General features: G+C 57.0%; 103 protein-coding genes and 3 tRNA genes (1 of these 106 running past the window's edge). 56 read left to right on the forward strand and 50 right to left on the reverse strand.

The genetic code is table 11. The annotated features are described in order from the left end of the window. A partial coding sequence (locus tag K5845_RS03735) for a GTP-binding protein (protein ID WP_287958706.1) occupies nt 1-122 on the reverse strand: 122 nt, incomplete at its 3' end. Nucleotides 123-388: 266 nt separating this feature from the next. Here K5845_RS03735 and K5845_RS03740 point away from each other — a divergent pair. Continuing rightward, a complete protein-coding gene (locus K5845_RS03740; protein WP_139165295.1) occupies nt 389-574 on the forward strand; it encodes a hypothetical protein in 186 nt (61 codons plus the stop codon). 275 nt (nt 575-849) lie between these two features. Then, nucleotides 850-1,218 (forward strand): response regulator, encoded by a 369-nt coding sequence (locus K5845_RS03745; protein ID WP_052743618.1) that lies wholly within the window; start codon nt 850-852, stop codon nt 1,216-1,218. A gap of 71 nt (nt 1,219-1,289) precedes the next feature. On the opposite strand, the gene K5845_RS03750 is transcribed toward K5845_RS03745, so the two are convergent. Beyond that, nucleotides 1,290-1,363, reverse strand: a tRNA-Gly gene (locus K5845_RS03750). A gap of 404 nt (nt 1,364-1,767) precedes the next feature. Between K5845_RS03750 and K5845_RS03755 the strand changes: the two genes are divergently transcribed. Continuing rightward, nucleotides 1,768-2,889 (forward strand): baeRF11 domain-containing protein, encoded by a 1,122-nt coding sequence (locus K5845_RS03755; RefSeq protein WP_046476122.1) that lies wholly within the window; start codon nt 1,768-1,770, stop codon nt 2,887-2,889. A 158-nt stretch (nt 2,890-3,047) separates the two neighbouring features. Here K5845_RS03755 and K5845_RS03760 read toward each other — a convergent pair. Further along, nucleotides 3,048-3,132: transfer RNA gene (locus tag K5845_RS03760), tRNA-Tyr, on the reverse strand. A 286-nt stretch (nt 3,133-3,418) separates the two neighbouring features. Here K5845_RS03760 and rlmB point away from each other — a divergent pair. After that, nucleotides 3,419-4,213, forward strand: coding sequence for a 23S rRNA (guanosine(2251)-2'-O)-methyltransferase RlmB (gene rlmB / locus K5845_RS03765; RefSeq protein WP_076605269.1), 795 nt, complete (start codon nt 3,419-3,421; stop codon nt 4,211-4,213). Between the two features lie 146 nt (nt 4,214-4,359). On the opposite strand, the gene K5845_RS03770 is transcribed toward rlmB, so the two are convergent. Continuing rightward, nucleotides 4,360-4,725, reverse strand: coding sequence for a hypothetical protein (locus K5845_RS03770; protein WP_052743617.1), 366 nt, complete (start codon nt 4,723-4,725; stop codon nt 4,360-4,362). A 390-nt stretch (nt 4,726-5,115) separates the two neighbouring features. On the opposite strand from K5845_RS03770, the gene K5845_RS03775 reads away from it, so the two are divergent. From K5845_RS03775 to K5845_RS03785, 3 genes are all read left to right on the forward strand, one after another. After that, nucleotides 5,116-5,191: transfer RNA gene (locus tag K5845_RS03775), tRNA-Thr, on the forward strand. 130 nt (nt 5,192-5,321) lie between these two features. Beyond that, entirely contained in the window at nt 5,322-5,894 is a 573-nt protein-coding gene (locus K5845_RS03780; RefSeq protein ID WP_046476118.1) for a cysteine hydrolase family protein, read from the forward strand. Between the two features lie 102 nt (nt 5,895-5,996). Further along, complete coding sequence (locus K5845_RS03785) at nt 5,997-6,242, forward strand: hypothetical protein (protein WP_090227479.1); 246 nt, start codon at nt 5,997-5,999, stop codon at nt 6,240-6,242. A 375-nt stretch (nt 6,243-6,617) separates the two neighbouring features. On the opposite strand, the gene K5845_RS03790 is transcribed toward K5845_RS03785, so the two are convergent. The 3 genes from K5845_RS03790 to K5845_RS03800 all read right to left on the reverse strand — a co-directional run bounded on the left by K5845_RS03790 (nt 6,618) and on the right by K5845_RS03800 (nt 9,337). Further along, on the reverse strand, nt 6,618-7,244 hold the full coding sequence (locus tag K5845_RS03790; RefSeq protein WP_052743616.1) for a response regulator: 627 nt from the start codon (nt 7,242-7,244) through the stop codon (nt 6,618-6,620). Beyond that, nucleotides 7,241-8,611, reverse strand: coding sequence for an ATP-binding protein (locus K5845_RS03795; RefSeq protein ID WP_287958426.1), 1,371 nt, complete (start codon nt 8,609-8,611; stop codon nt 7,241-7,243). Before K5845_RS03795 ends, K5845_RS03790 begins: the two co-directional genes overlap by 4 nt. A gap of 111 nt (nt 8,612-8,722) precedes the next feature. Next, a complete protein-coding gene (locus K5845_RS03800) occupies nt 8,723-9,337 on the reverse strand; it encodes a response regulator transcription factor (RefSeq protein WP_046479819.1) in 615 nt (204 codons plus the stop codon). A 209-nt stretch (nt 9,338-9,546) separates the two neighbouring features. Between K5845_RS03800 and K5845_RS03805 the strand changes: the two genes are divergently transcribed. From K5845_RS03805 to K5845_RS03825, 5 genes are all read left to right on the forward strand, one after another. Next, complete coding sequence (locus K5845_RS03805; protein WP_287958427.1) at nt 9,547-10,917, forward strand: histidine kinase; 1,371 nt, start codon at nt 9,547-9,549, stop codon at nt 10,915-10,917. A gap of 293 nt (nt 10,918-11,210) precedes the next feature. Continuing rightward, nucleotides 11,211-13,640, forward strand: a complete 2,430-nt coding sequence (locus tag K5845_RS03810; RefSeq protein ID WP_287958428.1) for a TonB-dependent receptor family protein — start codon at nt 11,211-11,213, stop codon at nt 13,638-13,640. A gap of 235 nt (nt 13,641-13,875) precedes the next feature. Further along, a complete protein-coding gene (locus tag K5845_RS03815; protein WP_046476101.1) occupies nt 13,876-14,085 on the forward strand; it encodes a hypothetical protein in 210 nt (69 codons plus the stop codon). Between the two features lie 211 nt (nt 14,086-14,296). Next, nucleotides 14,297-14,815, forward strand: a complete 519-nt coding sequence (locus K5845_RS03820) for a tetratricopeptide repeat protein (RefSeq protein ID WP_052743614.1) — start codon at nt 14,297-14,299, stop codon at nt 14,813-14,815. 201 nt (nt 14,816-15,016) lie between these two features. Beyond that, nucleotides 15,017-16,282 (forward strand): Glu/Leu/Phe/Val family dehydrogenase, encoded by a 1,266-nt coding sequence (locus K5845_RS03825; RefSeq protein ID WP_046476096.1) that lies wholly within the window; start codon nt 15,017-15,019, stop codon nt 16,280-16,282. A 49-nt stretch (nt 16,283-16,331) separates the two neighbouring features. On the opposite strand, the gene K5845_RS03830 is transcribed toward K5845_RS03825, so the two are convergent. Next, nucleotides 16,332-16,901, reverse strand: coding sequence for an NADPH-dependent FMN reductase (locus K5845_RS03830; RefSeq protein ID WP_287958429.1), 570 nt, complete (start codon nt 16,899-16,901; stop codon nt 16,332-16,334). 116 nt (nt 16,902-17,017) lie between these two features. Further along, entirely contained in the window at nt 17,018-18,313 is a 1,296-nt protein-coding gene (locus K5845_RS03835) for a hemolysin family protein (protein ID WP_287958430.1), read from the reverse strand. 239 nt (nt 18,314-18,552) lie between these two features. On the opposite strand from K5845_RS03835, the gene K5845_RS03840 reads away from it, so the two are divergent. The 7 genes from K5845_RS03840 to K5845_RS03870 all read left to right on the forward strand — a co-directional run bounded on the left by K5845_RS03840 (nt 18,553) and on the right by K5845_RS03870 (nt 26,829). Beyond that, on the forward strand, nt 18,553-18,900 hold the full coding sequence (locus tag K5845_RS03840; protein ID WP_046476084.1) for an ArsR/SmtB family transcription factor: 348 nt from the start codon (nt 18,553-18,555) through the stop codon (nt 18,898-18,900). A 59-nt stretch (nt 18,901-18,959) separates the two neighbouring features. After that, nucleotides 18,960-19,490: an SRPBCC family protein gene (locus K5845_RS03845; protein WP_287958431.1), complete on the forward strand. Its 531-nt coding sequence runs from the start codon at nt 18,960-18,962 to the stop codon at nt 19,488-19,490. A gap of 16 nt (nt 19,491-19,506) precedes the next feature. Further along, complete coding sequence (locus K5845_RS03850; RefSeq protein ID WP_046476077.1) at nt 19,507-19,830, forward strand: MmcQ/YjbR family DNA-binding protein; 324 nt, start codon at nt 19,507-19,509, stop codon at nt 19,828-19,830. A gap of 246 nt (nt 19,831-20,076) precedes the next feature. Further along, complete coding sequence (locus tag K5845_RS03855; RefSeq protein WP_287958432.1) at nt 20,077-22,389, forward strand: ABC transporter substrate-binding protein; 2,313 nt, start codon at nt 20,077-20,079, stop codon at nt 22,387-22,389. A gap of 236 nt (nt 22,390-22,625) precedes the next feature. Further along, nucleotides 22,626-24,098: a methyl-accepting chemotaxis protein gene (locus K5845_RS03860; protein ID WP_046476069.1), complete on the forward strand. Its 1,473-nt coding sequence runs from the start codon at nt 22,626-22,628 to the stop codon at nt 24,096-24,098. Between the two features lie 374 nt (nt 24,099-24,472). Next, entirely contained in the window at nt 24,473-26,332 is a 1,860-nt protein-coding gene (gene nhaA / locus K5845_RS03865) for a Na+/H+ antiporter NhaA (RefSeq protein ID WP_287958433.1), read from the forward strand. After that, nucleotides 26,329-26,829 (forward strand): GNAT family N-acetyltransferase, encoded by a 501-nt coding sequence (locus K5845_RS03870; protein ID WP_287958434.1) that lies wholly within the window; start codon nt 26,329-26,331, stop codon nt 26,827-26,829. Before nhaA ends, K5845_RS03870 begins: the two co-directional genes overlap by 4 nt. Before the next feature lie 28 nt (nt 26,830-26,857). Here the strand turns inward: K5845_RS03870 and K5845_RS03875 are convergent, their stop codons facing one another. From K5845_RS03875 to K5845_RS03885, 3 genes are read right to left on the reverse strand one after another with little or no spacing between them, the layout of a single operon-like run. Continuing rightward, the gene (locus K5845_RS03875) at nt 26,858-27,613 is read right to left on the reverse strand and encodes a class I SAM-dependent methyltransferase (protein ID WP_287958435.1); all 756 of its coding nucleotides are present in this window, start codon (nt 27,611-27,613) and stop codon (nt 26,858-26,860) included. Between the two features lie 53 nt (nt 27,614-27,666). Further along, entirely contained in the window at nt 27,667-30,738 is a 3,072-nt protein-coding gene (locus K5845_RS03880; protein ID WP_287958436.1) for an efflux RND transporter permease subunit, read from the reverse strand. Next, on the reverse strand, nt 30,738-31,895 hold the full coding sequence (locus tag K5845_RS03885; protein WP_052743611.1) for an efflux RND transporter periplasmic adaptor subunit: 1,158 nt from the start codon (nt 31,893-31,895) through the stop codon (nt 30,738-30,740). Before K5845_RS03885 ends, K5845_RS03880 begins: the two co-directional genes overlap by 1 nt. A 364-nt stretch (nt 31,896-32,259) precedes the next feature. On the opposite strand from K5845_RS03885, the gene K5845_RS03890 reads away from it, so the two are divergent. After that, nucleotides 32,260-32,577, forward strand: a complete 318-nt coding sequence (locus K5845_RS03890) for a hypothetical protein (protein WP_052743610.1) — start codon at nt 32,260-32,262, stop codon at nt 32,575-32,577. Nucleotides 32,578-32,635: 58 nt separating this feature from the next. Here K5845_RS03890 and K5845_RS03895 read toward each other — a convergent pair whose 3' ends face one another. Next, nucleotides 32,636-33,685 carry a methyltransferase domain-containing protein gene (locus tag K5845_RS03895; RefSeq protein ID WP_046476056.1) on the reverse strand — a complete coding sequence of 350 codons (1,050 nt, stop codon included), beginning with the start codon at nt 33,683-33,685 and terminating at the stop codon, nt 32,636-32,638. A gap of 380 nt (nt 33,686-34,065) precedes the next feature. Between K5845_RS03895 and K5845_RS03900 the strand changes: the two genes are divergently transcribed. Then, nucleotides 34,066-34,650, forward strand: a complete 585-nt coding sequence (locus K5845_RS03900; protein WP_160298674.1) for an HdeD family acid-resistance protein — start codon at nt 34,066-34,068, stop codon at nt 34,648-34,650. Nucleotides 34,651-34,767: 117 nt separating this feature from the next. Then, the gene (locus K5845_RS03905; RefSeq protein ID WP_287958437.1) at nt 34,768-35,286 is read left to right on the forward strand and encodes a superoxide dismutase family protein; all 519 of its coding nucleotides are present in this window, start codon (nt 34,768-34,770) and stop codon (nt 35,284-35,286) included. 22 nt (nt 35,287-35,308) lie between these two features. Here the strand turns inward: K5845_RS03905 and K5845_RS03910 are convergent, their stop codons facing one another. Together K5845_RS03910 and K5845_RS03915 are read right to left on the reverse strand one after the other, a co-directional pair. Beyond that, nucleotides 35,309-35,800, reverse strand: a complete 492-nt coding sequence (locus K5845_RS03910; RefSeq protein WP_046476046.1) for a dihydrofolate reductase family protein — start codon at nt 35,798-35,800, stop codon at nt 35,309-35,311. Between the two features lie 51 nt (nt 35,801-35,851). Continuing rightward, nucleotides 35,852-37,105, reverse strand: a complete 1,254-nt coding sequence (locus K5845_RS03915) for a cyclopropane fatty acid synthase (protein ID WP_046476041.1) — start codon at nt 37,103-37,105, stop codon at nt 35,852-35,854. Between the two features lie 481 nt (nt 37,106-37,586). On the opposite strand from K5845_RS03915, the gene K5845_RS21265 reads away from it, so the two are divergent. Further along, nucleotides 37,587-37,820 carry a metallothionein gene (locus K5845_RS21265; RefSeq protein ID WP_076605268.1) on the forward strand — a complete coding sequence of 78 codons (234 nt, stop codon included), beginning with the start codon at nt 37,587-37,589 and terminating at the stop codon, nt 37,818-37,820. Between the two features lie 938 nt (nt 37,821-38,758). Beyond that, nucleotides 38,759-40,162: an alpha,alpha-trehalose-phosphate synthase (UDP-forming) gene (locus K5845_RS03920; protein ID WP_090227506.1), complete on the forward strand. Its 1,404-nt coding sequence runs from the start codon at nt 38,759-38,761 to the stop codon at nt 40,160-40,162. 8 nt (nt 40,163-40,170) lie between these two features. Here K5845_RS03920 and K5845_RS03925 read toward each other — a convergent pair whose 3' ends face one another. The 3 genes from K5845_RS03925 to otsB form a co-directional block, all read right to left on the reverse strand. Beyond that, nucleotides 40,171-41,106: a glucokinase gene (locus K5845_RS03925; RefSeq protein WP_090227509.1), complete on the reverse strand. Its 936-nt coding sequence runs from the start codon at nt 41,104-41,106 to the stop codon at nt 40,171-40,173. 86 nt (nt 41,107-41,192) lie between these two features. Then, nucleotides 41,193-42,977, reverse strand: coding sequence for a glycoside hydrolase family 15 protein (locus tag K5845_RS03930; RefSeq protein ID WP_090227512.1), 1,785 nt, complete (start codon nt 42,975-42,977; stop codon nt 41,193-41,195). After that, complete coding sequence (gene otsB / locus K5845_RS03935) at nt 42,974-43,723, reverse strand: trehalose-phosphatase (RefSeq protein ID WP_287958438.1); 750 nt, start codon at nt 43,721-43,723, stop codon at nt 42,974-42,976. The genes K5845_RS03930 and otsB overlap by 4 nt, the downstream gene beginning before the upstream one ends. A gap of 2 nt (nt 43,724-43,725) precedes the next feature. Here otsB and K5845_RS03940 point away from each other — a divergent pair, with 2 nt between their 5' ends. Both K5845_RS03940 and K5845_RS03945 read left to right on the forward strand, forming a co-directional pair. Beyond that, a complete protein-coding gene (locus K5845_RS03940; RefSeq protein WP_280140618.1) occupies nt 43,726-43,857 on the forward strand; it encodes a hypothetical protein in 132 nt (43 codons plus the stop codon). Nucleotides 43,858-44,386: 529 nt separating this feature from the next. Continuing rightward, nucleotides 44,387-44,929, forward strand: coding sequence for a hydrolase (locus tag K5845_RS03945; protein ID WP_046476017.1), 543 nt, complete (start codon nt 44,387-44,389; stop codon nt 44,927-44,929). A gap of 43 nt (nt 44,930-44,972) precedes the next feature. On the opposite strand, the gene K5845_RS03950 is transcribed toward K5845_RS03945, so the two are convergent. From K5845_RS03950 to K5845_RS03970, 5 genes are all read right to left on the reverse strand, one after another. Then, nucleotides 44,973-45,197, reverse strand: a complete 225-nt coding sequence (locus K5845_RS03950) for a hypothetical protein (RefSeq protein WP_046476012.1) — start codon at nt 45,195-45,197, stop codon at nt 44,973-44,975. 583 nt (nt 45,198-45,780) lie between these two features. After that, entirely contained in the window at nt 45,781-46,704 is a 924-nt protein-coding gene (locus K5845_RS03955; protein ID WP_082100962.1) for a metal ABC transporter permease, read from the reverse strand. Continuing rightward, nucleotides 46,701-47,561 (reverse strand): metal ABC transporter permease, encoded by an 861-nt coding sequence (locus K5845_RS03960; protein ID WP_046476003.1) that lies wholly within the window; start codon nt 47,559-47,561, stop codon nt 46,701-46,703. The genes K5845_RS03955 and K5845_RS03960 overlap by 4 nt, the downstream gene beginning before the upstream one ends. After that, complete coding sequence (locus tag K5845_RS03965; RefSeq protein ID WP_046476000.1) at nt 47,558-48,496, reverse strand: manganese/iron ABC transporter ATP-binding protein; 939 nt, start codon at nt 48,494-48,496, stop codon at nt 47,558-47,560. The genes K5845_RS03960 and K5845_RS03965 overlap by 4 nt, the downstream gene beginning before the upstream one ends. Beyond that, entirely contained in the window at nt 48,496-49,386 is an 891-nt protein-coding gene (locus K5845_RS03970; protein WP_502814121.1) for a metal ABC transporter substrate-binding protein, read from the reverse strand. The genes K5845_RS03965 and K5845_RS03970 overlap by 1 nt, the downstream gene beginning before the upstream one ends. Nucleotides 49,387-49,555: 169 nt before the next feature. Between K5845_RS03970 and mntR the strand changes: the two genes are divergently transcribed. The 3 genes from mntR to K5845_RS03985 all read left to right on the forward strand — a co-directional run bounded on the left by mntR (nt 49,556) and on the right by K5845_RS03985 (nt 51,688). Next, a complete protein-coding gene (gene mntR / locus K5845_RS03975; RefSeq protein ID WP_287958439.1) occupies nt 49,556-49,990 on the forward strand; it encodes a manganese-binding transcriptional regulator MntR in 435 nt (144 codons plus the stop codon). Between the two features lie 161 nt (nt 49,991-50,151). Further along, nucleotides 50,152-51,336 (forward strand): BaiN/RdsA family NAD(P)/FAD-dependent oxidoreductase, encoded by a 1,185-nt coding sequence (locus tag K5845_RS03980; protein WP_287958440.1) that lies wholly within the window; start codon nt 50,152-50,154, stop codon nt 51,334-51,336. A 151-nt stretch (nt 51,337-51,487) separates the two neighbouring features. Next, nucleotides 51,488-51,688 (forward strand): hypothetical protein, encoded by a 201-nt coding sequence (locus K5845_RS03985; RefSeq protein ID WP_046475980.1) that lies wholly within the window; start codon nt 51,488-51,490, stop codon nt 51,686-51,688. A gap of 354 nt (nt 51,689-52,042) precedes the next feature. Here the strand turns inward: K5845_RS03985 and K5845_RS03990 are convergent, their stop codons facing one another. Then, nucleotides 52,043-52,738, reverse strand: a complete 696-nt coding sequence (locus tag K5845_RS03990; protein WP_287958441.1) for a hypothetical protein — start codon at nt 52,736-52,738, stop codon at nt 52,043-52,045. Nucleotides 52,739-53,470: 732 nt separating this feature from the next. On the opposite strand from K5845_RS03990, the gene K5845_RS03995 reads away from it, so the two are divergent. Next, the gene (locus tag K5845_RS03995; RefSeq protein WP_287958442.1) at nt 53,471-54,820 is read left to right on the forward strand and encodes a metal-dependent hydrolase family protein; all 1,350 of its coding nucleotides are present in this window, start codon (nt 53,471-53,473) and stop codon (nt 54,818-54,820) included. 29 nt (nt 54,821-54,849) lie between these two features. Here the strand turns inward: K5845_RS03995 and K5845_RS04000 are convergent, their stop codons facing one another. Further along, nucleotides 54,850-55,719, reverse strand: a complete 870-nt coding sequence (locus tag K5845_RS04000; RefSeq protein WP_502814122.1) for a DMT family transporter — start codon at nt 55,717-55,719, stop codon at nt 54,850-54,852. 158 nt (nt 55,720-55,877) lie between these two features. Here K5845_RS04000 and K5845_RS04005 point away from each other — a divergent pair, with 158 nt between their 5' ends. Both K5845_RS04005 and K5845_RS04010 read left to right on the forward strand, forming a co-directional pair. Further along, a complete protein-coding gene (locus K5845_RS04005; RefSeq protein ID WP_287958709.1) occupies nt 55,878-57,233 on the forward strand; it encodes an aminotransferase-like domain-containing protein in 1,356 nt (451 codons plus the stop codon). Between the two features lie 665 nt (nt 57,234-57,898). Beyond that, on the forward strand, nt 57,899-58,603 hold the full coding sequence (locus K5845_RS04010) for a cobaltochelatase CobT-related protein (protein WP_287958443.1): 705 nt from the start codon (nt 57,899-57,901) through the stop codon (nt 58,601-58,603). Here K5845_RS04010 and K5845_RS04015 read toward each other — a convergent pair. From K5845_RS04015 to K5845_RS04060, 10 genes are all read right to left on the reverse strand, one after another. Next, nucleotides 58,600-59,274 carry a DUF938 domain-containing protein gene (locus K5845_RS04015; RefSeq protein WP_287958444.1) on the reverse strand — a complete coding sequence of 225 codons (675 nt, stop codon included), beginning with the start codon at nt 59,272-59,274 and terminating at the stop codon, nt 58,600-58,602. The genes K5845_RS04010 and K5845_RS04015 overlap by 4 nt on opposite strands. 161 nt (nt 59,275-59,435) lie before the next feature. Further along, nucleotides 59,436-60,083, reverse strand: a complete 648-nt coding sequence (locus K5845_RS04020) for a bactofilin family protein (protein WP_052743607.1) — start codon at nt 60,081-60,083, stop codon at nt 59,436-59,438. Between the two features lie 174 nt (nt 60,084-60,257). After that, nucleotides 60,258-62,486, reverse strand: coding sequence for a L,D-transpeptidase scaffold domain-containing protein (locus K5845_RS04025; RefSeq protein ID WP_287958445.1), 2,229 nt, complete (start codon nt 62,484-62,486; stop codon nt 60,258-60,260). Between the two features lie 522 nt (nt 62,487-63,008). Further along, on the reverse strand, nt 63,009-64,508 hold the full coding sequence (gatB, locus tag K5845_RS04030) for an Asp-tRNA(Asn)/Glu-tRNA(Gln) amidotransferase subunit GatB (protein WP_287958446.1): 1,500 nt from the start codon (nt 64,506-64,508) through the stop codon (nt 63,009-63,011). A gap of 83 nt (nt 64,509-64,591) precedes the next feature. Beyond that, nucleotides 64,592-64,897 carry a hypothetical protein gene (locus K5845_RS04035; protein WP_046475958.1) on the reverse strand — a complete coding sequence of 102 codons (306 nt, stop codon included), beginning with the start codon at nt 64,895-64,897 and terminating at the stop codon, nt 64,592-64,594. Nucleotides 64,898-64,901: 4 nt separating this feature from the next. Further along, nucleotides 64,902-65,231 (reverse strand): chorismate mutase, encoded by a 330-nt coding sequence (locus K5845_RS04040; protein WP_046475955.1) that lies wholly within the window; start codon nt 65,229-65,231, stop codon nt 64,902-64,904. Nucleotides 65,232-65,278: 47 nt separating this feature from the next. After that, the gene (gene gatA / locus K5845_RS04045) at nt 65,279-66,760 is read right to left on the reverse strand and encodes an Asp-tRNA(Asn)/Glu-tRNA(Gln) amidotransferase subunit GatA (RefSeq protein WP_046479805.1); all 1,482 of its coding nucleotides are present in this window, start codon (nt 66,758-66,760) and stop codon (nt 65,279-65,281) included. A 123-nt stretch (nt 66,761-66,883) separates the two neighbouring features. After that, nucleotides 66,884-67,171 carry an Asp-tRNA(Asn)/Glu-tRNA(Gln) amidotransferase subunit GatC gene (gene gatC / locus K5845_RS04050; protein ID WP_287958710.1) on the reverse strand — a complete coding sequence of 96 codons (288 nt, stop codon included), beginning with the start codon at nt 67,169-67,171 and terminating at the stop codon, nt 66,884-66,886. Between the two features lie 127 nt (nt 67,172-67,298). Continuing rightward, nucleotides 67,299-69,596, reverse strand: a complete 2,298-nt coding sequence (locus K5845_RS04055; RefSeq protein ID WP_287958447.1) for a spermidine synthase — start codon at nt 69,594-69,596, stop codon at nt 67,299-67,301. A gap of 82 nt (nt 69,597-69,678) precedes the next feature. Further along, nucleotides 69,679-70,380, reverse strand: a complete 702-nt coding sequence (locus tag K5845_RS04060; RefSeq protein WP_046475944.1) for a metal-dependent hydrolase — start codon at nt 70,378-70,380, stop codon at nt 69,679-69,681. A 157-nt stretch (nt 70,381-70,537) separates the two neighbouring features. Between K5845_RS04060 and ruvX the strand changes: the two genes are divergently transcribed. From ruvX to K5845_RS04075, 3 genes are all read left to right on the forward strand, one after another. Next, the gene (gene ruvX, locus K5845_RS04065) at nt 70,538-71,023 is read left to right on the forward strand and encodes a Holliday junction resolvase RuvX (protein ID WP_287958448.1); all 486 of its coding nucleotides are present in this window, start codon (nt 70,538-70,540) and stop codon (nt 71,021-71,023) included. 195 nt (nt 71,024-71,218) lie between these two features. Beyond that, nucleotides 71,219-72,427 carry a PcfJ domain-containing protein gene (locus K5845_RS04070; protein ID WP_046475940.1) on the forward strand — a complete coding sequence of 403 codons (1,209 nt, stop codon included), beginning with the start codon at nt 71,219-71,221 and terminating at the stop codon, nt 72,425-72,427. Between the two features lie 248 nt (nt 72,428-72,675). Further along, nucleotides 72,676-73,143 carry a MarR family winged helix-turn-helix transcriptional regulator gene (locus K5845_RS04075; protein ID WP_046475935.1) on the forward strand — a complete coding sequence of 156 codons (468 nt, stop codon included), beginning with the start codon at nt 72,676-72,678 and terminating at the stop codon, nt 73,141-73,143. A 65-nt stretch (nt 73,144-73,208) separates the two neighbouring features. On the opposite strand, the gene K5845_RS04080 is transcribed toward K5845_RS04075, so the two are convergent. Then, nucleotides 73,209-74,867, reverse strand: coding sequence for an acyl-CoA dehydrogenase family protein (locus tag K5845_RS04080; RefSeq protein ID WP_287958449.1), 1,659 nt, complete (start codon nt 74,865-74,867; stop codon nt 73,209-73,211). Between the two features lie 161 nt (nt 74,868-75,028). On the opposite strand from K5845_RS04080, the gene K5845_RS04085 reads away from it, so the two are divergent. From K5845_RS04085 to rpmG, 9 genes are all read left to right on the forward strand, one after another. After that, nucleotides 75,029-75,985, forward strand: coding sequence for an aspartate carbamoyltransferase catalytic subunit (locus tag K5845_RS04085; RefSeq protein ID WP_046475926.1), 957 nt, complete (start codon nt 75,029-75,031; stop codon nt 75,983-75,985). A gap of 41 nt (nt 75,986-76,026) precedes the next feature. After that, the gene (locus K5845_RS04090) at nt 76,027-77,349 is read left to right on the forward strand and encodes a dihydroorotase (protein WP_046479803.1); all 1,323 of its coding nucleotides are present in this window, start codon (nt 76,027-76,029) and stop codon (nt 77,347-77,349) included. Between the two features lie 71 nt (nt 77,350-77,420). Continuing rightward, on the forward strand, nt 77,421-78,053 hold the full coding sequence (plsY, locus tag K5845_RS04095; RefSeq protein WP_046475923.1) for a glycerol-3-phosphate 1-O-acyltransferase PlsY: 633 nt from the start codon (nt 77,421-77,423) through the stop codon (nt 78,051-78,053). Beyond that, a complete protein-coding gene (gene dprA / locus K5845_RS04100; RefSeq protein WP_197540872.1) occupies nt 78,031-79,215 on the forward strand; it encodes a DNA-processing protein DprA in 1,185 nt (394 codons plus the stop codon). The genes plsY and dprA overlap by 23 nt, the downstream gene beginning before the upstream one ends. 557 nt (nt 79,216-79,772) lie before the next feature. Then, entirely contained in the window at nt 79,773-82,544 is a 2,772-nt protein-coding gene (topA, locus tag K5845_RS04105) for a type I DNA topoisomerase (RefSeq protein WP_287958450.1), read from the forward strand. Nucleotides 82,545-82,561: 17 nt separating this feature from the next. Beyond that, the gene (gene rnr, locus K5845_RS04110) at nt 82,562-84,883 is read left to right on the forward strand and encodes a ribonuclease R (protein ID WP_287958451.1); all 2,322 of its coding nucleotides are present in this window, start codon (nt 82,562-82,564) and stop codon (nt 84,881-84,883) included. A 132-nt stretch (nt 84,884-85,015) separates the two neighbouring features. Further along, nucleotides 85,016-85,474 carry a DUF983 domain-containing protein gene (locus K5845_RS04115; protein ID WP_046475917.1) on the forward strand — a complete coding sequence of 153 codons (459 nt, stop codon included), beginning with the start codon at nt 85,016-85,018 and terminating at the stop codon, nt 85,472-85,474. Between the two features lie 131 nt (nt 85,475-85,605). Then, nucleotides 85,606-86,346 carry an NUDIX hydrolase gene (locus K5845_RS04120; RefSeq protein WP_287958452.1) on the forward strand — a complete coding sequence of 247 codons (741 nt, stop codon included), beginning with the start codon at nt 85,606-85,608 and terminating at the stop codon, nt 86,344-86,346. A gap of 135 nt (nt 86,347-86,481) precedes the next feature. Continuing rightward, nucleotides 86,482-86,649: a 50S ribosomal protein L33 gene (gene rpmG, locus K5845_RS04125; RefSeq protein WP_046475911.1), complete on the forward strand. Its 168-nt coding sequence runs from the start codon at nt 86,482-86,484 to the stop codon at nt 86,647-86,649. A gap of 742 nt (nt 86,650-87,391) precedes the next feature. Here the strand turns inward: rpmG and K5845_RS04130 are convergent. After that, nucleotides 87,392-88,762, reverse strand: a complete 1,371-nt coding sequence (locus tag K5845_RS04130; RefSeq protein ID WP_046475907.1) for a PleD family two-component system response regulator — start codon at nt 88,760-88,762, stop codon at nt 87,392-87,394. A gap of 41 nt (nt 88,763-88,803) precedes the next feature. Continuing rightward, on the reverse strand, nt 88,804-89,175 hold the full coding sequence (locus K5845_RS04135; RefSeq protein WP_046479800.1) for a response regulator: 372 nt from the start codon (nt 89,173-89,175) through the stop codon (nt 88,804-88,806). Nucleotides 89,176-89,378: 203 nt separating this feature from the next. On the opposite strand from K5845_RS04135, the gene K5845_RS04140 reads away from it, so the two are divergent. Further along, nucleotides 89,379-89,660 (forward strand): DUF3572 domain-containing protein, encoded by a 282-nt coding sequence (locus K5845_RS04140; protein WP_046475903.1) that lies wholly within the window; start codon nt 89,379-89,381, stop codon nt 89,658-89,660. Nucleotides 89,661-89,673: 13 nt separating this feature from the next. Next, on the forward strand, nt 89,674-90,624 hold the full coding sequence (locus K5845_RS04145) for an ROK family protein (RefSeq protein ID WP_287958453.1): 951 nt from the start codon (nt 89,674-89,676) through the stop codon (nt 90,622-90,624). Nucleotides 90,625-90,626: 2 nt separating this feature from the next. Here K5845_RS04145 and K5845_RS04150 read toward each other — a convergent pair whose 3' ends face one another. Continuing rightward, nucleotides 90,627-91,499, reverse strand: coding sequence for a cell envelope integrity EipB family protein (locus K5845_RS04150; protein ID WP_052743603.1), 873 nt, complete (start codon nt 91,497-91,499; stop codon nt 90,627-90,629). Nucleotides 91,500-91,696: 197 nt separating this feature from the next. On the opposite strand from K5845_RS04150, the gene K5845_RS04155 reads away from it, so the two are divergent. After that, complete coding sequence (locus K5845_RS04155; RefSeq protein WP_287958454.1) at nt 91,697-92,164, forward strand: RidA family protein; 468 nt, start codon at nt 91,697-91,699, stop codon at nt 92,162-92,164. A 55-nt stretch (nt 92,165-92,219) separates the two neighbouring features. Next, entirely contained in the window at nt 92,220-92,990 is a 771-nt protein-coding gene (locus K5845_RS04160) for a glycerophosphodiester phosphodiesterase family protein (RefSeq protein ID WP_046475895.1), read from the forward strand. Here the strand turns inward: K5845_RS04160 and K5845_RS04165 are convergent. Next, complete coding sequence (locus K5845_RS04165; protein WP_046475892.1) at nt 92,987-94,003, reverse strand: hypothetical protein; 1,017 nt, start codon at nt 94,001-94,003, stop codon at nt 92,987-92,989. The two genes, K5845_RS04160 and K5845_RS04165, sit on opposite strands and share 4 nt — an antisense overlap. Before the next feature lie 209 nt (nt 94,004-94,212). Here K5845_RS04165 and K5845_RS04170 point away from each other — a divergent pair, with 209 nt between their 5' ends. Genes K5845_RS04170 through K5845_RS04180 form a run of 3 tightly spaced genes read left to right on the forward strand, consistent with a single transcriptional unit; the run spans nt 94,213 to nt 96,589 of the window. Beyond that, on the forward strand, nt 94,213-95,400 hold the full coding sequence (locus tag K5845_RS04170; RefSeq protein ID WP_046479797.1) for a GNAT family N-acetyltransferase: 1,188 nt from the start codon (nt 94,213-94,215) through the stop codon (nt 95,398-95,400). 52 nt (nt 95,401-95,452) lie between these two features. Continuing rightward, the gene (locus tag K5845_RS04175; RefSeq protein ID WP_046475889.1) at nt 95,453-95,887 is read left to right on the forward strand and encodes an HIT family protein; all 435 of its coding nucleotides are present in this window, start codon (nt 95,453-95,455) and stop codon (nt 95,885-95,887) included. 60 nt (nt 95,888-95,947) lie between these two features. After that, entirely contained in the window at nt 95,948-96,589 is a 642-nt protein-coding gene (locus tag K5845_RS04180) for an NAD(P)-dependent oxidoreductase (RefSeq protein ID WP_046475884.1), read from the forward strand. Here K5845_RS04180 and K5845_RS04185 read toward each other — a convergent pair. The 6 genes from K5845_RS04185 to K5845_RS04210 form a co-directional block, all read right to left on the reverse strand. Continuing rightward, nucleotides 96,579-96,923 (reverse strand): AzlD domain-containing protein, encoded by a 345-nt coding sequence (locus K5845_RS04185; RefSeq protein WP_046475880.1) that lies wholly within the window; start codon nt 96,921-96,923, stop codon nt 96,579-96,581. The two genes, K5845_RS04180 and K5845_RS04185, sit on opposite strands and share 11 nt — an antisense overlap. After that, nucleotides 96,920-97,654: an AzlC family ABC transporter permease gene (locus K5845_RS04190; RefSeq protein WP_090227578.1), complete on the reverse strand. Its 735-nt coding sequence runs from the start codon at nt 97,652-97,654 to the stop codon at nt 96,920-96,922. The genes K5845_RS04185 and K5845_RS04190 overlap by 4 nt, the downstream gene beginning before the upstream one ends. Nucleotides 97,655-97,657: 3 nt before the next feature. Next, on the reverse strand, nt 97,658-98,665 hold the full coding sequence (locus tag K5845_RS04195) for a hypothetical protein (RefSeq protein ID WP_046475868.1): 1,008 nt from the start codon (nt 98,663-98,665) through the stop codon (nt 97,658-97,660). Nucleotides 98,666-98,854: 189 nt separating this feature from the next. Further along, nucleotides 98,855-101,326 carry an ATP-dependent Clp protease ATP-binding subunit ClpA gene (clpA, locus tag K5845_RS04200; RefSeq protein ID WP_046475863.1) on the reverse strand — a complete coding sequence of 824 codons (2,472 nt, stop codon included), beginning with the start codon at nt 101,324-101,326 and terminating at the stop codon, nt 98,855-98,857. Between the two features lie 6 nt (nt 101,327-101,332). Beyond that, the gene (gene clpS, locus K5845_RS04205; RefSeq protein WP_046479796.1) at nt 101,333-101,677 is read right to left on the reverse strand and encodes an ATP-dependent Clp protease adapter ClpS; all 345 of its coding nucleotides are present in this window, start codon (nt 101,675-101,677) and stop codon (nt 101,333-101,335) included. A gap of 292 nt (nt 101,678-101,969) precedes the next feature. Then, the gene (locus tag K5845_RS04210) at nt 101,970-102,311 is read right to left on the reverse strand and encodes a phasin family protein (protein ID WP_046475857.1); all 342 of its coding nucleotides are present in this window, start codon (nt 102,309-102,311) and stop codon (nt 101,970-101,972) included. Between the two features lie 368 nt (nt 102,312-102,679). Between K5845_RS04210 and K5845_RS04215 the strand changes: the two genes are divergently transcribed. Beyond that, the gene (locus K5845_RS04215) at nt 102,680-104,149 is read left to right on the forward strand and encodes a serine hydrolase (RefSeq protein WP_287958455.1); all 1,470 of its coding nucleotides are present in this window, start codon (nt 102,680-102,682) and stop codon (nt 104,147-104,149) included. Nucleotides 104,150-104,176: 27 nt separating this feature from the next. Here the strand turns inward: K5845_RS04215 and K5845_RS04220 are convergent, their stop codons facing one another. The 3 genes from K5845_RS04220 to putA form a co-directional block, all read right to left on the reverse strand. After that, the gene (locus tag K5845_RS04220) at nt 104,177-104,869 is read right to left on the reverse strand and encodes a DnaJ domain-containing protein (RefSeq protein WP_046475852.1); all 693 of its coding nucleotides are present in this window, start codon (nt 104,867-104,869) and stop codon (nt 104,177-104,179) included. A gap of 129 nt (nt 104,870-104,998) precedes the next feature. Further along, complete coding sequence (locus tag K5845_RS04225) at nt 104,999-105,790, reverse strand: hypothetical protein (RefSeq protein WP_046475847.1); 792 nt, start codon at nt 105,788-105,790, stop codon at nt 104,999-105,001. Nucleotides 105,791-105,893: 103 nt separating this feature from the next. Then, nucleotides 105,894-109,097: a bifunctional proline dehydrogenase/L-glutamate gamma-semialdehyde dehydrogenase PutA gene (gene putA / locus K5845_RS04230; protein WP_287958456.1), complete on the reverse strand. Its 3,204-nt coding sequence runs from the start codon at nt 109,095-109,097 to the stop codon at nt 105,894-105,896. 122 nt (nt 109,098-109,219) lie between these two features. Between putA and panC the strand changes: the two genes are divergently transcribed. Both panC and parE read left to right on the forward strand, forming a co-directional pair. Beyond that, nucleotides 109,220-110,239 carry a pantoate--beta-alanine ligase gene (panC, locus tag K5845_RS04235; RefSeq protein ID WP_342027533.1) on the forward strand — a complete coding sequence of 340 codons (1,020 nt, stop codon included), beginning with the start codon at nt 109,220-109,222 and terminating at the stop codon, nt 110,237-110,239. 207 nt (nt 110,240-110,446) lie between these two features. Further along, nucleotides 110,447-112,465, forward strand: a complete 2,019-nt coding sequence (gene parE / locus K5845_RS04240) for a DNA topoisomerase IV subunit B (RefSeq protein ID WP_046475844.1) — start codon at nt 110,447-110,449, stop codon at nt 112,463-112,465. A 36-nt stretch (nt 112,466-112,501) separates the two neighbouring features. On the opposite strand, the gene K5845_RS04245 is transcribed toward parE, so the two are convergent. Continuing rightward, on the reverse strand, nt 112,502-114,292 hold the full coding sequence (locus tag K5845_RS04245; RefSeq protein WP_287958457.1) for a patatin-like phospholipase family protein: 1,791 nt from the start codon (nt 114,290-114,292) through the stop codon (nt 112,502-112,504). Nucleotides 114,293-114,518: 226 nt separating this feature from the next. On the opposite strand from K5845_RS04245, the gene K5845_RS04250 reads away from it, so the two are divergent. Both K5845_RS04250 and K5845_RS04255 read left to right on the forward strand, forming a co-directional pair. Beyond that, entirely contained in the window at nt 114,519-115,106 is a 588-nt protein-coding gene (locus K5845_RS04250; RefSeq protein ID WP_287958458.1) for a VCBS domain-containing protein, read from the forward strand. A gap of 144 nt (nt 115,107-115,250) precedes the next feature. After that, a protein-coding gene (locus tag K5845_RS04255) for a hypothetical protein (protein ID WP_046475837.1) crosses the window boundary here: on the forward strand, nt 115,251-115,343 show its start. 195 nt of this gene lie beyond the right edge of the window; the window shows 93 of its 288 coding nt (coding positions 1-93); its start codon is at nt 115,251-115,253; its stop codon lies beyond the right edge, outside the window.

A 115,343-nucleotide genomic window follows, 5' to 3' on the forward strand; every position in this document is an offset into this window, starting at 1 on the left:
CCACCCGTCTCAGCCAATACCTTCGTGATCGCTGCCGTCAGAGACGTCTTTCCGTGGTCAACGTGACCGATCGTGCCGATGTTTACGTGCGGCTTCGTCCGCTCGAATTTCGCCTTGGCCATTGCTCGTCCTTGACAGTGTTTGACACCTTCTGGGTCACCGGGCCGCAAAGCCGCGTATCGGCACCCATACGCCTGAGCCCGATCCTCTAAGGGCTTGAGCCTTATTGTTCAAGGCCCAATCTTTGATCTGTGCCCCTGTTCGTCGAACATATTGGCCAACTTTCGCTGATGCGCTTCATCGCGACATTCCCGCCCCGTGCGGAACAGATCCCCCGTAGATGCGTTTGAATCACATTCCTTGAGCCAAAAAGCGAGAGGAGGATGAAATGTCACCTGAAATCAAAAATACCCACTTCCCTCGAGAAAATCGCAACAGCGTGCTCGACAGACCAGAAAATATCCAGGGAATTCCTGGGTCCCAGCATCCCCATCTTCCCGAGCAGGCGGAACATTGCCTGAGCGTCCTTCAGGGGCCGCAATGCATCCAAGGTGAAAAGCACGGTAAAAAGTAAAAAGGCTTTGACCTATGCAAGGGACCTCGACAGACAAACGCACATCCCAATCACCTGACGGGCCCAAAACCTATTCCGCCGAAAAGGCTCGTCAGGGCACTATTATTTTGCGCCATCGCTGGAGCCGATGGCTCTTCATTCTGGGGTTGGTCGCAGCCGTAGTTCTAGCGTTTTTCACAATTCCGCAAATGCCCTCCTGAATTTATCAGTGAAGAGATTGCTTTGCGCCATTCCGGCACCGCCATCTACGCGACCCCTCTCGAGAGTTTCGACCTATGAGCCGCTCCAACCTCGAAGGCTACTCAATCTTACTGGTGGAAGACGAGCCATTGATCGCGATGGATATTGCTGATGAGCTCGAAGGGCACGGCGCACGGGTTCACAACGTCCCCAGCGTTGACGAAGCTCTCACAATCCTGGCTTCCGCCGCTGTGTCCGCCGCCGTACTCGACTACCGCTTGGCCGATGGCACCGCCGATGAACTCTGCCAGCGACTTACCGATATGGGCATCCCGTTTGTCATATACAGTGGCTACACGGAGGTCGAAGGCGTTTGCGGCAAATGGGGTGTCATCCGCAAGCCTGCCGCTCCAAACGCGCTTGTCGGGATGGTCATCGCGCGCCTACAGATCTCGTCCAAGTAATAGAAATGGCCGGAGTATCGGCGATCCGCTCCGTCTCCGTTAAATGCAATACCGAATGTGTCAGATGAAATTGGAGCGGGTGAGGGGAATCGAACCCCCGTATTCAGCTTGGAAGGCTGCTGCTCTACCATTGAGCTACACCCGCACCCATGGCATCCGGGCTTTTTACCGATTTTTGACGGCAACGCAAACGGACATTTGCGGAACAGGCTAATCCGCCGCGCACAACCCGCAGCATCAGCTAGACTACAGAAGCGCTCGTAAAATGAACCGATAAAAACCCGCATTTTAGTTCAGGTAGCCCCTACCGTGCAGGACCGCACCGAAGCAACACACTGATAAGCTCCAACTAGAGATTTTTAACCAACCAAGTAGGAGGGACCGCGCGAACCTACAAGCAGCGCGCACAGTGTATCGCTTGACAGCAGCGCGAGGAACCCAAGCTGTCCGAGCAGATTACAGACGCATGTTACCGAGCAAAGCCACCAATCGGGGGCCTGCAATCCAATTTTAATTGCCCCGTTCATGGCATAACAGGAGCCATTATCGATGCTTTACGTAGATATCCCGACGCTCCCGGAACTCAAGGCGCTAATTTCCACCCGTGCGGATACGTGCGTCTCTATCTACGTATCCACCACACCACACACGCAGCAGGTTTCAGCCAGCCGGATAGCCTATGGCAATCTGGTCAAGACTGCGATGGAGCAGCTGGAAAGCATAGGATTTGATAAGCATCGCCGCCGCCGTCTCGAAGCGGAGCTTGCAGCGTTAACAGATGATGACGATTTTTGGAAACTGCAGGCCCATAGCTTAGCCGTCCTTGCCACCCCCGACAGCATCCGCACATTTAGATTGGCCACGGCGGTAACAGATACGACCCAAGTCGCAGATCGCTTCTATCTGAAGCCTCTCCTTCGAGCCATCGCCTTCCCTCAAACGGCATTCATTTTAACTTTGTCGGAAAATGCAGTCCGCTTGATCGAGATATTTGCGGACTTACCGCCATCCCCGGTACGCGTCCCCGAGCTGCCCAAAAGTGCCGCCGATGCAGTGGGGCGCGCATCCATAAATAACCTTACGCAGAACACACGCATAGCCAACGCCGAAGGTCAAACCGTGTTGCTCCGACAATACGCGCGGAAAGTAGACGCTGCACTTCGTGGCGTTCTGGCGGGACGAGATACCCCCCTGATCCTTGCATCCACAGATCCGCTGGCCCCGATTTTCCGAAATCTGAACAGCTACCCGGCTCTATTGAGCGAGGGCATATCGGAAAGTCCAGACCGCCTCTCTGAAGCTGAACTCGCGAGCGCGGCACGCCCGATACTTGACCGTTACTACAAGGCGCAGATTGACGAAGCGCGCACATTGTTTGAGGCCCGCTCCAACGACCGCCGCGCAACGACCAACATTGGCGAGGTGGCACGCGCAGCCACCAACGGCGCGGTTGAATTTTTGATGGTGGATATCGATCACGTCGAGCCGGGAACAGTCAACGACACCGATGGCGCCGTGACATTCGCCACCAGCCCCGACGCCGCCAACTACGATATCGCGGACGAGATCGCCGGCAGAGCAATAATGACAGGCGCCCGGTTTCTCGGGGTCCGTCAGACAGACATTCCCGGCAACGCTCAGGTGGCTGCGATTCTGCGATATCCCATTTGAACAAGAACGAGGCCCTGCCAACCGCAAAGCGTTCGCGGCAATCCGAGAGTCTGATTTGATAGAGGTAAGGTTTGGCCTATGAGGGTTAAGCCATGCCACGGCCCGAAAGCGAGGCGGTCCGGCGTTAGCACACCGCCAAAAGGTGCGTGAGCCTGAAATGGTGGAGGGGGTTGGATTCGAACCAACGTAGGCGTAGCCAACGGATTTACAGTCCGTCCCCTTTAGCCACTCGGGCACCCCTCCACATCTCGCAACCTGACTCGGTCCTTTCGAACCGGTCAATGTTCATTTGACGCCACTTATATCATTGAGCCGAAGGCAAAAATCAACATCAGCCTGTCAAATGAAATCGCCCCGCGGATGGCCAGCGGGGCAACCCCTCGTTTATGCGAAAATGAACTCCGCATGTCAATTCCCAAATGCCTGCGGCGCAATGAGCGCCCCGCATCAACGCGGGTGCGGCCCGCCTCCGGCCATGGTATCTGCGTAGCTCCCGAACCGTCTCTCTAACCTCGGCTCCCTGATCATCGTGACAAAATTTCCAAAACCCAACTCCAAGCGTCGCCCCGGCGCGCGCCCAGCGCACGCGCCGAAGGTCACACCAGACGACGTCACGCTGTTTGGCATCCATGCTGTTGAGGCCGCCCTTGCGAACCCGCAACGCCAGCTCATCAAACTGCTGGCGACAGAGAATGCAGCCCACCGTTTGGCAACGAGTATCCAGCCCCGCGGGATCACGCCTGAAATCGTGACGCCCCGCCGTCTCGATCAGCTTCTCGGTGCCGATACGGTCCATCAGGGCATAGCCCTCACGACCGACTATCTGCCAGAGCCCGTGCTCGAAACGCTTTTAGAGAACGCCGCTGACGGACAACCCCTTATCATTCTTGATCAGGTCACCGACCCGCACAACGTCGGCGCGATCCTTCGCTCAGCCGCAGTATTTGGCTGCGCGGGGCTCATCATGACACGCCGCCACAGCCCACCGCTCAATGGCACGCTGGCGAAATCTGCCTCCGGCGCTTTGGAGCTGGTGCCTGTGCACCTGACACAAAATCTTGCACGCTTGCTAACCCAGCTGAAAGAAAACGGGATAACGGTCATCGGCCTCGATGGCGCAGCGCAAGAGGTGCTGGACGACGCAAGCCTTTCTGGCCCCCTTGCGATAATCCTCGGCGCAGAGGGCAAAGGGCTGCGCGCGTTAACGGCGGAAACCTGCGATCACCTTTATCGCATCGAGGCACCCGGAGCTCTGGCAAGCCTCAACGTTTCTAATGCCGCGGCTGTGGCCCTGCATTTGGTTGCCATGCGCCGACGCGGCTAAACAAAAGCACATTTCCCCAAACAGAAAAGGCGTCCGGACCCAAAACCCGAACGCCTCATTTTGATAGATCGCTTTCCGCACGGCGGCTCATATCGGAAGCCTTACGGTGCCGATATACCCTGGAAGCTACGCAGCGCGTTTTAAGCTCACCTCCAGCGGCGACGATCCCAGCCCCAACCGCGGTCACGGCGGTATGCGCGGCGATAATCGCGCGGATAACCCCACGAGCTATAATAGGGCGGAACCCGATACCAACGGCGGCGCTCGCGCATTTCATACGCTGGACGCCAATAACCAGCGTCGTAGTAGGGATAGTAGTTACGGGGGCGATAATAGTAGGAATAGGGGTCTACATAGATCCGATCCCTACGGTAACGCGGGCGCTCAAACCGGTCATCAACGATCGGCCGCTCATAACCGCCACGCCACTCGCCGCCAGCACTGGCCGGCGTGATATGACCCGCTGCCGCAAAGAGCGCAGCCAAGGCCAATGCAAAAACTCCGATACGCATCGTCTTACTCCAGGGTACGGACAATTTCTTCTAGCTCAGCAGGCAACATGACGCAAAACAGTAAAGTTACATCTAAGCAAAACGAGTTTATACGATTTAATCGCGCCACACTTGGTTTGCCGATCCCAAGTCGAGACCAGAGTTAACTCGTTAGTTCTTCGTCCGAATGGCACATGAGCCCTGGATAACCTCTCTGATCTCCGGCCACGCAGAGTTGCAGAGGCAGCAATCCCGCAGCCGGCGCAACAAATCGGCGCAAAACCTCCACATATTTAAAGCTGTACTTTGAAAATAGACCTCTGGTCCTGCCTCGCGCGAAGCGCTATAAGTCGCCGCGACATGACATGCCGCGCCGGCGACCTGATGTGCTATCGGGCCCAGCGGCAATCAGCCGGCTTAGCTCAGTTGGTAGAGCACCTGATTTGTAATCAGGGGGTCGGGGGTTCAAGTCCCTCAGCCGGCACCAGCAAGACCGCTAGGGTGTGACGGCGGGCTCAAATGCCGCCACGGAGCCTCACTAGGTCCCCTCCACCAACATTAGCCATCGCCGCTTAGTGCAACGAAACGTCAGCAAACTGCAGTAAGGAACACCGAAGATGGGAAAGCGCGCACTGGTCGTTGTCGATATTCAAAACGACTACTTCCCGAATGGTAAGTGGCCGCTCGTCGGGATCGAAGGCGCAGCCGACAACGCAGCCCGCGTCATCGAAGCAACACGCCGAACTGGAGATTTGCTCGTTCATATCCGCCACGAGTTCCCCATCCCCAATGCCCCCTTCTTCGAGGCAGGCTCGGAAGGTGCGCAAATTCACCCGAAGGCGCAGAACCAGGCCGGTGAGCCTCTGGTTCTCAAAAACAACGTCAACGCATTCCGGGAAACCGAACTCAAGGACCTCCTGGACCGCAACGGAATTGAGGACGTCCTCATCGTCGGCAATATGAGCCACATGTGCGTGGACGCCGCGACACGGGCAGCTTCGGACTTTGGCTACAACGTCACCGTGATCCACGACGCATGCGCAAGCCGTGACCTGGAATTCAACGGTGTTCAGGTTCCCGCGGCACAGGCTCACGCAGCCTTCATGGCCGCCCTCGCTTTCGCCTACGCCAAGGTGATATCGACCGAAGAATATCTCAACGCCGTCGCCAACGAGGCCCCCGCAGCTTAAGCTTCAATAGAAAGCTCAGGGCAATCGGTATCGAAGCGCATCTTCTAGGTGTTGGCTTCGATACCGCATCCTTTTGGCAGGATATAAAGCAAGAGCTGATCCGTGCCTCGAATACCTGCCACCAACAAACAGGCGCACCGCCTGGCTTTACCCGTCGGCGCTCTGATATCGTTTCTGGTCGTTATTTTCCTGATACGCGCCGCATACCAATATTTTGCGGAAGCTCCCACAGCGCATGGGCTCACCGATGCCGCCTATGTCGCTCTCCTGCGTCTCGGCTTCGTGGCCGCCGCAATCCTTTGCTATCCGCTCTTGCTCAGACTCCGCACCGCTCTCGGCAAACGCTGAAACGTGCCTCGCTACCGATGCGCGCGACGACGATGAACGAACATTGAGAGAAAACCGAAAACGAGGCGCACGCTGTTGAAGCGTGGAGACGCGCCTCGCCCCCTCGGCATCGAGGAAAACCTAAGCCGCACCCGCGGCGCAAATTCAAAAATTGGTACGTACTGAACGCACACATCCCCCGACTCGCGACACGAGGAAGCAGATCACGAGCCGGGGACGAACGCCTTGCGTGGCCCGACAAGTATCCTGAACACGAAACGGTTTTTCTATGGGAAGATCTCCCGAAAGCATCGGGCGTTTACTCCCAAACTTCCCGATGCTCCGGTGAAAAATGGATATACGCGCGGAAGAGCTGCCCGTTCGCGGACACCAAACCTACTTGCTCAAAAATTCAATCGACGTGCGAATGAGATCGGCTGTGCGCTCCAAGCCAAGCTTGCTCTTCATCATGCTGCACGAGTTGGCGATCGTCTTGTAGGAAACACCCAGCGCCTCCGCGATCTCCGTCATACTCTTGCCTTCACCTAGCAGACGCAGGATCTCAACTTCCCGGGTCGTGAGCTGCTGGAGAGGGTCATCGCCGGAGTACTGAGCAATGGCCAACTGCGACGCCAGCTCTCGCTCGATATAATGGCCGCCTTCCGAGACCTTCTTGATCGCCGCTAGCAATTCATCAGCTGCAGCGCTCTTACTAACATAGCCTTTCGCGCCAAGTCGTAGAGCGCGCGCTGCATAAATCGGCTCCGCATGCATACTGAAAACGATCACCCGAGCCTTAGGGTCTCTCAGGAGTAGTCTGCGAAGCAGCTCAAGTCCGCCAATGCCCTTCATATTGAGATCGAGCAAGATAAGATCCGGTGGGTCCTTTCCCACGAGCGCCAGGGCCTCAGCGCCAGAACTCGCCTCGGTCAAAATAGCTTCGCGCGCACCTGAAATCAGTCGGCGAACACCTTCCCGCACGACAATATGGTCATCAACGAGTAGGACCTTTAAGGGCTTCATGATGCGCTGCTCTCCAGGGCTTCGGGCGATAGCGACATTGCGCTCGTCTCATCCTCAATCGGGAACCAGGCCGACACGATGACGCCCGAACCATCTGTCCGATTACTGACTTCTAGCTTGCCGTTGTGATGCGAGACCCGCTCCTTCATACCCAGGATTCCAAACCCATTTGATCCTGTCGAGTAATCTGGCAATCCACGGCCATCATCGGACACCAGGACGCGTACACCATCCCCCTCGTCCACGACGCTGATTTCCACGCGGCTCGGCTTTCCGTGACGGATCGCATTACTCAAAGACTCCTGCACGACCCGGTATATTGTCCCATCGAGTTGCTCGCCGAAACTCGTATCCTCGATTTCAAGCTCAAGAACGATATCGGGGTGACGCCCGCGCCAGAAGTTGAGCAAGTGATCCAAGGCATGCGCCAACCCCAGATCCAATAGAAAAGCTGGTCTCAAGCGCGCAAGCATACTCTTCACATGCCCCTGCATATGGCCAACCGCCTCGCGCATACTTTGAACGCGCACGGGAATATCCTCATAACGCTGCTCATCGAGAAGAGTACCGATGGATGCTGCATCCACATCAACCGCGAATAGGAACGGTCCTATCTCGTCGTGCAGATCTCTCGCAACATCCGCGCGTTCTTCCTCCTGCACGCTCAAGAGCTGATCCTGTAGCCGGCGATTGACCGCTTCAGCCTCTGACAGTCGTTCGACCATCTGATTGAAGCCGCGGTAAACCTGCACGAATTCAACGGGCCCCCGCTCGTCCAATCGTTCAACCTTGGACTGGCTCCCAATGCGCTTAAGTGCGTCGGCCATTCGGCCCAACGGCCGCAACGCTCGCCCTACGATGAGTGAAATAAGAGTGACGATGCTCCCACATAAGACAAAAATGATCCAAAGCGTGTTGGCGGTATCTTCCCAAACTTCACCGACTTCGTTGCGCGGATCCGTTTCCAGAACCAACGTCCCATGACCGTCGAATGCCGACGGCAAACTCACAGTCACCGCCCGTGGTTTTCCAGCCAGCAAATTAAAAAACCATTCCGGAGGCGGATCATCTGAAACCGCCACCTCAGAGGCCATGAGCAGCTTACCCAGACTGTCCCACACGCTGGCCCGAACGTGACGATCGCCATCGAAATCCGCAACAAGCAACGCGAGCCGTCTTTGCGGATTAGTGATTTCCTCGACATCGTCGACAGCGTTTGTGGCAATCCGCGCGCCGACTGCCAGAGCCGCACGCGTCTCCGTTTCGATCTTATCGACAGCATGCAGATAGAGCATGACACTGGCGAGCAGGAAGGTCACGACGACCGCAAGCGCAATCGAAATAATAAGTTCCAGTTTCAGCGACATACGGCCATACTCCTACTCACGGAGTCACGTTCCGTTGGGGCTTAAGAGCAGCGCAACTGAAATCCCCAGCCAACGTTGACGTCACCTAGGCAAACGATCCGCAGTGAGTGATCAAATGATCTTCTGCTCGACGGCGATGCGCACAAGCTCCATCGACGTCCGCGCATTGAGCTTTTCGCGTAAAGCCGCGCAATCGTTCGTAACGGTTTTATAGGAGACCGCCGTCGCCTCTGCGATCTCAGACATGCTGCGACCCTTGGCCAGCAATCGCAACACATCCAGCTCGCGTTCCGATATATCCAGCATTTCCCCTTTGCCCACACTAACCAGAGCCAACTTCTGGGCAACATCATCGGGCAGCCAAATCTCACCGCGCACAATGGTCCGGATAGCCTTCGCCATCAGTGAGGGGTCGTCGTTCTTACTAAAGAAGCCCTTGGCGCCCATCTCAACAGCTTTAGCCGCCAGGATGGGCGCATCACTCATGGTGAAGATAAGGATTTTGGCCGAGGCATCCATTTCCTTGATCTGGCGGGAGACGTCGAATCCAGATCGATCCGGCAAATTGATATCGATAACGACACAATCCGGATTCTCGCGAGAGAACACGGCAAGACCGTCCGCGCCACTCCGGGCATCGACGATCTCGATATCTCCCTCAACCGACAACGAAGCCCTGAAGCCCGCGATGACGATCGGGTGATCTTCAATAATAAGAACCTTCACGGTATTTGCACCTCGATGAAAACAACCCAGCATGCAGAGCGGGCGAAAGGCATGATACCCGTACACGGCTTCCATCGTGTCCAGTGCTTTTGCCCCGAATGCTGTCAGTTCAATTCCTTGGTGCCACGCAAATGCCCTCCTAACGTCAACTCGGCAAGCCGCGCAAGTGCTTTCTCACCAACCCATTAACGATCACGAGACCATAGACGATGTCGATCCAGATCCGCCTGAACGCTGTCATCGCGGCCCTCCTGATCTTCTGCCTCGCGGGATTGGTTGTCACCAAACTGATCCAGGCGCGCCCCCGAATTCTCACTGAAACCACGAACATGCTGTCCTTCACCAAGGACTATATCGAGACCGCCCGCACCGGCATTCTGGCATCGCCCGACCCCAGCACACGCATGCGCGAACTTGCCACCCGGTTAGAGGACGCACGCCACATCGAAGTGGCGCTTCTCCCGCCAGGAGAAGCAACAATAAACGTACCCCAGACACCGCAACCTACGACACTGCAATGGCTGGAAAGCCTGACCATCGGCGACGTCGATCCTCAAATGATCGCGATCCCATTTAAACGTGGGATGGAAGATTTTGGCAGCATCGCAATTGCCACCAGCCCATTTAACAAACTGCGCGAACTCAGCGTGGCAATCGAGGACATTATCGTAACCGGCCTGCTGCTGGCTCTCGCAGCTTTTGGCCTGACCAGTTGGGTGATCTGGCGGGCGCTCCGTCCCGTTCACGAACTGTGCGACGCTATCGCCTTGATGGAGGCCGGCCACTATGACATTGACCTAACCGTCTCTGGGACCCCGGAAATCACCGCCATATCGCGCAGTGTCGAGAGCTTGGCTTCCGCCCTCCGGAAGGCGCAACGCGAAAACGCAAACCTCTCCATAAGACTAATCCAGTTGCAGGATGACGAACGGCGCGCGATTGCACGCGAATTACACGATGAACTCGGCCCCCATCTCTACGCAGCGCGCGTGCGCGGTACGGCGATGAAATCCGAACTGGCCAAAGCAGAACCCGACATATCGTCCACCGCACAGATGGCCGAAAAATTATTGGAAGAAATAAATACGCTCCAGCTTGTAAATCGCCGCGTGTTGCATCAACTAGCCCCGGCTGCACTACGCGAACTCGGCTTGACTGAAGCCCTCCAGGATTTGGCTGACCGCTGGCGCGAAGAACACTCCACAATCAATCTTACGCTATCTGTCGGATTGCCTACCGATATCTCGCTCGACGAAACGACGGAGCTGACCATCTACCGCATCGTGCAAGAGTGTCTGACAAATGCCTATCGTCATGCGCATGCTAGCAATATCGCCGTGGAAATCATGACAGAACCGTTTGGAAACAACGGACCTGCTCAATTGAAATCGGAAAAGGTAATCCGTGCCACGGTTATCGACGATGGCAAAGGCATGAGCAACGAAATCGATTTCGGCTACGGGCTTCGAGGAATGCAAGAACGGATCACCGCATTGGGCGGGAAAATTATAATTGGAAAATCCTCCATCGGGGGCACTGAACTTTTAGCGATTCTTCCGCTCCCGAATTCCCTGGGATAAACAGGCAATACGCATCAGCTTACAAAGCTAATCCGCGTCAGATTCTCCCAAAAAACGTGTTACCACTGCTGTGTTGCAAATGAAGCACAGCTTAAATCGCCCGTCACTCGGGCGTTTGGGAACTTTTGCCAACACGCGTTGCAATCGTTGGAATTTAACTCCCCCGCATAATCGGCTCCGACTGATCACTGTTTGGCACCGTCAATTGCCTGACGCGCCTGGAAACGCCGCCGAAGCAGCGCGAGACAATCGCCCAGGTGATGCGAAAGCAAATAAGCTTTTGGGGGAGGAGTATGAAGAATAGTAATGTTGGGATAATCGGACTTTCATTGGTCCTGATGTCCACTCCGGCGCTCGCACAACAAGGCGAACCGGCCGCCGGAGCACCGACGGCGGCCGATATTCCGCCAGTAGATGTTATTCAGGTCCAGCCGAAAGCTGCACCCAAAGCGCAACCGAAGGCCGCCGCGAAAAAGCAGGCGCCGCAACAAACCGTTTCACCCGAACCTGTTCCGTATCAGCCCGAAGTTGTCGATGCTCCTGTTGGTCACATTGATCCTGCAACGGGACGCCAGATCAGCAACGCGCCAACTTTAAACCCGATTGATCCGGCCTCAGGCATCTTGCCCGCTGATTTGCTTGACTACATTGGCGCCGCCAGCCGTGTGACGTCTGCTCAAATCGACGAACAGCGTCCGAAGGACAATCACGAAATTCTGGCGCGGGTACCCGGCGTCATGGTCGTGAACGATGATGGCATGTCACGGCATTCCAATATTGGTGTACGCGGCTCTCCGGTACGCCGCTCTCGTAAAGTTCTTATCCTTGAAGACGGGCAGTCGATCAATTTCAGCTCGTACCTCGATCCCTCAACCCACTACACACCCCCAACAGACCGCGTCGAAGCCGTTGAGGTCGTACGCGGGTACAATATTCCGTTCGCGCCTTTAACGAACCACGGCATTATCAACTTCCAGAACCTCAGCCCGTTCGGCCCAGAAGAGACTGTTATATCGGCGTCGATCGGTACCACGGATGGCGTGAAACGGGATTGGAACAACACGCGGCACGTCCACACACGTCAACATGCCGGGAATGTCGGCGCAGTCTTTTCGTATTCCGGCTCTGAAGCCGGCGGCGCTTGGGACAACGAAGTCCTCCGCTACAACGACTTTTACGGCGCCCTCGGTTGGAAAGGTATCAACCAGGATCTCACAGTTTCAGGCGTCTATTTCCGCCAGCGCGATAACTACGACGAAGACAATTTCGAAGGCGACGACAGCCTGGGCATCTCGGCCGAACAACAGTTCTTCAATAACGGCCGCTGGAAATCAGGAAATCCGCTGATCGCGGATGGTCTGACCGACTTGAACACCTACAATGCCGACTATTTCCGCCTGCAAGTCGCACACAATTGGTACGTCGACTCCAACACCACCGTGTCGACGCGCATCTACGGCAGCGACCACGAGCGGAACCGCTTTTCAGTGCGCGACCCTGCACCAAACTTCCACATGCGCGGTCGCAACCGAAAGTACACGATCTACGGTGCCGACAGCCGCGTGGAATTCGCCAACCTGCCGCTATTTGGCGACCGGACGCAAGATGTCCAAGCCGGTATCAGCTACGAACATCATTCCTTCCGGAACTGCACAAGCTTCGGAAAGCTCAATGAAGTTTTGGACAGCGGAAACACCGGCAATTGTTTTGCCGAAGACGGTGTGAATGGCTACGTCGATGACGGCGCCCTGGAGAAATTTGAGACAGGTGCCTTCACTGCATTCCTCCAGTCATCAATGCACTTGACCAAGACGTTCTCCGTCACGCCCGGCGTCCGCTTTGTATCTTATGACGTCAAGCGGAACGGTGTTTACGCCGGCCCTAATCCTATCCATGTAGGAGATGTGCCTTATCCAGCGGACACGGAAGCCGGTGAACTCGTCGGCAAAGAAGAATCATCCTTCAATCACGTTCTACCCGGCGTCGCTCTGTCGTGGCGCGGCATTTACAATACCAACGTCTACGGCAGCTACCATCGCGGCTTCACGCCTTCCGTAGCACGCGGTGAATTTTTCCCGCTGCCGGAAGAAGTCGGCGACAACTTCCAGGTTGGCGTTCGCACAACAGCGTTCAAAGGGCTTACGCTGGATCTCGCCTACTTCTTCAGCCGCATTGACGATTACCAGATCAAAGAGGCCTTCACGGCACCATCTGGCGCCAACATCTTCGGCACAGTCGACCAAGCTGAAATCAACGGCTTCGAGATCTACTCACGACTCGATAGCCAGCCATATATTGGTGGACGTTTGAACTTCTTTGGCGAGGCCACATACACCTTCGCCGACTCGGTCATCACTGAGAGCAACGTCCCCGCCGAAGTCGGCAAATACCTGCCGGAAGTCCCACGTCACTTTGCAAATCTCACACTCGGTGTGGAGCAACGCGGCCTTTGGGACGCCAGCGTATCGTGGACGTATCGGGGTGACTTCTACACCGACACAATCAACACCCCCTACGGTGGTGACGATGAAGGTGGACAGGGTCTTGTCCCCGACGTTTGGCTGCTCTCGGCACGTGCGAACTACACTGTGCCCGGTACGAACACGACGCTTTTCGTCTCCGGACAGAATCTGACGAACGAGTTCTACATCGCCGACAGAGCAGATGGCATGAAACCCGGCATAGGCCGAACCCTGTGGGCTGGCTTTAAGCAGAAGTTCTGATTGAGTAACGTCTTCAGCACGTAGATCAATCTGGGCCGCCTCTCCCCGTCTCGGAGGCGGCCCTTTTTATTGCCCGCTAGAACCTTTGCGAAAGCGAGCCTTCACCATGCTGAGCAAGACAGTTACGTTGTCCGTACAGGAGCGCCACAAGACACAATTTTCTCGCTATAATGACTAAGCAAGCACAAGTTTGCGCAAAGCCTTTACGTGCCTCGCTCAGCTCAAGAGAAATCGAATGCTCAATTGGCTAATTCGTATCGTGATGGGGATTTCCGGAGTCATTGCCGGCTGGTTCGTCGCACAGGATTCAGCCAACTTTGGCGTCGTTCAGATGGCGATATCGCTACTGCTTGTCATCGGCTGTGTCCTGCTCGCCGTCTTCTGGCCGAATATCATCGCCGTATTCAAGAGCAGCACCGAACCCGATGACTCGCCCAATCGCTGACGGCAAAATAATGCATGCTCAGCATTGCAGCATATGAAGCTTTGCACGATCTTTCGCGACCGCCCCCTTGCAGCGCCGCAATAAGCCCCCTCATATTAAGAAATGTAAGCCGACCGGGCAGCAGCTTGCTCTGGCGCAAAGTTTGCTTGATCAGTTGCTATACTGAAGGCTTGCGGCGAACGCGCTTCGCGCACAACTCACGAGGTCGAGCATGGCCATTGCCGCAATACTCGCCACGATCCTCACCGCCGCTTTGACAGCGTTTAATGCCGCTGCCGCCGACCCGCTCGCCGAGTGTAATGATAGTCCGAACCCCGCAACGCAGATCCGCGGCTGCACGCAATACATAAACGAAGGCAAACCCGACAAACACAATCTCTCGATCGCTTACGTCAATCGGGCCATTGCTTACAGCATGCTAGGCAAGAATGGCGAGGCGCTGAAAGACTTTTCGTCTGCCATCGAGGTCGATCCAAACAATCCACTTGCCTACTACAACCGTGGCAACCTTTACCTCGATACAGGACATCATGATCTCGCGATTAACGACTTCACATGCGCTCTGGCAATTGATCCCATGTTCTCCCTCGCATATTACAATCGAGGTTTAGCGTACGAGCGCCTGCAAAAGCTGCATGAAGCCAAGGCGGATTTCGCGCAGGTGCTCGCTCTGGATCCCTCACACGCCGATGCCAAGGAGCACCTTGATAGGCTTCGCCTAATAAACTAGTGGTCTTCTCGGATAAGCACGAACATTTCCGCCGAGAATCAAAGCTTAGACGAGCGTGATCTCGGCTGGCGATTCGCCGCAGAGCCTCTAGCATTTTGTTGAATGACGCTGATCGGCATGCCAAAAGATTGGGCATTTGTTCATCAATGTGGCATTGCCACCGATCTAACGACCTTCCTCAACACGCATTAAGGAAACAAGATGTCCGTCGATAATCTTCTCGACCGCGCGCTCGTACGCTTGGACGAAGCCGCCAGCCACCTCAAAATCGACCCGGACGTCATCGAACTTCTGAAATACCCGCGCGAAACAACAAAGGCGCGCTTGATGATCCGTATGGATGACGGATCGCGGAAATCGTTTCTGGCGTGGCGCTGTCGCTATGACGACACTCGCGGCCCGACAAAAGGTGGGATCCGTTTCCATCCTGATGCAAACGCAGACGAAGCAGAAACTCTCGCGTTCTGGATGACATTCAAATGCGCGGTAATGAACCTGCCTTATGGCGGAGGCAAAGGCGCCGTCCAAGTTGATCCGCGCAAACTTTCGAAGGCGGAACTCGAGCGTCTTTCGCGCGCCTACATCCGGGCATTCGGCCGCATCATCGGGCCAAATAGGGATATCCCGGCCCCAGACGTCTATACCAACTCCATGATCATGGGGTGGATGGCAGATGAATACGCACACATTGTGGGCGAAGCCGTTCCCGACGTTATTACCGGAAAGCCAGTGACCCTAGGAGGCTCTCTCGGCCGCGACGACGCGACTGCGCGCGGCGGATACTATCTTATTCGTCACCTCGCCCCAGAACTGGGACTGAACGGCACCATGAGAGTCGCCGTGCAAGGTTTCGGAAATGCTGGCCAGCATATCGCCTCTCTCCTAGCTGCCGACGGCCACAAGATTGTAGCCGTTTCCGACTCTGGCGGAGCAATCAAGGCATCCGACGGGCTCAATCTGGACGTCCTTCGAGAAGCGAAGGCAGCCGGAAAATCCGTAACCGATACCGCCGGGGACTTTGGTCATGTCCGCTGCGAAGACGACGAAGTCATCGGAGCACCTTGCGATTTGCTCGTGCCCGCCGCACTCGAAGACATGATCCATGAAAAGAACGCATCAAGCGTCAACGCCCGCGTCATCCTTGAACTCGCAAACGGCCCAATAACATCCGAGGCAGACAAACTCCTCGCCGCCAAGAACGTTATCGTCCTGCCGGACATTCTCGCGAACGCAGGCGGTGTCACCGTCTCGTATTTTGAGTGGGTCCAGAACCGCCAGGGCTTCTACTGGTCGCTGGTTGAGATTCACGAACGCCTCCGGGCCATTATGGAACGCGAAGGCCGGGAAATCTGGAATGTGGCGCAGCAGAATAAATCAACGGTACGCGCTGCGGCCTACATCCAGGCTCTAAAACGTTTGGCCGAAGCTATCGAGGCCCACGGCACTCAAACCTATTTTGCAAGCTGACGATGATGAAAAGCGGGCCCAGCCCGCTTTTTTTGTCAAGCATTCACGCTCACCCTCCGCGAGCACGCTTCAACAATTGCGCCCACCATAAGAGCTGATCAAGCATCTCCTTGGCCCCGCTCTGCAGGAACTCAAAGCTCCCCAGAGACTTGCCCTCTTTCGTAACGGCCGAATAAACCGTCCACTGAATATGGACAGCGTTTCGGATCGGCACCATCTGCAGCTCGATCGAGACTAAGCGCAACTGTTCGACGGCGCGCGCACCACCCACGCCCCCATACGCAACAAATCCGACAGGCTTCTTTGCCCATTCATTGAACGCATAATCAAATGCGTTCTTCACCGCGCCAGTAGGCCCGTGATTATATTCTGCCGTGACAACAACAAAGCCATCGCACTCAGCAAGCCTCCTTTGCCATCGCAGCGCGACTTCATTTTTCGATGGTTCATATGCGGGCGAACTCGCTTCATCAAAGAACGGCATTGGATAGTCGCGCAGATCCAAAATTTCGACGTCCATATCACCGCGACCAGAGGCCATTTCTTCGATCCATTTTGCCGGATGGTCAGCAAAACGGCCCGGACGCGTACTACTGATAATGATGCCGATCCTAACCATGACCGCTGCCTCTGGGTGTGAACTGGCCTATGCTCAAACGCAGCGTTGTTTAAAATCCGCTGCCGCAAAACCAACGCAACCACATCGTCAGCGTTCCACCGATAAGAGCGGAGGTTTTAGGTCACCGCCCTGCGTCCGAGGCGCGGCCGATCGACAAGCACCTTATCAATACGGCGACCATCCATGTCGACGATCTCAAATCGCCAGCCCAAAATATCTGCGCTTTCCCCGACCGTTGGCAGGTGTCGCATGCTGGCAAGAACAAAACCGGCAACGGTCTGATAATCTCGCTTTTCAGGAAGCCGGATGTCGAGGATCTCGGCCATTTCGTCGGCAGGCATCGCTCCCGATAAAAGCCATGAACCATCTTCCCGCGCGACAGCTGCGGGTTCGCCTTCCTCCTCGCTACGGAAAACGCCCGCTATCGCCTCGAGTATGTCAGCAGGAGTCGCAAGCCCTTCGAAGTTTCCATACTCGTCGTGAATAAGGACCATCGGCACTTCGCCGTCTCGCAACGTGGCAAGTGCATCAAGTGCGCTGGTCGTCTCGGGAATGACAGGCGCTCTACGGAGCAGGGCTTTCAAATTCAACGGTTCTTGTTCGAGCATCGCCGCCAGAAGCTCTCGCGTCTGCACAACACCAATGGTCGCGTCGATAGATCCTTCACCCACCGGAAGCCTGGAATGTTTCGTTGCTAAAACGTCGGCTTTGACCTCCTCGACATCGTCCGTGATATCGATCCAGTCCACATCGGTCCGAGGCGTCATGATCCCGACGACATTTCGGTCGGCCAAACGAAGCACGCCGGAGATCATCTGCCGTTCGCCGGTTTCAAGAACGCCTGCACTTTCTGCTTCCGCGATCAATAGCTTGATCTCGTCTTCAGTCACCTGCCTTGCAGTATCCGTGTGTGCGCCAAACAAGCGAAACACAACCTGCGTAGAGGCGTCCAATACCCACACCACCGGCGCCGCAAAACGAGACAGCGCAATCATGCTAGGCGCCACAATGCAAGCGATACCTTCGGGATTGCGCAAGGCAAGGTTCTTGGGAACGAGCTCACCGATGACGATTGAAAGATAGGTGACGATGACAACCACAGCCCCAAAGCCGATCAATTCGGCAAGCCTGTGTGAGAAGCCCATCTCCAACAGATCGCGCGCGAGACTGCTCCCAAGCGTCGCGCCAGAGAAAACACCATTCAAAATGCCGATGAGCGTAATCCCGATCTGAACGGTCGAAAGAAATCGTCCAGGCTCTGAAGCGAGAGCTAACGCGCTTTTAGCCCCGCTGCGTCCCTGTTCCGCCAAAGACGCGAGGCGCGCCCGGCGGGCCGACACGACCGCCAACTCAGATAACGCAAACAAGCCATTAATCAGAATAAGCCCGACGACAACGATGATTTCAGTCACAAGCAAATTCCTGAATTAGCCGCTGGAATTTCCCTTCCAAGCTTAGGCAAAACCGGACTTGCATATGGAAATACCGGCTTTCCAACAGCACATAGCACGACATCGCATATCTGCCCGCGCAATCCCTCTCCGCTAAAGAGGCGGACCACTGCGAACGCGCGTTAGCAGACGCATTTGACACCATTCCTAAACCGCGTTACCGAACCAATAGGTTACTTAACCAAAGAGTTAAAATGAGAATGGATACCGACGAACTTAGCGCAACTTTTGCCGCGCTATCAGACCCCACCCGCCGCGCCATCCTCGCGCGCCTTGCAATGGGCGAAACCTCAGTAAGCGAACTCGCTGAACCTTTCGACATGAGCCTACCAGCCGTCTCGAAGCACCTAAAGGTTCTGGAGCGTGCCGGATTGATCGCTCGAAGCCGCAAAGCCCAATCTCGTCCCTGCCGGATTGAACCAAACGCACTCAAAGAAATCGATGAATGGCTGAATCTCTATCGAGGTTTTTGGGAACAAAGCCTCGATTGCCTCGACACCTATTTAAAAGAGTTGCAAGCAGCAGAAAAACCGCGTGACGAAGCATAGGCCCACAGGAAAACGCATCGTTAGCTTCATATGTTGCAGCCACTTCACTGGAAACAAAGATGTTGAAAAAAATCGCGATCGCCCTCGCAGCTGTCATCCTCGTGCCGATCGCGACGATCCTTCTCATCGCCATGAGCAAGCCAAACACATTTTACGTGGAGCGTTCGGCACGCATTCAGGCTACGCCGGAAAAGATCTTTCCCATGATCAATAATCTACAGCGCTTCACCACGTGGTCACCGTTCGAAATCAAAGACATGCAGCGGACGTTCAGCAGCCCCGAAAGTGGCGAAGGGGCCACTTATGATTGGGAAGGCGAAGAAGCTGGAAAAGGCCGTTTAGAAATCACTGAATCGTCTCCGCCAGACAAAGTCGTGATGAGCCTGAGCTTTGTCAGACCTTTCGAAACACGGAACGAAGTTGAATTCACATTGAAGCCTGAAGGCGACGCGACCCTCGTAACCTGGAGCATGCGCGGACCAATGGTTCTGGCCTCAAAGGTCGTTAGCGTGTTCATCGACATAAACGAGATGATTGGCAACGACTATGAAAGAGGTCTACAGAACCTGAAAAAGCTCTCTGAGACCTGACACCGGAGCATGGATCATGGCGAAAGCGGAAGATGTGCACCGGATCGCACTAGCGCTGGAAGGAACCACCGCGTCCCCCCATTTTGACCGCACGGCATTCAAGGTTTTCCGAAACTACGCAACGCTTGCCGCCGATGGGCTCACGATAAATCTCAAATTTACACCCGACGAACAGGAGCTCACCTGCTTGGTTCATCACGAAGCGTTTAGCCCAGTCCCCAACGCGTGGGGACAACAAGGCTGGACCACAGCAAACCTGGCGAGACTTTCCGAGGCAGAACTAAGCGAAGCGTTGCAAAAAGCCTGGCGGCACGCCGTGACCAAAAAACCGCGTCGATAATGGCCTGCCCCAGCCCCAGCGGAGGCCTCCGCTGCTCAAAGGACGCCATTACGGTCTTTGGTTCAAAAACGGTGCAACCTTGCCACGATGCCATCATACCGTGGCAGAGCTCTCAACAGACCGCTTTTGATACTTAGGCCGTTGGAGTAATAAATCGGACGCCCATGACTTGCCGTCTCAAGCGGCCAGAGCTGCTCCACGGGAACCGGAAGCAGTCCTCACCGTGGGCACGCTGGGGGGATATATATGTACGCGTCGGACCAGTCTAAAACGGCGAGCCAAATATGTCTGGGACGCGTCGGAAGTCTACTGCCCCTAGCCCTCTTCATACTGATCGTTATTGCGCTCTTCGTCCTTTTAGCGTCCGGCACCGCCAGGGCACAGGACGAAGCTCAGGCCGCGGCAGGCCCACCTTACAATATCGCCCTCTTTACCAGCACCCGAACTGAAGAGTGCTATAGCCGTGGCTACGTCGAAGCCATTCGCAAACTCACAGGCGAGGAACAGGCCAGGATCAACGCCTACGGCGGCATTCGCGGCCGGCCCGTCTCACTCCATTTCTTCGATGACTTCCTCGAAGAGACGAAAACCATCAGCAATATGCGCTCCGCCCTCGCACTGCCAAACCTCTTGGCGGTAATCGGTCTTTCCAGCTCGACGCGGGGTAAAGCTTTGTTCGAAGCTATGTCTCCGGAACTTCGCGCAAGTAATGTGCCGTTTCTAACCGACGTATCAGTGAACGGCATCTTCAAAGACCTGCCTAATGTGTTCTCCACTCGCCCGTCACAGGAGGAAGAACGCGCCCCCATCGTTACACACTTCCTCGCGCAAATGGGCTTTCAGCGTGTGGCCTTCGTCGTGAGAGATGACGCCGTCTATAACAAGGCCTTGGTTGATGCCGTCTCCTCCGCACTCGGTCCGGATCGAATTACGGCAGACCACCGCGTACTCCTGAAAGGCGACACACTCGATCCCAGCGATCTGGAGGCGATCGCAGAGGATCTCAAAGTCAAACAACCAGACTTGATCCTGGTCGCCGTCGGATCCGCGCAGACGGAACCGCTGATCAATAAAATCCGCGACGCGGGTGTCACGCCCGCGATTTTCATGATCGGCAGCTTGGACCGGCTGTCCAGCGCAACGCGGGATACCTACCCCAACGCGATGTATGAGCTTGCATCTGACGACCTTCCCGAGGTCTACAACGAGCGCATGCGCCGCGTCGCAACCCAAGCCGCTCCAGGTGCCTGGATTTTTGAAGGTCAGAAAAATCCCACCGCGCCGGGATGGGCTGACGGGTCCTGCAAAGAAGAGGCCGAAAGAAGTTTCCGAGATCCCTTCGAACATGCAAACCTCCGCGCCATAAACAGCGGAAGCAAGTTCGCCGACATGGTCGCGCTCGTTTCTTCGGCCGCGCGCGCGGCCGGGCCAGACGCAGACCTCCCCACCCGACATTTATCGATCGTCCGCGCATTAACGACGACGTACGCAACCGGTCGCGGCGCATATCGCGGACGCTTCCAAAATTGGTCTTTCGACCCGCAAACGCGCGTGGCTTCACGTCCGCCACTCATCCTGATTTTGCCGCAAGGCCTCGGGCGCAAACAGTTGGCCCCGGTTCAGTTCGTGCGCGTCAGAAACGGTGAATTTCGCCGGATTGAAACGTTCTACGTCGATGTAGACATGATCCGCGCACACCGCGTCGACGAAAACGAGAGGTCATTCTTCGCCGAATTCTACCTGTCGATGCACGCAACCGACACCGCATCCATAGACAAAATTGACTTCACGAATGCGTATCTCGACCCGCGTACGAACGGCCGCCAGATCACCATCGAGGAACTGCATGGCGGCGGAAGCAGCGATGCGTTCCCCGCAACGATGAAAGTCTACAAAGTCAACGGGCGTTTCCTGTTCCAGCCAGACCTCGAAACCTATCCGTTTGATACCCAGCGCTTTGCGATCGAAATCCAGCCCAAAAGCGATGATGCACAATTCATCGTCCAACCGCCGCCCCTGGATCTACGCGATCACACCGTCGCATCGGATGATTGGAACGTCGAAGACCAATATGTCGGAATTGACGAAGACTACGTTCCGATCGTGAACGCATACACGCACGAGCCCAGCGCCGTACCGTTCTACAAAGCCAGCTACGTTTGGATGATGAAGCGCGAGGTGACCGATTATTTCCTGAGGGTTGTCGTACCCTTGGCGTTCATTCTTATCGTCGCTTACGTCTCCATCTTCATTCCACAATCACACTTCGAAGCAATCATTACGATCCAGGTGACAGCTCTACTTTCCGCCGTCGCGCTGTATCTGTCGCTTCCGCAATTGGATTCAGACACAGCCACGCTTTCGGATCGCATATTCCTTTTCGATTACATGCTCGTCAGCCTGATGATCGTGATTTCAATCATGAGAATAAACAACCGGGTCGCAAGCAGACGTTGGCTTTCACGAAGTCTCGAATTCATTCACATCGGCGCAATACCCGCACTGGTAGTAGGCATCGCATACTATGTGCACACCATGACATCGGTCCCACCCGCCTAGCCTTACGAAGGTTGACGGATAAGCCTAAGAAAAAGTTCGTCGTCACAATCACCCATAAAATGGCGCAAATAGCATAGAGTTTTGCATACCACCATTCATAATAGCATAGACGGCACCTTCCGTCGTCGAAGGGAATTTTTCCCAATTCGCAACTATAGCATTAAGGCTCGCTTAACAATCGCGTCAATATATTACAACCTACGCGTGATTGAGCTTTCAGCGAACGGATCGTCCAAATGTCATTCTCAAAGTCCGGCGAGTTGCTCGCAAAACTTCAAGCTTTGGACAAATCTCAAGCGGTCATTGAGTTCGACTTGAACGGAACAATCCTGACGGCCAACGAAAATTTTCTTCACACCGTCGGATATACGCTCCAAGAAATTCAAGGAAAACACCACAGTATTTTTGTTTCCGATAAAGACCGAACGGGTGCCGAGTATAGAAATTTCTGGGAGGGCCTAAATCGCGGCAAATTCCAATCTGGAGAATTCAAACGCATCGGCAAAAGCGGAAAAGAAATCTGGATCCAGGCCACCTACAATCCGCTCCTCGACTCCAGCAAAAGACCCTACAAAATTGTGAAGTTCTGCTCCGACGTAACGGAACGCAAACTTAAGGCAGCCGACCAGGACGGCCAGATCGCCGCGATAAACAAATCCAACGCCGTCATCCATTTCAATCTGGACGGTACAATCATCACAGCCAACCCCAACTTCCTTGCAACGACCGGCTACGCCCTCGACGAAATCACAGGGCAGCATCACCGGATGTTCGTAACGGATGCCGATCGCAACAGCCCGGCTTACCGGCAATTCTGGGAAACGCTGAACCGCGGCGAGTTCCAAGGCGGCGAATACAAGCGCATCGGTAAAAACGGCAAAGAGATCTGGCTGCAGGCCACGTACAATCCAATTTTCGACCCCTCGGGCAAGCCCTACAAGGTCGTAAAATTTTGCACGGACATCTCCAAACAGGTCGCCCTCAAAGCAGCGATCAAGCAAACAATCGATGTCGACCTCGGAACGGTTACGAACGCAATTCAAGCCACCAACGTTGAGGTGGAAAGTGCGGCCACCTCGTCAAACCAAACCTCAGCCAACGTGCAGGCTGTCGCGTCCGCCGCCGAGGAACTCGTGTGCTCGGTTATGGAAATCGGCCGCCGCGTGGATGACGCTGCCAAGATCACACAAAAAGCGGTCGAGCTTGGAAGCCGCACCAATCAGATTGTCGGGGGACTCGCGGGGTCAGCTGATCGCATCGGGCAGGTTGTTAGCCTCATCAACTCCATCGCGGGGCAAACGAACCTGCTTGCATTGAATGCCACAATCGAGGCGGCCCGTGCCGGGGAAGCAGGTAAGGGCTTTGCCGTAGTCGCAAGCGAAGTCAAAGCGCTGGCCAACCAAACAGCAAAAGCGACCGCCGAAATTGAAAACCAAATTGATACCGTACAGTCCGGCACCGCCGAGGCCGTAAAGGCGATCAAAGACATCACCGACGTGATTAATTCAATCAGCGACATCTCCTCGGACATCGCAGCAGCGATCGAACAGCAAGGCGCTGTGACTCAAGAGATCTCGTCCAACATGACAACAGCGGCCGCCGGGGTTCAGATCATTACCGACAACATGGGAAAAATCCTGGAAGTCACGCGAGAAGCTAATCAGTCTGCACACAAGGTTTTGGACGCGTCGAAAGCGCTTGTTGCCTGACCCTCCCGGGGCGTTCCCAAAAACGCCTCCAACGATAATCCCCCCCACCCACCTTATGGCAGGACGGCTAGGGCCGCCCTGCCTTTTTTGGTGCGGGCGAGCATCAGCTGAATGAAATTTAAGCTCGGTACCTATCTTAGAGCGTTAACTCCTATTTAAAACCAGCCTCCTGGATGTCTCAACCTAAGCATGCTGACGAACCGCTCCATCTAATCTCAAGTCTCTCCCTCATAGGTGACAACAAGATCACCCATCAGATCGTGACAGCGCGAACGATGCAGCCTAATAAAATTTGTGGGCCGTCCACGCGGTTCAGCAATCTGACCCAAGTGCCAACCTGAATGATGTTTCCGACTTCGCAATGAGGACGACGCATGGCCACAGGAACGCGCAATCGGCTAAACCGCTCTGTCGATGCCCGTTACGACCATGTATTGGGACCTCCGGGAGCACCAATTACCCTCGTCGAGTATGGCAGCTACGCCTGCCCGCACTGCCGCGCAGCGAACGATCGCATCGCAAATGTGCGCGATGATCTCGGAGACCGTCTCCGCTACGTTTTCCGACACAAGCCAATTCCAGACAACGATCTAGCCCGTCGCGCAGCGGAATTAGTTGAGCGCACAACCGACCCAATCCGCTTCTGGGACGCGCACATGGAATTGATGTCGCGCTCCAAAACGCTGACAGAAGAAGACCTGGTCGTCGTCGCCGAGAAACTGGATCTCGAACATCAGACACCCGAAGACAGTGAACGCTCTGAACTCCGCGCGAAAAAGCGCGTCGATGCCGACATTAATAGCGCCCAGGCAAGCGGCGTTCTCTTTACACCAACATTTTTCATAAATGGTCGCCGCTACGATGGCGCCTGGGACGAAAGCTCGTTCTCCGATGCCATGTTTGGCCGGCTCGGGCACAGGGTCGCGGCCGCAGCCGTCGATTTCGTGAGCTGGGGCCCCTCAGCTGGCCTGCTGCTCCTACTCGCGACCGTGTTAGCGGTGTTTCTGACCAACTCCGAAATGGGGCCGGAATTCCTCAGCCTCTGGCAACAAAAACTCACGCTGAGTTTAGGCGGCGCAAGCTTTGGAATGTCGCTGCTTCACTGGATCAACGACGGCCTTTTGACCATCTTCTTCCTGGTTGTCGGCCTGGAAATAAAACGGGAATTCACCGTCGGACACCTCGCAGGACGCAAGTCTGCAGCCCTGCCCATAGCCGCCGCACTCGGCGGAATGATTATGCCGGCTCTAATTTATGCGCTCTTTGTCCCGTCCGGCCCGTGGGTACACGGATGGGGCGTACCCATCGCGACGGACACCGCGTTCGCCGTCGCGCTCATATTCATGATGGGGCAGCGCGTACCGATTGAACTGCGCATTTTTCTGACCGCCGCCGCCATCGTCGACGATATCGCCGCGATCGTTGTCGTCGCCGTGTTCTATTCTGGCGAACTGTCCTTCGAATATATGGCCGCCGCGGTCGTGCTGACGGGCGGTCTGGCGTTGTTAAGCTGGGCCCGTATCTACCGCGTGTTCCCCTATATGATCATCGGACTTGGCCTCTGGATCTGCGTCCTCGCAAGTGGACTACATCCAACACTGGCTGGAGTCGTACTCGCGCTGTTCATTCCGACGCGCCCACCACCTAATCTCAAGGCCCTGATGGCTCAGGCAGATTCGATCATGGCAAACGAGGCGCAACGCAATAAAGAAGCCCTGCGCCACGGCCCTTCGACAATGGCTATGCGTACATTGGAAGCCATTCACGACCGTTTGGAATCTCCGGCGGACCGTCTCTTGCGGCACGCTGGCATGCGATCCAGCTATCTGGTGCTTCCAATTTTCGCGCTAGCTAACGCAGGAGTTCCCCTGTCGATGAACGTGATCACAGGCCATGAAACGCTGATGCTGGCGATAATATCGGGCCTTGTGATCGGTAAACCCGTCGGCATGCTATCGGCCGCAGCTCTTGCCGTATGTGCCGGACTTGCAGTGAAGCCCGCAGCCTATTCCTGGCGCCAGCTTGCGGGTGCCGGTGCCCTCGCAGGCATTGGTTTCACCATGTCGCTATTCATCGCCGGCCAGGCATTTCCCGTTCAAGCCGATTTCGCAGCAGCAAAGATTGCGGTGTTCGCAGCATCTATTCTAGCCGCAACGATTGGTATGGCACTACTCATAACGGCACCAAAACCAGACATCGAAGAAGTGGATGTCAGTACTGCGGTGAAGTCGTGAACGGGAAGCCTCCGCACGCGAAAGATCAATTGCTCTTGATCCGCCGCTGTCAGGAAAAGGATCTCGGCGCGACTGCGCAGATATTCTTTGACGCGGTCCATTTCGGCACGCGCGATCATTACAACGATGCCCAACGCCAAGCCTGGGCCCCGACCGTTCCTGAGCCGTCGGGTTGGCACCAACGCCTGACATCTCAGACGACACTGGTGGCCGAACAAGAAGATCAGATCGTCGGTTTCATGTCGCTATCGCGCGAGGGATGTATTGACTTGGCCTTCGTCACTCCGGATCGCATGGGCTCAGGCATAACGAGCAAGCTGTACGAAGCCATTCTCATTGAGGCAGCGGACCACGGCCTGACAAAGCTCTGGACAGAAGCGAGTTATCTCGCCCGCAGCTTCTTCTTGCGTCAGGGCTGGCAGGTTATCGAACCGCAGACGGTGACCCGCAACGGCATCGCGCTAACAAACTTCGTCATGGAAAAGGATCTGAGATAACGGGAACTGCGAACCCGATCGGGCCCCACTATTCTGGTATGCGAGCTTCAAACGTGATGCTTCGCACGTCGCTCTTGGGCATCAAACCATGTCGGTAGTCGCCGGAAATCACGATCTCTGTGAAACCGGCCTCACGCAAAGCCAATTCAAACTCAACAATTCCCCACCAACGCAAACTGAACAGATCCAACTCAACGGAAACGAGCTGTCCACTGCGCCAGTGCTCGTAACGAAGCTGCGAAACAGTTGTCTGGCGAACGAAATCCGTTTCGGCGCGGGATTCCTGCAACGTCAAAACATCATCGCCGACTTGCCAATGCCGCACGCGGGCCCCAGGCGTTACAAAACTCGAGATGGGATCAAGATCAACGATCAGCCGTCCGCCGGGAGAGAGTGCTCTCTGAAACCGGCATAACACAGAGCGCGCAACCGTCGCCTCGGTGATCAATTGAAATGATCCAGCCGGAATAATGATGGCCTCAAATTTCCGGTCATACTCGAAGCTTTCAAAGCTCTGCACGCTTAACGAAGGCTTCAGGCCACGGGCCGCACATTCCTTGCGGCAGAAGTCCAACATATCTGCCGAGGTGTCAAAGCCAACAACATCACATCCCGACTCGATAAGAGGAATGATCGCACGCCCATTCCCGACTGCCGGTTCGAGGATCGGCCCTTCGCAACCAGCCAGCCGCTCACGATAAAACTCGATATCTCCAAAGGAATGCCCGATGGGTTTATCAACGTGATAGACCCATGCAGCGAGCGTCCTGTAACGATTACTCATGCTCGGATGTCTCAAATGATGATGGCCGGCTGTCTGCATCGCGCAGATGGTCTTCACTCACCAGGAACGGCAACGTGGTCGTCGTGCGCTGCGGGCACCTCCACATGGCGACGCCCCATCAAGCTGTAAACGGTCGGGACCACAAACAGCGTTAGGATCGTTCCCAACGTCATACCACCCACTATGACAAAACCGATCTGCTGACGGCTTTCCGCACCGGCGCCCGTGGCCATCGCTAGCGGCAACGCACCGAGCACCATGGCACCGGTCGTCATAAGGATGGGCCGTAACCGCAGCACCGCAGCCTCGATCACAGCGGAACGCCGGTCAAGTCCTGCCATCTGCCTCTGGTTAGCAAACTCAACGATCAAGATGCCGTGCTTCGTAATCAATCCCACAAGGGTGACGAGGCCAATCTGCGAGTAGACGTTGAGCGTGCCGTCACCAAGCCACAACATACCCAGCGCTCCGGTCATCGACAGCGGCACCGTCATCATGATCATAACCGGATCGCGAAAACTCTCGAACTGAGCGGACAAGACTAAATAAATGAATCCAAGAGCCAACAAGAAGACGAGCGCAAGGCTCTGGCCGGCCGAACGGAATTCACGGCTCTCACCATTCACATCCGTCTGCACATTGGCAGGCAAGATCTCACGAGCCGTTTTTTCCAGGAATGCAAGACCGTCACCGAGCGCATATCCCGGGGCAAGGTTCGCCGAAATTGTAACGGCCCGAAGCTGATTGAACCGCTTCAACTCTTTGGGAGCCACAGCCTCTTTCACGCTGACCACGTTGGAGAGTTGTATCATCTGACCTGTAGGAGACCGGAGGAAGATTGTATTGAGCGCATCGGGAGAAGATCTGTCGGACGCCGCGAGCTGCAGATAGACGTCATACTGCTCGCCGTTCATCTCGAAACGTGTCACCTCGCGTCCGCCCAACAAGGTCTCCAGGGTCCGCCCGACAACGTTCACGTCAATGCCAAGATCGTTGATTTTGGCGCGGTCCACTTCAAGCCGGAACTCAGGTGTGTTGAGCTTGAGATCGGTATCAACGCTCTCAAGACCCGGATACTTCTCGATGCGAGAGAGCATCTGATTGACGTACTCGTCAAGCTGCTCGTACGTCCCCGAAGTTTGGATGACAAACTCCACCGGCCGGGCAGATCCGCGCTGACCGAACGATCCGGGATCCTGCACAAACGCCCTCACGCCGGGGATTGCACGCACGCCAGGCGCAATCTGCTTGCTCATTTCCTGCTGCGTACGTTCCCGCTCGCTCCAATCCGACAGGCGCCCGATCGCAAGGAAGCCCGTCACCTCAGGCGTGCCATTGATCACCAACCGTGATTGGACCTCGGGCAACGTCTTGAAGATATCATCAACTTCACTGGAATAGCGGGCTGTGTATGCGAGTGTCGCACCTTCTGGCCCAAAACCGCGAACACGAATTGAACCTCGATCTTCGACCGGGGCGAGTTCGGACTTCAGCGATAAGAAGAAGACCCCGGCCATGCCCGCAACCCCGACGGCAATCAGCAGCACCAGCGGCCGCACATTGAGCGACGCCGAAAGAACCCTCCGATAACCGGCCTCAAAAGCAACAAGACCACGCTCCAACGCCGCCGAAATGCGCCCTGGCTTGGCCTCATGTCGTAGCAGTTTCGAGCACATCATCGGCGTAAGCGTCAGCGCAACAAAACCGGAAACCAGCACCGCGCCTGCGAGCGTAAGTGCGAATTCGAGGAACAGCTTGCCCGTCTTACCCGGCGCAAACGCCACGGGCGCATATACGGCTGCAAGCGTCAACGTCATCGCAACCACGGCGAAACCAATTTCCTGGGTGCCCTTGATTGCAGCCGCGACAGGCTTCATGCCACTTTCTATATGGCGGTAGATGTTTTCCAGCACGACGATTGCATCATCGACCACCAGCCCAATCGCCAACACCATAGCCAGCAACGTCAACGTATTGATACTGAACCCCAGCGCGAACATCAGCGTGAAGGTCGCAATCAACGAAATTGGAATGGTTACGATTGGGATGATCGAAGCCCGCGCCGACCTCAGGAAGAAAACGACCACCACAACAACAAGCGCGATGGCTTCGCCAATCGTCATGTAAACGGCCTTGATGGAGCGGTCGATGAACACCGCATCATCATTGCCAATGTCCGCCGTCATCCCGTTAGGCAAAGACCGATTCATTTCAGGCAACACGCCACGTACAGCTTGCGAGACATCGAGTGGATTGGCTACGGCCTGTTTGATAATACCGACCACGATGGCAGGTTCGCCATTGTAGCGCCCGTCGCGCCGCTCATCTTCAGCACCGAGCGCAATGCGGGCAACTTCGCGCATCTTGACTTGATGGCCCTCGGTCCGCTTGATCACGATGTCGCCGAACTGATCCGGCGTCACGAGCCCCGTGCGCGACAGGACGGAGAATTCCCGATCCTGACTTTCAATCCGCCCCGAAGGAAGCTCAACATTCTGCGCGCGAAGCGCGGCTTCAAGATCTTGCACCGTGAGGTCAAACGCAGCCAAACGTTCGCGATCGATCCAGATACGCATCGCATATCGTCGTTCGCCGAAAATAACGACGTCAGCCACGCCGTTGAGATTTTTCAGTCTGTCGACAATAAAACGGTCGACATAGTCAGTAATTTGCAACGCCGACATCTGCGGACTCGTGAAGACGAGGTACATGACCGAACGTGCGTCCGCCTCGACCTTCGAGATCGTCGGCTCCTCGATTTCATCCGGCAAACGTCGCCGAACGCGGCTAACACGATCGCGAACATCACTGGCCGCAACGTCTTGATCGACATCAGAACGGAACCGGACCGTGATACGGCTCGATTCAGACCGGCTTGTAGACTCCAAAACGTCGATTCCGGAAATTCCAGCAATCGAGCCTTCTAAGATCTGCGTCACCTGAGTTTCGATAATCGTCGCAGATGCGCCAGGATATGTCGTCGAAACCGAAACCACGGGCTCATCGACGTTCGGATACTCGCGAACGGTCAGTCGGCCGTAGGACACGATGCCGAGAAGGATGAGCACGAGGCTCATCACTGTCGAAAAAACCGGCCGTTGAATAAAAAACGCGAAGGTGCCCATCAGCTGCCCTGGCGAAGAGTGGTCTTAGGCTGAAGCGGGATAGATCCACGCGTCTCGACCACTTTCACTGAGGCACCGTTCTTGACCTTTTGCTGCCCCGCCGTCACGACGGTAGCTCCGCTGGCAAGCCCCTCGAGAATTTGCACCTCAGCGTTGGCGCGGTCCCCCAATTTGACTTTGGCCTCGACCACCTTGCCATCGTCGATCCGGTAGACGTAGTTCTCGCCAGCCCGCGGCACCACAGCACTTTCCGGAACCACGACCACCTGTCGCTCGATTCGTCCCTTCACGATGATTCGTACGAACAGACCAGGCCGAAGCTCACCATCACCGTTTGGAACAAGAGCACGGATCGTCAATGACCGCCCATTGACGTCAACCATTGGGTCAATCGCGTAAATCTTACCTTGGAAGCCCCTTCCAGGCAGCGCATCAACGCGAAGGTCGACCGTCTGGCCTGTACTGATTTCAGCGAGATAAATCTCCGGCAAGCTGAAGTCGACCTTAAGTTGATCGATCTTCTCAAGGTTCACCACGGTCGTCCCTGCCGTAATGAAGGCACCTGGTGACACCTGCCGTATCCCAACAATCCCATCAAACGGCGCGCGCACTGTATGTTTGTCGAGCCGGACTTTCATAAGGTCTACGGCAGCACCGGAAGTCCGCAGATTGGCCTTGGCTTCGTCCTGCGCCTTTTCAGTGACGTTACCGGTTTTAGAGAGAGCTTTCGCACGCTCGTTATTAGCCTGAGCCAAAACATAGCGTGCCTCTGCGTCCGCTAATTCGGCCTGCGCCAATGCGTCATCGAGCTTCATGAGAATGTCGCCCTGCTTGACGGCCTGTCCTTCGGCAAAGCCGACAGTAACGACCCGTCCAGCAATCTCGGGTGCAATTTTTACAGATTCATCAGATCGTAGCGTTCCGATCGCCCGCAGATCGCGCGTTCGAGATATCGTGCGAGATTGACCACTTTCGACAGTGATCGCTGAACGTATCGCACCTGTGGCAGGAGCCGCTTTGGCTTCGCTATCCTTGGTCTCAGCCTTGATCGCGGCCCAGATCTCGGGTGGGACCTTCACGATGTTCTGAGACACGGCCACATAGGCAGCTCCACCCGCAATCAGGAGCGCTGTAGACCATAGCCAGAATTTTCGCATCGACGAAGACCCTCCTCAGCGGCCAGAGGCACGGGTTCAGCCGCCAATATAACACATGCCGAAGAACGGATGCGCCAATATGTTTGGTGAACGTGGAACGTAAGCGACGCCCCGTTTCCGTCGCTCGATTTCATCTTTTTCCTTACACCCCGGTCAAATTCAGTAGCCCCAATCCACTTGTCCTACCAACCCGGGATAACGCGTCCACGTCGAACACCAACAGCCATGTTGCTGTCCCGCCACGCCCTGACACGTTTCGATTTTCTGCCTCGAAACCTGCCGACGACGGAATTTGTTAACGACACGCGTTATAACCGCGAACCCTCAAGGTGTTCGCACGTGCAAAAATATAAGGAAACTGGTCATGATGAAGGCAATACTGCCTGCAGCGATGCTTTCGATCCTCACATTAACGTCAGCCAACGCAGCTGCTCCCCAGTCGCTGGCTCCACACACGACGCCAGCCCTGGCACAAGACGTCTCCTCAACAGTGCTGAATAAGGTCCAGTACAAGGAGAGGAAGCACTATCACGGAAAACGTCACAAGAAGGGGCATCATCGCTACAAGGCAGGCTCCCGCCATCGCCACGCACCAAAGCACTGGCACCGCCACAAGAAGCGCCCCCACGATTGGCATCGTCGCGGTTGCATCATCGTTGGACCGGTTTGGTTCTGCCCATAACGAACTAAATAAATAGCGGAATCGCGGTGTAGAGGTTTCTGCACCGCGATTTTTTAGTTCACGGGCGAGCCTCGATCACCATATTGAACGGCGTCGCTACGGCTCGGCGCACACGTGAGAACCCACCCTGCTTCAAGACCTCAACCAGCCGCTTTTCACCAGCTTGAGCTCCAAGTGCCATCCCAACCTCCTGCTTCAAGGATGAAGGGACGCACACGCTGGTTGAGAACGCGTAGTAAACCCTTCCAACCGGATTGAGATTGTCCTCCAGTCGATCTCCAGCAAGCGGCTCGACAATCATCAAGGTCCCATCATCGGCGAGCGTGGACCGGATATGCCGGGCAGCCCCCACCGGGTCGCCCATATCGTGTAACGCATCGAAGATTGTCACGAGCTCATAACCTTCCCCCGTGAAATCCTGCGCCTTCGCCACTTCGAACTTCACATTGGAAATGCCCATGGATTTGCTGCGTGCGATATCGATGGAAGGCGCGTGAAAGTCGAACCCGGTGAACGTGGATTGAGGAAAGGCTTCCGCCATGATCATCGTGGACGCGCCATGTCCGCAGCCGACATCAGCAACCTTCCCACCCCGCTCAAGTTTCTCGACAACCCCATCGAGCGCCGGCAACCATTCACTGACGAGATGTGCTTTGTAGCCCGGACGGAAAAATCGTTCGGTGCCGCAAAACAGACAACTACAGTGGTCTCCCCAGCCGACACCTTCACCGGATTTGAAAGCGTCGTTGAGGCGGGGCTCGTCCGCAAAAATCGCAGCAAGGGAATAAAAACCTCCCGTCATATTGACTGGGCTCTCTTCGTCAGCGAGCACCGCTGCCTGTTCGGGAGAAAGTGCAAATGTGGCCGCTGCCGGATCGTAAGTAACAAATCCGGACGCAGCCTGCGCAGAAAGCCACTCACGCACATACCGTTCACGCGTTTGCGTGTGGCGCGCAAGATCTGTGGGCGTGAGGGGCCCATGCGCCTCCAAGGCGCGGTAAAGGCCAAGCTTATCACCGAGGAGAACAAGCGCTGCATTCGCAGCCGCCCCCAGCTCGTTCACCATCGTACCGAGTAATGCTTCGAGTTTTTCTGAGTTAAGTGTCATCCGAGTGCCTTTCGCAATGAAAGCTGCTCTCGGCACAAAAGCCCTCGCTCACCGCGCGGGACCTGCACCGCAGAAGCAACGGGGTCGAGTTATTTGCGACGGCATGGACACTTGGCTGTCCCGTCAGGAACAAAGCGTTGAAAACGGGTCAATCGCCGTAATTCTCAAAGAAGGCGAGCCTACCGGGAACAGTCACCGGCGCAAATCGTTGCGTAATAGCGATCATTCCAACGCAAAGATTGTATCACCCTTGGTCGCCAAGTCTGAATTTTTCAAAGATCGGCGCCTCAGGCACGCAGCATTGAGCTTGACGTCTCCAAGGGCGCGTACTGATAATACCTTCAGTCCGGCCAGACGCAGGCCCCACGATGGAGCTGCAGATGATTGGTTCAAGTTACTCGGGCGGCTATAATTTGGCCGCGGTACGAAGCGATGTCGCCGCCAATTGGGGATGGTACCTTGCTCTTGGCATCATAAGTCTGATTGCAGGCATCCTGGCCATCGCGTTTCCCTTGATTGCATCGATCGCCGTTAAGATTCTGATTGGCTGGCTTCTCATCCTCATCGGCATCAGCCAGATCTTACAGGCCTTTCAAACCCAACGATGGCGTGGCGCCATCGTCGACTTTCTCTTAGGTGCGCTCTTGTTCGCAGCTGGCTGCGTACTCGCATTCCTTCCGCTCACAGGCCTCATTACGCTGACCCTTTTTCTTGCGATCGTCTTCATCGTGCAGGGCATATTTCAGATCGCAATTTCTCTGCAACTACGCCCCATAGACGGATGGGGATGGCTGATGTTCGGAGGAATCATTGCTCTCGGAGTCGGCGTGCTTCTAGCTCTCGAGCTCCCATCCAGCGCCAGCTGGGCGCTCGGACTACTCGCAGGCGTGAACATGATCGCATCCGGGATCAGCTATATCGCGCTGGCACTAACCGCTAAGCGCCTCGCGGACTCTGGTCGCTGACAGCGGGAGAGAGCGCTAGGTGATCGCTCGGGTCGGCTCGGAACTGACAAATACAAAAAGACGTTGGAACCAACCGAGTTGGACGCATTCAACCATGTCTTTCAGGAGGAGTAGCCCATGCGACGTGAGTTTATCACACTTGCAGCATTGATCCTATTAAGCGCACCAGCCAATGCCCAATCAGGTGCTACCGCCAAACTGGCAACCCAAGACGGCAAAGAGGTCGGCACGGTCACATTGAAGGAAACTGCTAAGCAGGGTGTATTGCTTAATATGAAGCTGAACGGCGTCCCAGCAGGCGAACACGCTATTCATATCCATGAGACCGGCAAATGCGAGGGCGATTTCAAAAGTGCGGGAGGGCACTTCAACCCCGATGGACATAAGCACGGCGTCCTCGCAGAAGGTGGCCACCATGCTGGCGATTTGCCAAACATCCATGTTCCTGCCAGTGGCAATCTCCAGATTGAAATCCTGGCTCCAAAAGTGACCTTGGCAAAAGGAACGAAGAACAGCCTCTTTGATGATGATGGTTCAGCGATTGTCATTCACCAGGGCGTAGATGATTACTCGTCTCAACCCGCGGGCGATGCCGGAGGGCGGATGGTTTGCGGCGTTATCGTCGCCGCACAATAACAACGGAACGCGCGACAAGCCGCTATCGCGGGATACCGGGATCTCCACCTCCCTCCCGCAAAGTCGGACGCGCGCCCGCCGAAGAAGAGATCTCATCAAGCGTTACAGAACCTTGAGTGAGCCAAGCTGGATCGAACCAGCGATCAGCCGGCCCATCATATGGGAGCCTTGTCACGTCCCAATGCCGGATGTAGGGCGCATAAGCGTCCCACACCGGTGGACCGCCGCCGATAAACACAACGCGACCCGCAAACTGGGCGAGCGTTTCGGTTGGTATCATCGAAGATCGCAGAACTGCGATAGTCCTGTCACGAAAAGCAAACTCAGGAACAGATGCGATAGTACGCGGCCCAGCCAGCAATACATGCCCACGCGTCATCTCGAAAAACCGCTCAACATCATCACGGTAGGCCTGCCCCTTGCAGCCCTCCCACGGCATCCGGCCCTCAAGCCCGAGCTGACCGCGCTGCCCAATAGCACACATAGCCCTGACATCGACCTGCTCTAGACTCATGGGATCATTCTCCAGCCGCGCTAGTCAGCCATCAACAAGATTGTAATCCTCCTACTCAGCCGCAGGAACCACTGAAAGGTGCTCTCTTTTTTGCGACCTGAGACGGCGCTCGGTATCGAGCATGTAATCCCGCGTCAGAGGCAAAGCGTCGAGCCGTTTCACAAGCTGCAGCTGAAAGACCATGAGGTTCTGATAGCGGAAAGCCGCTTCAGACCCAGCGAGATAGAACTCCCACATTCTGCAAAACTTCTCGCCCTTCAGATCGACAGCTTTCTGCCAATTGCGAACAAAACGCTCCCGCCAGTTGCGCAGGGTCTTCGCATAGTGAAGGCGCCAGACTTCGACATCACTGACGAACAAACCAGCCCGCTCGACACTCGGTAACACCTCACTCAGAGCCGGAATGTAACCACCAGGAAAAATGTAGCGCCTGATAAACGGGTTTGCGATCCCGGGACCGTCAAAGCGGCCAATCGAGTGGACCACCGCCACCCCATCTTCCGAAAGCAACTCTGCAATCTTCGCGAAATAGTCGCTGTAGTGGTTAACACCAACGTGCTCGAACATCCCCACTGAGACTATCCGGTCAAACGCCCCGGCAAGCTTCCGATAGTCCTCAAGCTGGAAGACTACTGAGCCATCGAGCCCTTCATCCATAGCTCGTCTTTGGCTGTACCCTAGTTGCTCCGGGCTGAGCGTAATACCGGTAACGCTGACGTCGGCGAGCTTCGCAAGGTAGAGGCCCAAACCACCCCACCCCGATCCGATATCGAGGATCTTTTGCCCATCCTCAATAGCCAGCTTGACCGCTAGATGACGCTTCTTCGCCAGCTGCGCCTCTTCTAGGTCAACGTGATCCGACGTGAAGTACCCGCAAGAGTACTGGCGATCAGAATCAAGAAACAGATCGTAGATCCGCCCATCAATATCGTAGTGGTGTCGAACATTGCGGGACGAGCCACCGATAGAGTTGAGTTGTTGGGCCCTGCGCAGCATCCAGCGCATACGTTCAAGCGCACGCATCCAAAGGGTAGGTTCTACCTCTCTCACATTATCCATAAGGAGAATGATAAGATCGTAGATGGTTCCCTGCTCTACGGTTAGCCCACCATCCATGTAGGCTTCACCGATCGCCAATGTAGGGTCTGCCGAGATTTTGAACTCTGTCGCAAGATCGGTGGTCCGGCAAGTAACCTGCTTTCCCGTACCATCGCCAAAAACACTTTCATGGCCGGTATGGTCTACGAAACGTAGGGCGCCATGGCGAACGGCATAACCGAACAGCTTCATCATAGGAGACGGCATACGAGTTCTCCTCGACCGGAAGATGCAACGAACAAAGAATGATTGGGGCGATCAACTGTTTCCCGCGCAAACAACCCGGGCACACCCCAATATTCTGCACACCTTCAAATCAGCACCACACATATCTCGACTTTTGCAATAATGGGTTGATATGAAAAAGGTTTCAAATCACCGAAGAAGTCGCAATGCATAATTTTCACCGCAACCTTTGAAAAAGCAAGACCGGGAAAATCCTCCTTTCCAAAAAGTTGTCACTCAGATCCGCACGACGTAACAAGGCCGACGATCCTTACCAGGATGTTTGCGACCAAATACCAAAAATCAAGCATTTCCATAGGCCATGCTCTTCACGAACACGTGCCAGAAATCACGTGTCCTCACGGTAGCTTCGCCCGATAACCCTCACAGCCCCCACAACAGACGGAACAAACCAATCCCCCGTCCCATTGACTATGAGTGGCACGATGTAAGGAGGCTAGCTATGGCGAGATGCGAAGTTTGCGGCAACGACTACGATAAATCGTTCGAAGTCCTAATGAACGGCGATCGCCACACGTTCGATAGTTTCGAATGTGCTGTTCATGCCCTTGCCCCCACCTGCAAACACTGTGGGTGCAGGATTATGGGGCACGGCTTGGAAGACGAGGGCACTTACTATTGTTGTCGCGCGTGCGCAATGCAGGAGGGCGTTCCCGGTTTCCAGGATCGATTATAGATTTCATAGGACACGCGATCATGGAACCACGTGCGGCTTGTGCGCTCGCCAAAACAATTTTGAGGAATCGCAACAGGCAAGCGCACAAAAATTAATCTCTCAGGAGTCCATCGCGATTACATCGTGGCATAGGCGAGAATAATTAACGTCAGGAGAATCAAACCTGCGGCAGTTGCTATGCCTTTTACAAAAGATCGATACGTTCGAACGTGATCTGCATAATCGGATTCTGTAAATGTTTCTGTAGTTTGAGCTGTCATATGAACCCCCTTTGCTGAAAAAAACAACTGGGCACTTCATAAACGCGTCGCACACCTCACGAGTTCCAATACCCTAGATCAATAAACTAAAAAAATATAGGAACTTATTGATTGCGATTGAAGTTATGGTAATCCCAAGGAGTGTGGCAAGTTTACTTCGAAAACAATGGAATTTTTCCCGTCATATATCGGCGTTCTATATACCGCGATAGATCGACGGCATTCCACAGCATATTCAGCTAGATCGCACTCACATCGATCCTAGTGTAAGCGTGCCCACCAAGATAATTCGCTCTTTGATCCTTAGCGCACAAAACGCTGATCGCAGGGCACACATCTTCGGCGCCCCCCAAGCCCCCGAGTAGGCGCCGATAGACCGCGTGGATGTTCCCTCACCACGCGGCAAATCCCGCCCGGGCCTAAAGTTCGGCGCGGACGCAGCATCCCCCCAGCTGCGTGAGTCCGGCGTATTCGCAAACAGCGGATACGCCGGGCCTTCAAATCACTAATTTATATCAAGCCGATCCTGATCCGAACCGGAGCATACGGGGCGTGTTAAGGAACTATACGAGCTTAACTGCGTTGCACTGCACAAATTAAAATTGAATAATGCAGGCCTAATCAGACCAAAAGTTCACATCAGACACAGGACCGACGATCTCGTCGGAGACAGTAATTGTGAGCCGTCTCGTCGTTGCATCCAATCGGGTTGCCGATTTGAGCGTCGCCAAACAAAGCGGCGGATTAGCAGTCGCCGTAGGAGAGGCCCTACGCCAACGCGGAGGTGTTTGGTTCGGCTGGAGTGGAGACGTCGTTGAAGATGGCGAACCTGACGTGCCCACAACGACCAGTCTGGACAATGTCACGACAGTCACCGTCCCACTCTCACGAAGCGAATTCGAAAACTACTATCACGGCTTCGCAAACCGAACGCTCTGGCCGGTCTGTCACTACAGGTTGGACCTCGCGGAGTTCTCCAACGAGTTTCTCGAGTCATACCGGCATACCAACGCCCGGTTTGCCGCCGAAATCGAGAAGTTATTGCTCCCTGACGACATCCTCTGGATTCACGATTTTCACCTGATACCACTCGGCAGCGAACTGCGAAAACGCGGCGTGACACAGCGCATTGGCTTTTTCCTCCACATCCCCTTTCCACCCATCGAGATTCTCACGGCCACGCCAGAACATGAATGGCTGATCGACTCGATCTTTGCCTATGATCTCGTTGGCTTCCAAACGCAGACGGATCTCAATAATTTCAAACGCTATCTGCTGCAGCTCGGGAACACGACGTTCCTGCCACTGGACCGATTGATATGCGGGGATCGGGAGCTCACTGCAGGTGTATTCCCGGTCGGCATAGACGCGGACCACTTCGCCGAGGTTGCACACTCCCCGCAATCGGATCGCATCGTTGAGTCAATGAAGGTCCGCGATCCGGGGCTCGCCCTCATCATCGGAGTCGATCGCCTAGACTATTCCAAGGGGTTGCCCGAACGCGTCCGTGCATTTGAACGGCTCCTGGAGTTGCATCCTGAATGGCGGAATGCGGCGTCATTGATGCAGGTCGCCCAGCCGACGCGCGAGGATGTCGACGCTTATGTGGACATCCGAGAAGAACTCGAACGTCTGACAGGAGCAATCAACGGCCGCTATGGAAACTTCGACTGGACGCCCGTTCGCTACATCAACCGATCAGTGGAACGCGACCGTCTCGCTGCGATTTTCCGTGCAAGTCGCATTGGTTTGGTAACCCCTGTCCGGGATGGCATGAACCTCGTCGCCAAGGAATATGTAGTCGCGCAGGATCCGGACGATCCTGGTGTGCTCGTACTATCTAAATTCGCGGGTGCCGCTGAAACACTCACCGAGGCACTGATCGTCAATCCCTTCGACACCGACGAAGTGGCCGAAGCTCTGCACGCCGCGCTCATTATGCATCAAAGCGAGCGCAAACACCGCAATTACGCATTGCGCACAAAGATCAACAACTTCGATGTCTTCAAGTGGCAAAAGGATTTCTTGACTGCCCTCGAACATAGCCGCACGAGCTACTTGATCCCGGAACGAACCGCCTAGGCGATCCTCTAGGGGCGACGCCCGGTTGCAAAGGTAAGACCATAGAGGGCCGGCTCCGGGAGCAGGATCAGACTGGTTCCCACATTTCCCATGCGCGCCGTCATTGCTCCCTTGCTTTCGAAGGTCGCACGAAAAGCGCCAATATCCGCAACGTCGCTCCACGCGCGCGCGACGCTGCCGCAAAAGAATACGCCGCCCCACGAGGCCGTCGCCAGAACGAGATCGCCGCTGACACGTGCGAGAACCCGCGTGAAAATCTCAAGTGCTTCAGCAGAAACCGTGTCTATCCCGGCCCCTCTGAAGATCGCTGCATCCTCCGGAACAGAGTGATCCTCCTCGACCGTTCCGCTCAGCTCCTTATGAAGACGGCGAATTCCACGACCGGAAAGCAAGTCCTCAACCGATCCGATGGAACCAAGCAGCTTCTCCTCGTCTGCCGTTGTTGCAGCATAAGAAATGTGTCCCGCTTCGCTCGGCACGCAAAGCCAGGCGCCGCCGATGGGCACGGCCGCCGCCGCTCCCAAACCTGTTCCAACGTTAACGGCCAGCCGCGTCGCCTTGGCATCCAGATCGGGCGGAGGCCCACCAAGCTTGCGGACGTCATCAGAAGTGAGATGAGGCAAGGCGAGTGCAACAGCTTCAAGATCGTTGAAGAGCATCACGGGCCTATCGCCCAACACACTTGCAACGTCACTAGCTGCAATACGCCATGGCGCGTTTGTCAGGACAACTTCATCCCGGTTAACCGGGCCCGCCGCGGAAATAGATCCGCCCGTGCATTGGCCGCAATCAACGCCCTCGAGATAGGCCTGGAGTGCTGAGTGGAAAGTCGGAAAATCGCTTACGTTCAGCTTCTTGACGTGCTGCAGGTCGCCGGGCCCTGCAGACCGCGCAAAGCGTGCATTGGTACCACCGACATCTGCAATCAGCTTCCAGCGTTTCACTTGGCTGACCCTCTACTGTCGTGGCCATTACACGGAAAGGCCAGAGCGTCCACTCACCTTCCCGAATACCGGCGCGTTTTCAATCGCTAAACGGCAGCCTCCCATGGGCGCGACAAGCGCACGGCACCATTTATGATCCCGACCATAGAGTACGTCTGCGGAAAGTTGCCCCACGGCGCACCGGTTTTGTAATCCGTATCTTCCGACATTAGGCCGAGAGACGTACGCGCCGCCAACAACGCCGTGAACAGCTCCCGCGCCTCATCCTTCCGTCCCATGCGTGCAAGAGTATCAATCCGCCAAAAGGCGCAGACGTTAAAGGCCGTTTCAGGGGCGCCAAAATCATCAGCCTCCTCGTAACGCATCATGAAGGGGCCACGCCCCAACACCTTTTCCATCTCCTGGATGGTCGAGACAAAACGGGGATCCAAGGGATCGATGATACCGACCTCACCCATCAGGAGAACCCCTGCATCCAGGTACTCCCCTTCAAAGCTCTCGACAAACGCCTGCCGTTTCCCAGACCAGGCACGCTCGAGAATGACCTGGCGAATGCGTGCTGCTCGCTCGGCCCAAAAACGCGCCCGATCAGTAAGGCCCATGTACAAAGCAATCTTTCCGAGACGGTCACAGGCCGCCCAGCACATGACGCTCGATGACGTGTGAACGCGTGCACGCGAGCGCAACTCCCACATGCCCGCATCTGGCTGATCGTGAAGCTCGTAGGCCTTCTCACCGACCCGTTCGAGCCGCTCAAAATCCTCATACCCAGCGCGCATAAAAAGCCGCGTGTCAAAGAAAGCTTGCGACGCACCCAGAACGAGATTGCCGTAAGTATCGTGCTGGAAATGTTCGTAGGCCTGATTGCCGATCCGCACGGGACCGATCCCCTTGAACCCATCAAGCGTGTCGACAACACGCTCGGTCAGCCGGTCCTCTAACCCGATACCGTAGACGGGTTGAATGTGTCCCCCGTTGGCATTGGAGACGACATTCATGATCCAACCGAAGTAGTTTTCCATGGTACGCACAGCCGAGAGGCTATTGAGCGCACGCACCACGAAAAAGGCGTCACGAATCCAACAGAACCGATAGTCCCAGTTGCGCTGCGTTCCCGGCGCCTCCGGAATACTTGTCGTCATGGCAGCAACAATCGCGCCGGTTGGCTCGTAGCTACATAGCTTCAACGTTATCGCCGCGCGCACGACGGCATCTTGCCAATCGAGCGGAACAGCGAGCCTATGTGTCCAGTTGCGCCAGTAGTCATGCGTCCGAGTCTCGAACATCTGCGCAGTTTCACTGGCACCGTCGCTCAGCGTCTCGTCCGGCCCGAGGATCAGGTTCAACGGCCCGTCCAGATTAAAGGCCGTTTCCGAACGCACGTAGTCGACTGGAGCATCCGTTGTGAGCCGCAACGTCGTTTCAGGACCAACGTACCGAACATGGTTCGATCCGAATGTAATAGTCGGTGTCGTCCCGCCATAGTTGAACTGTGGCCGTACTTTAATGCGAACACGCGGCGTGCCGGACAATGGACGAACTCGGCGCACCAGCATCTGCGGGCGAAACGCTCTATCTCGCCACTTAAACCGCGGCGCAAAGTCCAAAACTTCGATACTGCCCGAAGCCCCATTGAGAACTGTTCTTAGAATGGCAGTGTTGGGTAAATAGGCCTGCTCGCTACTAACGAAATCGACGACTTCGATCGCAAACATGCCCTGCCCGGATGGATTGCCGTCACCCGCCAGCAATGAATGAAACACCGGGTCACCATCAAACCGCGGCAAACAGCACCATACGATCGAAGCTTTTTTATCAATGAGAGCCCCGATACTGCAGTTTCCGATCAGGCCCAGATCAAGACCGTTCACGACCCTTCCCCTTCGAGGTGCTGCGCATAATCAACCAGCCAAGCGACGAACGCAGCGGTCGTGGGCGCCCGATAGGACGCCGCTGTGAGACCGTCACCAACCTTGATCGAGATCCCGCCAGCCGCATTGACGGCGTCAAACGCATCTTCATCCGTAACATCGTCGCCCGCAAACAGTGGCACGCGTCCTAAGAACGGAGTCTCGCGCATAAAGGCTGTAACAGCGGCTCCTTTATTCGCATCCTTCGGACGGGCTTCGACCACCATCTTGCCGCGGCTCACGCGAAAACCGCCTGCTCCATCGACAATCCGTTCCATGGTCGCAATGCACACGTCCTCAAGCTCCGGTCTTGCCCGAAAATGTAGAGCCACACTTCCGGCCTTCTCTTCCAGGAGCAGCCCTTCGTTTTCACTGCAAAGCAGCCGAAGGCCGTCTTTCAATTTGTCGAGCAGATCCCCGTCCAGCTGAGGCATTTGAACCCTGCCCACTGCATCCCGGCGCGTGAAGCCATGCACCCCAGCTATCGGAAACCGCAACGGCGCAACGAACGCATCAATGGTCGCAATATCGCGCCCGGTGACAATAGCGAGCGCCCCGTCTACATGCCGCGCAACCGTTGCCAGAGCATCCCGCGTCGCTTCCGTAAGCGCTACAGCATCCGGCCGGGCAACAATATCGACCAGAGTGCCATCGAAATCCAAAAACAATGCCGTACGGCGCGCGTGAGGATAAGGAGGTAGGGCCATGAATGCGGCTAAGTTCCGATGATCAGATCATGAAAGGAATGGGCGAGAAGCAGGCCACGACACCTGCCGGTTGCATCACCCTACTATCGCGCCAAACACAAATACGCCACCCCACCCGCCTCTCGGACTATTAAGCTTGGCATGGAGGGGAGGTACGATGGAAGAACACGAAAGTGGAGCTTCAACGGGCAGCCCACTAAGCAGCCCCTCTGCTGTATCTCAGGTCACCCGATCCAACGATCAGCCGGCCAACTTTTGCAGATGCACAGCAGTCTGTGTCCACCGTGCACGCGAGAATGCGACCCTTCGGTCACAGCAATCTCTGCGCCCGATCGGTTGGAGGGGCAGCAGCAGTGCCCCGCAAATTCTTGTGCTGGCAAAAAAAGACGGGCGGACGCCCATTTAAGGCGGCCACCCGTACATAGGGGAGGAAGTTGCAACCAGCCTGTCGTCCACTCTCAAAAGACGAAAAGGAGGTGTCAATGTGGTATGCCATATACCAACATGTGCGCCGCGTCTACCTCTGCACTAGAGCTATTCGATCACAGAATCGTTCCTATTCATTTCGCATTGCAAAATTGCATGGGTCCCATGCATTTAAGGAGCATCTCAACCTCCGCGAAAGCCTTCCACCTCGGTCAATGAACCTAAAGCGAGCCCCCCATGCTGATCAAAGCGGAAGCCTCCTGTCTCATTGTCATCGATATGCAGGAGCGTCTCGTCCCAGCAATGCAAGCCCCAGCTCGTACGCTTAAAAACACGCGGCTTCTTCTCACAACGGCTCGACGCCTCGACATCCCGGTTCTGATCACGGAGCAATACCCGAAAGGCCTGGGCCACACGGTCCGTGAGATTGCGGATGTTTCGCAAGGACTGCCTGTCCTCGAGAAAGTTCATTTCTCCTGTCTCGAAGACCCGAGATTTGCCGACGCCTTTCGGGAGTTAGGTCGTCCGCAAGCGGTTATCGCCGGCATGGAGGCACATATCTGCGTCATGCAGACGGCCGCCCAGTTGATGGAAGAAGGCTATGAGGTTTTCGTCGTGACCGACGCGACCTCTTCGCGCTCTCTAGCGAGTGAACAGGCATGCCTCGACCGGTTGCAGGCGAGTGGCGCAGGCATCGTCACGACGGAAATGGTCATATTCGAGTGGCTGGGACGCGCCGATACTCCAGCGTTTAAGGAGCTATTGCCCCTTATAAAATGACCGCGACGCGCCACATGCGATTATCCAGCACTCGCGAAAGTAACTAATCGTCATTCGCCGCCGAGTGCCCCGGCAAACGTCCGACAACGGAGACGCCACCCAAACGTCGTCCCTCATTGTCGGAGGCATCCAACGTCCCTGTAGGGACTTCCATCTTCGAAGTCTCGGGACGACCGCGAAGAGAAGTTCTGTCGGCCCCAGCCGGGTCGGCAAAATAAATAATCGCAACGAGTGCCGCCGCCGCAAAACCAAAAATTGTCGTCGTCATTGTCGTTCTCCAACCGCCTGAGGGGTGTCGGCGTTCGATATGCCGATCTAGGGGTTGGAGAATGCCTGAGTATAAGTCGGCAGGCTGTTCCCTACGGTACATGGGTCAAACCTCCCTCCAACTACCGGCGTGCGGAGCGACGCGAAACCTCGGCTTTGGAAACTTCACCAGCTGCGACGAGAGCATTGACGCACCCCCGCGACAAACGCGGTCCAGCATCGCGCATACACTGGCGAAGAGAGCTGCTTCCGACTGAATGGGCACTGCAATAAGAGAGATAATCACCGATGCAGGCCCGCTTGACGCTCAAGCTGACCGCACCTGCCTGAGAAACTGAAAACACCAGAGTGCTGGCGAAAACGACTGCCGAGACAGCGCGGCGAAAGTTTGTAGAAATCTTAGCCATCGTTCATATCCCTTGATCATGAGCCGCACCTCGGTGCCGGCATGTCGTTTGCGATGGCCTGACTATGCGTGCTCCGCCAACGGAACGCTGTTCCGGGCGTGACACCTGTCCAAATCTTTGTGAAAGCGTTTGCCGCCCTGCTTCAACGAGGCGGAAGGCGAACCGAATAAAACGATCTCAGGTCGCGGAGGGGCGACGTTCACCTGCTTGCGCCAACGGATCAGCACGTCGCTGATCAGTCGCCTCGCGCTGCTCGCGTTGTATCATCCGCCGCGTTCTAAGAACGCCGCGGTGACCGAACAGAAAGGCCAGTATAAAAACTGCTGACTGCGTAAGGACGATACAGGGCCCTGTCGCTCCGTCGATATGGAAACTAATGAGCGTACCCGTAATGCACGACCCGATGGCCACAACCGCGGCGACAACAAGCATGCGTGCAAAGCTGGTCGTCAGCAGGAACGCGATGGCGCCAGGCGCCACCAGCATCGCCACGACGAGAATGATACCAACCGCTTTAAGCGAGGTCACAATGGTCAGAGCCAGGAGGACCAGAAGCCCGTAGTGGATGACGCGCACCGGCAGACCGATAGCGCGCGCATGCTGAGGATCAAAACAATAAAGCAGCAGATCACGCCATTTCAGCGCCACGACGAGAAACGTGCCGCCTGCAATGACCGCTATCTCGATCAGGTCCGAAACGCTGACACCAAGCAGATTGCCAAATAGAATATGATCCAGATGCTGGTCCGTATGGATCTTCGTGAACAGCACGAGCCCAAACCCGAACATCCCGGAAAACACGATCCCCATCACCGTGTCTTCCTTCACGCGGCTGTTCTCTTTGAGGTAGCCGGTCAACCCGGCACATGTCAGCCCGGCAACGAACGCCCCGAACGACAAAGGCAAACCTGCGACATAGGCGAGAACGATGCCGGGCAGCACGGCATGCGAAATGGCATCGCCCATCAAGGACCATCCCTTGAGCACAAGGTAGCACGACAGCACGGAGCAAACCGCGCCGATCAGCACAGAGGCCACAAGCGCCCTTTGCATGAACCCGAAACTCAAAGGCACGGTGATGAAGTCAAACCATTCGGTCATGGCTTCACCTCAACCGCGCCGCTGATACGTCGCCGTGACGCCAGCACACCATGCTTCGGCGCCAAATAGAAGGTCGCCAGGAACAACAGCGTCTGCAAGGTGACGATCACCCCTCCAGTCGCACCATCGAGGAAATAGCTGAGGTAGGCCCCAACAAAACTCGTCGTGACACCGATCGCGACGCTCAACATCAAAAGCCGTTCGAACCTGTCACACAGCAGGTAGGCAGTGGCACCCGGTGTCACCACCATCGCGATGACAAGGCAGGATCCAACCGTTTGGAGCGCTGCAACGGTACATGCCGAGAGCAGCGTGAAGAAGACAATCTTGAGAACGCGCGGCTGCAGCCCCACCGTCCGTGCATGGGCTTCATCGAAAAAGACCACCATCAGGTCTTTCCATTTGAGGAGCAGCACTGCCGCCGAGACGAGCGAAATGATAACGACCTGCAGCGCATCCTCGTCGGAAATACCGAGGATATTGCCCAGCACGATCGTCTGGACATTGACCGAGGTCGGATAAAGCGAAACCAGCAACAAACCTGCAGCGAAGAACGTCGTGAAGACGAGGCCGATGGTCGCGTCTTCACGCAATTGCGTATGCTGCCGCACGAACGCCATACCTGCAGAAGCGAGAAAGCCTGCAATGAAGGCACCCGCCGCATACGGCCATTGCATCAGATAGGCCGCTGCGACACCTGGCACGATGGAATGGGCCAGGGCGTCCCCCATCAGCGACCATCCCTTCAACATCAGATACGCGGACAGAAACGCGCAGACACCACCCACGAGCGCGCTGACCCACATAGCCTTGACCATATAATCGTAGCTGAATGGAACCAGCAGCTCAGTGATCATGACGGCTCACCATCTTCACTGCGCCGCAGCGGGCCTTGATCCGGCCGCTTCTGTCCATAAAAGACCAGCGGCCGCTCATCATCCGTCAGCACCGTCACGCTGCGCGTGTCATCGTCTTCATGCAGAGCCGTCCCCGCCAGCTGGAAGTGCCTGAGCACGCCGCCGAAGGCACGCTCAAGATTGGCCTGCGTAAACACACGCGCCGTCGGGCCTGCCGCAAGAATCGTTCGATTAATAAGAACCACCTGATCGCAGAAGTCGGGCACACTGCCGAGATTGTGCGTCGAGACCAGCATCACGTGCCCCTGGTCGCGCAGCTCTTTCATCAATCCAATGATCTCGGTTTCGGTTTTGACATCGACGCCGGTGAACGGCTCGTCCAACAGAATGATACGCCCTTCCTGCGCCAGAGCCCGGGCAAGAAACACGCGCTTTTTCTGGCCACCGGAGAGCTCCCCGATTTGGCGTTTCCGGAAAGCGCCCATACCGACGCGCTCCAGAGCCTCCTCCACCTTCGCGTGATCCATCTTCGAAGGAAGACGCAAAAAGCCCATGTGGCCGTACCGGCCCATCATCACGACGTCTTCGACGAGCACGGGAAAGTTCCAGTCGACTTCCTCGCTCTGCGGCACATAGGCGACGAAATTGGCGCGCAGTGCCTCCTGCATCGGAAGCCCGCAGATTCGAACCGCTCCTTGACGCGGCGTCACAAATCCCATGATCGCCTTGAACAAGGTGGATTTGCCACTGCCGTTCACCCCGACCAGCGCACAGATCGTGCCGGCACGCAGCTCAAAGGACGCGTCCTGCACGGCCGTCGTCCCATTGGGATAGGTTACTGTTACGTCGCGAACCGACAAGGATGTCGCCCGAGGGGACGCGGGCGACGTCCGCTCGCCCTCTCGGTTCTGTCGGCTGTCACGGGCAACATCCATCACTGGCCAAATCCTTTTGCGATTGTATCGACCGTCACCTCAAGCAGCTTCAGATAGGATGGCACCGGTCCGTCTGCGGCGCTCAGAGAGTCAACGTAGAGAATGCCGCCATACGCAGCCCCGGTTTCCTTCGCGACCTGGCGAGCCGGCCGGTCAGAGACCGTGCTCTCGCTAAACACAACCGGAACCTCGTGCTTTCTAACAAGGTCGATCACCTTGCGAACCTGCTGCGGCGTGCCTTGCTGGTCGGCATTGATTGGCCACAAGTAGAGTTCCTTGAACCCGTAATCATGCGCCAGATAGCTGAAGGCGCCCTCCGACGTAACGAGCCAACGCTTGGCTTCCGGAATGCCCGCGAGCCGTTTCCGCAAAGGCGCGTCGAGCGCTTTGATTTTCTCTGCATAGTCCGCCGCATTGCGGTCGTAGGTTTCCGCGTTGGCCGGATCGAGTTTGACCAAGGCTGCTCGGATGTTCTCGACATAGATCAGCGCGTTTCTGGGTGACATCCAGGCGTGCGGATTGGGCTTTCCTGTGTAAGGCCCATCGTTGATCCCAATCGGCTTTATGCCGTCGCTAATTGTCAGGCTCGGCACGTTGGACAAGTTCTGAAAGAACTGCTCGAACCAGCGCTCCAGATTGAACCCGTTCCAAACCACCAGATCCGCGGATTGCGCTTTCACGATATCGCCCGGTGTGGGCTGATAGCCGTGAATTTCCGCACCCGGCTTGGTGATGGAAACGACATCCGCCGCATCTCCCGCGACATTGGCTACGATATCTTCAATCACCGTGAACGTTGTAACGATCTTAAGACGCTTACCTGGCGTCGCCGCTGCGAGCGGTGTCGCGGCCACCACGACCATCAGCGCACAAAGCAGCAAGCCGCGCATTTGATTGAACGTTCGTCCCGTGCACGTCACTGGCCGCCATCTCCCTCTATCCGCCACAGCATACATACTGAAACCATTAGCATTAGAACTGATAGTTAGTTTGTGCTAAACTTGTTGTCAATTGCGAACAGAGGTAGACAATAGGCGAGACGAGACTCGGGAGCCTGACATGACTGCTGACAAGGAAACCGTGGCCAAACTCCGGGCCGAGCGTTTCCAGCGCGTGCGCGACGCGCATCAGATGGAGTTGGCGGAAGATTACGTTGAGTTGATCGCGGAACTGATCGACCGGACCGGAGAAGCGCGCGTCGTCGACCTCGCCAGCTATCTGGGCGTCACCAATGCCACCGTCAACAACACCATCGCGCGCCTGCAGCGCGCGGGCTTCGTCACATCCAAACCCTACCGCTCCATCTTTCTGACGGAGGAAGGTCAGGCACTCGCTGAAACCTCACGTGAGCGCCACGAGCTCGTCGTCCACTTCCTGATGGCGCTCGGAGTTGACGAATTCACCGCCGAGGCCGACGCCGAAGGCATCGAGCACCACGTGAGCGAGAAAACACTGCAAGCCTTCCGGAAATTCATGGCGAAGAAGAAGGGGTAAGCCTCGCGGCACGGGATGGCTCTCAGTCCACATGTGCCACGCTGCTAGCGATGCCATTCGCCACCGCTTCCATTAAATCATGCGCAAGCTACGCGGCTGGGCAGACTATCTGGTAAAGCAGTGTCCCCAACCCGGGCGGGCACTCCTGCCACCAGAGAGCTATGACCAAACCTCCCCACATCTACGATGCGATCATCCTCGGCGCCGGTGGCGCCGGACTGATGTGTGCGGCCATCGCGGGGCAGCGGGGCCGCCGCGTCCTCTTGCTCGACCACGCCGACCAGCCGGGCAAAAAGATCCTGATCTCCGGCGGTGGACGATGCAATTTCACAAATCTGCACACCACGCCCAGCTGCTATCTGTCCGCCAATCCGCATTTCGCGAAGTCCGCGCTTGGCCGCTACCAGCCGCAGGAGTTCATTGCACTCGTCAATCGCCACGGCATCGCGTGGCACGAGAAGACGCTCGGCCAACTGTTCTGCGATGGCTCCGCGAAACAGATCGTCGCGATGCTCCTCGACGAATGCGCGAAGGGGGACGTAACCCTCCGATTAAGCCAGACGATCCGCGACGTCCGTCACGCGGACGGGCACTTCCACATCAAAACCGACGAGCAGATCGCGGCGGCCCCTGCCTTGGTCATCGCCACAGGCGGACCGTCAATTCCCAAAATGGGCGCAACGGGGTTTGCCTACGACCTCGCCCGTCAGTTTGGCCTCAAGATCGTCCAGCCCAAACCCGCCCTCGTCCCGTTGACGTTGCCCGCCGAAGAAAAGCTCTTCAGCACCTTGAGCGGCGTGTCTGCCGATGTCGTGGCGCGCTGCGGCAGGACGGCGTTTCGCGAAGCCTGTCTGTTCACGCACAAGGGCCTGTCCGGCCCCGCCATTCTCCAGATCTCGTCGTACTGGACACACGAGCAACCGATCGCGATCAACTTCCTGCCAGAAAGCCCAGCCGACTGGCTCGTGAGCTTTAAGCGGCACAAGCCGCGCGTCTCGCTGCGCACAGCGTTGGCCAGCGTACTCCCCGACCGGCTGGCAGCGGTATTGGCGGACCGGCTCGCCCTGCCTGGCGAGTTGGCCAACTGCACCGATCGCGCGTTGCGTGGTGTGGAGCAACAGCTTGCGGCGTGGCCCTTCCAGCCCAACGGCACCGAGGGCTTTGCCAAAGCGGAAGTGACGGCGGGAGGGATAAGCACGGCCGCGTTGTCGTCCCGCACCATGGAGGCAAAAGAGGTGCCGGGGCTCTACGCCATCGGCGAAGCCGTCGACGTCACCGGCTGGCTCGGCGGCTACAATTTCCAATGGGCCTGGGCCAGCGGCTACGCAGCTGGGGAGGTTTTGTGAGGGGGCAACAGGACGATCCCTCGCTTCCAGGTCCCGCGATCGGCACGCTGCAAGGACATCGCGAACCCGACGCAATTGCGCAAGACCGGAAGTGATCTCCGCGCGCACTGTAATTGGTCTAAGATCGGTCATGCCGTTCGGGAGAGAACCCATGACCAATGCCCAGGAAAAGCACGTCACCCGTATCGCCGCGAGCAAAGGCTACCTTCTGGAAAAGGTCGGAAAGGGCCCGCATCACGGGCGCTTCGCCCTCGTGAACAAGAAAGAGGGGAACCGGGCGCATTCGGGCATCCCCGACGCCGAGTTTTCCTTTACGCTCCAGGAAGCTGAAGACTGGCTGGCCAAGCATTGACGCTGAGTTTCGTGGCCGCTGCCCGCAAGCCATTTTAAGAGAGCCTGCCGCGCGCCTATTCAATAGGCGAACGCCATGAGTTCGTCCGGCCCTGATGTCGGCTAGGCATCACGCCTGACATCGAAGACAACCAAGCACCACGTCAGCAAGCAGACGCCCGAGGCGTTCCGCAGATTTGCTGCGAAACAAATCTGGCAAGTAGCACCCGGCCGCCATCTGCTTCGCAAGCCATCCCCCTACAACACCGTCATCCCGGCACGTGTTGCCGGGATCCAAGGTGCCGCGAAGATTCCCCTTCCAGCGCAACACCGGCAGCGACCACGTCGAGCGTGGAACCATTGGCCGCCTAGCCTCCTAATCCGCTCGGGCCAACTTTCCCTTAGGAATAGCTCGTGCCACGTCTTCGGCAAGCCGTCGTCTAAGTTCCGTTCCTTTGAGGTGCGACTCAATAAATATGGGACAGCTCGTTTGGGCAGAAATACCGTCAAGTTTATGCGTTGGGAGATTGCCTCCTACATGAGCCACAAACCAAATTCCGGGCATGTAAAACGAATAACGATTTACCTTGAAATTCTCGAAGATCACCTTTGCATGGGTCGGTACAGTTAGAAAAATGTCCGGGTCAGTGTCAAAGTTTACATGTACTCGGACAGATACCTTCGGTAAGCGGTTAAATTCACCGAGCAAGTAACGCCGGAACATCTCTTGATATTTTGCACCTAGGCATCCCTTCTTCACTCCGGTCGCCCCAGGCCAATCTGTAACCGAAGCTCGCCAGAGGATACTGACAAAGAAGTAATAATATGCAGTGGCTCGGAGTTCTGGAGGAAGCTCCCCTCCCAAAAATATTGACCTTCCGTTGTTGGACAATGACCGCTCAGTGCTCTTTAAAGCGTCGCGCAGCCTAAATTCTCCATTGTTACGGACAGTATTCGAGATTACATGATCTTCGCCGTTCTGACTAAAGCGCCCCTCGCAAGAGGAGCAAAGAAGGTGCTTGCTGAATTGAGCGTTGATCTGCACTGCCGAATTTTCGATGACATCAACCATCACCGGAGCTTCAGCATACGGACTACATGCCTGAATTACGGATTTGAATAGTGCGGCCGGGACGAAATGACTATTCTGAAGCTCCGCATCGCTCCTGCAAAGCGCGCACATACCAACTACAGTTCGCGGCGCGCGTATAACCATCACTGCGATCCCCTTGAAAAATCTCCAGCCCTATCAGCAGCAGATGATCGAACACCCTAGTCCGTTTGAACCCCGCCCGCAGAACGAAATTGAGAAATTAGGAGACGCTGGCCAGTTGCCCTTCTTCCTGAAGGATTAAGGCAGACGACATCTGTCAGGAATATCCGCGAACCCACAAAGGATTCAACTACAGCCCTAAACTCGCCTTCTATAGTACTGTATTGAACCTTTTCCCCGCCCGCGTATCGATTTAGATTTTTCATCGTCACTAAACCCCCAAATATTGCCAAACCCATCCTGATTATCCGACGAATATAGAGGACTACACAGTTCCAGACAGAAAGTTCAAACTACCGACCACAATTGAATTCAAAATAATTGTGGAAATACCCTGTTGGCTTCTCCTCCCATCCCTACCCCCGCGCCATGTAGACGGCGAAGGCGCGATCGCGCCGACACGACGAACATTTAACCGCCCATATAAGGTGAGTTTTAACCACTTGGCGGTGAGCGGAAAGCAGGCTTAAAATTTCGATGGCAAGGTTTCGATCACGCTAGGCGCACGAGAGGACTTCTGACGAGGATCCAATGTTGTTTTGCCGAACGACTGCTTTTGCCGCTGTGTTTTGCCTCGTACATACCGCGCACGCCGCTGAGCCACCCGCTCTCACACTGTTTGAGAACGTCCGTATCTTCGACGGCAAGAGCGACACGCTAAGCGGAACCATGAATGTTCTGATCCGCGGCAACACGATCGAGACCATCTCTAAAGACGCTATTCCGGTCGACGATAGGCCCTCGGCTCAGATCATAGCCGGAGATGGACGCACGCTCATGCCGGGTCTCATCGATGCGCATTGGCACGCGATGCTCGTTCGGCCCACACCGGCAGCGTTGCTCACGGACGACCTTGGCTATCTGAACTTGATCGCAGGGGCCGAGGCAACGGACACGTTAATGCGCGGGTTCACCACCGTTCGCGACGTAGGGGGACCGTCGTTTGGGCTCAAACGCGCCATCGACGAAAACATTGTCGTCGGGCCACGCATCTACCCGTCTGGCGCTATAATCACGGTCACCAGCGGTCACGGTGACTTCCGCCATTCACACGAAGTGCCCCGAACCCTAGGTGACCCAGCGACGCGCCAAGAGCAGACGGGAGCGTCCATGATTGCGGACAGCCCGGATGAAGTCCGCGTGCGGGTACGCGAACAACTCATGTTAGGCGCGACACAGATCAAACTCACGGCGGGTGGCGGAGTGGCATCACCCAACAGCCCCCTTGATGCCTCTACTTTCACGGAAGCCGAATTGCGCGCAGCCGTCGAAGCGGCGGAAAATTGGGGGACTTACGTGACCGTGCACGCCTACACGTCGACTTCGATCCAGCGCGCTATCGCTGCCGGTGTAAAGTGCATCGAACACGGCCACCTTATGGATGAAGCGACTGCCAAGCTGATCGCCGAGCGAGGCATTTGGCTAAGCACCCAGGCGTTTCCGGACGAGATGGCCGATGCGTTTCCACCGGGTTCGCAAGAGCGGGCCAAGGCGTTCACTGTCTTCGCGGGCACGGACAAGACCATCGCACTCGCAAAAAAGTACAATCTGAAAACAGCGTTCGGCACCGACATCCTGTTCTCCCAGAAGTTGGCGCAGCGCCAAGGCGAATTGCTGGTCAAGTTCACACGCTGGTACAGCCCCGCTGAAACGCTCATAATGGCCACTGGAACCAACGCCGAACTGTTGGCGATGTCTGGAAAGCGCAACCCGTACCCAGGCAAGCTCGGCGTGGTCGAGGAAGGTGCTTTCGCTGACCTGCTACTGGTCGACGGTGATCCCATCGCCGACATCAGGTTGCTTGCGGATCCAGCCAAGAACCTCGTCGTCATTATGAAAGACGGGAAGATCTTCAAGAACGCTCTGCAAACGAAACAATAACAAACGTTCGTCTCCGGGCGTCCACCAGATCACGTGAACTTCCGCGCAAAGGCTACGCAGAGGACGATAAGCGCGGTCGCCGCGATCATTGTCCAGGCAACAGGCTCACCCAGCAGCAAACCCGCAAGAGCAAGACCGAAGAAGGGTTGAAGCAATTGCAGCTGACCGACACCCGCGATGCCGCCAAGCGCGAGACCGCGATACCAGAAGACAAAACCGACCAGCATTGAGAGGACGGAGACATAAGCAAGGCTGAGCCATGCGGGAGCTCCAATACCTTCCCACGAGGCTGGAAGGGTCATGATCGTCAGCACCAGCATCATGGGTGCTGAGAGAACCAGCGCCCATGAGATCACCTGCCATCCGCCAAGACGCCGCGATAGTTTCCCGCCCTCGGCGTATCCAAGTCCGCAGAGGATGATTGCCGCGATCATGAGAAGATCGCCGGTCAACGAACCCGATCCGCCATTGGAAACGGCGAAGACGATCACCGTTGCGCTGCCAAGACACGAGAACAACCAGAACAGCGGCTTTGGTCGCTCCCCGCCGCGCAGCACGCCGAATATGGCGGTCGCGAGGGGCAGAAGACCGATGAAGACAATCGAATAGGCGGACGTGATGTGCTGCAGAGCGAGCGCCGTCAGCAGCGGAAATCCGATCACAACGCCAATGGAGACAATTGCGAGCGACAGAACGTCAGCGCGCCGTGGACGCGCCTGGCGCAAAAGCATAAGCAGACCGCCCCCTAGCAGCGCGGCGATGACGGCCCGTGCGGATGTCAGGAACAGTGGCGAGAAATCCGCCACCGCCACGCGCGTCGCGGGTAGGGAGCCGCTGAAAATGATGACGCCGAGCAGGCCGCTGCCCCAACCGTCCACTGATGACCTCACATCGTCCATCGCCCCTCGCTTTCTAGGCGCGGGCTTAAACGATTTCGGCTGGTGCTATCAGCTACAGATCAATACAATTATCACAAACTGTATTGATAAAGAAGGCCATACACTTGAACAGCGCACAGCACCCGATCGGCCGCAGGGGAACGCGAACCATCGATGTCATGAAGGTGATCCGCGCCAAGGTTGCCAGCCGCGCGCTCGGTCCCGGCGACCGCCTGCCATCCATCCGCGCCTTCGCCAGGACGATGGGCCTTTCCCCCTCCACGGTGGTCGAAGCCTACGACCGGCTCGTGGCCGAAGGACTGATCCGGGCCAGAGCGGGATCGGGCTTTTATGTTTCGGCGACGGCGCTGCCACCACTGACGTTGGCGCAAGACCTGCCCCAGACAGAGCGCGCGGTCGATCCGTTCTGGATCTCCCGTCAATCGCTCGATGCCGATGCTGCGTCGCTGAAACCCGGCTGCGGCTGGCTTCCACCCGACTGGATGCCGCACGAAGCGCTGCGTCGGGCACTCCGAACCGTCGCGCGAGCTGACGATGCCGTTCTGTCGGATTACGGCAGCACGCGCGGGGCTTTTCCGCTGCGTCGTATCCTGATGGGTCGCTTTGCCGAGGAAGGCATCGAGCTATCGCCGGACCAGCTCATACTGACCGCATCGGGGACACAAGCGGTCGACCTGATCTGCCGTTTCCTGCTGCGCCCCGGCGATACGGTGCTGGTGGATGATCCATGCTACTTCAACTTCCGGGCACTGCTGCGCGCCCATCAAGTCAAGATCGCCAGCGTGCCCTACACGCCATCCGGCCCGGACATCGCATCGTTTGAAGAAGTGCTCGCCGCTGAGCATCCGCGCCTCTATCTCACGAACTCCGCGCTTCATAACCCCACCGGCGCGACCCTCTCAGCGCAGACCGCGCACCGCCTGCTGAATACGGCAGCCGCGCATGACCTGACGATCGTGGAAGACGACATCTTCGCCGATTTCGAGCCGGAACCTTCCGTTCGGTTGGCGGCCCTGGACGGGCTCAATCGAGTGATCCGCGTCGGAAGTTTTTCCAAGACACTCTCCGCCTCGGTGCGCTGCGGCTACATCGCCGCGCGCCCGGACTGGGTCGCAGACCTCGTGGACCTACAGATCGCGACCAGCTTCGGCGGACCGAGTCCAATGGCAACGGAACTCATCACCAGCATCCTGGCTAGCGGCAGTTATCGCAAGCACATGGAGGGACTGCGCCGCCGCCTTGCGCGGGCATGCCGCAAGACCTCTGAGAAGCTACAGCGCATCGATATCGAGCCCTGGCTGATGCCGCGCGGAGGATTCTACCTCTGGTGCCGCCTGCCAAACGGCTGCGACTCCGCCGATGTGGCACGTGCCGCGCTTTCCGGGAATGTCGTGCTCGCGCCCGGCAACGTGTTCAGCGTGGCCCAATCCGCGGCGTCCTTCATGCGCTTCAACGTCGCTCAATGCGACGATCCGAACGCGATGGCGATCCTTCAACGAGCGATGAACGGGTAGGCACCGTCCCCTCACCGTTCTGCTTTATTCTGAAACACAACCGTCAGATTGTTCGCGGGCATATAGCCCGTGGAGGATAAGCACTCCGTCAGCCCTCAACAGCTTCCCGCCGGTCCCAATTTAGTTGTTGGAAGGAGACGATGGGTAAGACACTGATGATAGAGATGTTGCCTCAGCCATCAATCACGGAATAGTACAGGCGTGGAACGCGCCAGCATATGCCAACGGCCCCAAGGCACGCATATGTCCACATGCAGCAGCGCGTGATCAAACGCTGTTTGGAATAACGAATGACATGGCGCGAGTGGCTTCCAGTTATAGTTATCGCTCTTTTGGCGAGCACCTTGATTGATTGGCGGTCGTTGAGACGCGGTCGTATTAGTCAACGCAAAGACGTGCCTGCCTTCGAAGTTGAATCACAGGCTGATCGCGGGATCGTCAATAGACCCGCCGAGTTTAGTTATTGCGTTTACACTGATAAGTATGACCGGATAATTGAGGCGGTAGAGCTTCCTTCACGGTTCGGAGCTTGGAAACGCAGGCGACTACTCGAACACATTGTCCACGCAAACACGGCAGCAACAATTGAGCTCGCCGAGATTTTGAAAAAAGGTGGCATTGATAGCACGTTGTCTGCATCGATACTCGTGGACCATTCGGGATCAATGAACCGGAAAGCCGGAACCGGTCCTGAGCACAAATCAAATCGCGGATTTGTTGTCGCAGCTGACAGTGGCGCCGTTATCGCGGCGGGAGTGGCGATCTCTGTTGCCGTCGCGCTTGAAAATTGCGGCGCAACGGTCGAAATCCTTGGCTTCACCACAGGCGAATGGTGCGGTGGAAAATCGCGCCAAGATTGGCTGAAGGCGGGTAAGCCCTCGCGTCCTGGACGATTGAACGACCTTCTACATATCATCTACAAGCGTGCGGACGAGACTTCTGTTGCTGCGTGCAGCCAACGTTTGGAATGGCTGCTGTATCCTCACATTTTAAAGGAAAACATCGACGGCGAAGCAATCGCGTGGGCGCGCGCCCGTTTGCTGGCTCGTCCCGCGTCGGATCGTTTGCTGATTGTCGTATCTGACGGCGCACCGGTCGACGATTCTACGCTCCACGAGAACGGACCAAGATACTTGGATCACCACCTAACGCACGTCATCGAAGAACTGGAGCGTCACAACGATCCGAGGATAGTGGGAATTGGAATTGGGTACGACGTCTCGCGCTACATATCGAAGTCGGTGACAATAAAAGGTGATGGGTCGAGCCTTGAGCAACAACTGCCTACGATTGCAAATCTGATCGCCGGCTCAATCGAAAAGCAATCACCATCCGAAATTAACCTGCTCGGAAATACCGACGACCTTTAAGAAGCTGCCACCCGCTGAAACACAACCGTCAGATTGTTTGCGGGCATTTCAAAAATCAACTGTCTGACAAGGCCCGCCTCTTGTGCCGCCGCCGTGACGTCTAACAGATCGCGCACGCCCCATTCGGGATCACGCGCCCTCAGTGTCTGATCAAATGTCGCGTTACTAAGCGCCGTATGCTGACCGTCGCGGGCATAGGGCCCATAGAGGATAAGAACGCCGTCAGGCCGCAACAGCTGTCCCGCTGACGCCAGCACGGCGAGCGCCACATCCCAAGGCGCAATATGAATGACGTTGAAGCAGAGGATCGCCGTCAGGCTTCCCGGCGCCACCGGCTTATCGCCCAACACCCAGGGCTGCCGCACATCAAGCTGTGTTGCCGGCATGACGTTGGTGATTTGCGCATGCCGACGCCACGCATCGACGCTCGCAACATGTCCTGTATTGGGATCGCTCGGCCAGAACACGAGGTCCGGCAAAGACGCGCCAAGGAACACGATATGCTGGCCGGTGCCACTGCCGATCTCGACGACGTCTCCCGTCCGCCCGGCAAGAACTTCCGTCAAAACACCTCGCAACGGCTCGGCATTGCGGTGAAACGCCGGCGCATCAAGCCGTCCATCGCTTTCGGCGGGACCAATATCCTTGCTGAAATCAGAAACTGTCTTCAACGCGCTCTCCGCTCGTTTTCACTTTTGCGCCAAACCTATAGAAGCCGCGCCGCCCCGGCCAGTCACTCCAGAACACAAAAAGCCGACCGCTCCGACAGGAACGACCGGCTGGAAACACTGAGCGGGGCAGATCGGGGGAGGCCCGCCCCAATCAGGCCTCGTCAGTACTGCGGACTTGTCGCTTCGGCGTTGTAGGCCACCGTCATCTCGGGACGCTGCTCTGACCGATGCTCCGCACGTTGATCGTACCCATGACCGGGATCGTTGGCCGAGATCGGCTTCGGCGCAGCGTGCGCGGGGTCGAAATGACCGCGACCTGCCTGCTGCTCCGTAACCTCCCACTTGAGGCGGCCATCGTAATGCGTGCCCATCTCGATGCCGATGCCCTGATGCAGGATGTCGCCTTCGACATGGGCCGTTTTGTAGAGCATCACGCTCTTGCTATGGATCGAACCGAGCACACGCCCGTGCACTTCCACTTCGTTGGCGACGATGCTGCCCGTCACCGCCCCGGCTTTTCCGACGATGACCTGATCGCCCCGCAAGTCACCTTCTACGGTGCCTTCAAGGCATATCGGCCGCTTCGCTGAGATGTTGCCGTTGATCACGATGTCTTCGGAAATGATCGTAACCGCTTCTTTGTTCGACCAGTCGGCCGAACCGTACTGCGACGGCGGCGGTTCTGACTGGGAACCGGAATACGCTGAAGCGCCACTCTGAGATGCGCCGGTCTGGGGCGTACCTTGATATGACGACTTGGCATCGTTAGCCGCACCGCTCTGCTGGCGGTCCGCCTTTAGTCCAAACATTTGCATCTTCCCCTACGCAACTGACTTGCCAAATGAACCAAAGTAAAGGCACCACCCTCCGGCATTCAGCACACCCGCAAATGGCGGCAGCATTTGGACCGATTGCGACGACTTAGGGGTCAAGCACACATATTTAAACGACGCGCGCCAGTCGCGATGGCGCATCAATAGGCATCAGTTCGACAGCAAGCCGGAAATGAGATCAGCTACAGTCTCGGGACTGCCGCTATAACCGCCGCCACCTTGCGCAACGGCAGGCGCTGACCGCCGAGACGGCGCACTCTGGGGAATTCTCTCACCCTCAAACACGCTTCCGTTGCCACCCATCGCACGCGCCGTGCGGCTGTCAAAACCATAAAGGTCCGGGAAGTAACGCACCTCCCCATTCTCTGACGCATAGGCCGTGAAGTAGGCTGTATGAACGGGGATCTTTTTCTCAAGTTCGACATAACCGTTCGCCGCCCCTGACCAACGCCGCCCGACTTCGTCCTCGGACCAGCCCTTGTCCTCGGCGAGTAGAACCTCCGCGAGACGCCGCGGATTGCGCACGCGCACGCAACCATGGCTCAGCGCGCGGGACGATTGCGCGAACAGCTCGCGCTCCGGCGTGTCGTGCATGTAGACATCATGACGGTTCGGGAAACGGAATTTGACGCGTCCAAGAACGTTTGTCGGGCCGGGCGGCTGAATAAAGTCGTAGTTGACAATGTTAGCGCTGGTCCAATTGATCTGGCTCGCATCTACGGGGCGCCCCTGATAGCTCACGCTCAGATTATGCGCTGTGAGAATGCGCGTATCCGAGCCCCCAAAGCCGAATAATCCTGTCTTCTGCCTCAGATAGGGAAGGATCTCTGTACGCTTGATCCCGTTCGGCACGCCCCACGAAGGATGAAAGATGACGTACTTCATATCAGCGGAGAAAACCGGTGTTCGTGTATCGGTTTTGCCGACGATGATACGCTCGGAGAAAATCTCCGAACCGTTCTTGAAGACACGTGTCTGAAATTCCGGAACATTGTTGAGAACATGAAAGGCGCCGAGGTTGCGCGGCATCCACCGCCACCGCTCCATATTGACGATCAGGCGCTCCTCGGCCCGCGCCTTCGCCCGACCGGAGCGGTCGCTTTTATTCCCATTGAGCACCGCACGCGTTCCGCGGCCGACAAGGCCATCGGTACTCAGGTCATGCGCGCGCTGGAAGGCACGCACAGCCTCTTCCAACGGCTCATCGAATTTCTCTTCAGCACCCGGTTCCGCGGTAACCTCAAGTCGGCGACGCAACAGCGCGACATGCGGATGCTCCAGGCCCGGTCTCAGCAGCGGGCCATCCGGAAGCTTCACCTTTTTCGCTTCCGACAACTCCTTTTCAGCATCATCTTGCTCACCACGCAGCTTCAGAAGCGCCTGCCGCAGCATTTCAAACTGTGGATGCGGTGGATGCTGCTCGCGCAAGTAGCGCGCACCATCTGATGCAGCCGCAATTTCGGACAAGACAACTGCGGGTTCCTTGAGTTCCGGATCTTGATCGATCTGCGAACTGACCCGCGACGGCGTTACGCGACCGCCCCGTGCATAGTTCACATATTTCAGAACTGCCAATCCAAGTTTGATCTCCGCTTCGGCCTGTCCCCCGACACCAGATTGAACAAGGTTGGAGGGCGGCAGCGAGAAATCTTCAGCCTCAAGCCCCCAGTCGGCGGCGTGCGCGATCTCGGCCATCACGGCCTTCGCCTTTGATGTGAAGCCAGACCCGTCCACCCAAAGTGCGCGCCCATCCCGGGCAGCATAAAATGCAACGAGAGCAGCTATATCCTCTCGGTTCTTTGCTCCGCCATCACTATCGTCCGAAAGAAACTGGCGCACTGCCGCAACCAACGGATCAACCGGAACATTCTCCGGTGCGGCCCCAGCAGCTGACCTTTGAGCATCAGCGTCTTCCGTCGGCTTTTCCGCCTGCGTTGTTTCAGTGGCGGGAGCCTCAGAACCCTTAACGGCAGCGTTCGCGTTTTCCGGAGCTGAAGCACCCTTCGCTTCGGCGGTGTGAGCCGACGTTTCTTTCGCAACGGTATCTTCGGTCTGTGAAGAAGGAGCGGGCCGAGCCGCCTCAGTGGACGTTGCGCCCTTTTTTTCATCCTGAGAGGCTGCGTCGGTGGCAGTTTCAGACGACGTCGCGTCCGTCACCTTTTCGCTTGGCTGGGGATTATTCTCGACTTGTGCAGATCGCTCAGCCGTATCTTCGGACGCCCCCTTTTCGGCATCCGCTTTCGCAGCAGGCACGCTCTCGTTCGCTGTAGAAGGCGCTGCGATCTCACTTCTTTCCTGCGCTGAGACGGACGGCACTCCTGGGAGCACAAGGGCCAACCCGATAGCCCCCGACAATGCCCAAGGTTTCAAGATCGACATTCCTGTAACCCTCCAGGCGCAAATACCTTTGCACCATGCACGCCACCCCTTTGGATGAGAGAGGCTACATCCCTTGGCGTGCGATAATAGGGCGAACGGAAATTTTCGCGCCCCGACCCGAAGCGTCAGACAAACATCTTTACAGATCACGGAAAAGAAGCGAGCCGATCACATCTCAGCTAGGAGAGCCTTGCAAAGGTCTGCGCATAAACGGCCGCGCCCAGCGCAACGTCCGATGGCAAAAGGAACAATGCCATAAAATACGGACCAGAGTAGACGCATGGAGACTGAGCAGCGAGATCCGTGGAAAACCCGAACCGCCGATAAAACGCTGGCTCACCCAATACGAAAACCAAGCCATATGAATCTTGCGCGCGGATAAACGCCGACCCTACGCCACGCGCTTGCGTACTCAGACAAAACCACGATTGGTCCAAGTTCAAGAGCGCCGAACGGCGACCGTGCGTGTATCAGCGCAACAATCCCGGCTTCATCCGAACGAACGAAAAAGCAGAAGAGTGTCTAGTCGATACCGAGGCGCTTCTTGAGAATCTCGTTGACCGCTTGAGGGTTGGCTTTGCCACCAGAAGCTTTCATCACCTGACCGACAAACCATCCGATCATCGTCGGCTTGGCTTTGACTTTCTCTACCTGGTCTGGGTTAGCCGCAATCACCTCATCCACCGCCTTCTCGATAGCGCTGGTGTCGGTCACCTGCTTCATGCCGCGTGCTTCAACGATCTCCGCCGGATCACCACCCTCGCTCCAGACAATTTCGAACAAATCCTTCGCGATCTTGCCCGAGATGGCCTGCGATCCGATGAGCTTCGCAATCCCGGCGAGCTGAGCCGCCGAAATCGGCGAATCCTCGATCGCAGTTCCTTCCTTGTTCAAGCGGCCGAAGAGTTCGTTGATAACCCAGTTGGCAGCAAGCTTGCCGTCACGTGCGGGATCATCCAGAGCAGCGATGACAGCCTCGAAATAGTCCGCCGATGACCGCTCCGCGACGAGCACGCCGGCATCGTAGGCCGACAGCCCGTATTCCTTTATGAAACGTGCGCGCTTTTCGTCCGGTAGTTCCGGCAGTCCCTTCGCCAACTCATCGACATAAGCCTGATCGAACTCAAGCGGGAGCAAATCGGGATCAGGAAAATAGCGATAATCGTGCGCTTCTTCTTTCGAGCGCATCGATCGCGTTTGCCCGGACTTAGGGTCGAACAGGCGCGTTTCCTGATCGATCGTGCCGCCGTCTTCAATGATGTCAATCTGACGTCGGGCTTCAACCTCGATGGCTTGCCCGATGAAACGAATGGAATTCACGTTCTTAATCTCGCAGCGCGTGCCAAGCTCGCCACCCGGCTTGCGTACCGAAACGTTCACGTCCGCGCGCAGATTGCCCTTTTCCATATCTCCGTCACAGGTACCGAGATAGCGCAGGATCGTGCGCAGCTTAGTGACATAAGCCTGCGCCTCTTTCGACGAACGCATATCCGGCCGCGAGACAATCTCCATCAACGCCACGCCAGACCGATTGAGATCGACATAGGAATATTCGGGATGCTGGTCGTGGATGGATTTTCCCGCATCCTGCTCCAGGTGAAGCCGTTCGATACCGATGCGCTTCGGACCACCATCCGTATCGATTTCAATCTCACCTTCACCGACGATTGGCGATTTGAACTGGGAGATCTGATAGCCTTGCGGCAAATCTGGATAAAAGTAGTTCTTCCGGTCAAAAACTGACCTCAGGTTGATTTGGGCCTTCAACCCCAGTCCCGTTCGGATCGCCTGCGCGACGCATTCCTCATTGATCACCGGCAGCATTCCAGGCATCGCGGCATCGACGAGCGACACATGCGCGTTTGGCGCGCCGCCAAACTCAGTCGAGGCGCCTGAAAACAACTTGGCGTGCGAGTTCACCTGCGCGTGCACTTCCAGACCGATGATGACTTCCCAATCGCCGGTCGCTCCCTGGATCAGATTAGGGTTCGCAGCCTCAGCGGCCTTCGCTTCCACGTTCATCCTCGCCTTGTCCTTCATATGCACTTAAAGCTCGCGCGCACGGCCAGGACTAAAATAATGTCCGAGCCACTGGGCCGTCGCACTCAAGTCGCGTGATTGTCATGCTTTCGCAGCCACCGATACCCAATCCAGGCCCAGACGAGCCCCAGTATAAATTGAGTAACGAAAACACCGGCTTCACCACCAATCCCGCGCGCAGGAAGCAAACCGACAAACGCCAACACCCATACAAATAGGGAGCCCGCACACGCCGATGCAAACGCCGCAACGACAAGCTTCTGCCACTGATCCGCAGCACGCCCCATCAAGACCGCTACCGCGATAGCAACAGGGTTGAGCAGCCCAATGAGAACGACAGAAACAGGGTCAAAAGGTTGAAGTTCGATCATCCCGCTACTTGCTCTTGTCCGCATCATTGCAATTGCCGGATTGGCGCAACTGTTCTTCCTCGTATTGTATGAACCAGCCGATCATCTGCCGCCACAGCGCTTCCGCCAACTCCGGCGGCAAATGGCGCTCGTCAGCGCGCGCTTTGACCTTGTCGATAACCTGCTGAATACGCCACGGAACCGTTGCTTCCGACGGGTTTTTCTTGAGCTGCCACGCTCGGTCGACATAACCGAACCGCTCCGCAATGAGATCGACGAGCGCACGATCTATCCGGTCTATTTCGTCCCGCACATGAGACATGTCGGTACAGTCGGCCGGAGATCTCGGACTCATTATTTACCTCCTTGCGACGCGCGGCCGCTCTTCGCGCCGTGAGCGCCTTAGCCTCGCCACCAGTGCGAGGGAACCACAATTCGCCCGGCCGCGTCCTCGATCACCTGACCGGTGCGGAGAAGCGTTTCCTCATCAAAAGGCTTCCCGATCAACTGCAGGCCCAACGGAGGACCTTCCGTGGAAAGCCCCGCTGGGACCGACAGTCCCGGCAGGCCCGCCATATTGACCGTAACAGTGAATATGTCCTCAAGGTACATGGCAAGCGGATCACCCGACTTCTCGCCGAAAGCAAAAGCGGGAGACGGTGTCGTCGGCGTCAGAACAACATCGACCTTATCCCACGCCTCGTCGAAATCCCGCTTTATCAGCGTGCGCACTTTCTGTGCCTTCAAGTAGTAGGCATCATAATAGCCCGCCGAAAGCACATACGTTCCAATGAGAACGCGCCGCTTCACTTCCCGGCCGAAGCCGGCCGCGCGCGTTTGCTCGTAGGTATCGATGAGATCGCTGCCCGTCTGCCGCATGCCGTAGCGGACACCATCATAACGCGCGAGGTTCGAAGACGCTTCGGCTGGCGCAACAATGTAATAGGCTGGCAACGCATATTTCGTATGCGGGAGTGAAATCTCATGGACCGAAGCGCCGGCATCCTTGAGCCAAGTGATGCCCTGCTCCCAGAGCTTATCGATTTCGGCCGACATCCCGGCGACGCGATATTCCTTCGGCACGCCGACGCGCAAGCCCTTGATGCCGTTACGCAGTGATGCCCGGTAGTCCGGAACGGGCGCATCGACGCTGGTCGAATCCTTAGGATCCTGCCCCGCCATCACTTGCAGCATGAGCGCAGCATCTTCCACCGACTTCGTGATGGGACCAGCCTGATCGAGTGAGGAAGCAAACGCCACAATCCCCCAGCGCGAACAGCGTCCGTACGTTGGCTTCAAACCAACTGTGCCCGTTAAAGCGGCGGGTTGCCGGATCGAGCCCCCGGTATCTGTCGCCGTCGCGGCAAGGCAAAGATCGGCTGCGACCGCCGCTGATGAACCGCCCGATGAACCACCCGGCACCAACTTGGCATCGGAACCGGTCCGCCGCCATGGATTGACGACGGGTCCAAACGCGCTGGTCTCGTTCGACGAGCCCATAGCGAATTCGTCATTGTTCAGCTTACCAAGCATGACGGCACCCGCATCCCAAAGGTTCTGCGTGACCGTCGATTCATAGGTTGGCTTGAAATCATCGAGGATTTTCGAGCAGGCCGTCGTCCGCACGCCCTTTGTGCAGAACAGATCCTTGATGCCGAGCGGCAAACCTTCCAGCGTCCGGGCTTCGCCTTTCGCGATGCGCGCATCTGCTGCGCGCGCTTGCTCAAGAGCAATCTCTGGCGTCGGCAACACGTAGGCGTTGATCGCACCGTTGCCGGCGTCAATCTCTTCACAGAATGCTTTCGTGAGTTCCTCGGCTGAGAACTCTTTCTTCTGCAGCCCCTCGCGTGCAGCTGCCAACGTCAATTTAGTCAGGTCGCTCACGAACTCTCCCCGCGCCGCCTGTCTTGGCGCGCCTCATGTTATTCCGGCCCCGACATCGCCGGACCGCAGATCAATAGGGTTGCACAGACGACAGCCGGGACACGGTGCGCCTGCGCGCCTTGATTACTCCACCACTTTCGGAACGACGAAATAATCGTCCTCACTGAGCGGCGCATTAGCAACGATCTCATCGGCTTTTTCGCCATCCGTTACGACGTCCGAACGCTTCTTCAACGATATCGGCACAACGCGGGTCATCGGCTCGACGCCATCCGTATTGACCTCGGAAAGCTGCTCGACCCAGTCGAGAATCCCGCTGAGCTCGGCTTCGAGACCCTTGGCCTCTTCGGCCGTAATCTTGATGCGCGCGAGCCGCGCGATGCGTCGCACAGTCGCCTCGTCGACTTGCATCATCCCTCACTTCTGCTAACCGAAAGACCGTAAGAATTGCGTTTGAATAGCCGCGAAGACAGTTCCACGCAACTGCGTCCCGACGCACCAATACAGCACTGGCAGCCCCACTGGTGAATTGAGGCCCTTAGGAACCCGTTCCCCTCAACTTCGAAAGGAGCGGCATAAATACGTCAGAACTGTCGTCTGTCCAGGGCGCTAACCCCGCGCCTTTGGGGTCACGAGCCCCAGGGAGAGTACGAAAGGTATCCAGCCGATATTGGTTCTTAGCGAAAACCGCAACCGTCGAATTCGTCTGATCATACGTGCCGTTTGCATCAAAATCTTCGATGATAAGAGCTTTGAGCTCCGGCACCCTGGCCATCGTCGCGGCAATCACCCCCTCAAGATCAAGATAACGGTTCGAAATATGAAGCAAGGCAACGCCATCGGGCGCGATCTTGTCTGCATAAAGTTTTAACGCCTCGGCCGTCATCAGATGCACCGGGACCGCGTCCGACGTGAACGCGTCAATGATTAGCAGGTCGAAATAAGCGGCATTCTCCCGCGAAAGTGTCAATCGGGCATCCCCGAGCACAAAATCAGGCTGCGGCTGACAATTCCCGATGTAGGTGAAATAGCCTGAGTAAGCGGCGATCTTGACCATCAACGGATCGATTTCGAAGAACCGCCAACGTTCCCCTGGCTTGGACAGACACGCGAGAGACCCTGCGCCGAGCCCTACAACGCCATAACGCCCGCGTCGCACCTGCTGAAACAGCGTTGTCCGGACACTAGCGACAACACGCGCCATCGGGCTTTCAGGATAATAATATGTCCCGGGCACCGTGACGTCGATCTTAGGCTCATCAGCTTTCTGCAGACGCTGCGCCCCGTGCAGCGTCGTTCCGTGCGTCAGGACGTTGTGACCGCCATCGGTCGATTGCGACACCCGGTAAACGCCAAAGTAACTGCGTTGCGCATTCCCGCTCATCACACCGGAAGGCAATAAGGAGACGGCCGCCCATATTACGAGAGCGCTCGCCAGTTGAGCCAACGGCATCCGCCAAGTCGCGACCACAACCACCACAAATATGGCAACGATAAGCGGCGTAAGCCCCCACCCCCAAGCCGGAACCCCGAACTGGTTCAAGAGCGGCCCCCAGAAAATCGCGGCGGCCCCAGCCGTCACAATGAGAAGTGCGAGCGCCAGATCGTTGCGCGAGAACCGCCACCCGACAAACACAGGCCGACACGCAACAGAAAGCGCCAGCAACAGCGGATACTCGAAAACCTCGGAAAAGATCGTCGGGGCGATGAGGGCTGCAAACAATCCTCCGAGCGCGCCACCCAGAGACATCAGAAGATAGAACTCGGTCAGAAAGCGCGTTGCAGGCCGGCTTTCATAAAGCGCGCGATGCGCCATCAGCCCGGTCATCACAAACGCCGCAAAACCGAACGAACTGGAGACGAACCAGTTGTCGTGCTCGCTCTGGGACAATTGAAGCAGCGCGAGAACCACGGCCGCCAAATGCAGCACGGCTATTCCGCGGACCACAGTTGCGGGCAATCTGCGAAAAACAACGACAAAAGTGAGCAGGTAAAGTGCCAGCGGCACCACCCACAACAAAGGAGCCGAAGCAATGTCGGTCGACAGATGCGTCGTAAACGCAGTTAGCAGCCCGGCGGGAACGAAGGCGAGTGCGATCCATCCAAACCGTTGCCGCCATGTCGGTCGCCCAAGCACATCCCCAAAGTCATCGTTTGCGATGCCAACAGGCGGAACAATCACTGTGGTTTTGAACCACCCCGCCGATGCCATACAGCCGAGGAGCAAAAATCCTAGAAGACCAAAACCAATCGACCAATAAACGCTAAGCGCACTGACACCCGCGACCGGTTCAAACAAAAACGGGTACCCCATCAGCGCAAGAAAGCTGCCGAAGTTCGACGCCGCATAAAGAAAATAAGGGTCTGCGCTTCGCGCATGACCTGTGCCGGCAAACCAAGCCTGGAGCAGCGGTGCGTTCGCGGCAACAGTTAGAAACGGAACGCCTATTGCAACAGCATAAAGTCCCAACTGCCAAAGATAGGGCCAATCCAGCGGCGGCTCCTGCCAGCTTTCCGGCACAGCAATCGGCAAAAAGAATACAGCAACAACCAAGACGCCAACATGCACGAAACTACCCGTACGCAACGGGAAGAGCCGGGTGAGAAGGTGAGCGTACGCGTAGCCCGCAAGCAATGCAGACTGGAAAAACACCAGAGCAACGGCCCAGACGGACGGTGAACCGCCGAGGATCGGCAGCACCATCTTCGTGAACATTGGCTGGATCAGGAACAGAAGAAACGCTGACACGAAGGATGTCAGCGTAAAGAGCACGAGCAGGCTCCTCCCCCCGGCCTCATCTCGCGTTGGCGTGACCGTGGGTTCAATTCTGTTCATACGCAATGAAACACCTTGCCAAACGTACGTAGGGGGATAGTTCGGTTCATCCACTCAGCGTTTGCAACGCTGAGCCATCCCCTCACACGTCCATGACTTCACCAACCTTGGGAACGACGACTTCTTCCTTGTCCATTTCGTCAACGAACGCGTCAGCCGTCTGGTCGATGATGGGGAACGTCCCGTAATGGCAAGGCACGACGAGATCAAAATCGAAGAAGCGCTTACACGCCATAGACGCCGTTCTGGCACCCATCGTGAAACGATCGCCGATCGGAACCAAGCCGACTTCTGGTTCATAGATATCGTCGAGCAGCTCCATGTCAGAAAAGATGTCGGTATCACCCATGTGAAGAATGACGGGGTCTTCAGGCGGCGTGATAACAAAACCGTTCGCCGAACCCAGCGGGAAATTCACGTCCAGCTCAACAAGCCCGGCGGAGTGATCCGCGCGCACAAGGCTGGCCTTGAAGTCTCCAAGATCAATCGTCCCGCCGGTATTCATAGGCTCGAACTTGTCGAGACCCTGCTTGGTGAGCCACATGCACAAATCATAATTCGTAACAACAGTCGCGCCCGTCGCCTTCGCAATGGCCACCGTATCGCCGACGTGATCGCCGTGCCCGTGTGTCACCAAGATATGCGTGACACCATCCTGCACTGCGTCCTGCGAAATGCCGCTCGCTTCAAAAGTCGCGTTCCCGGTTAGGAACGGGTCCAGAAGGATAACGCTGGACCCGGTTTCGACGCGGAAACAGGAGTGGCCGTACCAGATGATCTTCATGGTGGTCCCTTATATGATTTGTCCGCACGCGTGCGACACGTAAGCCTTATGCGCGACGAGGAGTGAAATAAAGCCCCGCTCTGCGGCGCGCCGGAGTATAGCCACCTGCCACAACACAACAATGGGCGAACCAAACACAATGCCGGATCCTGTTGAGATGCCCGCAACTTCCCCTGATCGGGGAGCAACGCTTGATGACCCGGATCGTTTCAAGGCCCTGTTGCCCGCGGCCGCCCGACTTATCGGGATTGACGCCGGTACCAAAACGCTGGGATTGGCGCTGTCTGATCTGACGCGCATGATCGCTTCGCCCCTCGAAACCATCCGTCGAACCAAATTCAAACAGGATGCTGCCCGGCTACTCGCGCTCATAAACGAGCACAAAGTCGCCGGACTGGTCCTGGGCCTGCCAGCGAACCTCGACGGAAGCGAAGGCCCGAGGGCCCAATCGACACGGCAGTTAGCGAAAAACCTGAATGCTCTATCACCCCTACCCATCCTGCTATGGGATGAGCGGCTCACGACTGCAGCGGCAGAACGCATGCTGATCGGAGCCGACACAAGCCGTAAACGCCGTGCTGAGGTCATCGATAAGCTGGCAGCAACACTTATTCTCCAAGGCGCCCTCGACCGCATGCGTTAAGCCGCCTGACTTTCGGGCTCAGCCGGGAAAAACTGCTCACCTTTTGTTCAAGACGGACAATACCACCGTTCCGCCTCTCACAAGTCGCATCGCCGCCAAAATACGTGCGGAAACTCTTCATGCCGACATGGAAATCAGACAACTGCACCGCCATGTTGTTATGATAGCCTTGCAACCTCCGGCACGAAGAAGTCGATGGGACAAAGCTCCAAGGTTTCACCTGGCACTCCTCCCCAGGAGCGCCGCCCAAAGGTTAGCCTCTCGAAGCAGGACGAGCGGCTCATCTGTCGCTTTGAACTATCCGCGCGACGCGAACTTCGTCGCCTCATCCGTACATCACCGCGCTTTACCGAGTTGGCCGAAGTTTTTCCCGGTGCGGCATATGTGTTAGCCACCCGCCAAGGTGAAAAAGATCAGCGACGGAAAGCCGCCAAGCTCGTGCGGGATGGCGCCAAACTAAAGACGATCGCCCACACGCTAGAACTTCCTCTATGGCTTCGCCGCCTCCCTCCATCAGCCTTTAATGGCCCACTGCCGCCGCTTCCTGACAGCGAAACCTTTGCCCGCCGAGTAGCGGCACGCTTGCCTGCCGAAAGCGCGGATGCGACCTTCTGGCTAGCGAGTGTTGCCTTCGCCGCGGCAGCGGTTCACGAGGATTTTGCGCTCTGGCTGGTCGAGCAATCTATCTGCTCGCAAGACGCTAAGCCCGAACGCCTCTTCGCCGTTCTCGCCGCATATGCATGGTATTCTGGCGCGCTGCTGACACCCGCCCACGATTTGATCGTCGTGCCTTGGCGGCCCGAAATTGCGTTTGATACTGCTCTTTGCGCCGCCAAGAGTTGGCTGAACCGGCTTCGTCTCGTCATGCAGCTTGAGCCGGGAACGATTGCCGATAGCTGGCTCCGGCCGGGCGAAGCGATGGGCCTAACCTTTGTCCCCCTCATCGAACAATCTGAGATCCTGGAGGAAGCCCAAGCGATGCAGAACTGCGCTGATCAATATGCCGATCGGTTGGCGCGGGAAAAATGTCGCTTATTCTCCATCCGCCGAGGAGCGTCTCGCCTTGCGACCCTGGAAATCGGCCCACATCCGCGCGAAACCGGTGTCCTGGCCATCACGCAGCTGAAGGCGCGGCACAATATGCCGGCTTCCGTCGAAATCTGGCAGGCAGCCCACGCGTGGCTGGCAACTCAGCCGGGCCTAAAACGGTTGCCACCCATGGTCGCACCAGAACGCGCACTCAATTCCAAAGTCTGGACTGATCTGATGGAGCCTTACAGACAGCGGAAAAACGGCGCTGACTGGCTACCGTCCATACCGACGCAAGTGGCCTTCGCACGGCTGGATTCCGACATGACGGACCTCGCTCGTCGCGCAGGTGTAACATCTTGGTTATTCACATAAACTGTGTGTTACTGGGGAACACAACGACAACTTTCAAGCTCATGACGAAGATTTGTTGTCGCAGCCACTTTAATTTCCGAGGCATACGGCCAATTTATGCTGATCGGACGGGCGCATGCAGCCTAACCAATGGTTAGCTCTCAGCATCGCGAACAAGAGCGATCCGCGCACCGAAAGAAGGGTTGGAGCCATTGGCATCGAGCAACCCTGGTAGAGAACCCAAGATCTCTTAATCGGAACTTTGGCACATGAAAGCACGCACCAATATCGAAGGTGGCAACTCTTCGGCACTTCATCTCCTGCATCGCGCGGGCCAATGCGCCGACGAGTTATTCGCTCTGAACATCGGCGAAAGCGAACTTACGCCTCGCCAGTTCGAAGTCCTACGCGCTGTGGCATCCCACGCGGAGCCAAGCCAGACGGTACTTGTCGAACATACGGGTATCGATCGTTCGACACTGGCTGACATCGTTAGACGGCTCGTCGCACGCGGCCTGCTTGTGCGGAAACGCACCCGCCACGATGCACGGATGTACGCCGTTCGCCTCACTCCTGCTGGCGAAAATGCCCTGAAGAACGCGCAGCCAGCCGTTCATTCGACGAACGATGCGATCCTGCAGGCACTCCCCAATGCTGAGCGCAAGGAGTTCTTGAACGCGCTCAACAGGATCATCGAGCTGGTGAGCGGAGCAACACACCCTCGACCGGCGAAATAAATACGCCTCGTGGCTGCAGACGACTTATCGCCCTCGCAACACTTTGGCGTTCCTGCGGGAACGCCTTAGCTGGTGGGGGATGCGCGTCGCAGGATAGCTGCCGTATCAGCCCAATCCAGCTCCTGCCCATAGGTCTGGCGTGTCACGCTGCCCATGCGCGTTGCAATAAATCCATCAGAAACGGCCGCCGGTGTATGGGCCCGCAGAATGGTGCCGGCGGCGAGCACCGCGAGTCCTTCAACAAGGCTGCGCGCACGCAAATCCAATCGCCGCGGTTCGCAAAGGATCGCAGCAATACGAGCGTGAGCAGCCTCAAGGTACGCGTCATCCCCGACCGCCTTACCCAACTCCTCCATGACAATTTCAGCAGCCTCAGGCTCCCGCTGCAGAATGTGGAGAACTTCGAGTGCAAGTTCGTTTCCGGTCCCTTCCCAAAGAGAAAGAGCCACCACATCCCGGTAGATGCGCGCCAACGGCAATTCCTCGACGTAGGCGTTACCTCCAACGCATTCGATCGTTTCGGCAAGAATGGCGGGGGCTATTTTACAGACCCAATATTTGGTCACCGGCGTCATAAGCCGCCGCCAGGCAGCCGCTCGCGAATCCTCCGCACGGTCAAATGAGCGCGCCAACCGAAGTGCCAGTGCCAGCGCGGCTTCGACATCGAGAGCCAGATCAGCAAGCACCTGGCTCATCAACGGATGCTCGATCAGAAGCTTGCCCGAAACAACGCGATTTTCAGCATGATGAATGGCCTGAGCGAGAGCGCGGCGCATAGCGCCCGCAGACACAACCGAGAGATCAAGACGCAACTGCATTTGCGTCTCCGAAAGCACTGTTTCCCCCTCACCTTCCTCGCCTATCAGCCACCCATCACTTTCGATGAGCTCCACTTCAGCGCAGGCTGACGCGCGAACACCAAGCGTGTCCTTGAGCCGCTGCAGATGGATGCCATTGGCTTCCCCATCATCTCGAAAACGTGGAACCAGGAAACAACTCAATCCTCCTGGGGCCTGGGCCAGCATCAGGAAGGCGTCGGACATCGGAGCCGACAAGAACCATTTATGGCCGTTGAGGATATAGCGACGCCCATCAGGCTCTCCCGCCGGCTCCGCACGCGTTACCGTTGCCGAACGATCGGCTCCGGCATTTTTCTCCTGATTGCTGACGCCAATCAGAACGGCGCGCTTATCCACCAAGGCGGCAGCGCGCGCGTCGTACCCGTGGGAAACAAGCTTTGATAGCCATGGCGCCAATTCTGGCTGCATGGCTATCGTTGGCGCCGCTGCATGGGTCATGCAGAGGGGCAGGCAATGGCCCACATTCACTTGGCTAGCAAGGTAAAGCCCTGCCGCACGCGCCACCTGCCGCCCCTGAGCAGAAGCGGTATCACCCCCCTCTGCCCAAACCTCGCATTGGAGCCGCTCGCCGCAGCTCATCTCCAGCAGCTCATGATACGCGGGATGATGCTCGACCCGGTCGATCCGACGACCCTGAGCGTCAAAGATGCGCAGCCTCGGCGGATAATCTTCCGCCGTGCGTGCACGCTCCATCACGTCAGCACTGCCGCACACAAGACCGAATGCCACAAGGGACTTTTGCGCGTGGCCGCCACCCTCGCGGGTAAGCGCCTCCTGCAACGCAGCATCGCTTGAAAACAGATTGATATCCTCAAAGGGAGGCACTAAGCCGCCCCCCTCAACGCTCACCGGAGATTTTGTCATGGAACCCACAGTCTCGCGTGATTCGTCTTGAGCTTCTTGCCTATTTGTGTCAACGCGACGGGAACTTGAGCCAAACCGGTGAGATTGACCACAGCCAATTGACCATACTGGCAAGACGCCAGTTGCCGAGGCGTGGGACTCCACCTATTAGAACGACTTTGATGACCGATACCGCGCTCCAACAGTCTTTTGAATTTAAGCACCGCAATCTCCTCTCCTGTGAGGAGTTGTCGGCACCTGAAATAAATTTCCTGCTCGATCTGGCTGATGATGCCGCCGATCGCAACCGGAAGATTAATAAAAAGCGCGATGTCCTTAGCGGACGCACACTTATCAACCTCTTCTTTGAGGCCTCCACCCGCACGCAAGCGTCTTTCGAATTAGCCGCCAAGCGCCTGAGCGCGGACGTCATGAACATGACTGTCTCATCGTCCTCAGTGCAAAAGGGTGAGACGCTCATCGACACGGCGGTGACACTCAATGCCATGCGCCCCGACATCATTGTCGTGCGCCACCATGCTGCAGGCGCAGTCGAACTTCTATCACAAAAGGTAGACTGCTCGGTCATCAATGCTGGCGACGGCGCCCATCAGCATCCGACGCAAGCCCTCCTCGACGCCCTGACCATTCGCCGGGCCAAAGGACGCATAAGCGGACTGACCGTCGCGATTTGCGGAGATATCCTGCATTCGCGCGTCGCACGCTCCAACATCAACGTTCTGAATGCTCTTGGCGCCAACGTCCGCGTCATCGCGCCATCCACCTTGCTGCCGTCCGCACCAGAGCGGTTCGGTGCGGAAGTTTACACAGACATGTGGAAGGGCATCACGGACGCTGATGTCGTCATGATGTTGCGTCTGCAGATCGAACGCATGCAAGGCTCCCACATCCCTTCGACCCGCGAATTCTTCCACTTCTTCGGCCTCGATCAGGAAAAGCTCGCACGAGCCAAGCCCGACGCCCTTGTCATGCATCCTGGTCCGATGAACCGCGGTGTCGAGATTGCTTCAACGGTCGCCGACCACTCCCGAAGCGTCATCCGCGAACAAGTGGAGATGGGTGTCGCAGTACGCATGGCGGTTTTGGAAGCTTTGGCGCGCAACTTGCCGCAGGCCTGAGCCCATTTAAGAAGGCAGGCAGTGAAATGAGCCTGATCGCAATGAACACAAAGACTGAGCAGTCCAAAACATCCACCGGCAAGCGGCAGGTCTTTATCAACGCCCGTATCATCGACCCGGCATCGGGTCGCGACGAACCCGGTGGCCTACTCGTCGAAGGCACCACAATCGCCGATCTGGGGCCTCATCTGCGGCGCAACGCACCAGAAGGCGCTACCGTCATTGACTGTCAGGGCAACATCCTTTGCCCCGGCCTCATCGACTGCCAGGTTTTCACCGGAGAACCCGGAGCCGAACATCGCGAAACCCTCAAAACCGCAAGCCTCGCTGCGGCTGCCGGTGGCGTGACGACAATCGTCGTGATGCCGGACACTAGCCCGGTCATCGATCAGGTCGCACTTGTTGACTTTATTCAAAGGCGAGCGCGCGATAACGCCAAGGTACACGTTCACACCATGGCCGCGATGACCAGAGGTCTCGCCGGCACCGAAATGACTGAAATCGGCTTACTAAAGCGAGCTGGTGCCATCGCATTCACCAACGGCAAATCGACCATCGCGAATACCGCCGTGATGCGGAACGTCCTGAATTATTCGAAGGACTTTGGCGCTCTTATTGTCCACCACTGCGAAGACCCGCACCTATCAAATGATGGCGCGATGAACTCCGGCGAAGTTGCAGCACGGTTGGGCCTTCCAGGCGTATCCAGCGTAGCTGAGACAATCGTCATTGACCGCGATGTACGGCTCGTTGAGCTGACGGGCGGGCGCTACCACGCCGCCACGATCTCCTGCGAGGCGAGCCTCAACGTCATTCGCGCCGCCAAAACACGAAACCTGCCCGTGACCTGTGGCGTCTCCATCAACCATCTAACGCTCAACGAAAACGATATCGGCCCCTATCGAACGTTCTTTAAGGTGCGCCCACCGCTGCGTCGTGAGGAAGATCGCGTCGCCATGGTCCGCGGGATCAACAACGGTGACATCGATATCATCGTTTCAAGCCATGACCCGCAGGACGCGGACGTGAAGCGACGCCCGTTCGCCGAAGCCGCCGATGGCGCTGTCGGACTTGAGACGATGCTTCCGGCTGCACTGCGCTTATATCACTCGGGTGATCTGTCGCTGCTCACGCTCCTGCGCGCTATGACGATCAATCCCGCGAAGTTGCTGGGCATCGGAGCCGGACGTCTTCAGAAAGGCGCCGTCGCCGACCTCATCGTATTCGATCCATCCGAGCCATGGGTTGTAAATAAAGACGTGCTCAGATCACGCTCCAAAAACTCCCCCTTCGACGAAGCCCGCCTGCAGGGCCGTGTGCTGCGAACGATGGTTGCGGGCGAGACGGTCTATCAAGTACCTTAAAAGCCAAATACGATGTACGCGGCATTTTTTGCCGCGCCTGGCCCTGAATTAGTCACAACGGACCCACTCACATGGAAGCTGCCCTCCTTGGCGCAATCCTGTGCTGCCTTGCCCTTGGCTATGCGCTCGGGTCTATCCCGTTCGGCCTATTGCTCACGCGCGCCGCCGGCCTCGGTGATGTCCGCGCCATCGGCTCTGGAAACATCGGTGCGACCAACGTTCTCCGCACCGGCAACAAGGGCCTCGCCGCGGCAACGCTAATCCTGGATGTACTCAAAGGCACCGCAGCAACCTTGCTCGGTGCCTACCTCCTTCCGGCTCTCGTGCCGGCCAGTCCGATAACCGGAGCCCTCGCAGCAGGGATCGGCGCGTTCCTCGGTCACCTCTTTCCGGTCTGGCTTGGTTTCAAGGGCGGCAAGGGCGTCGCAACCTATATCGGTATTCTTGCAGGCATAGCGTGGAAGGCCGCCCTAGGCTTTTGCGCGTTATGGCTCATCGTCGCATTCGTTACGCGCTACTCATCGCTGTCCGCTCTGATCGCCGCGTGCGGAGCACCGTTGTTGATCTGGTGGCTTCTCGGCCCCATTCCTGCAATCGTATTCGCAGGCCTTTCAGCGTTGCTTATCGGAATGCATCACGCAAATATCCGTCGTCTGCTCGCGGGGGAGGAGCATAAGATCGGTGCCAGCAACAAAGCCCGATAGCAAGGCGGACCTTTTCACCGCCGCACCGTTGCCGGTCGCGCCGCTCGATGATCAGCAACGTCTCGCCTGCTTGCGCCTGATCCGTTCGGAGAACGTCGGCCCCGTTACGTTTCGCGAACTCATAAATCGCTATGGCGGCGCCACTCAGGCGTTGGACGCACTTCCCGAATTAGGCCGCCGAGGCGGCCGAGGTCGCGCAATTCGCCTCTGCGACAGCGCGACGGCCCAGCGTGAATTGGAACAGGCCCAAAAGGCAGGAGCCACCCCGATCTTTACGATCGAACCAGGCTACCCCCGCAATCTCGCCGCGCTCGATGTCCCGCCACCGCTCATTTACGTGAAGGGTCGAACGTCTCTCTTGCAGGAACCGTCCGTTGCCGTCGTTGGCCCGCGCCAAGCCTCGGCAGCCGGACGCAAGCTGGCACGCCTATTCGCAGCCGCACTCGGCGAAGCTGGTCTCGTCGTCGTATCCGGATTGGCACGCGGCATCGACGGCGTAGCGCACGAGACGGCACTCCCCACGGGCACCATCGCTGTCCTGGCCGGTGGCGTCGACAAGATCTATCCCCCTGAACACGACGAGCTTTACGCGCGGATCAGTGACACAGGCTGCATCGTGTCGGAGATGCCCTGCGGCTTCACACCGCGCGGCAGCGACTTCCCGCGCCGCAACCGGATCATCTCCGGCATGTCACTGGGCGTCCTTGTCGTCGAGGCCGCAAAACGATCTGGCACGCTACATACGGCACGCCGGGCCGCCGAACAGGGAAGAGAAGTATTTGCCATTCCCGGCCATCCGCTTGACCCGCGCGCCGAAGGCACCAACTACCTCTTGAAGGAAGGGGCAACTCTCGTAACCGAGCCGGCCGACATCATTTCCGCCCTTAAACCCCTCACGGCACAAGGCGATCGCACCTTTCGAGAGGTCGCCCCCGACACCACGACGCTCGAAGCGTTTGCTCCTGAACCACTACCCGAAATCGCAGAAAGCGATCGGGACCGTGTTCTTGCCGTACTGGGGCCCCACCCGGTCGAACTAGACGAAATCGCCCGCGCCACCCATCTATCGATACGCGCTATTCGAGCCATTCTGATTGAACTGGATCTGGCCGGTCGTATCGAACGACATGGGGCAGCACTGGTATCACGGATCAATGACTAAACATTCGCTGTGCATAAGGGGCACGCCAGCAGTAACGAAAGCGCAGCCCTCGTCGTGACCGTCTGCGCGTCCCGCGAGGAACCAAAGGTTCAACCACGGCGTGCAGCCTGACGCGAGTGACGCAATCTCTCTGCCAGCTCCCGGTGCCCTTCGCGCATAGCCATCTCTTCAAGAGCCAACAGAAGGTCCGCCATATATTCCAGGTAATACGGCGCGCTCGGCGTCCGTCTTCCAGTTTCCTGACCCGCAAATCTCTTATTATGAATTCGCAATCTACGTCTTGGCACCATACGGCCCCACATAAATTCCCTCAAAAATTGCACAAATAATACATCATGTAATCTTAGGTTGCAACAAGGGCAAGCGGACGGTGTTTGACACAACCAGTCTGATCCACCATGTTCCCGCCGCCTGTGCGATGAGCCGCGCAATGGTCACCGGCCCAATTGGTAGCAGTGCCAGGCGCTATTCTTGATTGCAGAAGACGCCTTAGAATTATACGCGCACCGTTATTCTCGCGTATTTCCAGCCCGGAACGGGAAACCCGAAAGTCGCCTATGAACGTCGTCATCGTCGAATCCGCCGCCAAGGCGAAGACCATCAACAAGTACCTTGGGCCCAAGTTCAAGGTAATCGCCTCGTTTGGCCACGTGCGCGACCTGCCCTCGAAAGATGGATCTGTCGACCCCGACGCTGACTTTGCGATGAACTGGGATATCGTCGACCCCAAGTCCAACAAGATCCTCAAAGAAATTACAGACGCCGTTAAGGGTGCCGACAAGCTGATCCTCGCAACCGACCCTGATCGCGAAGGCGAAGCGATCTCGTGGCACATCCTGCAAGTTCTCGAAAAGCGCCGCGCCTTGAAAAAGGACATGCATGTCGAGCGCGTGGCGTTCAACGCGGTCACGAAACAAGCCATCCAGCAAGCACTCGCGCAGCCGCGACAGATCGACGAGCCGCTTGTCTCAGCTTACCTCGCCCGCCGCGCCCTCGACTACCTGGTCGGCTTTACACTGTCTCCCGTGTTGTGGCGAAAACTCCCGGGCGCTCGCTCCGCCGGACGCGTTCAGTCCGTAGCATTGCGCCTGGTCTGCAACCGGGAAGCCGAGATCGAAGCCTTTCGCAGCGACGAATATTGGACGATTGAAGCTGATCTTCTGACCGGCAAAAAGGAAGAATTCAGCGCACGTCTTGCGGCGATAAGCGGTACGACCCTTAAGAAACTCGACATCAAAGAAGAAGCGCAAGCTACAGCCATCAAGGCGGCCATCGAAGGTGGTCGCTTCAAGGTCGTATCCGTAGAAAAGAAGGCCACTCGCCGGAACCCCTACGCGCCCTTCACAACCTCAACACTGCAGATGGATGCGTCGCGTAAGCTCGGCTTTTCCGCCAAGCAAACAATGCAAATCGCGCAGCGCCTCTATGAAGGGGTCGATCTTGGCGAAGCTGGCCCCGTCGGCCTCATTACTTATATGCGAACCGATGGCGTCCAGATCGTCCCCGAAGCCGTCGCAACCATCCGGCGCGAAGTCGAGGGTGATTTCGGCAAGCGTTATCTCCCCCCATTTATTCGTGAATATAAATCCAAAGCGAAGAACGCCCAGGAAGCTCACGAAGCAATCCGTCCCACGGATGTCTCCCGCAAACCTGCGCGGGTCTCCCGCTATTTGGATAAGGACCAGGCACGCCTTTACGATCTTATCTGGAAGCGCGCCGTTGCCAGTCAGATGGCTTCAGCAGAACTGGAACAGACGGCCGCCCAGATCGAAGTAGCTGGCCGCGACGGCAAAACCTACACGCTTCGCGCCACGGGTTCTGTGATCGTCTTCGACGGCTTCCTCAAGCTCTATGAGGAAGGTCGGGACGAACGCCAGCATGCGACCAAGGGCAAAGATGATACGAGTGAGGAAGACGATACGGCCCGCTTGCCGGCTCTTGCCGAAGGCGATCCGCTGACCGACCGCAAGATCGACGCCAATCAGCACTTCACTCAGCCGCCACCGCGCTTCACCGAAGCAACGCTCGTCAAGCGCATGGAAGAACTCGGCATCGGCCGCCCCTCGACCTATGCCTCGACCCTCGCCGTCCTGCAGGAACGCGACTACGTCACCACGGACAAGAAACGCCTCATCCCGCAAGACAAGGGCCGTCTCGTCACCGCGTTTCTTGAGAGCTTCTTCAAGCGTTACGTCGAGTATGATTTCACGGCCGACCTGGAAGAGAAGCTCGATCTCATTTCCGACGACAAGCTCGAATGGAAAGACGTCTTGCGCGATTTCTGGAAGGATTTTACTGGCGCCGTCAACGACATCAAGGACCTGCGCGTCTCCGAAGTCCTCGATGCGCTGAACGAAATTCTCGGCCCCCACGTGTTCCCGCCTCGTGAGGACGGCAGCGACCCACGTCAGTGTCCTGCGTGCGGCACTGGCCAATTGAGTCTCAAGATCTCCGGCAAGTATGGTGCCTTCATCGGTTGCGGCAACTATCCGGAATGCCGTTACACGCGGCAGCTGTCCCAGACAGACGATGGCGCTGGAGAAATGGCTCTGCCAGACGGCAAAGTCCTCGGTTTCGATCCGGAATCCGGTGACTCGATTTCTTTGCGCACGGGCCGTTTCGGACCCTACCTCCAGCTTGGCGAAGGCGCGGACGGTGAGAAACCCAAGCGGTCCAGCATCCCCAAAGGGGTCGACGCCGGCTCGATCGACCTTGAGCGTGCGATCCAGCTTCTATCTTTGCCACGTGAAGTTGGGCTCCATCCGGAAACCGGCAACCCGATTACGGCTGGGCTCGGACGCTATGGGCCGTTCGTGCTGCACGATGGAACCTACGCAAACCTGGAATCTATGGAGGACGTATTCTCCATCGGGCTCAACCGCGCCGTAACTTTGATCGCCGAAAAGCTTGCGGGAGGCGGAAAGGGTCGCTTCCAGCGCGCAAAACCTGCAGTCCTGAAAGAGCTCGGCGAACACCCGAGCGAAGGCGGCAAGGTCGAAGTGCTGTCGGGTCGCTACGGCCCTTACGTCAGCCACAACAAAATCAACGCCACCTTGCCCAAGGGCAAAGAACCTGAAAGCATTACGCTTGAAGAGGCTGTAACCCTACTAGCGGAAAAAGCCGCCAAGGGAGGCAAAGCCAAAAAGCCTGCCAAAGCGAAAGCCGCAAAGAAAACGGCAGACGCCCCGAAGAAAGCCGCAGCCAAAAAGCCCGCCGTCACGAAGAAACCAGCAACCGCAGCAAAGACCAAAGCCGCTGCGAAAAAGTCGAAGGCGCCGGCTAAAGCCAAATCTAAGAAAGCCGCGTCGACGGCAAGCGGCGACGCCTGAGCACTTGAGGAAACTGGGTGGCGCGCAAATCGCAGAAGTCTGACAAGAAGGCCTCACGCGGCAAGCCCGTGCGCCGTGGCTCCACCTTACCCGCGGGCCAGCTCCCCACGCGCGAAGAGATTTTGAAGTTCATCTCGGAAGCGCCTCAGAAAGTCGGCAAGCGCGAGATTTCGCGCGCCTTCGGGGTAAAGGGCGGCGCGCGTATTGAACTAAAACGGCTGCTTGAAGAAATGGCTCAGGAGGGGCTCATCTCAGGCAATCGTAAGGAACTCCGTCGTAAAGGCGGCCTGCCCCCCGTCACTGTTCTGGAAGTGACCGGTCGTGACGACGCCGGCGATCTCATCGCCCGTCCCACCGTCTGGAACGACGAAGACGGCCCGCGCCCCGATGTCTTGATCCTCACGCATGTCGAACGGGACAAGCAAACCGCCACGGAGCTTTCGATCGGCGACCGCGTCTTGGCGCGCATCAACCAATTGGAAGAAGAAGACGTCGAAGGCTTCCGCTTCGAGGCCGTGCCTCTCAAGCGACTGGCCCGTGAAAAGCGACGATTGCTCGGCATTTTCCGAACCACCCATCGCGGCGGCACCATCCAACCGATCGACCGCAAAGCATTGCGCGAATGGCCGGTACAGCAGAGTGACATCGGAGACGCGTCCGATGGCGACCTGGTCCGGTTCGATCTCATCCGCAAAAACCGCTTTGCCAATCCTCAGGCCACAGTTCTTGAGAGCCTCGGCAATCCCGATGACCAACGACAGATCAGCTTGATCGCGGTTCACGCTCACGGATTGCCCGATGACTTTCCTGAAGGCGTACTGACGGAAGCGGAAGACCTCGCGCCTCCCGATCTCAACGGCCGCGTCGACCTGACGGACATTCCTCTGCTGACGATCGATCCGCCAGACGCGCGTGATCACGATGATGCCGTCCACGCGGTTCCGGATACCGATCCAAAGAATCCAGATGGATTCGTCGTCACCGTCGCTATCGCGGACGTGGCCCACTACATCCGTCCCGGCTCAAAACTCGATCGCGAAGCTCTCCTGCGCGGCAATTCGGTCTACTTCCCGGACCGCGTCGTACCGATGCTTCCGGAAAAAATCTCAAACGATCTATGCTCATTGCGCGAAGGCGAGGACCGTCCCTGTCTCGCCATACGCATGGTCTTCGACGCTCGTGGCGAAAAGAAAAGCCACACATTCATGCGTGCCATGATGCGGTCGGCAGCCAAGCTCTCATACCAGGAAGCTCAAGCGGCAATCGACGGCAAGCCTAGCGAAAAATGCGAGCCGTTGATGGAGACGGCGTTGAGACCCTTATGGGCAGCCTATGCCAAACTCTCAGCCGCAAGAGACCGCCGTGGTCCGCTCGAACTCGATTTGCCGGAACGAAAAATCCTCCTCGACCAACAGGGGCGAGTTGATCGCGTTGTTATACCGGAACGCCTGACCGCACACCGCCTCATCGAAGAGTTCATGATCCAGGCAAACGTAGCCGCGGCCCAAGCGCTGGAAGAAAAGCGCTCGCCCGTCGTCTACCGAATTCACGAACCACCCTCAAAGGAGAAACTCAAAGCGCTGCGCGATTTCCTCAACAGCCTCGATCTGAAGTTGCCGCCTGAATCAGGATTAAAGCCGGCAGCTTTCAATCGCATCCTTGAAAGCGCCAAAGAGCTTCCGGTCCCGGATCTCGTGAACGAAGTCATTCTGAGGTCCCAGTCTCAAGCTGAATACAATCCGCTCAATGCTGGACACTTTGGCCTGAATCTGGCGCGCTACGCACACTTCACGTCACCCATCCGCCGCTATGCGGACCTTCTCGTACACCGCGCGCTGATCACCGCATATCGGTTAGGGGCCGGCGGTTTCCCGGACGAAGAGCCCACCAAACTCGCGGCGATAGCGAAACAGATATCCGAGGCAGAGCGCCGCGCAATGGCCGCCGAGCGCGAAACGATCGACCGATTGATCGCAGCTCATCTCGCCGACCGCATCGGCGCGACATTTCAAGCGCGCATCTCGGGTGTCACCCGATCCGGCCTGTTCGTGCGCTTGCGCGATACCGGAGCCGACGGCTTCGTTCCAGCGTCCAGCCTCGATGGAGAGTTCTTCCACCACGTCGAGGAAGTTCACGCGATGATAGGCCAGAGGTCGGGCCGCTCCTATAGCCTCGGCGATAATGTCGAAGTGAAGCTCGTCGAAGCGATTCCATCCGCCGGCGCATTACGCTTTGATATGATTTCCGAACCCAAAGAAACCCGTATTCGCCTCCCGAAGGGGTTCAAAGTTCGCCGCCAGCCGGGTCGCAACCGCCGATCACCCCGCCCGCGACGCTAAACACCACCTGGAAGCCCTTGTACCAGCCGCGTTAGCGTCCAAATGCGCATTGACCGGGCGGCTCTTCCTTGCCTACCCTATCGCAAAGAAATCAACCTGCCGCACTAGGCTAGCCATGAGAGCAATGCCCAAATGACCGTGCACATCGCATCTAACGACATCGCACCGCTCCCAGAACGATCGGTCGTCCAGGCCATGCGCCGCGGTTTCTCGCAGGCATGCCCCGCCTGCGGCACGGGACGACAGTTCAAAAGCTATCTAAAAGTCGTGGATCAGTGCGACGCGTGTGGTGAGGAACTACACCATCAACGGGCGGATGATGCCCCGCCTTACTTCACGATGATCATCGTGGGCCACATCATAGGTGCCGCGGTGTTGATGGTTGAAGATCTCTATGCTCCGCCCGTCTGGGTGCATACAGTTCTCTGGGGCCCGTTGATCCTCGGAATGAGCCTATGGATGCTTCCGCGTATCAAGGGTGCTCTTATTGGCCTGCAATGGGCCTTCCGTATGCACGGCTTTGGTGGCACATCAGATGAGCCAGAGCCCGATCCAGCCGATGCAGTACACGCGCGTCAAAGCGTAGAGTGACATCGAATCCGTCTACAGTTCGCGTCAGTAGATACCCTGTCGGTTAAACCACGACCGGCCGTCAGGCTCTACACTGTAGGTGGCCGACGAGAACGCTCCGGCGCCAATCGGCGCCCCGGGGAACGCGCACCATGACGAATCCGTCAATCAATAACCCTGCACCGAGCAGTATGAGGCCCCGGGACGCGGCCACATTGATTGTCGTCGACCATACTGCTTCCCAGCCCCGCATTCTGATGGGGCGGCGTCACCCCAATCAGATCTTTCTGCCCGACAAATATGTTTTTCCCGGTGGTCGCAGCGAAATAGCGGATCGCGCCATCCCCAGCGCAAGCGAACTGCACGAACGTGAGATCGCCAAGCTGCTCTACGACATGAAAGGCAACCCGAGCCCTCACAGAGCACGCGCCCTGGCGATGGCAGCTCTGCGGGAAACCTATGAAGAAACGGGACTCCTAATCGGAACCAATGAAACGTCCACTGAAGACATTGCGCTCCCCTCAACGGCAGATCCCATATGGCAAGCATTCTTCGCCGAAGGTGTTCAGCCAAGCTTATCGGCATTAACCTTTCTAGCCCGAGCGATTACGCCTCCCGGACGTCCCCGGCGTTACGACACTCGTTTTTTCTGGGTTGACGCCGCTCGCATCGCCAAACAGTCCAGCCCGAAAGATGACGAATTGCGAGACCTCGGCTGGTTCACATTTGATGAACTCAGACAGCTCGACATACCCAACATAACCCGCGCCGTAGTCGAGGACCTCGCGGAACACCTAAGCGAAAACAACGACGCACGTGCGAATTGGGCGGTCCCCTACTACTACTTCAAATCCGGAACATTCGAGCGCATCCTCGTGCGCGGATCATCTTGATCCCGTCCAACAGACTACACGCCACCTTGACAGCACGTAACGCCCGAGTATGGTGCCGGGCTCATTCCAACACTCGCGAACCGCTTGGCAGACGCAGCCCGGCGTCGACGCGCCCAAGCATCAGGCTCCCCGATTATGGCAAAACCCGTCGTTCAAAAAATTAAGCTTCTGTCGACCGCGGGAACCGGCTTCTTCTACGTAACCAAGAAGAACCCGCGTAACCTCACCGAAAAAATGGTCTTCAAGAAGTATGACCCCGTCGTGCGTAAGCATGTCGAGTTCAGAGAAACAAAGATCAAGTAAGCGTCGTTTGAGCCGGTAACTCAAACGTGAGCTGAAACCCTGCCCTAGCGCCGAACAGACCTTACCCTAGCGCTAAGAAGTCGTTTCCAGCGAGTAGATTTAGGATTAGGCTGGACGCCCGGTCTGCAAAGATCGGTTGAGAGCACCGGTCGTCACTGGCTACCAAAAAGCGATTTGTTAGGGGCTGAAGCCCGATATCAAATCGGCTGGGATCAGCGAGAGACGGTAGGAGCCAGGGTCCGCGACTGCTCGGCAGCGGGGTAAGATCCCGAGTTGATCACGAACCCTGGCCTGCTAACCAAGCTGGCGCCAAAGAGGGCGTCGGCACCTGCTTGGTATCGTAGTCGCCGGCCGCGGCCAACGAGGAGGCCACTCCAGCCGTGACGACGACCACTTTTCCCTCGCGTCACGGGAGATGCGGCGGCCCCGATACCGCGAGAGCTCAAATCACCGCTCGATATCGAGGCAGATGTTCAGACATCCCCACTTCGATGTTCAAAAAACGGTGAAAAAATATTGCTTCCCTAAGTCCCACGGCAATCTGACAGAACATTGTATACATTGCAAGTTAATGCTTGACAGTGGCCGTGTGCAGCTCCCCCTATCTGGCCAACCAATTCCGTCGGCATTTGGGCGACATCGGAAAATCCACCACGCAAAAATTCATCTGTCATCTGCCAAAACTTGGCAGAAACTATCTAGCACCGTTCCTAACGACATTATTGGAGATAGGAGAAAAGGGTTAAGCCGCTGTAGATGCTATACGATTTCGGCCCCGGCGCTTGGCGGCATACAAGGCGTTATCGGCCCGTTTCAGAATACTTTCCGGAGTATCATTTTCCCCTTCCAGGGTCGCAATTCCGACGCTGGAGGTAACCCGAATTCGCGTCCCCTGCGGCGTTTGAAAGGCTTCAGAGGCGATTCGCGTACGTATACGCTCCCCGATCTGATAAGCGCCGGAAAGGGGAGTATCTGGCATAATAAGTAGAAATTCTTCCCCACCCATCCGGCAAGCGAGGTCCGCGCCTCGCGTATTACGCCGTAGTCGCTCAGCGACGCTTTTCAGAACGAAATCGCCAACGTCATGCCCATAGGTGTCGTTTACGGCCTTGAAGTGATCGATATCGGTAATGAGAACCGAAAGTTCACGTCCCGTCCGCACGGCATCACACACCAGCGTAGCGAGATGGATTTCCATATAGCGCCGGTTATGCAATCCGGTCAGACCATCGGTGACAGCGAGCTCAAAGCTCTCCTCAATCTGGTCGCGCAAAAAATCACTATGCCGCTTGCGCTTAATTTGCGTCATCACGCGCGCAAGCAGCTCATGCTCTTCAACTGGGCGCATCAGATAATCATTGACGCCCATATCGAGCCCACGAAGTAGCCTGGCGTCACCACCATCTTCCAGTAGAATAATTATGGGCACGTGCCGTGTGCGCTCGAATGAACGAAGCTGCGAACAAAGCCGCAACCCATCCGAACCTTGCAGGCTAAGACTGACCACCACGACGTCGAAGTCTTCGGCCCCAAGCCGAAGCAAAGCCGATTGCGGAAAGCGCTCCGTGGTGACCTCATGCAGTGGTTGCAGCGCCTCTGTCATGCGATGCCCCGAGCGCTCATGATCCTCCACCAAGAGGATACGGCCGCCGTCGTTTGAAAGAACACGCTGAAGGGCGGCGTGCTCAGTTGCGCCAAGCCGTCGCCCCGTCGTAACGCGCATCATCATTTCATCGTTGAGGGTCTTAAGCCGTGCTAGGTTCTTGACACGGGTAATCAGCGCGATGTCATCGACTGGCTTGGTCAGAAAATCATCCGCGCCACACTCAAGCCCGATCAATCGGTCTGACGGCTGGTCAAGAGCCGTTACCATGACAACCGGAATATGATGCGTCTTGGGATCAGTTTTAAGACGGCGACAAACCTCGAACCCATCGAGACCTGGCATCATGACGTCGAGCAATATGACGTCGATCCGCTCACGCTCGCACAAGTCTAGGGCCTCTTGGCCGCTCGTCGCCGTGAGCACTTCAAAATACTCGGCACTTAGCCGCGCTTCGAGCAGCTTAACATTGGTAGCGATGTCATCTACGACCAGGACACGAGCTGTCATTGCGATATCCGCCTAGCGGCCGAACGCACGCACCGGCCCCATCAAGCGGCTCCGGCAAATTGGCGCACAGTATCGAGAAAACTCATCACGGAAATCGGCTTCGAAATATAAGCCTCACATCCTCCCGAACGAATCCGCTCTTCATCCCCCTTCATCGCAAACGCAGTAACGGCGACAACGGGAATGGAGTTGAGTTGCTCATCATCCTTGAGCCACCGCGTAACCTCAAGGCCGGACACTTCCGGGAGCTGAATGTCCATCAAAATCAAATCTGGCCGATGCTCGCGCGCCAACGCTAACGCATCGAGGCCGTTGCGCGTTTGAATCGTCAAATAGCCATGCGCATCAAGCAAATCGTGGAAGAGCTTCATATTCAGCTCATTGTCTTCCACGATAAGTACTTTCTTCGCCATTGGGAGCCCCTTCTGAGTCCGTTGGTCGCCCTCGACGTACATCAGCGTTTCCTGATAAGCCATAACCCAATGTTTGGCGAATGAGCCCCGTTTTGCACCGATTCGACGGAGCTGATCGGCTGGTCAGAGTGCCCCACCAGCAGTAACCAACAGTTTAAGAGAGCTAGCGCTCCATAAAATGAGTTAAGGCAAGGTAACCCGCCATGGCGAAATCCCCTCAACCACCCTCGCATGAGGAAGCTGAGACCTTAGCAATCAACGCCTTACGCTTCTTGGCTGACGATCCCACACGCCTCGGCCGGTTTCTGGCGCTCACTGGCCTCGGCCCGGCCGACCTGAAAGCAACCGCCGGGCAACCTCATTTGCTTGCCGCAGTTTTAGACCATCTGATGCGTGACGAATCGCTCTTATTGGTCTTTGCCGCTGACAACCGCATCCCCCCTGAACGCATCGCTGAAGCCCATCGCCATCTCGCCGACCACTGAAAGGCGCGAGGCCATGCCGCCCGTTGCCCCAGCCCAGAACATGCGGATTGGAATCGATCTTGGCGGCACCAAGATCGAAGGGCTGCTATTGGATTGCAAGGGTGTGGAGCTAGCCCGCCGACGCATTGCGGCCCCCAACCATAACTATCAGGCAACATTAGATACTGTAGCGGATCTCGTAGACCTGTTGCGCTCCAACGTCACGCAGGCGACCGAAACCGTTACCGTTGGCGTCGGAATGCCCGGGTCAATCTCGCCAACCACGGACGTTGTCCAGAATGCAAATTCGACATGGCTCAATGGGCAGCCCTTCCACAAAGATCTCGCCGCAACTCTGGATCTGCCGCTCCGAACAGCGAATGACGCCAATTGCTTCGCCCTTTCCGAGGCGATTGACGGAGCAGCCACGAATGCAGCGTGCGTATTCGGCGTCATCCTGGGCACTGGGGTCGGCGGTGGGTTGATCCACCGCGGCTCGATCCTCGACGGCCCACGCGCCACCGGCGGTGAATGGGGACACAATCCCCTCCCCTGGCCCAACGCCAGCGAGTATCCCGGACCTGAATGCTGGTGCGGCCGTCGCGGTTGTCTGGAAACTTGGGCTTCCGGACCAGGCATGGCTGCCGATCATCAACGCGTAACGGGCGAAAGTTTAACGGCTAAAGAAATCGCAACGCGCGCCGGCGTCGGTGAACTGGCGGCGACCGCGACGTTAGAGCGTCACGCGTCACGGCTCGCGCGCGGCCTTGCCCACGTCGCAAACATTATCGACCCTGATGTCGTCGTCTTAGGCGGCGGCCTATCCCAAATGAAGCACCTATACGACGTTCTACCTAACCTGATAGCAGGACATCTCTTCGCCGATACCACCACCATCGAGATCCGGCCGCCGAAATGGGGCGACGCGAGCGGAGCCCGCGGCGCAGCATGGCTATGGGATTTAGAAAAAGAGAAGAACCGCTAACGTCAACGCCCCTTTTGGCCCTCGCACTTCGTCTTCTCGAGCAACGTCACGTCCGTGAGCGCACCCTCTACAGCGAAATCACCGTAGTCGATAAACAATTTTGTCGAGATTCCATTGTCGTACAGTCGAAACGACAGCTCATAGCTCGGCACCGAATCCTGCTGCGTTTCCTGCGGGTCGAAATAACTGATCGCCATAGGCCATACCGGACGACCTTTGAGGTCGACCTTAGCTTGAACTCCTAAAGGCACCCCTTCGAGGCGCTCGGCCGTCGCAACCTCATGGCCAATGAAAGCATTGGTGAGATAAACTTTCTCGCCCTTCTCCGAACCATCATAGAGTTCGGCCATCAATACATCTTCCCCACGTTTTGCTGCCGCAATGAGGGCCAGAGAATGCTGCATGGGAAACATCACGTCGCCGCTGATCTCAAGGCCCTTGTGCCCCGGCTTCGTCAATTGAACCTTAACCGTGTCACCTGACTTCCCACGGTCCGCATTCCCCTGCGTCGTTTCCTCAAGGTGATCGTTCCGGTACTGGCTCGTGGTGAAGCGTAGCTTCTTGCCTTCCGCCTGCTCCCAGCTCGACGTTCTAAGATCGTTGATCTGCGCTTCCCCGTCACGGCCGGTTATCCGCGTAACGAAACGCATTTTCTGCGTGTAACCGGCGCAATCACTTCCGACCAGTTCGTAAACCATTCGCCCCGACATCTCGCTGATACCGGACCCCGGCGACGCACGCGCAAGCGAAATGTCATAAACGGCGCGATGCGGCACGAACTGCACAGCACCCGCGACCGCCGCAATCGGCATAGAACCGGAAAATGCAAAGGTGAGGACGCCAATCATCAGACCCGAATATCGGAGCGCTGCCATCCATCCTCCTGACAAGTGGAGCCAAACCAGTCTCTAGCCCCCACATGACACTACTCACGCTTTCCACGCTTGCAAAGAGCCCCTCGCCGTAACCTTATTGTCCGTGTTACAGAAATTCCGAAATTTCATAGAACCCGGATCGGTGGCAGGAACTTGTCGCCGAAAGGTAGATTTACGTTTTGAAAGGATCAGCAGCTATGAGCGATGATGTTAAATCCCGCCTCAAGGCAAAGGGTCTCACCCTCCCGTCCGCTCCTGCAGCCGTCGCCAATTACGTCCCTTATTGTGTGGTCGGCGACTTGTTGTACATCTCAGGGCAGATTTCCAAAGCCGCAGACGGGTCGCTCATCGCAGGCAAACTTGGCGCTGATCTCACCGTTGAACAGGGTATGGAAGCCGCGGCTGCTTGCGCTCTCAATATTCTGGCGCAAACCAATGCCGCAGTTCGCGACCTAAACCGTATTGCTCAACTCGTACGGATCACCGGTTACGTCAACGCAACACCGGATTTCACTGACCACCCACGCGTCGTAAATGGTGCCTCGGACCTTTTTGTGGAATTGCTCGGCGATGCCGGCCGCCACACGCGCGCCGCCGTAGGTGTCTCCAGCCTGCCGGCAAACTGCGCTGTCGAAATCGACGCAATTGTTCGCATCAAGGACTGATACACGGACAAATTGGATCTGTATCGGTGTCGCGGTGCGAAAGGCAGAAACGCATATGAGCAGCTTCGACCGCGAGAAATTTCTTATCCCAATCGCGCATCGCGGCTTGCATGACGAGCGCCAGGGCCGCATCGAGAATACGGCGCCGTCGTTTCTAGCGGCGATCCAACATGGCTTCGGTATCGAATGCGATATTCGTCCAGCCGCCCTAAGCCGACCGGTGGTATTTCACGATCCGACCACAGAACGACTTCTGGACGAAACGCGCACCGTCGCAGATCTCACCCAAGACGATCTTGCAAGGCTGCGCTACCGAGACGGGAAGTCTGCGATACTCACCTTCGACGAATTTCTCCAACTCGTCGAAGGGCGCGTTCCGCTTCTTGTTGAGATCAAATCCGAATGGAGTGCGCCTGACGCGGTGTTTCTCAAGGAGGTCATCCGCCTCATACGGGCTTATTCTGGCCCTTTAGCGCTTATGTCTTTTGACCCAGCCATTCTAAGCTTTGTCCGAGCTCTTGAGCCCACCATTCCCCGCGGCATGATTGCCGCCGCGACAGGCCCGGAAGATCCCCTGGCGCGAATAGTCGGCGCAGAACGCGCATCGGACCTTTCCAACCTCTTGGAATCTGGCCCGCCCGCACCCGACTGTTACGCCTACCGCGTGTGCGATCTCCCCACCCCCGTGACACGTTATGCAAGAGAGGTTCACGGCCGCCCGTTCTTTGCCTGGACGGTCCGTTCCCCCGAAGATTTCAGGACTGCAGCGCGTTGGGCTGACGCCCCAATTTTTGAAGGGCTTTTGCCTCCGGAAAGAACGCCTTAGTAAACTCCGCGCGCCCGTCTTGCCTGACGGATCGAGTTGGCCATCGAGCGATTGCGCCGCTGCTGATAGCTGCGCGCGCTTTTGCGCTCGGGCGTCTTATGTGTTGACACACGCCCCCGTGAAGTCGCCGGACGATCCGCAACAGAAAGTTTTGCGTCCACATCCTGCCCGCCCTTTTCCGTCCGCAAACTGATCTGGACGAGCTCAGGCGAAGCCGCACGGATCACGAACTCTGAAGTCGGATCCCGCAACCTTGTTGCAGATCCGATAGGCTGAAGCTTTAGGAGAGCATTCGAACCCGCCCTGATCGGAAGAAGTTCGGGCAATTCGGCCTGCATCAGCGGCTGCTTCTTTTCGTAGTTCTTCACAACCGCCACCGGCTCGATCTCTATGGGGCGAGGACCACCCAACGCCTGACGGCCCTCAAAGTCAGGACGTCGCGCGATCGAACCCGTCACAAGGTCCATCATAGGCCGCGATGCCGTCTGTCTTACGGCCTCCTGCACAATAACGACCACTGGCCCGGCTATGGACGCGGTTTTGACATCGCGAACAATATCCACACCCGTCGTACGGGCGCTCTCAGCAACCCGCGCAGCCGGAAGATCCGGATCAGGACGCCTAACAGGCAACCATTGGGCTGTCAGGATATCTTGTGACCGCAGCACTCTTTCCGGAAGCGGCACGGATGCCAAGAGTCTGACACCGCGCTCTGGCAGCGGAATTATCTTACGCGATATACTGCGCACGATTTTCGGAGACGACGTCAATGCTACAGCCGTCTGAGGCGACGCGACTTCAAGCGCCGTAGGCGGGCGGCCATCGATAAAACCAACGGGCGTTTCAAGCGTCCCATCGGGATTAGACCGGCGGCTATCAACCCAGGTAAAAGGCAGCAAGGGCGTGAAGACCCGGCCGCTGACCGACCCTGCAGATACCGCAAACGTTGCGAGATATCCCCATGTGCTGAGCGCGACCATCGCACACGAAATCAGCACCAGCCCCACTTGCATAACTCACACTCCCTAGATGCTAGGGCCGCCTCCATCTCGTGACTACCGCCCAGCCGCACGAAAAGATGACCATCACGAAAGCTTGCCCGAACCCCGGCGCATGCGCAATGATGTTGGTCGGCCTTTCCCCGGCAATGAAGCATTTGCCCCCAGGCGGCTTTCACGCCCTTGAAAATCTAGGCCTGCGAGAAACCAGAAAATCCTCGATCATGGACCAATCTCCGACAGTCAAGATCGTCGTCCACCCGTCGATCGCTGAAATCAGCCCAGACGATTGGGACGCTTGCGCCAATCCCATCGCTGATCGCTTCAATCCGTTTGTCAGCCACGCCTTTCTCCATATTCTGGAAGAAGCCGGATGCGTTGGACGGGCAGCGGGTTGGATACCGCAGCATCTCGTTCTCACGGGAAGCGAAGGAACTGTCGACGGCGTCATGCCCTGCTATGTCAAAACCAATAGCCGTGGCGAATACGTTTTCGATTATGCATTCGCTGACGCCTATCAACGCGCTGGTGGAGCGTACTACCCGAAGCTTCAGTGCGCAGTCCCCTTTACACCGGTCCCTGGCCCACGCGTCATGGCGCGTCCCGGACCAGATGCCGAAGACAATGAGCGGATACTGACCCGAGCGGCGATGCAGCTGGCCCAGCGTCTGGAGCTCTCCTCACTTCACATCACCTTCCTGGAGGCCGATGCATGGAAACGGCTTGGAGACGCAGGGCTGCTGCAGCGAACCGACCAGCAATTCCATTTCGCCAATGACGGCTACGAAACGTTCGACGATTTTCTAGCATGCCTGGCATCCCGCAAACGCAAGGCAATCCGCAAAGAACGGGCGACCGCACTCGAGAGTGGCATCACCATTGAACATCTCAGTGGCGGCGACATTAGCGAAGCCCACTGGGATGCCTTCTACGCGTTCTACACAGACACCGGCGATCGCAAATGGGGAAACCCGTACCTCAATCGGCGCTTCTTCTCTCTTCTCGGAGAACGCCTCGGTGATCATTGTTTGCTGGTCATGGCCAAACGAAACGACCGCTATATCGCCGGCGCGCTCAACCTTATCGGCGGGGACTGCCTCTACGGCCGCTACTGGGGCACGATTGAACATCACCCCTTTCTGCATTTCGAAGTCTGCTACTATCAGGCCATCGAATACGCGATTACGCACAGCCTTAAGCGTGTTGAAGCCGGCGCACAAGGCGACCACAAGTTGGCGCGCGGTTACCTTCCAACCACCACATACTCATTGCACTGGTTCGCTGATCCTGGGCTCTCCGCAGCAGTTGAGCGCTATCTGATTAGCGAACGCCGCGAAGTTGCAAAGATCGGTACGGCTCTATCCAAATACGCACCCTTCAAGAAAACGGCGTGCGAAGACGAACCCCATTGACCGGGGCGGCCCTGCGCCTTAGCTCTGCAAGGAAATATTGAGGAGGAAGCGCATGAGCAACGGTGCTTACGACGACAACAACATTTTCGCGAAGATCCTGCGCGGCGAAATCCCATCTCATAAGGTCTTCGAAGATGAAGTCGCCGTGGCCTTCATGGACGTCATGCCTCAGGGCACCGGACATACGCTCGTCCTACCCAAAGCCGCCTCACGCAACCTTCTCGACGCCGACGAAGAAACCCTCACGGCTTTAATGCCGCGCGTCCAGAAAATCGCGCGTGCCGTGCAGAAAGCCTTCAATGCCGAAGGCGTCACCATCATGCAGTTCAACGAAGGTGCCGGTGGCCAGACCGTGTTTCACCTCCACGTTCACGTCATCCCGCGCTTTGAAGGCGTTGCGCTCGCGCGGCATTCGGATCAAATGGAAAAGCCAGAAGTTCTCGCAGAAAACGCCGAAAAAATTCGGGTGGCACTGCAAGGCCAATAGCTTTTGCGCAGGCCAGGCGAACGCGAAGGCTAATGCGCTATAAGAAGGACCCAATGCGCCATGGCCAGTCTGCTCATTATCGGGGCCAGCCGCGGCATCGGCCTTGAAACGGCCAAAGCGGCTCTTGCTGCCGGGCACCGCGTGCGCGCGTTCGCCCGCTCGGCATCGAATATTCCTCTCAGCGATAAAAATCTCGAAAAGTTTCCAGGCGACGCGCTCTCTGCCAACGATGTAGCACGCGCACTCGACGACGTGGACGTAGTCGTCCAGGTGCTCGGAGCCGACATCGGCCCGGGCACGATCCTTGGCGGAACGACCCTCTTTTCCGACTCCACACGCATCCTTGTCGACGCCATGCAGAAAAGCGACGTGAAGCGGCTGATCTGTGTCACAGGCTTTGGTGCGGGCGATAGCCGCGACGCGTTGGGTCCTCTCTACCGCCTCGCGTTCACATTCACACTTCGCCGCATCTACGACGACAAAGATGTGCAGGAGCAGATCATCAAGGCATCGGACCTCGACTGGACCATCGTCCGGCCGGGATTGCTCCGTGACGGCCGGGCAACGGGCCTCTACCGCGCTCTAACCGATCCCAAGGACTGGCAGCTGACCACCATCCGTCGCACGGACGTCGCACGCTTCTTGATTGATGAAGTGGAACAGAACGCGTTCTCGCACAAAACTCCGGTTCTCATTTCATAAAGAAGTCAGCGAGAACCAGCAGGACAGCGGCCCCACCAACGCCAGCGGCAAGATTGCGGCGCGCGGCAAAGTAAACAGCTATACCGCCCAGGACAGAACCTATCCGAATTTCAAGGCCGATATGCGCCAGCTCGCCTGCCGGAAATAACAGAAGCCGCATGACAAGTGCCGCAACGAGTGCGGTCGCCACCGCACGCACCCAAACGAAAATCTCGCTGTCAGCAGCAACCCGTCGTCCGAGATAAAGACCCATCCAGCGCAAGGGTTCGTGAGCCAACATCGCCACGACCAGAAGGACCAGCGCGGCCTGATAAGTCGAAAGGAAGTCGTTCATTCCTTACCAGGCTCCCACAGCTTCTTCTGATATCTACCCGCCACGAATGCCAGTGTGCCGCCAACAAGCCCGCCAAGGAGCAAATCGAAGCCAGGAACAAGCACGTAGAAGACCGGCCCAAGCATCGTCCCGAAGGTGAGAGCGAGAAAATCCACGCTGGACCGTGCCGTCGCGACCAACGACAGAAAAAAGTAAATCGGCGTGAGAAACAGAAGCGCGGCAGACAGTATGGGCGGCACTGAACCGGCAATGAGAAAACCGAGAGCAGCTCCCACCAGTGTGGCAAGAACAAACCCCGTTCCAAGCCCGATGAAATAGCTGAGCCTCAAAGCAGCAGGCCGCGAGGGCAACCGCCGCATCCCCTCAATCCACGCGGTGACCGCTATGAAATGCACCGCCACCACCTGCCGCCAATTGGTCCTTTCCTCTTTGATGAGAGGCATCAATGCGACGGTCATCGGCAACAGCCTGATAGCGGTCAGTGCCACTGCAAACGTACCCGCCATAATAGACCCGCCGCGGGCCAACTGATCCATCATGACCACTTGCGCAGGCAGCGCGAAAAAAATTCCCATCATGAATACGGTATTGAAGAGCGACATGCCGGCGTCGCGCGCCAACGCCCCAAAACCAGCAGCGCTTGCAAACAAGATGAGACCGGGAATGCTGAATGTCCCCAGCAGCCCGCTGCCAAATGCAGCGAGCTGGTGGCTGCGTCGATTTTCTCTCACGCGTCAGTGCCCAAAGAAGATTCGGCCATCCGCGTCAGGCACCGTATGGAACATGACATCAAACTGCGCGACATGGGCCTTGACCTCTTCATCGTGGAGCGACCCGCTCGTAGCGAAAATCGCCTTGACCTTACGCCGCGCCAGCTGATCCAACGCATCAGCAAAAGAGAAATACGAGTCACTCACTACCGCAGCCCCTTTCAGCATATTGGAGCGTTTGGCTGCACGGGCCTGGATAATCGCAAGATCACTCGCTGCTGCTCGCTCCGGTTGACCCGACGCGTTCGCAACGAGCAACCCCTCGTTAGCAATCGTAATGCAGTTGCTTGCGCTCGCCGCGCAGATCCCCCAGGCTAAGCACATGTCGCGCTTGAGCTGATCGTCCCAATCCTCTGGGAACTTGGGAACAAACGGATTGGGTTCCTGTGACAGCGTAGCTCCGCGGACCGTCCGAGAGACCGGTTCCAACTGAACATTATCGCGATGAAGCGACGCCAAGGCGGGATTGGCGAGAAGATGTGTCTTGCCCTTCTTCCGGACAAAATACGGAATGACGTCAGGGTCGACAGAGGGTGCAGCAATCCCCTCAAATGGTCGATCCGGTCCCATCCACTGCCGAACCTTGTAAGCGACAGGCTCACTCAGCGCGACATTGGTAACGAGAAACGAGCCGAATGCAGCGCGGAAGTTACTCTGTATCGCCTTGTTAATGACCTGATCTGAACTCCCGACAGCTGCCGAAAACGGACAGCTGTGCGTGACCAGAACAGCAATCGTCGGCACTGAGCCGACATTCACATCAAACGCGGCCGCAATCCGCGTAATTGCCTCGATGCCCGCATCCAGATCCCGAATGCTCGACCAGCTCATGTCCCGCGCGCCGGTAAAAGCGGGCTGACCATGAGGATCGGTAAACTTGCCGATTGCGAGAAGATCCTGGCTCCCGTCATCGGAAGCAATCCACGCCTGCTGTTGTGGATTCTCACCGTACTTGAGTGCCTGCCTGCTCATCTCTGATTTGCTCCTCTAGCGAACGGAGCGCTATCACACCGCGCAGTGGCAGCAAAGGCAATGCCTCAGCTCGAAAGTCTTATCCCGGCATGGGAGCTATGCATCCGTGGAAGAGGCAAATAAAGAAGACGGCCCGTTTCCGAGCCGCCTCTTCGCACACCACGATATGCAATTCGTAAAGCTTAAAGGTTATTCACCTTTCTTACGAGGGACACTCGGGACAGCACCGGTGCCGCCACCGCGCGAGGATTTCTCCTTGCGCCCGCCTTTGGGACCAGGAAGCGCTTTGCGCGGCGAAGCCTCAACAAGCACCGCCTGTGGTTCCTCGTCGCCCTCGTCCTCTTCTTCCTCGTCATACGCCGTACCCTTGGACCTCTTTTCCGAAGGGTCTGCGGCAAGGAATTCGAAGCCAAGCTTCCGATCAGGGCCTTCGCCTTCGACGACCACCTTGACGGTACCGCCATTCTCGAGCTTACCGAACAACAACTCGTCCGCGAGTGGCCTCTTGATGTTCTCCTGGATCACACGAGCCAGAGGCCGCGCGCCGAATTTCTCATCGTAGCCCTTTTCACCGAGCCACTTCGATGCGTCTTCGCTGAGTTCGATCGTGACACCGCGATCAGCAAGCTGTGCCTCAAGCTGGAAGACGAACTTCTCGACGACCTTCGCTATCACCTCAGGGGACAGTCCCGAGAATGGAATCACAGCATCGAGCCGGTTTCTGAATTCCGGCGTAAACAGCTTATTGATCGCTTCGGTATCTTCACCCTCGCGCTTACTGCGATTGAAGCCCATCGGCGGCTTGGCCAGATCACTGGCCCCAGCGTTCGATGTCATGATCAGGATCACATTGCGGAAATCGACAGACTTACCGTTGTGGTCCGTCAACCTACCGTGGTCCATGACCTGCAGCAGGATGTTGAACAGATCCGGATGAGCTTTCTCGATTTCGTCGAGCAGAAGCACACAATGGGGATGCTGGTCCACACCGTCTGTAAGCAGGCCACCCTGATCGAAGCCGACATAGCCCGGAGGTGCGCCGATTAGCCGAGAAACTGTGTGCTTCTCCATGTATTCCGACATATCGAAGCGCAGCAGTTCAACACCCATCAGACTAGCGAGTTGCTTGGCCACCTCGGTCTTACCGACACCGGTAGGACCGGAGAACAGATAGCTACCGATCGGCTTTTCAGGCTCGCGCAGTCCGGCTCGCGCAAGCTTGATTGCACTGGCCAGCAATTCAATCGCCTTATCCTGCCCGAAGACGAGCCGCTTCATATCGCGATCAAGCGCGATAAGAACCTCGGCATCAGACTTCGTAACCGTCTTGGGCGGAATACGCGCCATCGTCGCGACCGTCGCTTCGACTTCTTTGACGGTCACACGTTTCTTGCGCTTCTCCTCCGGCAACAACATCTGTGAAGCGCCAGTCTCGTCGATCACGTCGATTGCCTTGTCCGGCAACTTTCGATCGTTGATGTAACGCGCCGACAGCTCAACCGCCGCCCGCACGGCCGGCAGCGTGTATTTGATCTTGTGGAACTCCTCGAAATAAGGCTTCAGACCTTTCAGGATCTCCACCGAGTCTTCAATCGTCGGCTCCTTCACGTCGATCTTCTGGAAGCGACGGACGAGCGCACGATCTTTCTCGAAGTGCTGGCGATATTCCTTGTAGGTCGTTGAACCGATGCAGCGTACCGTGCCGGACTGCAGCGCAGGCTTGAGCAGATTGGATGCATCCATCGCGCCACCCGACGTAGCCCCCGCACCAATCACGGTGTGGATTTCGTCAATGAAGAGGATCGCACCCGGGTAGTTTTCGATCTCCTTCATCACCGCCTTCAGGCGTTCCTCGAAGTCGCCGCGATACCGTGTGCCGGCCAACAGCGAACCCATATCGAGAGAGAAGATCGTAGCACCGCGAAGAACCTCGGGAACTTCGCCGCGAATTATCTTGCGAGCAAGACCTTCCGCGATCGCCGTCTTACCGACACCCGGATCACCGACAAACAACGGGTTGTTCTTCTGCCGGCGGCACAGAACCTGGATGGTACGCAGAACCTCCTGTTCACGGCCGATAAGCGGATCGATCTTGCCGTCGCGCGCCTTTTTATTGAGGTTCACACAATAGCTGTTGAGCGCGTCCTGGCCGGGCTTTTTCTCCTCGGCGGCTTCGCTCTCCTCATCGACGCCGCGCACGGACCGAGGCTCAGACATCCCAGCACGTTTAGCAATACCGTGGCTGATGTACTGAACCGCGTCGAACCGCGTCATCTCCTGCTCCTGCAGGAAGAACGCCGCATGGCTCTCGCGCTCAGCAAAGATGGCGACCAAAACATTGGCGCCCGTCACCTCTTCACGCCCGGAGGACTGTACATGCACGACAGCACGGTGAATGACACGTTGAAAGCCGTTCGTCGGCTGAGCCTCGTCCAATGTTTCAGAGACGAGCGCACCTAATTCTGAATCGAGATATTCGCTGACGCGTCCGCGTAGTGTGTCTAAATCGACGTTGCAAGCACGCATAACACCCGCCGCATCGCGATCATCTACGAGCGCCAAGAGCAGATGCTCTAACGTTGCAAACTCATGTTTACGCTCGTTTGCATATTCGAGCGCGCGATGCAGGGCTGCTTCAAGACTTTTCGAGAACGATGGCACGAGAACCTACTCTTTCTCCATTGTGCATTGCAGGGGATGCTGGTGCTGGCGGGAAAAGTCGGTCACTTGCGTCACCTTCGTTTCCGCGACTTCGTATGTATAGACGCCGCAAATGCCCACCCCCTTGTGGTGCACGTGCAGCATAATGCGGGTGGCGTCCTCCCTCCCTTTGTTAAAAAACCGTTCCAGGACATGAACTACGAACTCCATGGGAGTATAATCGTCATTCAGCAATAAAACCTTATATAGGCTCGGTTTCTTCGTTTTGGGGCGCGTCTTGGTGACGAGGCCGGTCCGACCTTCATTGTCGTCACCTCCCTCACCACCTTCGGACCCGTTGGGTCCGGCCATTTGAATCGGGCTCTTAAGTTCGATCATCGCCGCCTCGAACGGCACGCCGGATACGACGTGCATCGTCTCAAATCATCTGTTCGCGTCGGGAACCCCCGAGCATCTCATCTTCTTACCGGCTTGCTAGCGCCGCACTCAACACTATTGCCGCTTTAAACACTGCCATCTCGCGAAGGGCAGCCGGTATGTAATTCGTTGTCCCGCCTGCTAAGATGGGTACACATGTCGACACAAAAAAGGCCCGGCTCGAGCCGGGCCGTCGCGTAGATTATAAAGCGCTCGCGAACCCGGCTCAACGGCCGCCTGATAAGATCTTATCCATTGGGGAATAGGCCTGCTTGGCCAAACTCGCATACATTTCACCAACCTTGGTCATCTGATGCATATATTCGTCGCAAGCACGCTTGGCGTAGTTCGACTGAATCTCGACAGCCTGCTCAAATGACTTCGCAGTCATCAGCTTACCAAACGTCGCCGTACCGTCTTCCAACGAGCGCTTTGTAAAATCCGTCATTTCAGCGCCAATGGCCTGCCAGCCCCTGGTCCAGTCGTCCATCAGCTTCGTCACCGAATCCATGTTCTGCTCGCCGAGCTTTTGGAAAGCCTCGAAGTTCTTTGCCGCATTAACATCCATGTTCCACTCCGTATTCGGAAGAGATTTCTCGGAAAATAAGGGGTGGACGACCGCACCCCTGGCAGCTCGAAACCTGATATTTGCAACGCACAACCGCAGATTCAAACATTTTTTTTGCACTGCACAAGGAGCAAGCGAGCACGGCAGGCCGATGTTAACGAAAACTTGGGCACCTCGAGTCTATGCAATTGACAGGCTGGGATTCGGACCAGCGAGGGACTTAACGCGCCGCAAAGACGTCAAAAAACCGTGGTCTGCCAGTCTGTGGAATGATGGGAGATTCGGAGCAAACGCAGGCGAAGACGCACTCTGGCGTGAGGCCATTTGGTGCGCATCAGAAGAAGTTGGCAAGGAAACCTTAGCGGTCGATGGCCAGAAATTTCACACGTCATACCGGCAAAAAAGCCTCAGACAGGACGTCACTTTATAGTGCCGTTCTGACCGTTTTGACGTTGGCTTGTGCAATCCTGGTTTCGGATGTGCAGGCAGCCAACGCCGAAAAGCATGCCGCGATGGCCATGGACGCCAACACCGGCAAAGTGCTGCACAACAGCTCTGGGGACGAATTGCGTCACCCTGCTTCGCTTACGAAAATGATGACGCTGTATATGGCCTTCGAACTCATTGAAGCAGGAAAGCTCAGCTACGGTACAAAAATCCGGTTCAGCGCGCAGGCCGCCAGCCAACCCCCTTCGAAACTCGGCCTAGACGTCGGGGAAAGCATCCGCCTGATCGATGCCATCAAGGCTCTCATTACAAAGAGCGCGAACGATGTGGCGTGCGCGGTCGCAGAACATATCGGGGGCTCTGAAACCCGCTTCGCCCGCCTTATGACGGAAAAGGCACGCGCGCTTGGCATGAAACGGACCGTCTTTAAGAACGCATCTGGCCTGCCGAATGAGGATCAGGTGACGACCGCACGCGATATGCTCACACTGGCGATGCGGCTTCAGGACGATTTTCCAAAGCACTACGAGCTTTTCAAAACGCAGACGTTCTCATACCGGGGCAAGACCTACCGCAACCACAATAGGCTCTTGGGCAAGATCCGTGGCGTCGACGGCATTAAGACTGGTTACATCCGCGCTTCCGGTTTCAATCTCGTTTCGTCGGTAAAGCGGGACGGTAAATACGTCGTCGCAGCAGTATTCGGCGGGCGCACATCCAAGACGCGCAACGCCGAAATGACGAGCCTGCTTTACAAGTCCCTCAAGCGAGCTTCTACGCACCAGACGCGTAAGCCGATGTTGGTCGCTACACCTAAGCCTATGATGCGCCCATCAATTCCGCCACGCCGTCCTGTTCTTGCTGAACCCATTGAGGTCGGACGCGCCGAACCTCAGATCGCGATCGCGCGCGTGCGTCCGAACGATGTTGTGCAGGGCCGCCCCACGCCATCGCCCGCCTATGCGAATCGCCCTTCACAGCATCAACCCACCAACGAACCACCCGGACGCGCCCCAGGCACGCTGCAGGATCAATTGGCTCTATTGCTCGCCCGTAGCGGCGTCGTGGACGATACAAGCGGCGAAGGGTCACGAGAAGAACCAGAGCAAAATGTGCGAGGCCAGGTGCAAGGTCGGGTACCGAACGGCCCTTATCAGGTTCAGGTGGGCGCCTTTGGATCACGTCAAGAAGCCGAACAGAGCCTGGAAGCCGTAATCCGACGGACCAACAGACTACTCGCCGACTACGTTCCCATTACAGAACCCGTAAACAATGGTTCACGAACCCTCTATCGCGCACGCTTCGCAGGCTTTGGGCAAGCGGCGGCAACGTCAACGTGCCACGAACTACGAAGCCTTCAAATCGACTGCTTCGTCACGAGCCAGCGCTAGACAAATGCGTTGGCTCCTGTGAGGCGACTATTGCGAAATATTCGCCAAGAGCACTTCCTTGGCTTCGTTAATTTTTGACGCAAGATAGGTGGAACCACCGCGATCGGGGTGAAGCTTGACGATAAGCTCGCGATGCGCGCGCCGAACCTCGTCACGACTGGCACCATGGCGAAGCCCGAGAATTTCGTAAGCCTCTGCCACAGTCATGCGGCCATCCGGCCCATTCATTTCTCTTTCTCCGCGCGCCATGTCTTCGCGCCACTTCGGATACGCCCGATCAAGATAAGCTTCGATCAATTGGGCGGAGCGAGGATCATCCGCCCGTGCATCCTGCCACAGCAGAGCAAGCTCTGCTGCCTCCAGCGTCTCGATGCGCCGCCCCTCAAAGAGACCGCGGATCACGCGCCCACGAATTTCACCGGTATCATGATCAAGCTCCATCTCGAGAAAATCGGTGGTGACCTGCGATGTCTGCCCGCCCGATTTACGTGTTCTTGGCAGCGAACCGCTGCCGAACAGCAGCCAGATCCCAAATAATCCTACGGGCGCCGCGTATCCGATGCCTCCGCGCAAAGCCAGCAGACCAGCGACAGCGAGCGCAATGACCCCGGCCGCCCGCTTGAGCTGCACAGCCAGCTTCCCCGGGTTTGCCCCAGTAAAGCCGTGCACAGCGATAAGCACCAAAGCAAGTAGCGCTAAACCTAGAAGAAGGAATTGCATCAGCGCATTAACAGGGTCCCGCGCCCTTTCAAGTTGAAACGGAATATCGGAAAGCACACGCGTGTAAGGCGATCACAAAACAGGTTGGCAAGGCCTACACCAAAGCGCAATGCGGCAACACCCTCAGCGTTACGACGCCGCCGGTTTCATTTGTTGTAACAACGCACGAGCTCCACTTCCCGACCGTTCCGAGCTAAGTCGTTGCAACGCTTCGCGGCCACCCGCAGCATACACAGCAACCGCCGCCAGCAACTCACGTAGCTGCACTGCCGAACCGGCATCAAACCGGCACCAGGCACCACCCGTCAATCGGCAAATCTCCTTGAACGCACGTTCCGCTACCGGATCATAGCCCTCCTGAAACAGGAACACCGGCATCCCAAGCAACCCGAGCTCGCCGGCACGCGCACAAAGCTCATCAACGCTTTCTTCCATGCTGTCGCCGACATACACCAACGCATTAACCTGTTTTTTGTCGGTTTCCCGCCTCGCGTGGGTCAAAACCTTACCGATCTGCGTGCGTCCCCCCTGGCAACCAACCTGCGTCATCAGGCGCTGCAAAGCCATGGGATCACTCACCCACTTTGAAGCCCTGCATTCGCCAAACCCGCGAAAATAAACTAACTGCACGTCAAGACCGCCGATCTGATCGACGGCGGCAAACATCTCCGACTGCAACTGCATGGCCATGTCCCAGGTGGGCTGGCGGCTCATCGTTGCGTCCATGGCGAATATCAGACGCCCCCGCCCGGTATTTTGGGTGCGCGGTGCCACCTTCATCTTTGCGAGAAAATCCGCCACCTCTTGATCCGAGGATCTCTCGGTATCCGGCAGTCGATCAGACGCGCGATCAGCGGGTACACTCGCCCCCGTAACATCCTCGGGAATGATCTTCGTATCGCGCTTATCCTTGGTGGTCATGAAGCTCTATCCTTCGCAAAGCGAAAGGCCGCAGAATGGGCAACCTCCTGCTAAGGTGGCCACACCCCATCAGGTTGGCAAGTCACGGGGCTGCCATCAAGATTTAGGCTTCTCCGTTTCCAGCGCGTAAAAGGTCGAGATTACCCCCAGTCGCGGTGATATCTGTGGAGCGAACTCTTTCAGTCGCAAACCGTTGCACGTAATTTGGACCACCAGCCTTCGGCCCCGTCCCTGACAAGCCCTCACCACCAAACGGCTGAGCACCGACGAGCGCGCCAATCTGGTTGCGGTTAACGTAGAGATTCCCGACCTTCGCCCGCCGGGCAACATGGTCAGCGACGGAATTGATCCGGCTGTGTAACCCCAACGTCAGGCCGTACCCAGTGACATTGATCGCGTCGATCACCTTATCCAGCATGCCGCCCTGATAACGGCCGACATAAAGAATGGGCCCAAAAACTTCGCTCTTGAGAATGTCAATCCGCTCGATCTCATAAGCTGCCGGGCTGACGTACGTCCCCGCCCTGCAGTCCTCCGGCATACCTCCATCGGCAATCAACTGAGCCTCACGGCCCAAATGCAGCTTATGCGCGTCCAGCGTATCTTGAGCCTGCTCGTCAATAACCGGTCCGATATCCGTCGCATAGTCCATCGGGTCCCCTAAACTAAGTTCCTCGATGGCCCCCGCGAGCATGCTGAGTGTGCGCGGCGCAATGTCTTCGTGAACGAACAACATGCGGGCCGCAGAACAACGCTGTCCGGCACTGTCAAACGCCGATCGCATAACATCCCGAACAACCTGTTCGGGTAACGCGCTAGAGTCAGCGATCATTGCGTTCAGCCCGCCGGTTTCCGCAATCAGCGGAACAATCGCCGCACGCCTGTCAGCAAGTCCCTTCTGAATGGCCCAGGCTGCCGCATTGGACCCCGTAAAGGCGATACCCTGAACACGCGGATCACGGACCAATGCCGCACCGGTCGTGCCATACCCTGGCAGCAGATGCAGCACACCGGCAGGCACACCGGCTTGATGCAACAACCGTGTTGCCAGAAACGCCGTCAGAGGAGTTTGTTCTGCCGGTTTTGCAAGAACAGGATTTCCTGCCGCCAGCGCCGCCGCGATTTGCCCCGTAAAGATTGCGATCGGGAAGTTCCAGGGACTGATACAGGCAAAGGGACCCCGCGCCCGATACGTCATTTCATTGCGCTCGCCGGTAGGTCCGGGAAGCGAAATCGGTCCGCTGAAAAGTCGTCTCGCCTCGTTGGCGTAGTACCGCAGGAAATCAACGGCTTCGCGGACGTCATCATGCGCTGCAGTGACTGTTTTTCCAGCCTCGCGGACAATGACCGCCATCAACTGCGTACGCTGGCTTTCGAACAAGTTGGCCGCACGCTCTAGAATGCGCGCGCGCTCGTCCACAGGTGTAAGGTCCCATGCCTCCGCATTCCGGCAGGCACTCGAAATAGCCGCTTCGATATGGTGAGCATCACTCCAGTGAACCTGGCCGATATCCTGGCGGTGATCATGCGGGCAAACCATACGATGAGGTCTGGCATCACCAAGTGTCAGCTCACCGTCGATCAACGGTCCAACTTCGAAAGGCGAGAGAAGAGCACTCGCCATGCCCGAAAGCAGTTCACTTCGTACCGTGCGATCAGCCAGGGCGAGCCCGGCACTTGCACGGCGATGCGGTTCGAAAATGTCGCGCGGACGCGGAATGGGGTTAGGCTGAGCAGGTCCCGTTCCATCGCGCTCACTTTGCAAAACCGCAACCGGATCACGAACGATCTCAGCGATTGGTGCATCTTCGTCCGCTAAACGGTTGACGAACGACGTATTAGCCCCGTTTTCGAGAAGCCGGCGTACAAGATACGGCAACAAATCTTCATGGCCGCCAACAGGCGCATAGATCCGGCAGACCGAGCCAAGCCGACTATCGCCCACCACTTCCTCATAAAGCGCCTCTCCCATGCCATGCAGCCGCTGAAATTCAAACGGCGTGTTCGCCGCCGCCACGTAAACGGCGGCAAGGGATTGCGCGTTATGCGTCGCAAACTGCGGGTAGAACGCCTTGCGATCAGACAGGAGGAAGCGGACGCCGGAGATAAACGAAAGGTCGGTATGCAGCTTGCGAGTGAATACCGGGTAGTCCCGCAAGCCCAACTCCTGAGCCCGCTTGATTTCGCTGTCCCAATAAGCCCCTTTCACCAGCCGCACCGGAATGCGCTGACCGCCCCGTTCAGTAAGACGTCTCAGCCATCGCAACTGAGGCATCATGCGCTTAGAATACGCCTGAACGGCAAGACCAAGACCATGCCACCCATGCAGCGCCGGGTCCTCATAGGCGCGACCAAACATGCGCAGCTGAAGTTCGAGACGATCTTGCTCCTCAGCGTCAATCGTCACGGAAATGCCCTGCTTACGCGCCTCCGTGAACAACCTCATCAGCTTCGGTAACAACTCATCGTCAAGGCGCGCCTCTTTGCCGGGCTCATAACGCGGATGCAGCGCAGACAGCTTCACCGATAAGCTCGGGCGGCGCATCAACGTGTCAGGATGCTGCGTCATCACTGGCCCGGTTGTCGCCGCGATCGCATCCAGAGCGGACATATATCTGTCGAAATAGCGGTCTGCGTCGGCCTGCGTGCGCGCGGCTTCCCCCAGCATATCGTAGGAGAACATGTAGCCACGCTCTTGCAGCGGCTGAGCACGCGCTAGGGCATCTTTAATAGTCCGCCCAAGCACGAACTGATCTCCAAGGATGGAGACAGAACGCCGGATTGCCTGTCGGATAACGGGCTCGCCAGAACGCCCGACCAGCCGCTTCAACACACTGATCGGGCTCGCGCCCTTAGCATCGCGCAATTTTACGACACGGCCCGTGAGCATCAGCCCCCAGGTGGAAGCGTTGACAAACATGCTGTCGGAATGACCGAGATGTTTGTCCCAAGCGCCTTCACCAATTTTTTCGGCGATCAATTGATCCTGCGTCTCATGGTCGGGAATACGCAACAGCGACTCCGCCACGCACATCAGGATCGCGCCTTCCTCGCTGGAAAGCCCGTATTCCCTCATAAACGCGTCGACGCCGCCAAATTTATGCCGATTGGCGCGCGCGCAATGCACGAGTTGACGCGCAACCTCACTCACGCGCCGACGCTCGCCGTCGTGCAGTTCGCTTTCCGCTAGCAATTCCGCGACAAGCCGCTGCTCGTCAGCTAAATGTGCAGCTGCAAGATCCTTATCGGGCGTTGTAAGATCGAGAGCCGAAATCGTCGGCCCGCCGATAGCAAGCGGACTATCCATAACCGCCACCCTGCCGTCCCTTCGTTCGATTTTGTTGAGAACGCAAGACGACTCACCGTGTAAATTTTCGTTAGCATATCAGATAACTATTGGTGCGCCGAACATCGAAAGGTGGATGAAACGTGGCACAACCCCCAAAAAAGACTGCGCGCAAACGCACCGCGAAGCTCTCGGGCACCGGCCTGAAGGCCGAAAAGAAGAAAGCGGCAGCGGATGTCGTCGAGAAACCCGCAAAATCTCACACGGCCAAGGGCACTCAGTCCGCCCCCCGAACATCCGATAAGAAAAAAACGTCAAACGTAGAAATCATACGAACCGTCGCCGATCTGCGCCAGGCGACAGCGCCTTGGCGCAGAAAAGCTGAGCCGATCGCCCTCGTGCCGACGATGGGCGCGTTACACGCGGGCCACATTTCGCTGGTCCAGGCGGCCAAGAGAGCCGCGAAACACACGATTGTATCTATCTTCGTCAACCCAACTCAGTTCGCGCCGAATGAAGATCTCGACCGTTACCCGCGAGATGAAGACGGTGATGTTGGCCGTTTGCGCGAGAACGAAGTCGATATGGTCTGGGCCCCGCCAGCCGAAGAAATGTACCCGGAAGGATACTCGACCTATGTATCCGCAGGTTCGACCGCGAACGGACTGGAAACCGATTTCCGCCCCCACTTCTTCCAGGGCGTCGCCACCATCGTGCTGAAATTGTTGAATCAAGTCGCTCCCGACTACGTGACGTTCGGCGAGAAGGACTATCAACAGCTCTGCGTGGTTCGGCAGATGGTCCGCGATCTCAATGTTCCAACGGAAATCATTGCGGTTCCGACCGTGCGTGAAAAAGACGGCTTGGCGCTTTCTTCGCGTAACGCCTATCTCGCGCCGCGCGAACGCGAAGTCGCCCCCCACCTTCATCGCACGATCTACGAAGTGGCCGATGCCGCAAAGACGGGAAATCTCGGCGTTCTACGCGCAGATGCAGCAATGAAATTACTCTCGCTCGGCTTCAACAAAGTGGACTACGTCGAAATACGTGATGCTGAAACATTAGGCACGTTTGATCCCTCATCCGGCCGCCCGGGACGGGTTCTCGCCGCCGCCTGGCTTGGCCGTACTAGGCTCATCGACAATGTCTCCATATCGCCATAAGCCATTGCAATATGGTCACACGTAATATCAGGGACAGGGGATATTTCGCGACGTCACCGTGACTTGATGGCGCTTGCCAAGCCGCCCTCCCCCGTGCCAACTCTGCCGCAACCATACCAGCCGACGGATTCGTGCCGCGCTTTTTAGTGACGCGTCAGCAACGGCGCCCCTTTTCGTCGACCGGACGAACAATGCGGACGATACGCGATGGCCAAACCACAAACGATCGACCTCTTTTCGAGCTCCGAGACCGAATTGAAAGAAAAACAGCCGCGCGGCCGCAAATCGACGGACGCCTCCGATAATTACACCGCAGCTGACATCGAGGTCCTTGAGGGCCTAGAGCCCGTACGCCGTCGCCCCGGTATGTATATCGGCGGCACGGACGAGAAGGCGCTGCATCACCTGTTCGCCGAGATCATCGATAACTCGATGGACGAAGCGGTGGCCGGTCACGCCAGCTACATCGAGGTCAATCTCGGCGCCGACGGCTATCTTACCGTTGCGGACAATGGGCGCGGCATTCCCGTCGACGCGCACCCCAAATTCAAATCGAAGTCGGCGCTCGAAGTCATCATGACGACCTTGCACGCTGGCGGTAAATTCGACGGCAAGGCGTATCAGACCTCCGGTGGTCTACACGGCGTCGGCGTCTCCGTCGTGAATGCACTTTCCGAAATCCTCGAGGTCGAGGTCGCACGCGGCCAGCAGCTTTACCGGATGGTATTTTCTCGCGGCAAGCCGCAGTCAAAACTGGAAAAACTTGGCGCGATCAAAAACCGCCGCGGCACCAGGGTTCGCTTCAAACCCGACGAGCAAATCTTCGGTAAAGGCACAGCTTTCAAACCCGCGCGCCTCTTCAAGATGGCCCGTTCCAAAGCCTATCTGTTCGGCGGGGTCGAAATCCGCTGGTCATGCGATCCGGAACTCATCAAGGATGACACACCGGCCCAGGCCGTCTTCCACTTCCCCGGCGGCCTGCGCGATTATCTCCAAGAGACCATCAACGGCCTTACGCTGGTTACCAACGAGCTGTTCGCAGGCCGCATTGAAAAACCCGGCGGACACGGATCGGTCGAATGGGCTCTGGCCTGGATCGGCAACGCTGACGGCTTCATGAATTCCTATTGTAATACGATCCCAACGGGTGAGGGTGGCACACATGAAGCCGGTCTCCGCGCTGCCCTGATGAAAGGCCTGCGTGCCTACGGCGATCGCGTCGGCAACAAGAAAGCCGCTCAAATCACCGCCGACGACGTCATGGTCACGGCCGGATGCATGCTCTCGGTGTTCATCCGCGAACCCGAATTCCAAGGCCAGACCAAGGATAAACTGGCAACACAGGAAGCCTCTCGCATCGTCGAAACGACGGTTCGCGATTCATTCGATCATTGGCTCGTCGATCGCCCACAACAAGCTAACAAGCTGCTCGAATGGGTCATAGAACAAGCCGAAGAGCGCTTGAAGCGCCGCCGCGATAAGGAAGTCAGCCGCCAATCCGCCACACGCAAATTGCGCCTGCCCGGCAAACTGGCGGACTGCACGATACGGTCCGCCGAAGGCACAGAAATTTTCATCGTCGAAGGCGACTCGGCCGGCGGCTCTGCCAAGAGTGCGCGCAACCGCGAAACCCAGGCGATCCTGCCGCTGCGCGGCAAGATCTTGAACGTCGCCAACGCGTCCGCAGCTAAGCTGGCCCAAAACCAGCTTCTATCGGATCTGATACAGGCCCTCGGCGTCGGCTTGGGCAAACACTACCGGGACGATGATCTGCGCTACGAGCGCGTGATTATCATGACCGATGCCGACGTTGACGGCGCCCACATTGCATCCCTGCTGATCACGTTCTTCTTTCAGCAGATGCCCGAACTCATCACCAAGGGACACCTGTTCCTGGCGGTGCCGCCGCTCTTCAAGTTGACCCATGGAGCCAAGTCCGTCTACGCACGCGACGAAGACCACAAGAATGCGCTTTTGAAGTCCGAGTTCAAAGCTGGCGCCAAGGTTGAAATCAGCCGGTTCAAAGGTCTCGGCGAGATGAATTCGGGCCAGCTCAAAGAAACGACGATGGACCCGAAGGTCCGCACGCTCCTGCGCGTGGTCATCGACGACGAAAGCAATGAAATCGTTTCTGAAGCGGTGAACGCTTTGATGGGCTCCAAGCCCGAAGCACGGTTCAGGTTCATCCAGGATCGGGCAGCATTTGTAACGGACTTGGACGTTTAGTCCGTCATGCGGGAGGGTGAAGCGTCCCTCTCGCCTTTAGCGTTCTGCAGCTAACGCGTCACGCGCGAACTCGTAACCCGCCCAGCGCAATTCGCTATGACGTGACCAGTCGAGCAAACTGGCATCAGTAGGCACCGCAAACGACAAGAGCCGATCCCCCGGCAGCAGATCAGCCGCAATATCCTGCGTCTCACGCATCAGGCTGCGCATCAAAACCGCTTGAGGCCCCGGAGCCTTCGGCCATGACTTCGCCAAGCCAGGCCAGAGCATGCCCCCAATGAGACCAAGCCGCGACGGCAATGCAACATCGCCATTGTACCGCGTGCCCACATTCGGGACCTGAAGATCGAGCACCACATTCGGTCCTGTTTTGATTTTGCGCATAGCGGCAAGCGGCACATTCTCGATAAGGCAGCCGTCAACCAGCATCTCGCCTTCCGGCGTGTACATCGGCGGCAAAAGCGCAGGAATTGCCGACGAAGCCCGGACCGCGGCCCACAAAGGCCCGGAGCGAATGATCTCGACCGTATTGCGTGAAAGGTTGGTCGCCACTGCGAAATAGGGTGTCCACAAATCTCGGACATCCTCGCACGAGAAATGCTCCACCAGCGCGGCTTCAAACACCTCCTGGTCGAGCAGGCTGTAACGTGGCCACGTCCACCGCCCCATCGCCTTGCGCTTCACGAAGATGTCGTGCGTCAGCTGATCGATATCGGCCGGACTGACACCAAGCGCAAACGCCGCCGTCATCGCCGCGCCGCCACTGGTGCCCCCCATGATGTCGAAGGTATAGCCAGCTTCCAGCAACGCTTGATACATGCCGATGTGCGCAGCAGTGAGCGCCCCACCACCACACGCGACAAGACCTAGCGCCTCACCATCAATGAAGCGCATCAGCCGGCCGAAGTCGCTCTTGTCCCCCAACACCAAATGATGATGCGCGTCGATCCATCGCCTCGGATCGAGCCACAACGGCGTCCCCGCCACCGCGTCGCGCTTGGAGTGAAGAAGAACAAGGCGAACATTGCACGAGTCATGCAGCGAAGTGACGACACGCTCCAACGCGTTGGGAGTACGCGCAGCAGACTCAGTAACAGCCGCCTCGCCAATCAGAAGCACATGATCGGCTTGTCGAAGCGCTTTCTCCGACCAGGCCGTGAGCTCGTGGTCGCAGACGTAGAAAATGCGGCGATACCGCCGCTCGAGATCATTGAACCACCCGGTCTCTGCCGAAGTGGCAAATGTCTCATCTGCCTTGATTGCATCGACGGCTCGGCCGTGATCGAGGATCAGGGTATCGCGAGCGCCCGCAAAGTACTCACGCAAACCAGCGATGAACTGAGGTGAAACAGGGCCAGCTCCAGCGCGACAAACAGCGATTGTCTGAGGCGCCGCATAACGATCGACACACCGCCCAATGGTCGTGCGCGCCAGCCGCGTCGCAAGGGCTTTGGCAACACTCTGCCAGATCGATGGCAATTGCCCCGCAAGTTCGGCAAAGTCGGCGCGCGTCAGAACCAATACGATGCTGTCACGCTGAGCGCGCACGTTAGCGGTTCGGCGTCCGCCTCCGAAAAAAGCGATCTCCCCGATCGGTTGCCCCACACCGATCTCGGCGATAATGGACGCCTCACCATCGCGAATAACCGCGAACCGGCCTGAAACGACGATATACAGCGCATCCGCCTCTTCACCCTCACGTATAAGGAGGGTCCCGCGCGGCACGGTCATGGAACTTAGTCGGTGTTCCAGTTGCATACGCTCGGCAGCGGAAAGTTCCTCGAAAACCTCAATCTGAGAAAGGTCTGGCTCGGAAGGCATGGCCATACCGCACTCCCTCTAAGCCCGATTGAGTAGACGACACGCACCACTCAGACACGGCTCCAACGAGCCCACGGATGAGCGGATTTTCAGGCATTCTCAATAATCAAGAAAGCAAAAACAGCGCTCAGGCATTCCTCGTTAGGAATAATTTTAGTTCAAACGGACAGAGTAAGCGCGCGGGACGCCCAGGTGTTGCGAACCGCGAGTGAGTTTGGAGTATTGCGTACCAATGGCTGCTTTTGCCCACGGGTCTATGGCCCTTGCGCCATCAAACGTGAATTGCAACGAGAGCAGCAGCGACGCTCCGGCGCCAACGGAGCGGACATGCGTGGAAGCTCCAATCACGCCGAGCCCCAGCAAAACAGTATCTAAAGACTTTTTTCACCTGATCGGTGACGCGGACTTCGAGCCGCCGGCGAACGTCATTCTGAGCTCCTATGCCGATAATGATGACGCGAACGCTGCGCACCTTTTGAACGCCGGAGAGACAAAAGAATTCCCCCTTTCGGGGTCAACGACCGCCGCTGGGTCTCTCATGGCGGGATCTGACTTCACGGCGACCACATGTGTCAGCGAGGTCTCATTCGAAGGCATGTCGTTTGCCGTTCCTGAAACCCGGCCCGTCCAAATCCCCGGGAACTTTGGCACACTCACAATTCGCGCAGATGGCACGTTTATTTATAGCCGGACCATTCATGACGAAGACTTTGCGGACGCCTTCACGTGCACGACAAAAGATGGCACGGAACGCCTGCGCGTCACTCTGCGAATTACGACAGAGCAAGAAAGTAAGACCAACCACGCGCGAACAGCTTGATTCCCCTTGCAACGCAATGCGTCAACCATCAGTTGCTGTTGCGCGATCACAACTCAGAGAAAGTTTGAGCTACAAGAGAATTGTCAAATACCCAGGCTACGGATATGCCGTTGACGGATTGAAACGGGCTTGGAGTTTTTCCCTATGAAGTTGGTTTTAAAGGCTGCCGCAAGCGCAGCGCTTATCGCCGGACTTGCCGTTTCGGCATCCGCACCCGCAGCTGCCGGTAACTGCTAC

The organism is Filomicrobium sp., from assembly GCF_025698805.1.
Classification (GTDB): Bacteria; Pseudomonadota; Alphaproteobacteria; order Rhizobiales; family Hyphomicrobiaceae; genus Filomicrobium; species Filomicrobium insigne.

Coding starts and splice junctions, on each gene's coding strand:
- K5845_RS03740 (WP_139165295.1), top strand. CDS start 389: ATGTCACCTGAAATCAAAAATACCCACTTCCCTCGAGAAAATCGCAAC.
- K5845_RS03745 (WP_052743618.1), top strand. CDS start 850: ATGAGCCGCTCCAACCTCGAAGGCTACTCAATCTTACTGGTGGAAGAC.
- K5845_RS03755 (WP_046476122.1), top strand. CDS start 1,768: ATGCTTTACGTAGATATCCCGACGCTCCCGGAACTCAAGGCGCTAATT.
- K5845_RS03770 (WP_052743617.1), bottom strand. CDS start 4,725: ATGCGTATCGGAGTTTTTGCATTGGCCTTGGCTGCGCTCTTTGCGGCA.
- K5845_RS03780 (WP_046476118.1), top strand. CDS start 5,322: ATGGGAAAGCGCGCACTGGTCGTTGTCGATATTCAAAACGACTACTTC.
- K5845_RS03790 (WP_052743616.1), bottom strand. CDS start 7,244: ATGAAGCCCTTAAAGGTCCTACTCGTTGATGACCATATTGTCGTGCGG.
- K5845_RS03795 (WP_287958426.1), bottom strand. CDS start 8,611: ATGTCGCTGAAACTGGAACTTATTATTTCGATTGCGCTTGCGGTCGTC.
- K5845_RS03805 (WP_287958427.1), top strand. CDS start 9,547: ATGTCGATCCAGATCCGCCTGAACGCTGTCATCGCGGCCCTCCTGATC.
- K5845_RS03810 (WP_287958428.1), top strand. CDS start 11,211: ATGAAGAATAGTAATGTTGGGATAATCGGACTTTCATTGGTCCTGATG.
- K5845_RS03815 (WP_046476101.1), top strand. CDS start 13,876: ATGCTCAATTGGCTAATTCGTATCGTGATGGGGATTTCCGGAGTCATT.
- K5845_RS03820 (WP_052743614.1), top strand. CDS start 14,297: ATGGCCATTGCCGCAATACTCGCCACGATCCTCACCGCCGCTTTGACA.
- K5845_RS03825 (WP_046476096.1), top strand. CDS start 15,017: ATGTCCGTCGATAATCTTCTCGACCGCGCGCTCGTACGCTTGGACGAA.
- K5845_RS03830 (WP_287958429.1), bottom strand. CDS start 16,901: ATGGTTAGGATCGGCATCATTATCAGTAGTACGCGTCCGGGCCGTTTT.
- K5845_RS03840 (WP_046476084.1), top strand. CDS start 18,553: ATGGATACCGACGAACTTAGCGCAACTTTTGCCGCGCTATCAGACCCC.
- K5845_RS03845 (WP_287958431.1), top strand. CDS start 18,960: ATGTTGAAAAAAATCGCGATCGCCCTCGCAGCTGTCATCCTCGTGCCG.
- K5845_RS03850 (WP_046476077.1), top strand. CDS start 19,507: ATGGCGAAAGCGGAAGATGTGCACCGGATCGCACTAGCGCTGGAAGGA.
- K5845_RS03855 (WP_287958432.1), top strand. CDS start 20,077: ATGTACGCGTCGGACCAGTCTAAAACGGCGAGCCAAATATGTCTGGGA.
- K5845_RS03860 (WP_046476069.1), top strand. CDS start 22,626: ATGTCATTCTCAAAGTCCGGCGAGTTGCTCGCAAAACTTCAAGCTTTG.
- nhaA (WP_287958433.1), top strand. CDS start 24,473: ATGGCCACAGGAACGCGCAATCGGCTAAACCGCTCTGTCGATGCCCGT.
- K5845_RS03875 (WP_287958435.1), bottom strand. CDS start 27,613: ATGAGTAATCGTTACAGGACGCTCGCTGCATGGGTCTATCACGTTGAT.
- K5845_RS03880 (WP_287958436.1), bottom strand. CDS start 30,738: ATGGGCACCTTCGCGTTTTTTATTCAACGGCCGGTTTTTTCGACAGTG.
- K5845_RS03885 (WP_052743611.1), bottom strand. CDS start 31,895: ATGCGAAAATTCTGGCTATGGTCTACAGCGCTCCTGATTGCGGGTGGA.
- K5845_RS03890 (WP_052743610.1), top strand. CDS start 32,260: ATGATGAAGGCAATACTGCCTGCAGCGATGCTTTCGATCCTCACATTA.
- K5845_RS03895 (WP_046476056.1), bottom strand. CDS start 33,685: ATGACACTTAACTCAGAAAAACTCGAAGCATTACTCGGTACGATGGTG.
- K5845_RS03900 (WP_160298674.1), top strand. CDS start 34,066: ATGATTGGTTCAAGTTACTCGGGCGGCTATAATTTGGCCGCGGTACGA.
- K5845_RS03905 (WP_287958437.1), top strand. CDS start 34,768: ATGCGACGTGAGTTTATCACACTTGCAGCATTGATCCTATTAAGCGCA.
- K5845_RS03910 (WP_046476046.1), bottom strand. CDS start 35,800: ATGAGTCTAGAGCAGGTCGATGTCAGGGCTATGTGTGCTATTGGGCAG.
- K5845_RS03915 (WP_046476041.1), bottom strand. CDS start 37,105: ATGCCGTCTCCTATGATGAAGCTGTTCGGTTATGCCGTTCGCCATGGC.
- K5845_RS21265 (WP_076605268.1), top strand. CDS start 37,587: ATGGCGAGATGCGAAGTTTGCGGCAACGACTACGATAAATCGTTCGAA.
- otsB (WP_287958438.1), bottom strand. CDS start 43,723: ATGGCCCTACCTCCTTATCCTCACGCGCGCCGTACGGCATTGTTTTTG.
- K5845_RS03940 (WP_280140618.1), top strand. CDS start 43,726: ATGCGGCTAAGTTCCGATGATCAGATCATGAAAGGAATGGGCGAGAAG.
- K5845_RS03945 (WP_046476017.1), top strand. CDS start 44,387: ATGCTGATCAAAGCGGAAGCCTCCTGTCTCATTGTCATCGATATGCAG.
- K5845_RS03950 (WP_046476012.1), bottom strand. CDS start 45,197: ATGACGACGACAATTTTTGGTTTTGCGGCGGCGGCACTCGTTGCGATT.
- K5845_RS03955 (WP_082100962.1), bottom strand. CDS start 46,704: ATGACCGAATGGTTTGACTTCATCACCGTGCCTTTGAGTTTCGGGTTC.
- K5845_RS03960 (WP_046476003.1), bottom strand. CDS start 47,561: ATGATCACTGAGCTGCTGGTTCCATTCAGCTACGATTATATGGTCAAG.
- K5845_RS03965 (WP_046476000.1), bottom strand. CDS start 48,496: ATGGATGTTGCCCGTGACAGCCGACAGAACCGAGAGGGCGAGCGGACG.
- K5845_RS03970 (WP_502814121.1), bottom strand. CDS start 49,386: ATGCGCGGCTTGCTGCTTTGTGCGCTGATGGTCGTGGTGGCCGCGACA.
- mntR (WP_287958439.1), top strand. CDS start 49,556: ATGACTGCTGACAAGGAAACCGTGGCCAAACTCCGGGCCGAGCGTTTC.
- K5845_RS03980 (WP_287958440.1), top strand. CDS start 50,152: ATGACCAAACCTCCCCACATCTACGATGCGATCATCCTCGGCGCCGGT.
- K5845_RS03985 (WP_046475980.1), top strand. CDS start 51,488: ATGACCAATGCCCAGGAAAAGCACGTCACCCGTATCGCCGCGAGCAAA.
- K5845_RS03990 (WP_287958441.1), bottom strand. CDS start 52,738: ATGGTTGATGTCATCGAAAATTCGGCAGTGCAGATCAACGCTCAATTC.
- K5845_RS03995 (WP_287958442.1), top strand. CDS start 53,471: ATGTTGTTTTGCCGAACGACTGCTTTTGCCGCTGTGTTTTGCCTCGTA.
- K5845_RS04000 (WP_502814122.1), bottom strand. CDS start 55,719: ATGGACGATGTGAGGTCATCAGTGGACGGTTGGGGCAGCGGCCTGCTC.
- K5845_RS04005 (WP_287958709.1), top strand. CDS start 55,878: ATGAAGGTGATCCGCGCCAAGGTTGCCAGCCGCGCGCTCGGTCCCGGC.
- K5845_RS04010 (WP_287958443.1), top strand. CDS start 57,899: ATGAACCGGAAAGCCGGAACCGGTCCTGAGCACAAATCAAATCGCGGA.
- K5845_RS04020 (WP_052743607.1), bottom strand. CDS start 60,083: ATGTTTGGACTAAAGGCGGACCGCCAGCAGAGCGGTGCGGCTAACGAT.
- K5845_RS04025 (WP_287958445.1), bottom strand. CDS start 62,486: ATGTCGATCTTGAAACCTTGGGCATTGTCGGGGGCTATCGGGTTGGCC.
- gatB (WP_287958446.1), bottom strand. CDS start 64,508: ATGAACGTGGAAGCGAAGGCCGCTGAGGCTGCGAACCCTAATCTGATC.
- K5845_RS04035 (WP_046475958.1), bottom strand. CDS start 64,897: ATGATCGAACTTCAACCTTTTGACCCTGTTTCTGTCGTTCTCATTGGG.
- K5845_RS04040 (WP_046475955.1), bottom strand. CDS start 65,231: ATGAGTCCGAGATCTCCGGCCGACTGTACCGACATGTCTCATGTGCGG.
- gatC (WP_287958710.1), bottom strand. CDS start 67,171: ATGCAAGTCGACGAGGCGACTGTGCGACGCATCGCGCGGCTCGCGCGC.
- K5845_RS04055 (WP_287958447.1), bottom strand. CDS start 69,596: ATGAACAGAATTGAACCCACGGTCACGCCAACGCGAGATGAGGCCGGG.
- K5845_RS04060 (WP_046475944.1), bottom strand. CDS start 70,380: ATGAAGATCATCTGGTACGGCCACTCCTGTTTCCGCGTCGAAACCGGG.
- ruvX (WP_287958448.1), top strand. CDS start 70,538: ATGCCCGCAACTTCCCCTGATCGGGGAGCAACGCTTGATGACCCGGAT.
- K5845_RS04070 (WP_046475940.1), top strand. CDS start 71,219: ATGGGACAAAGCTCCAAGGTTTCACCTGGCACTCCTCCCCAGGAGCGC.
- K5845_RS04075 (WP_046475935.1), top strand. CDS start 72,676: ATGAAAGCACGCACCAATATCGAAGGTGGCAACTCTTCGGCACTTCAT.
- K5845_RS04080 (WP_287958449.1), bottom strand. CDS start 74,867: ATGACAAAATCTCCGGTGAGCGTTGAGGGGGGCGGCTTAGTGCCTCCC.
- K5845_RS04085 (WP_046475926.1), top strand. CDS start 75,029: ATGACCGATACCGCGCTCCAACAGTCTTTTGAATTTAAGCACCGCAAT.
- K5845_RS04090 (WP_046479803.1), top strand. CDS start 76,027: ATGAACACAAAGACTGAGCAGTCCAAAACATCCACCGGCAAGCGGCAG.
- plsY (WP_046475923.1), top strand. CDS start 77,421: ATGGAAGCTGCCCTCCTTGGCGCAATCCTGTGCTGCCTTGCCCTTGGC.
- topA (WP_287958450.1), top strand. CDS start 79,773: ATGAACGTCGTCATCGTCGAATCCGCCGCCAAGGCGAAGACCATCAAC.
- K5845_RS04115 (WP_046475917.1), top strand. CDS start 85,016: ATGACCGTGCACATCGCATCTAACGACATCGCACCGCTCCCAGAACGA.
- K5845_RS04120 (WP_287958452.1), top strand. CDS start 85,606: ATGACGAATCCGTCAATCAATAACCCTGCACCGAGCAGTATGAGGCCC.
- rpmG (WP_046475911.1), top strand. CDS start 86,482: ATGGCAAAACCCGTCGTTCAAAAAATTAAGCTTCTGTCGACCGCGGGA.
- K5845_RS04130 (WP_046475907.1), bottom strand. CDS start 88,762: ATGACAGCTCGTGTCCTGGTCGTAGATGACATCGCTACCAATGTTAAG.
- K5845_RS04135 (WP_046479800.1), bottom strand. CDS start 89,175: ATGGCGAAGAAAGTACTTATCGTGGAAGACAATGAGCTGAATATGAAG.
- K5845_RS04140 (WP_046475903.1), top strand. CDS start 89,379: ATGGCGAAATCCCCTCAACCACCCTCGCATGAGGAAGCTGAGACCTTA.
- K5845_RS04145 (WP_287958453.1), top strand. CDS start 89,674: ATGCCGCCCGTTGCCCCAGCCCAGAACATGCGGATTGGAATCGATCTT.
- K5845_RS04150 (WP_052743603.1), bottom strand. CDS start 91,499: ATGGCAGCGCTCCGATATTCGGGTCTGATGATTGGCGTCCTCACCTTT.
- K5845_RS04155 (WP_287958454.1), top strand. CDS start 91,697: ATGAGCGATGATGTTAAATCCCGCCTCAAGGCAAAGGGTCTCACCCTC.
- K5845_RS04160 (WP_046475895.1), top strand. CDS start 92,220: ATGAGCAGCTTCGACCGCGAGAAATTTCTTATCCCAATCGCGCATCGC.
- K5845_RS04165 (WP_046475892.1), bottom strand. CDS start 94,003: ATGCAAGTGGGGCTGGTGCTGATTTCGTGTGCGATGGTCGCGCTCAGC.
- K5845_RS04170 (WP_046479797.1), top strand. CDS start 94,213: ATGGACCAATCTCCGACAGTCAAGATCGTCGTCCACCCGTCGATCGCT.
- K5845_RS04175 (WP_046475889.1), top strand. CDS start 95,453: ATGAGCAACGGTGCTTACGACGACAACAACATTTTCGCGAAGATCCTG.
- K5845_RS04180 (WP_046475884.1), top strand. CDS start 95,948: ATGGCCAGTCTGCTCATTATCGGGGCCAGCCGCGGCATCGGCCTTGAA.
- K5845_RS04185 (WP_046475880.1), bottom strand. CDS start 96,923: ATGAACGACTTCCTTTCGACTTATCAGGCCGCGCTGGTCCTTCTGGTC.
- K5845_RS04195 (WP_046475868.1), bottom strand. CDS start 98,665: ATGAGCAGGCAGGCACTCAAGTACGGTGAGAATCCACAACAGCAGGCG.
- clpS (WP_046479796.1), bottom strand. CDS start 101,677: ATGGCCGGACCCAACGGGTCCGAAGGTGGTGAGGGAGGTGACGACAAT.
- K5845_RS04210 (WP_046475857.1), bottom strand. CDS start 102,311: ATGGATGTTAATGCGGCAAAGAACTTCGAGGCTTTCCAAAAGCTCGGC.
- K5845_RS04215 (WP_287958455.1), top strand. CDS start 102,680: ATGGCCAGAAATTTCACACGTCATACCGGCAAAAAAGCCTCAGACAGG.
- K5845_RS04220 (WP_046475852.1), bottom strand. CDS start 104,869: ATGCAATTCCTTCTTCTAGGTTTAGCGCTACTTGCTTTGGTGCTTATC.
- K5845_RS04225 (WP_046475847.1), bottom strand. CDS start 105,790: ATGACCACCAAGGATAAGCGCGATACGAAGATCATTCCCGAGGATGTT.
- putA (WP_287958456.1), bottom strand. CDS start 109,097: ATGGATAGTCCGCTTGCTATCGGCGGGCCGACGATTTCGGCTCTCGAT.
- parE (WP_046475844.1), top strand. CDS start 110,447: ATGGCCAAACCACAAACGATCGACCTCTTTTCGAGCTCCGAGACCGAA.
- K5845_RS04245 (WP_287958457.1), bottom strand. CDS start 114,292: ATGGCCATGCCTTCCGAGCCAGACCTTTCTCAGATTGAGGTTTTCGAG.
- K5845_RS04250 (WP_287958458.1), top strand. CDS start 114,519: ATGGCTGCTTTTGCCCACGGGTCTATGGCCCTTGCGCCATCAAACGTG.